At 33.8% G+C, this 81,661-nt stretch carries 71 protein-coding genes, 1 tRNA gene and 5 pseudogenes; 45 read left to right on the top strand and 32 right to left on the bottom strand.

Translation table 11 applies throughout. The annotated features are described in order from the left end of the window. The first annotated feature begins 240 nt into the window (after window positions 1-240). Window positions 241-435, top strand: a complete 195-nt coding sequence (locus JR053_RS00385) for a hypothetical protein (RefSeq protein ID WP_010402151.1) — start codon at window positions 241-243, stop codon at window positions 433-435. A 220-nt stretch (window positions 436-655) separates the two neighbouring features. On the opposite strand, the gene ykgO is transcribed toward JR053_RS00385, so the two are convergent. Together ykgO and JR053_RS00375 are read right to left on the bottom strand one after the other, a co-directional pair. Beyond that, window positions 656-784 (bottom strand): type B 50S ribosomal protein L36, encoded by a 129-nt coding sequence (gene ykgO / locus JR053_RS00380; protein WP_006015378.1) that lies wholly within the window; start codon window positions 782-784, stop codon window positions 656-658. A gap of 69 nt (window positions 785-853) precedes the next feature. Next, window positions 854-1,672 carry a pyruvate, water dikinase regulatory protein gene (locus JR053_RS00375; RefSeq protein ID WP_010402159.1) on the bottom strand — a complete coding sequence of 273 codons (819 nt, stop codon included), beginning with the start codon at window positions 1,670-1,672 and terminating at the stop codon, window positions 854-856. Between the two features lie 142 nt (window positions 1,673-1,814). Between JR053_RS00375 and ccmC the strand changes: the two genes are divergently transcribed. Further along, window positions 1,815-2,525: a heme ABC transporter permease CcmC gene (gene ccmC / locus JR053_RS00370; RefSeq protein WP_007301928.1), complete on the top strand. Its 711-nt coding sequence runs from the start codon at window positions 1,815-1,817 to the stop codon at window positions 2,523-2,525. Between the two features lie 42 nt (window positions 2,526-2,567). On the opposite strand, the gene JR053_RS00365 is transcribed toward ccmC, so the two are convergent. After that, a complete protein-coding gene (locus tag JR053_RS00365; RefSeq protein ID WP_246038505.1) occupies window positions 2,568-2,762 on the bottom strand; it encodes a hypothetical protein in 195 nt (64 codons plus the stop codon). Between the two features lie 103 nt (window positions 2,763-2,865). On the opposite strand from JR053_RS00365, the gene JR053_RS00360 reads away from it, so the two are divergent. From JR053_RS00360 to JR053_RS00340, 5 genes and pseudogenes are all read left to right on the top strand, one after another. Beyond that, on the top strand, window positions 2,866-3,462 hold the full coding sequence (locus JR053_RS00360) for a hypothetical protein (protein WP_010402165.1): 597 nt from the start codon (window positions 2,866-2,868) through the stop codon (window positions 3,460-3,462). Window positions 3,463-4,026: 564 nt separating this feature from the next. After that, a pseudogene (locus tag JR053_RS00355) lies at window positions 4,027-5,501 on the top strand (type II secretion system protein GspD). Window positions 5,502-5,728: 227 nt separating this feature from the next. Continuing rightward, window positions 5,729-7,291, top strand: a complete 1,563-nt coding sequence (gene guaA, locus JR053_RS00350) for a glutamine-hydrolyzing GMP synthase (protein WP_010406802.1) — start codon at window positions 5,729-5,731, stop codon at window positions 7,289-7,291. Between the two features lie 369 nt (window positions 7,292-7,660). Next, window positions 7,661-8,464, top strand: coding sequence for an ankyrin repeat domain-containing protein (locus JR053_RS00345; RefSeq protein ID WP_416603199.1), 804 nt, complete (start codon window positions 7,661-7,663; stop codon window positions 8,462-8,464). 108 nt (window positions 8,465-8,572) lie between these two features. Next, a complete protein-coding gene (locus tag JR053_RS00340; RefSeq protein WP_416603197.1) occupies window positions 8,573-8,710 on the top strand; it encodes a hypothetical protein in 138 nt (45 codons plus the stop codon). Window positions 8,711-8,712: 2 nt separating this feature from the next. Here the strand turns inward: JR053_RS00340 and JR053_RS00335 are convergent, their stop codons facing one another. Further along, window positions 8,713-9,405, bottom strand: coding sequence for a TerC family protein (locus tag JR053_RS00335; protein WP_029237607.1), 693 nt, complete (start codon window positions 9,403-9,405; stop codon window positions 8,713-8,715). Between the two features lie 282 nt (window positions 9,406-9,687). Here JR053_RS00335 and JR053_RS00330 point away from each other — a divergent pair, with 282 nt between their 5' ends. The 3 genes from JR053_RS00330 to lepA all read left to right on the top strand — a co-directional run bounded on the left by JR053_RS00330 (window position 9,688) and on the right by lepA (window position 14,038). Beyond that, complete coding sequence (locus JR053_RS00330; protein ID WP_010402191.1) at window positions 9,688-11,064, top strand: malonyl-CoA decarboxylase; 1,377 nt, start codon at window positions 9,688-9,690, stop codon at window positions 11,062-11,064. A gap of 277 nt (window positions 11,065-11,341) precedes the next feature. After that, entirely contained in the window at window positions 11,342-12,160 is an 819-nt protein-coding gene (locus JR053_RS00325; RefSeq protein WP_416603194.1) for a hypothetical protein, read from the top strand. 81 nt (window positions 12,161-12,241) lie between these two features. Beyond that, entirely contained in the window at window positions 12,242-14,038 is a 1,797-nt protein-coding gene (gene lepA / locus JR053_RS00320; protein ID WP_010402196.1) for a translation elongation factor 4, read from the top strand. Between the two features lie 239 nt (window positions 14,039-14,277). On the opposite strand, the gene JR053_RS00315 is transcribed toward lepA, so the two are convergent. Further along, window positions 14,278-15,150 carry a hypothetical protein gene (locus JR053_RS00315; protein ID WP_007301937.1) on the bottom strand — a complete coding sequence of 291 codons (873 nt, stop codon included), beginning with the start codon at window positions 15,148-15,150 and terminating at the stop codon, window positions 14,278-14,280. 95 nt (window positions 15,151-15,245) lie between these two features. After that, on the bottom strand, window positions 15,246-15,617 hold the full coding sequence (locus tag JR053_RS00310; RefSeq protein WP_006015443.1) for a glutaredoxin: 372 nt from the start codon (window positions 15,615-15,617) through the stop codon (window positions 15,246-15,248). Between the two features lie 57 nt (window positions 15,618-15,674). Between JR053_RS00310 and ribF the strand changes: the two genes are divergently transcribed. The 4 genes and pseudogenes from ribF (at window position 15,675) to JR053_RS00290 (ending at window position 19,723) form a co-directional block, all read left to right on the top strand. Continuing rightward, entirely contained in the window at window positions 15,675-16,607 is a 933-nt protein-coding gene (gene ribF, locus JR053_RS00305) for a riboflavin biosynthesis protein RibF (RefSeq protein ID WP_063630547.1), read from the top strand. Further along, a complete protein-coding gene (gene lspA, locus JR053_RS00300; protein ID WP_007301940.1) occupies window positions 16,604-17,080 on the top strand; it encodes a signal peptidase II in 477 nt (158 codons plus the stop codon). Before ribF ends, lspA begins: the two co-directional genes overlap by 4 nt. A gap of 4 nt (window positions 17,081-17,084) precedes the next feature. After that, the gene (locus JR053_RS00295; RefSeq protein WP_029237608.1) at window positions 17,085-18,413 is read left to right on the top strand and encodes a M16 family metallopeptidase; all 1,329 of its coding nucleotides are present in this window, start codon (window positions 17,085-17,087) and stop codon (window positions 18,411-18,413) included. Then, window positions 18,400-19,723: pseudogene (locus JR053_RS00290) on the top strand (M16 family metallopeptidase). The gene JR053_RS00295 and the pseudogene JR053_RS00290 overlap by 14 nt, the downstream one beginning before the upstream one ends. Here JR053_RS00290 and purN read toward each other — a convergent pair. Next, window positions 19,717-20,283, bottom strand: coding sequence for a phosphoribosylglycinamide formyltransferase (gene purN / locus JR053_RS00285; RefSeq protein WP_010402201.1), 567 nt, complete (start codon window positions 20,281-20,283; stop codon window positions 19,717-19,719). The pseudogene JR053_RS00290 and the gene purN sit on opposite strands and share 7 nt — an antisense overlap. Window positions 20,284-20,468: 185 nt before the next feature. Further along, window positions 20,469-21,557 (bottom strand): IS481 family transposase, encoded by a 1,089-nt coding sequence (locus JR053_RS00280; RefSeq protein WP_416603176.1) that lies wholly within the window; start codon window positions 21,555-21,557, stop codon window positions 20,469-20,471. Window positions 21,558-21,761: 204 nt separating this feature from the next. On the opposite strand from JR053_RS00280, the gene JR053_RS00275 reads away from it, so the two are divergent. Beyond that, window positions 21,762-22,178, top strand: a complete 417-nt coding sequence (locus JR053_RS00275; RefSeq protein ID WP_007301944.1) for a hypothetical protein — start codon at window positions 21,762-21,764, stop codon at window positions 22,176-22,178. On the opposite strand, the gene JR053_RS00270 is transcribed toward JR053_RS00275, so the two are convergent. Then, a complete protein-coding gene (locus JR053_RS00270; protein WP_006015458.1) occupies window positions 22,171-22,692 on the bottom strand; it encodes a Na+/H+ antiporter subunit E in 522 nt (173 codons plus the stop codon). The two genes, JR053_RS00275 and JR053_RS00270, sit on opposite strands and share 8 nt — an antisense overlap. Before the next feature lie 103 nt (window positions 22,693-22,795). On the opposite strand from JR053_RS00270, the gene JR053_RS00265 reads away from it, so the two are divergent. The 3 genes from JR053_RS00265 to lgt all read left to right on the top strand — a co-directional run bounded on the left by JR053_RS00265 (window position 22,796) and on the right by lgt (window position 25,043). After that, window positions 22,796-23,707, top strand: a complete 912-nt coding sequence (locus tag JR053_RS00265) for an ankyrin repeat domain-containing protein (RefSeq protein WP_007301945.1) — start codon at window positions 22,796-22,798, stop codon at window positions 23,705-23,707. Window positions 23,708-23,795: 88 nt separating this feature from the next. Then, window positions 23,796-24,245: an SsrA-binding protein SmpB gene (gene smpB, locus JR053_RS00260; RefSeq protein WP_007301946.1), complete on the top strand. Its 450-nt coding sequence runs from the start codon at window positions 23,796-23,798 to the stop codon at window positions 24,243-24,245. Between the two features lie 6 nt (window positions 24,246-24,251). Further along, window positions 24,252-25,043, top strand: a complete 792-nt coding sequence (lgt, locus tag JR053_RS00255) for a prolipoprotein diacylglyceryl transferase (RefSeq protein WP_010402205.1) — start codon at window positions 24,252-24,254, stop codon at window positions 25,041-25,043. A gap of 214 nt (window positions 25,044-25,257) precedes the next feature. Here lgt and JR053_RS00250 read toward each other — a convergent pair whose 3' ends face one another. The 4 genes from JR053_RS00250 to JR053_RS00235 all read right to left on the bottom strand — a co-directional run bounded on the left by JR053_RS00250 (window position 25,258) and on the right by JR053_RS00235 (window position 29,871). Next, window positions 25,258-25,800: a hypothetical protein gene (locus JR053_RS00250; protein ID WP_010402210.1), complete on the bottom strand. Its 543-nt coding sequence runs from the start codon at window positions 25,798-25,800 to the stop codon at window positions 25,258-25,260. Between the two features lie 84 nt (window positions 25,801-25,884). After that, window positions 25,885-26,412 (bottom strand): phospholipase D family nuclease, encoded by a 528-nt coding sequence (locus tag JR053_RS00245; protein ID WP_007301949.1) that lies wholly within the window; start codon window positions 26,410-26,412, stop codon window positions 25,885-25,887. A 40-nt stretch (window positions 26,413-26,452) separates the two neighbouring features. Then, window positions 26,453-27,940 (bottom strand): UbiD family decarboxylase, encoded by a 1,488-nt coding sequence (locus tag JR053_RS00240; RefSeq protein ID WP_010402211.1) that lies wholly within the window; start codon window positions 27,938-27,940, stop codon window positions 26,453-26,455. A 47-nt stretch (window positions 27,941-27,987) separates the two neighbouring features. Next, the gene (locus JR053_RS00235; RefSeq protein ID WP_416603187.1) at window positions 27,988-29,871 is read right to left on the bottom strand and encodes a DUF3857 domain-containing protein; all 1,884 of its coding nucleotides are present in this window, start codon (window positions 29,869-29,871) and stop codon (window positions 27,988-27,990) included. A 339-nt stretch (window positions 29,872-30,210) separates the two neighbouring features. On the opposite strand from JR053_RS00235, the gene JR053_RS00230 reads away from it, so the two are divergent. The 3 genes from JR053_RS00230 (at window position 30,211) to JR053_RS00220 (ending at window position 33,310) form a co-directional block, all read left to right on the top strand. Beyond that, entirely contained in the window at window positions 30,211-30,951 is a 741-nt protein-coding gene (locus tag JR053_RS00230) for a DsbA family protein (RefSeq protein WP_139686366.1), read from the top strand. 191 nt (window positions 30,952-31,142) lie between these two features. Beyond that, entirely contained in the window at window positions 31,143-32,663 is a 1,521-nt protein-coding gene (locus tag JR053_RS00225; RefSeq protein ID WP_416603184.1) for an OTU domain-containing protein, read from the top strand. Window positions 32,664-32,716: 53 nt separating this feature from the next. Beyond that, the gene (locus JR053_RS00220) at window positions 32,717-33,310 is read left to right on the top strand and encodes a TIGR02217 family protein (RefSeq protein ID WP_010405410.1); all 594 of its coding nucleotides are present in this window, start codon (window positions 32,717-32,719) and stop codon (window positions 33,308-33,310) included. A gap of 74 nt (window positions 33,311-33,384) precedes the next feature. On the opposite strand, the gene JR053_RS00215 is transcribed toward JR053_RS00220, so the two are convergent. Together JR053_RS00215 and JR053_RS00210 are read right to left on the bottom strand one after the other, a co-directional pair. After that, a complete protein-coding gene (locus JR053_RS00215; protein WP_416603181.1) occupies window positions 33,385-34,158 on the bottom strand; it encodes a hypothetical protein in 774 nt (257 codons plus the stop codon). 194 nt (window positions 34,159-34,352) lie between these two features. Further along, complete coding sequence (locus tag JR053_RS00210; protein WP_010402242.1) at window positions 34,353-37,028, bottom strand: 2-oxoglutarate dehydrogenase E1 component; 2,676 nt, start codon at window positions 37,026-37,028, stop codon at window positions 34,353-34,355. A gap of 392 nt (window positions 37,029-37,420) precedes the next feature. Here JR053_RS00210 and JR053_RS00205 point away from each other — a divergent pair, with 392 nt between their 5' ends. Then, window positions 37,421-38,788 (top strand): hypothetical protein, encoded by a 1,368-nt coding sequence (locus JR053_RS00205; protein ID WP_374699460.1) that lies wholly within the window; start codon window positions 37,421-37,423, stop codon window positions 38,786-38,788. Between the two features lie 7 nt (window positions 38,789-38,795). Here JR053_RS00205 and trpS read toward each other — a convergent pair whose 3' ends face one another. The 5 genes from trpS to JR053_RS00180 form a co-directional block, all read right to left on the bottom strand. After that, window positions 38,796-39,794, bottom strand: coding sequence for a tryptophan--tRNA ligase (gene trpS, locus JR053_RS00200; protein ID WP_010402247.1), 999 nt, complete (start codon window positions 39,792-39,794; stop codon window positions 38,796-38,798). Window positions 39,795-39,809: 15 nt separating this feature from the next. Beyond that, window positions 39,810-40,370 (bottom strand): nucleotide exchange factor GrpE, encoded by a 561-nt coding sequence (locus tag JR053_RS00195; RefSeq protein WP_010402249.1) that lies wholly within the window; start codon window positions 40,368-40,370, stop codon window positions 39,810-39,812. 62 nt (window positions 40,371-40,432) lie between these two features. After that, window positions 40,433-41,419, bottom strand: a complete 987-nt coding sequence (locus tag JR053_RS00190) for a polyprenyl synthetase family protein (protein ID WP_010402250.1) — start codon at window positions 41,417-41,419, stop codon at window positions 40,433-40,435. A gap of 10 nt (window positions 41,420-41,429) precedes the next feature. Beyond that, a complete protein-coding gene (rpsP, locus tag JR053_RS00185) occupies window positions 41,430-41,744 on the bottom strand; it encodes a 30S ribosomal protein S16 (protein WP_006015540.1) in 315 nt (104 codons plus the stop codon). Window positions 41,745-41,878: 134 nt separating this feature from the next. Further along, window positions 41,879-43,678 (bottom strand): peptidylprolyl isomerase, encoded by a 1,800-nt coding sequence (locus JR053_RS00180; protein ID WP_010402256.1) that lies wholly within the window; start codon window positions 43,676-43,678, stop codon window positions 41,879-41,881. Window positions 43,679-43,867: 189 nt separating this feature from the next. Between JR053_RS00180 and JR053_RS00175 the strand changes: the two are divergent. Both JR053_RS00175 and JR053_RS00170 read left to right on the top strand, forming a co-directional pair. Continuing rightward, window positions 43,868-44,604 (top strand): annotated as a pseudogene (locus JR053_RS00175) (IS5 family transposase). A 58-nt stretch (window positions 44,605-44,662) separates the two neighbouring features. Then, window positions 44,663-45,751, top strand: a complete 1,089-nt coding sequence (locus tag JR053_RS00170) for an IS481 family transposase (RefSeq protein ID WP_416603176.1) — start codon at window positions 44,663-44,665, stop codon at window positions 45,749-45,751. Between the two features lie 142 nt (window positions 45,752-45,893). On the opposite strand, the gene alaS is transcribed toward JR053_RS00170, so the two are convergent. Then, on the bottom strand, window positions 45,894-48,467 hold the full coding sequence (gene alaS / locus JR053_RS00165) for an alanine--tRNA ligase (RefSeq protein WP_010402784.1): 2,574 nt from the start codon (window positions 48,465-48,467) through the stop codon (window positions 45,894-45,896). Between the two features lie 218 nt (window positions 48,468-48,685). Here alaS and JR053_RS00160 point away from each other — a divergent pair, with 218 nt between their 5' ends. The 6 genes from JR053_RS00160 (at window position 48,686) to fmt (ending at window position 52,937) form a co-directional block, all read left to right on the top strand. Further along, complete coding sequence (locus tag JR053_RS00160) at window positions 48,686-49,642, top strand: hypothetical protein (RefSeq protein WP_010402782.1); 957 nt, start codon at window positions 48,686-48,688, stop codon at window positions 49,640-49,642. Window positions 49,643-49,931: 289 nt separating this feature from the next. Further along, the gene (locus tag JR053_RS00155; RefSeq protein WP_010402780.1) at window positions 49,932-50,693 is read left to right on the top strand and encodes a hypothetical protein; all 762 of its coding nucleotides are present in this window, start codon (window positions 49,932-49,934) and stop codon (window positions 50,691-50,693) included. Between the two features lie 205 nt (window positions 50,694-50,898). After that, window positions 50,899-51,342, top strand: a complete 444-nt coding sequence (locus JR053_RS00150; protein ID WP_007302082.1) for a PAS domain-containing protein — start codon at window positions 50,899-50,901, stop codon at window positions 51,340-51,342. Window positions 51,343-51,440: 98 nt separating this feature from the next. Next, window positions 51,441-51,647 carry a 50S ribosomal protein L35 gene (rpmI, locus tag JR053_RS00145; protein ID WP_010402777.1) on the top strand — a complete coding sequence of 69 codons (207 nt, stop codon included), beginning with the start codon at window positions 51,441-51,443 and terminating at the stop codon, window positions 51,645-51,647. A gap of 21 nt (window positions 51,648-51,668) precedes the next feature. After that, on the top strand, window positions 51,669-52,025 hold the full coding sequence (gene rplT, locus JR053_RS00140; protein WP_010402775.1) for a 50S ribosomal protein L20: 357 nt from the start codon (window positions 51,669-51,671) through the stop codon (window positions 52,023-52,025). A 12-nt stretch (window positions 52,026-52,037) separates the two neighbouring features. Then, window positions 52,038-52,937 (top strand): methionyl-tRNA formyltransferase, encoded by a 900-nt coding sequence (fmt, locus tag JR053_RS00135; RefSeq protein ID WP_029237620.1) that lies wholly within the window; start codon window positions 52,038-52,040, stop codon window positions 52,935-52,937. Between the two features lie 87 nt (window positions 52,938-53,024). Here fmt and JR053_RS00130 read toward each other — a convergent pair. Then, window positions 53,025-53,180, bottom strand: a pseudogene (locus JR053_RS00130) (WPE palindromic element domain-containing protein); the annotation flags it as partial. Between the two features lie 152 nt (window positions 53,181-53,332). Here JR053_RS00130 and purH point away from each other — a divergent pair. Continuing rightward, window positions 53,333-54,853, top strand: coding sequence for a bifunctional phosphoribosylaminoimidazolecarboxamide formyltransferase/IMP cyclohydrolase (gene purH / locus JR053_RS00125; protein WP_006013536.1), 1,521 nt, complete (start codon window positions 53,333-53,335; stop codon window positions 54,851-54,853). A gap of 476 nt (window positions 54,854-55,329) precedes the next feature. Next, window positions 55,330-55,401 (top strand) — tRNA-Asn (locus JR053_RS00120). A gap of 87 nt (window positions 55,402-55,488) precedes the next feature. Here JR053_RS00120 and JR053_RS00115 read toward each other — a convergent pair. After that, window positions 55,489-56,223 carry a leucine-rich repeat domain-containing protein gene (locus JR053_RS00115; RefSeq protein WP_010402792.1) on the bottom strand — a complete coding sequence of 245 codons (735 nt, stop codon included), beginning with the start codon at window positions 56,221-56,223 and terminating at the stop codon, window positions 55,489-55,491. A gap of 195 nt (window positions 56,224-56,418) precedes the next feature. On the opposite strand from JR053_RS00115, the gene gpmI reads away from it, so the two are divergent. Then, a complete protein-coding gene (gpmI, locus tag JR053_RS00110; RefSeq protein ID WP_010402794.1) occupies window positions 56,419-57,915 on the top strand; it encodes a 2,3-bisphosphoglycerate-independent phosphoglycerate mutase in 1,497 nt (498 codons plus the stop codon). A 189-nt stretch (window positions 57,916-58,104) separates the two neighbouring features. On the opposite strand, the pseudogene JR053_RS00105 reads toward gpmI, so the two are convergent. Both JR053_RS00105 and fabD read right to left on the bottom strand, forming a co-directional pair. Beyond that, window positions 58,105-59,053, bottom strand: a pseudogene (locus JR053_RS00105) (IS5 family transposase). A 168-nt stretch (window positions 59,054-59,221) separates the two neighbouring features. After that, the gene (gene fabD, locus JR053_RS00100; RefSeq protein ID WP_029237621.1) at window positions 59,222-60,187 is read right to left on the bottom strand and encodes an ACP S-malonyltransferase; all 966 of its coding nucleotides are present in this window, start codon (window positions 60,185-60,187) and stop codon (window positions 59,222-59,224) included. Window positions 60,188-60,312: 125 nt separating this feature from the next. Here fabD and rpmE point away from each other — a divergent pair, with 125 nt between their 5' ends. From rpmE to JR053_RS00055, 9 genes are all read left to right on the top strand, one after another. Further along, window positions 60,313-60,525, top strand: a complete 213-nt coding sequence (gene rpmE, locus JR053_RS00095; RefSeq protein ID WP_006013575.1) for a 50S ribosomal protein L31 — start codon at window positions 60,313-60,315, stop codon at window positions 60,523-60,525. A gap of 22 nt (window positions 60,526-60,547) precedes the next feature. Further along, complete coding sequence (locus JR053_RS00090) at window positions 60,548-61,333, top strand: NAD kinase (protein ID WP_010402806.1); 786 nt, start codon at window positions 60,548-60,550, stop codon at window positions 61,331-61,333. Between the two features lie 83 nt (window positions 61,334-61,416). Beyond that, window positions 61,417-62,679, top strand: a complete 1,263-nt coding sequence (locus JR053_RS00085; protein ID WP_416603169.1) for a hypothetical protein — start codon at window positions 61,417-61,419, stop codon at window positions 62,677-62,679. A 123-nt stretch (window positions 62,680-62,802) separates the two neighbouring features. Beyond that, window positions 62,803-63,819 carry a Fe(3+) ABC transporter substrate-binding protein gene (locus JR053_RS00080; RefSeq protein ID WP_010402821.1) on the top strand — a complete coding sequence of 339 codons (1,017 nt, stop codon included), beginning with the start codon at window positions 62,803-62,805 and terminating at the stop codon, window positions 63,817-63,819. A gap of 80 nt (window positions 63,820-63,899) precedes the next feature. Continuing rightward, window positions 63,900-64,787 (top strand): aspartate carbamoyltransferase catalytic subunit, encoded by an 888-nt coding sequence (locus JR053_RS00075; protein WP_010402823.1) that lies wholly within the window; start codon window positions 63,900-63,902, stop codon window positions 64,785-64,787. A 661-nt stretch (window positions 64,788-65,448) separates the two neighbouring features. After that, complete coding sequence (locus tag JR053_RS00070) at window positions 65,449-66,423, top strand: ankyrin repeat domain-containing protein (RefSeq protein WP_010406899.1); 975 nt, start codon at window positions 65,449-65,451, stop codon at window positions 66,421-66,423. After that, window positions 66,407-68,173, top strand: coding sequence for a pentapeptide repeat-containing protein (locus tag JR053_RS00065; RefSeq protein ID WP_010406902.1), 1,767 nt, complete (start codon window positions 66,407-66,409; stop codon window positions 68,171-68,173). The genes JR053_RS00070 and JR053_RS00065 overlap by 17 nt, the downstream gene beginning before the upstream one ends. Window positions 68,174-68,208: 35 nt before the next feature. Next, on the top strand, window positions 68,209-68,817 hold the full coding sequence (gene gmk / locus JR053_RS00060; RefSeq protein WP_010406904.1) for a guanylate kinase: 609 nt from the start codon (window positions 68,209-68,211) through the stop codon (window positions 68,815-68,817). A gap of 243 nt (window positions 68,818-69,060) precedes the next feature. Continuing rightward, entirely contained in the window at window positions 69,061-71,109 is a 2,049-nt protein-coding gene (locus JR053_RS00055) for an ankyrin repeat domain-containing protein (protein ID WP_416603165.1), read from the top strand. Here the strand turns inward: JR053_RS00055 and sdhA are convergent. Both sdhA and JR053_RS00045 read right to left on the bottom strand, forming a co-directional pair. Next, on the bottom strand, window positions 71,081-72,880 hold the full coding sequence (gene sdhA / locus JR053_RS00050; protein ID WP_010406910.1) for a succinate dehydrogenase flavoprotein subunit: 1,800 nt from the start codon (window positions 72,878-72,880) through the stop codon (window positions 71,081-71,083). The two genes, JR053_RS00055 and sdhA, sit on opposite strands and share 29 nt — an antisense overlap. Before the next feature lie 208 nt (window positions 72,881-73,088). Then, window positions 73,089-73,499, bottom strand: coding sequence for a zinc-ribbon domain-containing protein (locus tag JR053_RS00045; RefSeq protein WP_010406912.1), 411 nt, complete (start codon window positions 73,497-73,499; stop codon window positions 73,089-73,091). A gap of 38 nt (window positions 73,500-73,537) precedes the next feature. On the opposite strand from JR053_RS00045, the gene dapD reads away from it, so the two are divergent. Further along, the gene (gene dapD / locus JR053_RS00040; RefSeq protein ID WP_010406915.1) at window positions 73,538-74,380 is read left to right on the top strand and encodes a 2,3,4,5-tetrahydropyridine-2,6-dicarboxylate N-succinyltransferase; all 843 of its coding nucleotides are present in this window, start codon (window positions 73,538-73,540) and stop codon (window positions 74,378-74,380) included. On the opposite strand, the gene JR053_RS00035 is transcribed toward dapD, so the two are convergent. Beyond that, window positions 74,381-74,662: a DUF2610 domain-containing protein gene (locus JR053_RS00035; RefSeq protein ID WP_010406917.1), complete on the bottom strand. Its 282-nt coding sequence runs from the start codon at window positions 74,660-74,662 to the stop codon at window positions 74,381-74,383. It lies immediately after the preceding gene. Then, window positions 74,663-75,034 carry a hypothetical protein gene (locus JR053_RS00030; protein ID WP_010406921.1) on the bottom strand — a complete coding sequence of 124 codons (372 nt, stop codon included), beginning with the start codon at window positions 75,032-75,034 and terminating at the stop codon, window positions 74,663-74,665. Window positions 75,035-75,129: 95 nt separating this feature from the next. On the opposite strand from JR053_RS00030, the gene JR053_RS00025 reads away from it, so the two are divergent. After that, window positions 75,130-76,158: a class I SAM-dependent methyltransferase gene (locus JR053_RS00025; protein WP_010406924.1), complete on the top strand. Its 1,029-nt coding sequence runs from the start codon at window positions 75,130-75,132 to the stop codon at window positions 76,156-76,158. Window positions 76,159-77,097: 939 nt separating this feature from the next. On the opposite strand, the gene JR053_RS00020 is transcribed toward JR053_RS00025, so the two are convergent. Then, window positions 77,098-78,438 (bottom strand): ankyrin repeat domain-containing protein, encoded by a 1,341-nt coding sequence (locus JR053_RS00020; protein ID WP_010406927.1) that lies wholly within the window; start codon window positions 78,436-78,438, stop codon window positions 77,098-77,100. Between the two features lie 421 nt (window positions 78,439-78,859). Between JR053_RS00020 and JR053_RS00015 the strand changes: the two genes are divergently transcribed. Beyond that, window positions 78,860-79,060, top strand: coding sequence for an ankyrin repeat domain-containing protein (locus JR053_RS00015; protein ID WP_010405605.1), 201 nt, complete (start codon window positions 78,860-78,862; stop codon window positions 79,058-79,060). A gap of 357 nt (window positions 79,061-79,417) precedes the next feature. On the opposite strand, the gene JR053_RS00010 is transcribed toward JR053_RS00015, so the two are convergent. Together JR053_RS00010 and JR053_RS00005 are read right to left on the bottom strand one after the other, a co-directional pair. After that, window positions 79,418-80,008, bottom strand: coding sequence for a COQ9 family protein (locus tag JR053_RS00010; protein WP_007301970.1), 591 nt, complete (start codon window positions 80,006-80,008; stop codon window positions 79,418-79,420). 18 nt (window positions 80,009-80,026) lie between these two features. Then, entirely contained in the window at window positions 80,027-81,559 is a 1,533-nt protein-coding gene (locus JR053_RS00005) for a Mur ligase family protein (RefSeq protein ID WP_010405611.1), read from the bottom strand. Between the last annotated feature and the right edge of the window lie 102 nt (window positions 81,560-81,661).

The following is an 81,661-nucleotide window of genomic DNA, read 5'->3' as shown; positions in this document are numbered from 1 at the left end:
CTTACTTTGTTTGCTTGTCAGATCAAGTCTAAACTATTACAGTTAATAGCAGGCCCTGTAAACAAAATGTTAGCAGGTCAAATTAATCAAGGGCAGGAAGTATAAAAATGGAAAAAAAGCGGTAACTTAGCCTAATGACAATAAATATATATATAGAAGGTACCGTTTTAAAGAGCACAAAAGGAATACACAGTAAAAGCGAGAAGAAGTTGAGAATATGTATGGAAGCAGTGTGGAGAAGTGGCTGCCAATGATCAAAAATTTACCACAATTACAGAAGTATACACAAGAGGTTTAAAAGGTGATGCAAAAAGGGAATTTTGGCAAAATGACTTAAGTATGCACAACAAGATCCAGATTTGCATAATTGATGATCAGATGTCATTCATGCTCAGCCTATATATAGAAAAAATTCTCAAGCTCAAGAGGGCTTAGGGTGGAACTAAAATTCATGGACTTGTTGACGCACGTAATTAATTTCTTTTTTTTAAGTTAATTAATGTTAACAAGCCACGTCTGCCTGTAATCATGTTAATACCAAAATATAATGTAAGAGAAGAAATGGGCAGTGCTATGGTTAAATACAACAATTTTTGTTTCTTTCTAACCATGCTTCCATATGAAAAACATATGACATAAAAAGGAAAACAAAAAGCTAAGAACCTTGACGCGCTTTACATCTTGGCTTTACCTTATTTATAATATAAACCTTACCACCCCTTTTCACAACTTTACAATTTTTATCTCTGTTACGATGAGATTTTAGTGACCCTTTAACTTTCATATCTACAGTAAGAATAGAATTACCTTACATTATGATCACTGACAGAGAGTTAGTCAATTGATAAATTTTTCACATTTTATTAAAATACTGTATAATTGTTGCTGATACTTCTTCGATTGACCTTTGCGTGACATCAATAATTGGCCAGTTATTTTGCTTAAAGAACTCCTCTGCTTCTTTAATTTCCTTTTCTACTTTTCTAGGGTCAGCATATATATTATTACCTTCATTATTAATTGAAGTCAGTCTATTTTTGCGTATTTCTATTAGCCTTCTTACGTCTATTGTTACTCCTATAGTCAGTTTATTTTTTAATTTTGCTAAGTCGACGTAAAAGGGTATCTCGCTAACAAAAGGAACATTTGCAACTTTATAGCCTCGGTAAGCTAAATACATACTGGTGGGAGATTTTGATGTGCGTGAAACTCCAACCAAAATTATATCGGCTTTATCAATATCTTGAATATTTTGTCCATCATCATGATTAATGGTATAGTTTATTGCCTCAATGCGCTGAAAATATTCGTTATTTATCTCAGCATGTAAGTCAAGTTTTTCGTCTTTTTCAATTTCAAGATAGGATGAGATTTCCCTAATAATGTGTGATAATATCGCTCTGTAGGGAATTTTTAGCTTTATACAATTATTTTTTAGATATTTTCTTAGCTCATCATTAGTAATAGTGCATATAACAAAATTATGCTCATCACTTTTTCTATTAATTTCCTCTAAAATTTTGTCAATCTGCTCTTCTCCTTTTACGAAAGACCAAACATATTCGATCGTTTCTACAGAACGAAAGTGTTTCAGAGCTGATTTTGCAACTGATATAACAGTTTCACCACTTGAATCTGACACTAAGTGTAGGTTAAGCTTTTTAAGGATCATCAACGTTATACTAAAAATAATAGCAAGCAATCTGCTACTGAAATTGTGCTAATTTATTATACTACGTAAATATAGAAAAACTATCTTGTTGATAAAACTCAAACTAATTGATAAATTCTTAACACAATTATTCTCAAAACGAATGTTTTTATTAAAGCCTACAAATTTCACTTCTTTTACTAAAAAAGCTCTACCTTGGCTTGGGGTTATTTGTTTCGCATGTTTTTTAATTGGAATGTTCTTGGCATTATTCTTCTCCCCAGGAGATTATAAACAAGGAGAAATTGTACGAATTATGTATCTTCATGTGCCTTCTGCATGGCTTGCTCTTGGAATATACGGACTCATTGCATCACTCAGTTTCATTTCATTGGTGTGGAACAATAGCGTTGCTAGTGTTTTGGCACATGCTGCTGCTCCTGCAGGGACAGTCTTTTCGGCAATATGCTTAATCACAGGTAGCGTCTGGGGAAAAGGAACATGGGGTACTTGGTGGGTATGGGATGCAAGGCTTACTTCAATGCTGATTTTGTTTTTTCTGTATGTTGGTTATCTTTCATTGTGGAGCGCTTTTGATAATCAAGCAAGAGCAGAGAAATCATCAGCAGTATTTGCCATTTTTAGTGCTATAAATATTCCCATAGTAAAATTTTCTGTGAATTTATGGTCTACTCTTCATCAGCCAGCAAGTATTTTTAGAAAAGGTGGAGTAGCAATAGAAGGTTCTTTACTGCTGCCACTAATTGCAATGTTTATATTTTGTACCACACTTTTTTTAGTAGTGTGGATACTTAATGCCCTTCATTTAATTAATTTGCAGAAGATAAAGAGAGAAATCAGCATGCGATATTAGGTATATAGTTCCAGAGTGTAATGTTGTGAACAGCTACGGAAATTAAAATGTAGAGCAATCATCAGCAGAGACTGAGTGGTATAAAAAAATAGCTGAAGAATGTAAAAAAGGAAGTGGTATAGATAAATCTGTTACCGATAGAGAAGGTGAAATTGATACGGGCGAACCTGTTACTGATGAAGGAGAGAATGAAAATGGAGAAATTACATCTCGAAAAGTAACCTCAGATTGTTCCAAGTATGAAAATTGTGGGCCATATTCTCATTTTTATAAAGTTGATAATAAGATAGGTTGTCAAGGTTTTAGTGCATCTGATTTACTAAAGGAATTATATCCTGAGATGTACAGTAATCCTAAGATTGCAAAATATATAGAAGAGGGAGCAAATGGTAATTATGGTGCAGTAAATTTTAAATTTGCCTTTACAGAGGATCTTAATTCAATATCCTGGCTTGGTAATATAGAATGTGAAAAATGTGTCGATGATCAAATAGAGTTAGCGTGTCAAGAAGAAGAGATTAAGAGTTTCTGTTACCCGAACGTTTACTATGGTAATCCAGAATTCAACAAGAGCTTTTTTTCCAGAGGAGCATGTCCTAATCTCTTTAGAGAGTCCAGTGAAACAAGTGTTGTAAAAGCAAAACAAGTTGCACCATTGATACTTGTTAATACCTTAGGACAAATGATAGATAAAGAGGGTAATAACACTAAAGTATACTATGATGCATTGAAGCGTTATCTAAATGATGATAGTAAAATCAAGGATTGTGGAGATAATCAAAAGTGTAAGGATTATATTCCAATTATGGAGAAAGTTGCATGGAATAGTGATAAGGAAGTACTATTAAAAACTGCTGTTAATAATACGCAAGAAGCAAATCCTTACTATTATGGAAATGAGGATAATTCTACTTCCGTTGAATTTGGTTCTATATAAGGCTGAATTTGTCTAATTTTTTCTACACTAGACACAATTTAGTCGTATCTGAACAAATACATAATCTATATAAAGAGGACGTAGGTACCATCTGTCCTTTTAAGGCATTTATGTCAATGATATGCGTAATCCATGATTTTAAACATGATGATCCTCCTAAGTAATACAAAAAAACTCAGAAAAATGTACATAGCTATGATAGAAGTTATCTATACATAAGTACAATATACTTTAACTAGAGATTATAAATTAATTAAGTTGAAAAGTCTGCAGACGAAGATAGATTTCGAGCTCTAGAATATCTTCACTATCAAAATAACAAAGCTGTCAAAATTTGTCAAGTAATTTTTATCGCAACTGTACAAACATTGCACAGGACAAATTTAAAATGCTGTAAAATGGTGTCTGTTCAGACGCATGTGAAACCAGTGCTTCTTTTCATCCCACTTCCATACGGCTAAACCCTTTTCATAATCTCCTATCTATCATTTCTTAAACCACTCCCCTGAACGGATACAATTAAATACATTTTTAACATTTTTATAGAAAACTATTAGTATAGATTTGTATGCTGCCCTCATGGCTATTTTAAAATGTTTAATACTCCTTTTCATTATTTCTTGTACACATCTACCTAACAAGCAACATTCTGTTAATATAGACAATTATAAGCACGATTATTCGTTGCAACAATATAATACTCCTTTGAAGAATAACGAACCAGCAATACCAGAAATGATACCTTTACCGGTAGAGTTTCCCGATCTTACAACCAGTAATCAGTTTCTTTCGATTAATGTTGATGAAAAAGTACCAGTAAAGGATTTACTGATTGAGATAGGAAAACTTTCTGACGTTAACTTAGACATAGATCCCAAAATATCAGGTAATATTATTTTAAAGCTAAAAGATAAGAACATAAACGAAGTAATTCAGAATATAGCCAACAGCGCCAAATTGCGTTACTCAATGAATAATGGTGTAATTAGAATTGAACAAGATTTGCCATATGCACAAAATTATTACGTAGACTTCATCAATATTCAACACTCTGCGCAAAGGAGTTTTATCATTGGTAACAATATTACCGACAGTGATGGTGATAGAAACTATATGAAATCTCAATATAGTAGTGATTTATGGAATTCATTAGAAAAAGGCTTAAATGCAATAATGGATGTTAACGGAGTAGATGATGGTGAGTTTCTTTCATCCAACAGAGAAGCTGGTGTCATTATTCTAAATGCTAGAAAAGATATTCACAAAGCTGTTGAAGAATATATTAATAAAGTTAAGAAATTGGCGTCTTCTCAAGTAATGATCGAGGCCAAAATAGTTGAAGTTTTATTAGACGATAAATACCTTTCTGGTATCAACTTAAATGATTTGCATAATGAAACCAAATCTATAACAAATCAAGGTAACTCTATTATTGACCTAGCAATTAACTCTAGTGTGAGTGATTTAGGAGATTTAGTAAAAATTTTAAATAAATTTGGCACTTCAACCGTAATTTCAAGCCCTAGAGTACATGCTATAAATAATCAGCAAGCAATGATTTCATTTACTAAAAACCATATCTATTTTACTTCCGATATACAGAAAGATACCGGAAACTCCAATCATGCCTTAATTACCAAGATGAATAGCACTCCAATAGGTGTGGTGTTAATAATCCACCCAAGCATTAACATTGATACTAATGAAATATTCATGGATATACATCCAACCTTATCAAGAATTAACGATTACACTAAAGACCCAAATATAGAATATGTCGCACAGCAGAATAAAATGAAATTAAATAGTGACATTCCAATTATTGAAACCAGAGAAATGCACTCTACGTTAAAAATTAAGAGCGGCGAAGTTATGGTAATTGGTGGGCTTATAGAGCATAGAAAAGATAACCAAAACTTATTGCATCAAAAGTCAAAAAACTGGCTAAGACAGTAGAAACCGTCATCTTCCTGAAAGCAACAATCGTACCAACACTTGGTTTATTAGATATAAAAGATAGGAATTTATATATATATTAAACGTATCCGTTCAGGCAATGGTATCAACTTAAGGAAAGATGTTGGGGTTGCTATTATGATAAGAAGAGAGTATCAGAATGATAATTAAGACAGCTTAATCACAAATCTGTTGCGGTAAATTTAAGTTACTTTAGTCATATATTAAAGTTTTTAAACAGGTCTTAGTTTACTTACTTTATTGTTTTCTTTATTATCAAATATTGCTTTAAATAATATGGAGGAGCACATTGTCAGCAATTGCCGTTATTGATTTTGGTTCACAGTTTACACAGCTTATTGCAAGACAAATCAGGGAAATGGGCGTTTACTGTGAAATATTTCCAAGCAATATCGATTTCGAAACAGTATTAAAATTCAATGGATTTATTTTTTCTGGAGGACCGCAATCTGTAAATGACAATTGCTCTGAAGTAAGTGAAGTAGCACATAAAATTATAAAACTTAACGAAACAATAAACACTCCTATACTTGGAATATGTTATGGACAGCAACTCATTTGTCATTATTTCGGGGCAAAGGTAAGAAAAGAATTCAATCAGGAATTTGGCAAAACTAAAATCAAGATACTAAAAGAATCCCCAATTATAAAGGATACTTGGAACGTTAATTCCGAAGTCGATGTGCTAATGAACCATGCAGACAGTGTCGAAACTATACCGCAAGGATTTACTGCTATTGCCTCAGGTATAATAAATCAAACAATCGCAATAATTGCCAACGAACAGCGGAAGATTTACTGTACTCAGTTCCATCCTGAAGTTAAGCCTACGACAAATGGTAGTAAACTTCTCTCTAATTTCTTAGATATTGCAAATTGTGAGAGAGATTGGACAATGAAGTCATTCGTTGAAAAACAGAAGGAAAAAATTCAAAACTTAGTAGGGGAGAAAAAAGTAATTGCTGCAGTAAGTGGGGGGGTTGATTCAAGTGTTGCAGCAGTTCTTACACACAAAGCTATAGGAAAACAATTAAACTGTATTTTTATCGATACTGGGTTATTGCGTAAGAGCCAGACCACTGCTATGTTAAAAGAAATTCCAATAAATTACGTTGATAAATCAAACTTGTTTTTAAGTAGGTTAAAGGGAATAACTGATCCGGAAGAAAAGCGAAAAATTATCGGCAATACTTTTATCGAAGTATTTGAAGAAGAGGCAAAAAAAATAGGTGATGTGGATTTTTTAATGCAAGGCACCATTTACTCTGATGTAGTTGAATCAGGGCACGCTTCAGGAAACACTAGTACAATTAAATCTCATCACAATGTTGGTGGGTTGCCAGAAAAAATGAATCTGAAACTAGTAGAACCTTTACGCTATCTCTTTAAAGATGAAGTAAGGCTGCTTGGCAAAGAAATTGGGCTTTCAGATGAGATAATATTTCAACATCCATTTCCTGGGCCTGGACTTGCAGTGAGGATCATAGGTGAGGTTGATGAAGAAAAGGTACGAATATTGCAAGAAGTAGATGAAATATATATCAACACAATGAAAAATTATGATCTGTATGATAAAATATGGCAGGCTTTTGCTGTACTGTTACCAGTAAAAACTGTGGGAGTTATGGGAGATAATCGTACATACGGATATGTTTGCGCTTTAAGGGCTGTGACTTCATCTGATGGCATGACAGCTGATGCATTTCCATTTGAAAATAAAGATCAACATTCGTTAGTATTTTGGAGGTTTTTGCAAGACGTCAGTAGTATAATTGTTAACAAAGTTTCCGGAGTAAATCGAGTTGTGTATGATTTAACTTCCAAGCCACCAGCAACTATTGAGTGGGAGTAGCAATAATTTCATTCCAGTTTCAGCTACTCGAATCACACCAAAGAGGCTGCTTGCATAACTCAAATTTTAAGGAAAACTATTTAATGTCATTCCAGCGCGTGACGCTGGTTCCTGGATCCCAGTGTCCGGGCACTGGGATGACAACGAAGGGTTATTTTGATAATAGCCGTACTTGATCTGGATTCCAGTGTCAAGCTACTCGGATGACAGAAAAAGGAGCACTGGGATGACAAGGAAGTTGAATGACACCACAGAGGCTACTTGAATCTAATTTACTATTCACAATCCCAGTTATTAGCTTGTTTTAATCGACTTTTTATCATAATAATGTAATAATTAAACATATCGTTTGATATTGAAGGTAAAATCATGACAAGAGAATATGAATCACTGAAAACAGTACTGAGGACGATTGAGGCTAAGAAAGATTTAAATAAAGATAATATAATTAAGAAAATACAAGAAGAACTAAAGAAACAGAATCAAGATCTATATCAAGAGTGGGAGAAAGGTAATTTTGATGTAAATCATGTATTTGATATTTACCCATACGAAAAGTGGACGTTATTAATTATAGCTGCTGAGAATGGTTACAAAAAGACAGTAGGGTTTTTAATCGGAGCAAAAGCAGATGTTAATGTGATAGATAAAAATGGGTGCACTGCTTTGTACTATCCTGCTTTGTATGGTTTCAAAGAGGTAGTAGAGGTTTTAATCGGAGCAGGAGCAGATGTTAATGTGAGAGATAAAAGTGGGTACACTGCTTTGCACTTTGCTGCTTACACAGAGATAGTAGAGGTTTTACTCAAAGAAGGAGCAAAAGTTAATGCAGTAGATAAAGATGGAAAGACTCCTTTAGATCATGCTAAGAGTCAAGACGTAGTAAAAGCTCTATTAGACGCAGGAGGAGGCTCTTTTGTAAAAGCGCGTAATAAAGCAAAGATTGCCGGTGGAGTAACTGGATTATTAGGCACTGCTATAGCAGTGGCACTTTTTACAACTGGAACAATTACAGCTCAGTTGACACCTATCGTTATAGCAGTGGTTGCAGTTACAGCAGCAGCACTGGTAGTTGGTTGTGCTACATATGCATTACTAAAGCCTAGTACTAAAGTTGATGGAGCAGAGAAACCATCTGCCGCCTTAATAAATGGACAGCAAGCACCTACTTGACAGTAGAGCGTGTGACGCACAGCTGTATGAACATTATCTGTAGGATGCCAGTGTCTGGGCACTGGGATCCAGTTAAGTTGGTAAGCATAAAAGTAATGTAAAAATACAATGTTTTTGATGATGGAAAAATGGATCCCAGTGTCAAGCATTGGGATGACACCGAAGCTGAATGACACCTTCCTGCTAGAAAATGTTCGCACAGTTGTACGTCACGCACTGATTGGATTTTTGCTTCGTGTAAAATAGTTTCAAGGCTGTATTTTCTTTATTTTGCTTATAGCTTCCACAAGCAATGCAAACATAAATGAAGAATACAAACATGCTTTTGGTAGTTCTATGTGAAGCCCTTCAAGTGTTAGATATACACCGACGAGTAAAATAAATAGAATGGCAATTACTTTTAAGCTTGGGTTGGATTTTATTACCTGAGCGGTATAACTTGATGAAAATAGCATCGCTAGTATGGAAAATGTAAATGCTATGGCAATGATTATCATATTGTGAGTTAATGCTATGGCAGTTAATATCGAATCAACCGAAAAAACTAAATCTATTAATATAATTTGTAGCACAACTAAAAAAAATTGTGATTTAACATTTGCCTTTGTTTTATTCTCCTTATGTACAAAAATGTCGCTCCATAACTCCATAGAGCTTTTAACAATAAGGAATAACCCTCCTGCAATCATAAGTAAATCCTTTACTGAGATATCCAGAGATACAGTGTGAAATATAGGCTTTTGCATTGATAATATATATGATGTAAAAAATAGTATTACAAAACGCATCAATAGCGCCAAGCCAAAACCTATAAGGCGGGCTCTTTCTCTCAGCAGATTTGGCACCTTATCTATTGCTAGAGAAATAAAGATTAAATTGTCTATACCAAGTATAGTTTCAAGTAGCGTAAGTATCAATAAAGTCCAAGCATCAGCTAGCATTTTCATTCCAAAGTCAGATTTTGTACTTTACAATAGATGTGTAAAAATTAAGTAACTTCGCCTAGGTAATTAAAAAATCAGCCTTACCCGAAAAAGGAAGAGAAAAAAGGTCATTTTTATAATAAAAGTACTTTTATAAGAAGAATAATAAAATTAAAAATCTAACTCTCTTTACGAAAATTTTAAATAGATTATAAAATAGTTGTACCATGAAAGTATATGCCTTCTTTGTAGACTAAGATTTTTCTTTAAATTAAGATAGATACATAGTAAAAGGAATTTATGACAAAAGAATCATTAGCAAAAACTGATATAGTGAAAGTTGAAGATCAGAAAGCACCAAAGAGCTTTTTTAAGATACTAGGTGAAGTAGCAAACGCTGTAAGATCATGGGTTGGCAATATTAACCCTGATTTAAGTAGTAGTCGCGATGTCGATAGTTTAGTCTTGAAGATGAACGAATGCTTAAACCCAAAGGGGGGTGAAGTCTCAGCACGTAAGAACACCGTATCTCTTGGTAATTTGTACTTGAGTTTATCAGAGGCAGGTCAAATAAAATTTTTACAAACCCTGGCAGAAAAATTCAATCCGGATAAAACGAAAATAGATGAAGAAATAAAAGTATATAAGAAAAATCAAGATTCTGAGTCGAGCTATAAGTTTGAACAAGACTTAATAAAAGTCCTTGAATCACCACGCTCTAAAATATTGAAGCAGTTTATCTCCTTACCAGAAGGTCTTAAGTTTATTGTTGATATGCGTTCTGATGTGCTTAAGCTAAAGAACCAATATGAAAATCTAAACCCACTAGAAAATGAATTAAAAAATATACTCTGTACTTTGGTTGATGTTGATCTACTTGATCTTCATCAAATCACCTGGGATTCACCTGCATCATTGTTGGAAAAACTTATAAAATATGAAGCTGTACATAAAATTTCTTCTTGGGGTGACCTAAAAAATAGGCTAGATTCTGATCGTCTCTGTTTTGCTTTCTTTCATTACAAAATACCAAACGAACCTCTAATTTTTGTAGAGGTTGCATTGATGAATGAGATTTCAGATAGTATTCAACACCTTTTGGATGAGTCAGTGCCCTCAAGTGACCCAAGCAGTGCAAGTACTGCTATATTCTATTCAATATCAAACACTCAAACTGGTTTATCTGGAATTAGCCTCGGTAACTTTTTAATAAAGAGAGTCGTAGAAAAACTATCGCAAGAATTTAAAAGCGTAAAAGTGTATGCAACTCTTTCTCCAGTTCCTGGATTTACAAAATGGCTAAAAAATCAAGACGTAGCTTTATTAGGTAAGCTTAATATAAAACAATCAGGTACAGAAATTTTAGAAAGCATAAAAACTAACATTGAATGCGAAAAACAGTCCCTACTGAAACTTTGTGCACACTATTTGCTAAAGGTTAAAAGCAGTAGTGGTGGTGCTTATGATCCGGTCGCACACTTTCATTTAAGCAATGGTGCATCAATAAAACAACTAAACTGGATGGCTGATACTTCTGAAAAAGGCATTAGTCAGTCAGCCGGGATAATGGTGAATTATTTGTATGAATTGCCTAAAATAGGTAACAATCATGAGAATTATATGATTAATAAAGTGATTTCTCATTCAAAAAAAGTGTCAGCTATGTTAAAGGAATAATAGGAAGTGCGCAAGCATGTAGAAAGTGCTAACATTCCCTAATGTTTATGTATATAATATTGAATAGTTTTATGAGGTAAAATGTATTAGTAGTGAGATATTAAAAAAAATAAAACAAAAAATACAAGATAGAGTAACACGTAAAGAACTGTACAGTGTCTTTACATATTCTGAAGAAATAAAGTCATTTAATGATTATGTTAGTAGTATTAAACGTGATGGAATAAACTCAGAGAAATCAAGTCTATTGAAAGATATTTATGAAGGCCTTAATTCTATGTTTACTAACATTGCTATCAACTGGGATAGCAATCGAGGTAGCATAAGTAGTGAAAAAATTAATATACATTATCAAAACTTAGGGTCTATCTTAGAGATGGTAATCATAATTGAAGGATTGAAGACAGGATTGGGCCAAGCATACGTGATACTCGGCATTGATGAATCCACGTTAATTTGTGATATCGAATCACTTCAGAAAAAAATGGAAGAAAAGCTAAAAGGAATGCAACAACAAAATGAAGCAAGGCAAGAAGAATTAGAAAAGAAAATTGAAGAAAAGTTTAGAAAGTATATAGAAAACGGCACTATTGATGCAGTATCAATTGAAAAATATGATAATTGTAGTTTGTGTGATGCAGTAATCAATCTAAAAGACAACAGTAAAAGCATAAATATTGAGATAAGCGAGTTTTTAAATAATGATTTTCGTAAAAAAAACAATATTCATGAAATTCGTATTTTAAATGGCGATCAAGAAGAAGTTGTCTGTGGCTTTGTAGATAAAAATGGAGTGAGGTGTTATAATTTAGGTACTGCAGCTCAATATGGAATAAAGTTTAATTGGTATATAGATGAAAGGGAATTTATCATTATATTAAGTGCTAATAGCGATGGCACTATTAAAATAGCAAGTGATAAGCCAGATGATAAAGATTTAGAAGAAAATAAAGATGTAAGAATTAAAGTTGGTAATGATTACCTAAGCCTTGCTGATGCAGTAAAAACATGCAAGCAGGAAAAGAATGAGGAAAGTAGCAAACTGAGTCAACCATCAACTACTGAATACTTCCGACCAGTACAGACGCCAGCTTAATGTTTTCAGCAAAAAGGAAGATAAGTAATTGCTCTTGTAATACTTAAAATGTAAAATAGATCTACTTAAATAAGTAGATCTATGAACAATATAAGAAATTTTGCAATAATAGCACATATAGATCATGGGAAGTCAACTCTTGCTGATCGTTTGATAGAAGAATGTAACGGTCTTGAGACAAGGGAAATGACCAATCAGGTACTTGACTCAATGGATATAGAGCGTGAACGCGGAATCACAATCAAAGCACAAACGGTAAGACTCAATTACACTGCAAATAATGGTAATAAATATTGCCTCAACCTCATGGACACACCAGGTCATGTTGACTTTTCATATGAAGTCAGCCGAAGCTTAGCTGCATGTGAAGGCTCACTTTTGGTGGTGGACAGCAGCCAAGGAGTTGAAGCTCAGACTCTGGCAAATGTGTACAAGGCAATTGACAATAATCATGAGATAATAGTTGTGCTCAATAAAGTTGACCTTCCTGCTGCAGATCCAGAAAAGGTAAAGCTTCAGATTGAAGAGGTAATCGGAATTGATGCAACTGAGTCAATTTTGATATCGGCAAAAACTGGTCTTGGGATAAAGGATGTACTTGAAGCTATAGTGACAAAACTTCCCGCTCCTCAAGGTGATACAAATGCTCCACTGCAAGCAATTTTAGTTGATAGTTGGTATGATCCTTACCTAGGAGTAGTAATTTTAGTGCGAGTTAAAAATGGAGTACTAAAAAAAGGCATGAGAATCGTTATGATGTCTAATAATGCTACATATCAGGTCGATAATATCGGTATTTTCACTCCTAAAAAAGTTATGACTGGTGAACTTTCAGCAGGTGAAGTTGGTTTTATAACTGCTTCAATGAAAGAAGTAGCAGACTGCAAAGTAGGAGACACTATTACTGAAGAGAAAAGGCCGTGCAGCAAGGCATTACCTGGCTTTAAAGAAGTACATCCTGTAGTATTTTGCAGTATTTTTCCCAATAACACAGATGATTTTAAATATTTAAGGGAAGCACTAGAAAAATTACATTTAAATGATGCTAGTTTTACATTTGATGCTGAAACGTCAAATGCCCTAGGTTATGGATTTCGTTGCGGTTTCTTAGGAATGCTACATCTTGAAGTCATTCAAGAAAGACTCGAAAGAGAATTTGATTTAGATCTAACAGCAACTGCACCGAGTGTTATATATAAAGTTGCAACACAAAATGGTAAAGTTTTAAATATCCATAACCCAAGCGATATGCCAGACCCTACAAAAATTGAAATAGTGGAAGAACCGTGGATCACTGCAACTATAATGGTACCTGATCAATATTTAGGAGAGATTCTATCTCTGTGTGAAGAGAGGAGAGGAGAACAGCAGGATTTATCTTATGTTGGTAATACGACAACAGCACTACTGAAGTATAAATTACCGCTGTCTGAGGTTGTTTTTGATTTTTACGATAGACTAAAATCAATTTCCAAGGGATATGCAAGTTTAGATTGGAAAATATCCGATTATCAGGAAAGTCAGATAGATAAATTAAGTTTTTTAGTTAATGGAGAACCTGTGGATGCGTTAGCCTGCATTGTTCATAAAAGCAGGGCAGAAAAAAGAGGCCGTGAAATATGTGCACGTTTGAAAGACTTGATACCACGCCAGCAATATAAAATCGCGATTCAAGCGGCAGTAGGCGGAAAAATTATTGCTAGAGAAACGATTAACCCGTATAGAAAAGATGTAACAGCCAAGCTCTATGGTGGAGACGTCACACGAAGGATGAAGCTGCTTGAAAAGCAGAAGAAAGGTAAGAAAAGATTGCATTCTGTAGGAAACATAAACATCCCACAAAATGCTTTTATTGAGGCTTTGAAAATAAATGATTAATATATATCCAAAAACATAAATTTAAAGAACTAAGTGATATTTTCTCAATAAATTTACTGACATTGATATGGGTAAATTTGAAATAGCTATGTGAATTTGTAAAACACTATATAAGATACCATACAACGAAATCATCCCAGTGTTAAACGCTGGGATGACAGAGAGCAGCTCAATTGCTCCACTCAATCAGTAAAAATCAGATATATGTAGACATTGGCTAAAACCATTCCAACAACATTTTAGTGAAACTTAACAAGCTTATCTATAGTTTTAGTGATGATTCTTGGAGTATTTGGAGAGACTTCTGAGCCCAGTCTATTTAACCGCTCTATAGCAAACCCGCTGTTCTCATTTATTATGAAATCACATAAAATATTTTCTATATCTTTAATAACACTTTCATGCTTTCTCAGAGGATGGTTATTCGGATATCTATGAATGGTTTTGATGCTAGAATACTCAACGAAAGCTTGATCTTTAAAAGCAAGTTGTCTCAATTTCTCTTTGAATTTTTCTTCTTCATCTCTTGCTAAAAGGCAAGACTTTATCAGTGATTTTATAATCGAGTTTATAGCCTGATGTATTTCAGAATGCACTATAACTTTGATGATATTTTCTTCCACTATGCAATCATAAGTGCTTTTTTCGCTCTTTAATGACTCTATAAGCATTTTGCTATTTTGCGAATTCAATTCCAGATTCTCTTCACTTATAGGAGTCATTATAAAGGTATTCTTATTTACCCTGATGTAAAATTGTGGCAACCCTTTAGAACAGGCAAATGCTACATCCTTAGACTCAAGTGCGTGATTGTATGAAGAAGAAAGGGTGCTTGCTATAACGCTACTTGGTACTTTCATTCCATGATTACTTAGGTGATTTAACACATTCTCAACATCATGATATGTAAAACCTGTATCTTTTATCAATTCAACAACTTCTATGCAATTGTGTTGTTTATACTCTATTGTCACTTCTTCTGTAAAAAGAGTTTTAGCTGCTATATGCTTATCAAGCACTGTGAAAATCTTGATGAAACTCTCTAAATCTTGTTTGTTAATTAATTCAATACTAATTAAGTTTTTGCTAACAATTATAATATTTTTTATCATTTTTTCCCACTAAAAAAACTCACTAGATGAATTGTATTTTTAATTCATTAAAAATTGTTTAAAGTGGGTATGCCAGCAACAGTAAGACAAAAAAATCACATAAAATCTTCATTATGTATTATATTACATCCCTCGTGTTCATCACTGCCGCTTGTGTAAGCTGTTGCATTAATGCTATCTTCATTGTTATTTAACATATTATCCAACTTTCCTTCTTTTTCAAGATCCATCAATTTGTCACATCCAGCAATATGATGTACATAATCACCATTTTCATCAGTAATAAAAATTTGTGGAACTGTCCTGACGTTATATTTTGATTTTATACCGTCAAACAAATCCGAGTTTCTAAGTACATCAATTTCTTCGTATTTCACACCTTTTTCATCCAATAACTCTTTTGCTTTCTTGCAGAATGGGCAGTACTTCTTCACATATATTACAACTTTTCCTTTAGTGTTTTTCACGATTTATCTCCATAGTTTATAAAATACAACTATTATATATATAAAATATCAAATTGTATGAAAATTATTTACAACTGTGAGCAAGGGATAAAAGATAATGTGGCACTAACTTTCGGAAATTTCGATGGCGTTCATTTAGGACATAAGTTTGCAATTTCCAATCTAAAGAAGGTAGCACAAGAAAGAGGATTACCCTCTGCAGTTTTAACTTTTGAGCCTCACCCATCAACTGTTTTATTTAGTAGGAACAATTTTAGGTTAATAGATCAAGAACAAAAAAAGGAACTAATCAGCAGCTATGGTATAGATTACTTGTATATTATTAATTTTAGTAGAGGTTTTTCTGAGGTTAGCTGCGATGACTTTATTGGTAAGATTTTGGTAAAGAAGTATGGTGCTAAACATATAACTGTTGGAGAAAGTTGTACTTTTGGTCACAAACGATTGGGTAACATATTAACTCTAGAAAAATATTCTCAGATGTATGAATATTCTTTAACTAAATTAGAGCCATTGATAATCGATAGAAAAATTTGCTCTTCTTCCTCAATCAGGGAGTGTTTACAAAAAGGAGAAATAGAAATTGCTAATAAATTGCTTGGTAGGTCTTATCAAGTTTCTGGTATTGTAACAAAAGGTGCATGTAGAGGTAGAGAAATAGGGTTTCCAACCATAAACATTCCGATAGAAGATTACATGATAAAACCTAAGCTTGGTACATATTACGCCAAAGTTGCATTTTCTGAAAATAGTTCAAGTTGGCTATATGGAGTAGTCAACATTGGTATGAGACCTACATTTAAGGACTTAAAAAAACCTATAGTAGAAATGCATATATTTGACTTCAACGAAAATGTATACAATTTTAAGGTTGATATACAACTTTTAAAATTTATTAGGGCAGAAAAAAAATTCCATAGTATTAACGAGTTAACAAAACAGATAGATCGTGATATAATGAAGGCTTACCAGTTAAAGATAAATTTATGAAAAGGATATGTTTAGTTATTATATTGATTATAGTATCATTCGATCAAACAAGTAAATTGTATATAAACTCTTTGATTGATGAGGGGGAGTCAATCGAGATTACTAGTTTTATGAAATTAGTTGAAGTTTGGAATTCAGGAATTAGCTTTGGAATGTGTAGTACTCTGCCGCATGGCAGCTTCTTTTTTTCAGCATGTTCAATATTAATAATTGGTATACTTGCATACTTGATATATAAATCTAATGATAAGTCAATTTACCTTAGTTTTTCTCTGATGATTGGTGGAGCGATCGGAAATGTAATTGATAGAATCTATTGGGGAGCTGTATATGACTTCATATATTTTCATATCAATGATTGGTATTGGCCAGCCTTTAATTTAGCAGATCTATCTATAGTTTGTGGAATGTGTACATTGTTATATAAGTGGTATATATATGATAGGTCTATCTCTAAGCAAAATGAGGAATGAAATAATGCTTCGCAAATTCTTTAGTTTTTTTATACTATCTGTGTTTTTTTTCATTTGTCCGATTTCTTTGGAAGCTGAAATCATAAAGCATGCTAAGCTCAGTAACGGATTGGATGTTTATGTAGTACCTAATCACCGAATTCCAGCTGTTTTTCATGCAATAATATATAAAGTTGGGGGAATGGATGACCCAATTGGCAAAGCAGGCTTGGCTCACTACTTTGAACACTTAATGTTTGAAACTACAGGAAAATTTAAAGACATAGAATCCACTTTGGGCAGCATTGGGGCCCAATTTAATGCTTTTACCACTAAAGAATACACCTGCTACTACGAATTAGTTCTCAAAAAAGATTTACCACTAGCAATGGAAATTGAAGCAGATAGAATGGGCAATTTTGATGTTACGCAAGACAAAATAGATAGAGAAAAAAATATCGTATTAGAAGAAAGAAAGATGAGATTTGATAATAATCCTGAAGCTTTACTATGGGAGGAAATGAACAGTGCATTTTATCGTAATGGCTATGGTAGGTCTGTTATTGGTTGGGAGAGCGATATTAAAACTTACAATCAAGATGACATAACAAGGTTTCATGATAACTATTACCATCCAAGCAATGCAATATTGCTGATTGTTGGCAATGTGAAATTTGATGAAGTAGTGAAATTAGCAGAAGAAAAATATGGCGAAATTAAAGCTAAGCCTATAATTAGGCATTATCCAAACCAAGATTCAATACATAATGCAGATATATCGGTAATTTTAGAAAGCACTGAAGTAAAAGAGCCAGTTTTATACTTTCGCTATAGTGTTCCTTTATTTGAGCAAATAAGTGAAACTTTTCCTGTTGATTTGGCAGTTGATGTTTTGGGGAATGGCAAGTCTAGTAAGCTATATAAAGATTTAGTTCTAGATAAGAATGTAGCAGTAGAAGTGTTTGCTTATTATAATAGCTTAGCTTTTAGTAATGGTTACATTGAGATTCGGGTAACTCCAAAAAGCGGGGTGAATTTGGATGCTGTTGCAAGAGAGTTAGAAAATTCTATTAATCACTTTAACTCTGAAGGAATAACAAGTGAAGAGTTGCAAAGTACAAAGTCTAAATACAAAGCAGCACAGCTTGATAAGCTATCTGATTTAACTAATATAGCAATGTTTTATATACCACGTCTAGCACTAGGTATTCCACTTGATGAAATAGACATTTCATATAGCAAAATTAATGATGTCAATCTAGAGGATGTAAATAATAAAGTTCACGCTATCTTTTCTACTAATAAATTAGTTGGTCGTTTGCTACCAAAAGGAGGTAATAATGAAGATAAGTAAATATGTATTTCTATTTTTTTTCTGTCTAGGCTTTAATTTGCAAGCAAGCAGTCACTTAAATATAGAGGAGGTTACTACTAATAAAGGATTTAAGTTTTTATTTGTTGAAAACCATGATCTACCAAAAGTTTCACTTAATATATCATTCAAAGATGCAGGTTGTGTGTATGAAAGTGCAGAAAAGCAGGGGCTTGCTTGGTTTACTTCTCTTGTAATTCAAGAAGGAGCAGGAAAAAATGATGCCAAAGATTTTGCGAAAAAGCTTGAGGATAAAGGAATTAGTTTAAATTTTACTGCTGGTTTAGAAGCATTTAGGGTTTCATTAAACACTTTATCTGAGAATCTAGAGGATGCAATTTCACTACTGAGTGATGCTATAATGCGCCCCAAAGTTGATCCTGAGGGGTTAAATAGAGTATTCGAAAAAGTCAAAGTAAACTTTAATAATTTTGAAAAAGACCCTTATTTTATTGCTGCAAAAGAGTTAGATACATTGTTGTTCAAAAAACATCCTTACTCAAGAGATCCATATGGAACTCTAGACACTATAATGAACATTACTAGAGACGATGTTTTAACATACATAAAGCGTAGTTTTACTAAGGATAATATCGTTATTAGTATTGTTGGTTGTGCAACAAAAGAAGAAGTTAGTACGCTGCTCGATAAATATTTATCTAAGTTACCATCAAAAAGATCGAAAGTTAGGAAGGTATCTGTAAAAAATGAATTTGGGCCTGCAGAAAGTAAGAGCGTTTTTATGGATATACCACAGAGTGTAATACTTTTTGCTCAAAAAGGCATAGCATATGAAGACCCTAATTACTATAATGCTAGTGTTTTGATTAATGCGCTTGGTGGTATGAGTCTAAACTCAATACTGATGAAAGAGTTGAGACAAAATCTAGGTATTACTTATGGTGTTAGTGCACGTAATGTTCCTAATAAGCATGGAAATATTATATCTGGATTTATGAGTACTGATAGTTCCACTGCTAGCAAAGCTATATCAGCAGTAAAAGATACATTTAGCAGAATATAAAGAGGAAGGAATTGACGAACAATTATTCAAGGATGCAAAAACCAGTTTAGTAAATAACCTTATCTTCTCTTTTCTATCCAATAATGCGAATACAGCAACGTTACTGGATAGTATGCAGATAGATGATCGTGATATTAACCATATAAATAATTATGCAAATATCATTAATGATGTTCAATTGGAAAAAGTAAACAAGCTGGCAAGTTCTTTACTGAATCCTGAAAATTTATTTTTTGTTGAAGTTGGAAGAAACGCTCAAGGTCAATAGTTAATACCTTCTGCTATTGATCTTACTGCTTTTACATAACACTTATGCTCTTCAGCTAGAATGCGCTCTGAGAGACTGTGAACATCATCATTTGGTAACACTGGAACAGTAGCTTGAGCGATTATGGCTCCAGCATCAATTTCAGGAGTAACATAATGCACAGTACATCCTGTAATTTTTACACCCGCTTTCAGAGCTTGCTCCTGAGCATTTAGGCCCTTAAATGACGGAAGTAAAGAGGGATGAATATTTATAACTTTGTTATGCCATTTATTCAGGAAATTGGCCTTTATAATTCTCATAAACCCTGCAAGGCAAATTAAATCAACCTTATGTTGAACAAGTATTTCATGAATTTTATCAGTATCAAGTGGCTTATCTTCAACAACAAACGCTGAAACTCCTGCTTGCTTTGCTATTTTAAGGCCTCCAGCTTCACTATTATTTGTGATAACACACACAGTTTCAGCAGGGAAATTCTGATCTTGACATGCTTCTATTAAAGCCTGCATGTTTGATCCTCTACCTGAAATTAGTATTCCGAGTTTTATCTTTTTCATTTTAGTGCAGCCGTAAGAATGGATATTAATAAAATAGCTCAAAAGGAAAGTTTATTTTAGAATAAATACTATTGTGTAGCAATATTTTACACTGCTGGATAACATGGAATTAAAGAAATCATTCAGTTTGAAGTAACTTTAACATTTAATTTGTAATAGTTTAGACTTGATCTGACAGGCATGAATTAACTGACAGAAGAATTAACAAAGTCAAAACCAAAATCAGCATCCTGTTTAATGCTATCAATATTTTTCTGATAAGCAATATGCATACTATCAAAAAAGGTTTGCATAGGAGTCTTACCATAGCAATATTTACCTGAATGTGGTCTAGATCTATTGTAAGAATGCACCCAATGGTCTACGTCTAACTGAAGTTCTGCCAAAGAGGTGTAAATTTTCTTTCTAAAGATAATATTGTAACATTCATCTTGCATAGTTCTGTGGAACCTTTCACATATGCCATTAGTCTGTGGAGAACGAGCTTTGGTTCGAGAATGATCAATATTTTCTACCCCTAAATATAGCTGGTAAGCGTGATTTTCAGGTCTGCCACAATACTCTGTACCACGATCCGTCAAAACACGTAGCAATGATACTTTCTGTTCATCAAAGAACGGTACTACCCTATCATTAAGAAGATCTGCAGCTGTGATAGCAGTCCTTTCTGTGTAAAGCTTAGCAAAAGCAACTCTGGAATAGGTATCAACAAAGGTTTGCTGGTAAATTCGTCCAATACCTTTGATATTACCAACATAATAACTGTCTTGGCTACCTAAGTATCCTGGATGCTCTGTTTCAATTTCTCCATGGGCCTCTTTTTCTTCCTTAGCCTTTTCTAGAGCTGTTATCTGTTCTTCTGTTAAAATGATACCATCCTGAGCTACTTTTGCTTCTAATGCCTTTAACCTCTTTTTAAAATTTTCAAGATCGTTTCTTTGCCACACTGATCTTATTCCACTTGCAGAGATGAGAATTCCTCTCTTTTTCAGTTCGTTTGCTGCTCTTTCTTGTCCGTATGCTGGAAACTCTATTGCTATTTCAACTACTGCTTTTTCTATATCCTCCGACACTCTATTTGCATACAATGGCTTGCTTTTGCTTATCTCGTGTAAAGCCTCTTCTCCTCCTGTTTCATACAGTTCTTTGAAGCGGTAAAATGTATCCCTTGAATATCCCATTACTTTACACGCCTGTGATACATTTCCTAATTGCTTTGCAAGTTCTAGCAATCCCAACTTTGGTTTTAGTATTTTTTCTTGTGTTGTATTCATATCTGACACTCCTTTCCTTTAAAACTTGTCTATATTTTTATCTTACTTTGTTTGCTTGTCAGATCAAGTCTAAACTATTACATTTAATTTTAGGAATATTATACAATTTATGGTAAATAAATGCATATTTTTATGGCTGCGTTATTATTTATTTAACAAAGTATTAGTATAATTTACTACACTGAATTAAATGGAGAAAATTCAATGAATAAATTACCAAGCAATGCAAAAACAAGCAAGTCTCAGGTTACTCAGTGGGAGGTAATAAAAAATTGTGAATATTCTGATAATTGTTTATCAAAAGTAGTAACTTTGTACGTCATTAAAATGGCAGAATTATCAGATATTTATACGAGTAATGAACCTGAAATTAATACTATACTTACAAGAATAAGCATAACAAGTGAAAATGCATTTTTAAATAAGGTTGTTGATATTGAAATTATGGAGGGCATTTTTCCGTACAAATTCAACAGCAAGAAGAAAAATAACATATCAAGGCTAGAAGATTTGTACAATTATTTATGTTCTACTGTTATTGATAGCCTTCCAAAAGAAATGCTTGAAAGCCTAAGAAGAGAATACAGAGACGCTGTTAACTTATTTAAAGCAATTACTTAACTAGGTGTAGCATTTTTAAGACTTTACCTTCTATTTCAGAAATGCCACTTTCAAGATCTTTATCTATCAAACATATGGTAGATAAATATGTTTTCTGCTTCTTTTCAACATTGATAGTTAAAGTTCCAGGAGTAATCGTAACCGAGTTAGCAAATAATGCAATGGTCTTATCATTATGTCCTATGCATTCTCTTACAATAACAATTGGCTCAACTGTAGATTTGAATCGTAGCACCTTTTTTGTTACATAAATACTTGAAAAAATAATTTGGTAAATTAGCCAAGGTATATAACTTATAAGCTGATAAAGTGACAGCCTACCACTATCATTTAGAATTTGACTAAGGGCACTTTCAGCATCAATTAACCTTTTAAAGATAATCAATGTGAACACAGAAGAAAATACTCCACAGAGAATAAAAAAAGGCTCAAAATAACCAGACAATGTAATCCATAGAGAAGACAAAATCACAAATGATAGAGAAAAAAACTTAATATTTTGCCTGACTTTCATGATTTGGAGTATAACTTAAATGATTTTTTAGGAAAATAAAAAGTTCTTGATTTTTGTGTCAAAGAACATAATAACCAAGTTATTTTAATAAGTAGTGGAGATTATGACGCTTGATGATTTTCTAAAAATGCTTGAAGAAATAAATGATACTTCAGGTTTAAGCAAGAACAACATAGTTGAACGAATAAAAATAAAATTAGAAAGAATTGATTTACGGAGGTGGGAAGATAGTGGATTTAATATCAATCATATATTCACTACACATAGTGATCTAGATCCTGTAGAAACTACATTGTTGCATTTTGCTGCTAAGAGTGGCTATGAGAACATAGTAATAGCTCTAATTGAATATGGAGCATATGTTGATGCATGGGACAGCGATGGATGCACTCCTTTACATTTTGCTGCTGAATGGAACCACAAAGGCATATTAGATATTTTAATTGAAAGTGGAGCAAATGTTAATGCGTGGGACAATGATGTATGTACACCTTTACATCTTGCTGCCGAAGGTGGGAATGAAAGTGTAGTAAGAGCTCTAATTGCATGTGGAGCAGATGTTAACGCGCAGAACAATGATGGACACACTCCTCTACATTTTGCTACTAAGAGTGGCTATGAGAACATAGTAATAGCTCTAATTGAACACGGAGCATATGTCGATGCGTGGGATAATTATAGAAGCACTCCCTTGCATTTTGCTGCTGAAAGTGATAATGAAAACATAGTAAGAACTCTGATTGAACATGGAGCATGTGTTAATGTGTGGGATAGTTGTGGACGCACTCCTTTGCATTTTGCTAGCGATCATGAAAGTATAAGAGATATTTTAATTGAAAGTGGGGCATATGTTAGTAAACAGAACAATAATAGATATGCTCCTTTACACTTTGCTATTGAATGGGGCTGCAAAGATGTGATAAGTTCTTTGTCAGGTAATGCTAGTCCTAGGGCTGAAATGGCAGTAGGAAGAGTGGAACAAATTACACTTGCAGGAAGATTGGAGCTTTTTTAACCAAACTTGCATTTACTGAGATAATTGTTTTGTTATGAATTAAACCAAAAGTTCTGTAATATATTGAAGCTTAAAGATATCTTTAGATATGGAAGTTATTGCAGAAAATAGAAAAGCAAGGTTTGAATACTTTATCTTAGAAGAATTTGAAGCAGGTATGATCCTCTTAAGTAGTGAAGTGAAATCACTAAGGGAAAGAAAAGCAAACATTTCTGATGCTTACGTTACCGAAAAAAAAGGTGAAATATGGCTAAACAATATGCATATCGCAGAGTATAAAGCTGCAAACCAAAAGAATCACAAGCCAAAAAGAGAACGAAAATTGCTTTTGCATAAAAAAGAGATAAATAAGCTAATTGGTCAAATCAAAACCTCTGGAATAACTGTTGTGCCACTTTCTATCTATTTTAATGATAAAGGGTTGGCAAAAACTAAAATTGCCATTGTGAAAGGAAAAAAACTCTATGATAAGAGAGCAACCATAAAGCAGAGAGAGTGGGAACGTGAGAAAAGTAGATTGTCTAAGAATAATTTGTAGTAAAATATGTCTTTAAGTCCAGTTATTTTTAGCATCGGTCCTGTTTCTATATATTGGTACTCTTTAGCATATGTTTTGGGTATAGTTTTTGCATATTGGTATTTACATAAGCTAGACAATCAAAAAATATTTACTAAGAATTTTTACGATTCGTTATTAACAGCCGTTATTATAGGCATTATCCTTGGAGGTAGGCTTGGGTACGTATTGATATATGATCCAGTTCTCTATATAAGCAATCCTATCGAAATACTAAAGACCTGGGAAGGAGGTATGTCATTTCATGGCGGTGCTATAGGAGTTTTGCTTGCAGTAATAATCTCCTGTAGAAGACATAACATTCCTATATTTTACACACTGGATCTAATTTCTTGTGGAGTTCCGATAGGTTTACTTCTAGGCCGCATAGGTAATTTTATAAATGGAGAGTTATTTGGCAGGGTTACAAATATGCCGTGGGGTATGGTATTTCCAGAAAATGGTGATAATTTATTGCGCCATCCAAGCCAACTTTATGAGGCATTTTTTGAAGGAGCGCTACTTTTTGTAGTTGCAAATTCACTGTTTTTCTTGACTAGAGTGAAACTGTATTACGGTGCAACAACTGGTATTGCAGTTATGTGGTATGGAATAGCACGTTTTGTTGTTGAATTTTTCCGCGAGCCAGACTATCAAATTGGCTATTTATGGTTCAATTTAACTATGGGACAATTTCTTTCTATACCTATGATTTTGCTGGGAATGCTTATATATTTAGGTGCGTTGAGCTTAAGATTTAATACGAAATCTGTTCAATAGAGAAAAGGTAAGTTTAATCGAAAAATATAGTGGAAGTTTATTTATTCCATACTATGTACAATTATGTGAATTTTTTGTCTTGCAGAGAATAAATGTAAGACCAGCAAACCTTCGTTGTATAGCTATAAGAAAAACTTAGTAGCTACTGACCAAATTCATTACTAAGTAGATATTCATTTTCCACCAGAATATTCCTGATTGAGAAGCTACTTTATTAAAACATATTTTTAAATTTTTGCCAAAAACCTGGTTGATTATCATTAACCTTTGTGAAGGCTATGTTTAAACTGTATCTCGGATCATTTGGCATATCATATCTAATATTCAGTATTGAAACTTCGTTTTTATTATGAACAGAAACATCGTCATATGATAACTTTGTCGTGTAGCACTTTATATGCTTTTGCTTATCATATACTATATCACCTGATTCCCCTTCTAGTTCTACAAATTTAGTTTTTTTCTGACATTCTTTTATTTTTATTAGATCCTTGTCTAGTGATATTGAAACCGGTAGTGTATTACCAGCATACTCTTTAGCTAAAAGCTCACTTTGAGGATACATTTTTATTTCCCTTCCAAAATGTGAGTCTATAAAATTATTGCTCCAAAATTTGTCTCCAGAATGTACATATTCGTCAGTAGCATACGGTACACCACCATAATTGCATTGAACTTTGTAATCTCCAACACCATTATTTTGAAAAAAATCATGAATGGCAGCGTAACTATCAGCAGCATCATTTATGTAATCCATTACCTACCCCTTAAAACCTTTTAATTTATTATATCACAAGAAATTAAATCTATCAATAAAAAGACTTTTTTTGATATCAAGTATCTAGGGAGCATATTGATAGGATTGTGACATTCGTATTTCCCAATTCTTCACATACTGCTGGACTAATTCAGGATAATTTTCAATAATTAATAAATTTTCAGCGTTTCCCTTTTCAGCTGTCTTACTGAGGTTAAACGATCCTGTGATGACTTTTTGATTATCAACAATTATTACCTTATTATGAGCAATTTTTGGCTTATTATCGATCCAAATCGGTATTCCATTTGAAAACAATTCGCTTATGACACTATATTTTGAATGGAGTTGTGATTTATCTAAGACAACTTTAACATCAACACCACGCTCTTTGGCGTTAATCAAAGATTTTGCAACTGTTCCAAGAGTAAATGTATATTCTTGAACTAAGATAGATTCTTTAGATTGGTCTATCTCGCTGATTATCGGTACAGCACAGTCTTCTTCAGGTGAGAAGCAAACTGTTGCTTTTGGGCAAGGCGAGAATGTAGGACCCACATAGTAATACAGAGAAAAACATGCCGACAAAAATAAAAGATATAAAAGCCTCACAAACCACACCTAAATACACGGCGGTAGTCTACATCATATCTCAATCATCTGTCAACCCATATTCCTTCCACTTCTCTGTAACTTTCTTTATTATTTCCTCGCTCATTTCAATTTTTCTTCCCCATTCTCGTTTGGTTTCAGGTGGAAGTTTGTTTGTTGCATCAAACCCTATTTTACCTCCGAGACCACTTTCAGGAGAAGCGAAGTCTAAATAATCAATTGGAGCATTCTCTATCATGATTGTATCACGTACAGGGTCCATTCTTGTTGAAACTGCCCACATTACTTCCTTCCAATCACGTACATTTATATCATCATCAACAACTATAATAAATTTGGTGTATAAGAACTGTTTGAGAAAAGATAGTGTGCCCATAACAATTCTTTTTGCATGCCCTGGATAAGCCTTTTTTATCGACACTACCGCTATTCTATATGAACAACCTTCTGGGGGCAGATAAAAATCTACTATTTCCGGAAACTGATTGATGAGAATCGGCACAAAGATTTCGTTGAGTGCTTCACCAAGAATTGATGGTTCATCAGGTGGTTTGCCAGTAAAAGTGCTGAGATAAATTGGATCTTTGCGCATTGTAATTGCAGTGATGTTAAACTCAGGAAACTGTTCAACAGCATTATAGTAACCGGTATGGTCTCCATATGGCCCTTCATCTTGGTAATTATCCAAACTTACATATCCTTCCAAAACAATTTCTGCATGAGCTGGAACCTGAAGAGGAATAGTTTTACAATTTACAAGCTCAAGTGTTTTTTTTCGCAGCAGCCCGGCAAATTGGTATTCTGATAAAGTCTCCGGCACCGGAGTTACCGCAGCAATAATCGTTGCAGGATCGCTACCAATCACAGCAGCCGCAGGAAACTTCATATTTTGTCCCCTCTCCTTCCACCGTTTATGGTGACCTGCACCACCACGATGTGCAAGCCAGCGCATGAGAGTCGTTTTTTTATTCACAACCTGCATACGATATATTCCAAGATTGAAATTATCTTGCTTGTCTGCTGTTGGTCCTTTTGTTACCACAAGTGGCCAAGTGATAAGCGGTGCAGGCTCGTTTGGCCAGCATGTCTGAATAGGTAGCAAACTAAGATCCACCTTATCCCCAGTTAGCACCACCTCTTGACATGGGGCTTTGCTCACAACTTTGCTCCGCATCGACAATACAACTTTTAGTAGAGGAAACATTTTCACAGCATCTTTGAAGGTTTTTGGCGGCTCAGGTGATCGCAAAAATGCTAGAAGTTTACCCAGATCCCTTAATTCATCAGAATTTATACCAAGTCCGAATGCAATTCTCTCAATAGTACCAAATAAATTCACTAAAACGGGAATTGAATTTTTGCCATTTTCTGTGACAACATTTTCAAAGATGATAGCTGGTCCCTTGTTTGACAAAACCCTACGATGAATTTCTGTCATTTCAAGAATAGTTGAAACTTCTTTTTTAATTCTAATTAGATCTTTTTTTTCTTCTAATGCTCTGATGAAGTCGCGTAAGTTATTGTACATATTTTAAAAATTTTAAGCCTTTTAAGAAGTGCTTTTCCCAGCACAACTCATTCACTTATTATTATAGAGGCTCTAGAAAAATTATTCTCCAATTCGCTTTTTAAGTTTTTATATTCAGCAGTCTTTAATTCTTCATTGGTAATAAAGCTTTTCTTTATGGTTATTAAATTGCTAAATTCGGTTCCATCATTTTTATATTTACAGAACCTATTTACATATAACCAAGGAGAATCTATTTCAAAATTCAAATTTTCACAGTTTTTAATTTTGATATCTTTTATTATCATATGGCTTTCCTTAGTTTTAGGAACACCAATAAAAAGATCTGACACTTGGTCAGAAGCTGTATTGACAACATCATTAAGCCAATTATCTCCTAAATTCAAAGCAGGTCCTAGATTTGTCTTGAAAATCTTATTTTTTTGCTGGAACTCATATTTAATTGTAAGATCCTCTACATTACGCAAGGTAAGGTCAGGCAATTCTAAGAACTTCTTTTCTTCTTCATCAAGATATACTCCACTAATCATACGAAAAACAGAATCTCTTAATTGCTCATCTGAATAATATAATCCAACACCTGTTAAGCCTAAGGCTGCTTCCCCTTGCACGGTAAGCTGGCCATATTCATTTACAACGTTATCTTCTATAGTTAATTCACTATGGGATATCACTTTTGAATTTTCACCTTGTACAGCAGGAATTTTTATGTAACTAGCTTCCTCAGAATCCAGTACTAGAGCGTTCCTATCAGCAATGTCTGGAAAAATACCCTGTGCCATACTGACAGTGTTAGTTGGATCAATCCAATATATTTTTCCATCTCTATTTATTACTCTGAGCATCACATGATTAAAATTACCCATATTAGGTAATGCTTCAGGATTAGAAGTGCTAGTAGTTCCTCTCATAACTAAAATAGGTTGAACTTTGTAACCAAGTTCTTGTAAAATAGCAGCCGTGCTAGCAGAAAAGTCTTTGCAATCCCCAATTTGAGAATCAGCAATTTTCTCTAAATCTCTCGGGAAATATTTTCCTGAGACTGTGCGCCAATCTCCCATATATTGAACTTTTTCATTCAATAAAGAAGTGACTGCATTAATTTTCTCCTCATCAGTATTTTTATTGGCAGCAGATTCTGCTATAGCTATAAAAGTTGCAGGAAGTGGCTGATTAATGACGCTATGATATCCAGGAGCTAATTTTTCAGCTAAATCATCCCATTTAGATAGGCTCGACAATGATACCCAAGTGTTGTGTTTTGTATTCAATATTCCATTATGTGGCTCATTTATTGTGTTTTCATAAACTGCTCTCTTTAAAGCAATGCTTATAGAATGTACATCATCCTTTTTTTCCTCAGCAATCTCTAATACGCTTCTTGGATCATTAACTTTAATCTCTAGAGGCAATTCAGAATTGATTTTAGTATTTTCTGCTTGTAAATAAGCCCCATAATACGAAAAGCTCAAGCCATAAAAATTATCAACGGGAACCTTTTTGTTAACTTGCTTATATCTTAAATATACTTCCGTACCAATTTCTATTTTAGGGAATGAGATGGTTACTTGCCTTAACTGATCGAAACCTTTGCTAGGGCTAGCCAGCGGTTTATCCTCCATCATGTCTTCAGTTACTATATATTCTTCTCCGTTGTAAGTTGTTTTAGCCTCTAAAACAGTAAAATCTGCACTATCATCATTGTAAACAAGACTGTATAGAGAGAATCTATCACGCCCAGACTCCTTGAGTATTTTTGCTTGAAGCTCTACTTCCGTTTCGTAGGTACCATCTCTATTAACATTAATGTTAACATTAGAAAACTTAACCTCGACAGAAGCATCTTCGTACTTACTCCACCTTGCTTCAGCTGTCGAAGCTACAAAAAATGCTAACATTGCTAAGTTAAAGACAGCTTTTAAAAACCTCATTTTTTACTTACATTTATTGAAAAATCATTCTATTATATCCGAACAACACTATCGGAAATGTAAGACTTAGTGTGTTCATATTACTTAGCAACGCGCTTACCGATATTATATGCAGCGATTACAAGATAATCAACTTTTTTGCTTACAATTTGCTAGAAATAGCGGTAAAGACTATCTAAATCTTTATAAATGCCTTACTCTGCAAAATTTTTCATCACCAAATCTTATGATGAACTTTACAAAAACATCTTAAATTTCATTTTATAAAGTTTGCATTTCTTGATAAAAATGTTTTAACATTGAGCATTTCTTTAATATTTGTATTCTTTAAGTAAGTGTATGTCTAAAATACCATTTTTATTGATTTTTATACTTGCAGTAGCAAGTTTACCAGTAATAAACAATTGGCTTTCACACCGCAGTCAGAACTTAAATGATGATTATATAGGTGAGAGATTGGATAATTACATCAGTAAAAATTTTGATAGAGTTCTAAAAGCTCTCCAGGAAGAGTCAGCTAAAAATAGTTATGCTAATGCAACCAAAAATAAAATTTCTCAGCATAAAAATGAAATATTCGACTCCACTTATCCTTACTCAGGAAATGAAAATAGCAATATCATAGCTGTAGGTTTTTTTGACTATTCTTGTGGATATTGCAAAGCTATAAAGAACGATGTAAAACAATTGATCAATGATGGCAAAATTAAGTATATCTTTAGGGATGCTCCAATACTTGGCAACAATTCTTTAAAGGCAGCAAAAGGTGCTTTAGCAACTTATTTTATCGATAAAGAAAAGTACTTAGATTTTCACTACGCTGCACTAAATCACAGAGGAGAATTTTCAGACGAAATTATATTAGGTATAGTAAAAAATATAGGGATTAACGAGGAAGATTTTAATAACTCTATGAAAAATAATGCAGACAAAATTGAGCACATGATAAACAATAGTAAACTTTTAGTAAGGGAGTTGGGAGTAGGCGGTACACCTTTTTTGATAATAGGAGATAGTCTTTTTGTAGGAAAAACTGATTTGAATATATTACGCAAAAAAGTGAATGAGTTAAAAGATTAATAAATTTCCTGCTTGACAGCACAAGAAAGTTTAAGTATAGTTAAGATATAGTAAGTAACAATATGTATAGGCTACATATTAGTTCAAGAAAAGTAGGTGATGTTTGCTTGCAACACAGCACGACCTTAAGTAATTAGCCTTCCTAGGCTGATTAATATATTAAAATACAATCATTATTTTGGAGTTATAACATGAAAAATTTCAACAGAAAACCAATTGCTCTTTTTCGGCAAATCAAAGGAAAGAAAAAATCGAATAAATTATTGCATAATTTAAAAAGCACTTATCCTAGAGAGCTAAAAATAGGAGCTGCTATAAAGACAGGGGATTGCTTTTTTGACTCTGTGGCTCAAGGATTGAACGAGTTAAATATAAAACCAGATCATTATTTTACTGCAAAATCATTAAGAAAAGACTGCGCAGATTATGTTGAGCAACATGGTAAACAAGATAGTTGGGCCTATAAAGCAGTAATAAAAGACGCTGCTATTGGTGGCTACTTTGTTGCGCTAGAAGGTCCATATGGTCCTATACAAGATCCAAAAACTAAAATAAATATGATAGATGAGAAAAAGACTTTTCATGAGTACTTAAAAAATATTAAGAATATGGCCACAGGAACTGGTTCTGCACCTATATGGGGTCGTCCAAACATTGAAGGTAGAATGATATGCGACAAGTACAAAGTGGAACTTTATATTTATTCAATAGAGGAAGGTAGTCAAAAAGTTACGGTAACTAAAATTACAGCACATGATGATGATCCAGCAGTTTTTATACAAGATATAGATCTCAATCAACTAGAGATAGATAGTAGCAAAAAAACTGTAGGAGTAGTGAATTACATGAGGCATTTTGTGCCACTTCTTAGCAAAATCCCTTCTGATATAACAGAAAATCAATCAGTTTCTAATGAAGAAATCTTTGGTGAGGTTACAGAAGCTTCTGCTTCTGAGCAACCAGTACGACAAAAAAGCAGCACTAGTGAGCCGATTTTTTCGAATAAAAGCACTCCTATTTCTAATCAATCAGAGCAGAAACCACTAAAAGAAAGAGCTGCTGATAGAAGTATTGATGAAAGGAATTCACAAAATCATGAAGCAATGTTAGAAAAAACACACAATAAAACTTGTGAAAATACAGCAAAGATCTTGAGTGAAACTTCTAAGGATATGAAAAAAAATTCCAGTGAAGAAATTCTTGAAATAGGTAAAAGGGTTCCTTCCTCTAATCAATCAGAGCAAGAAGAACAATATAATATCAGAACTAGCAAAGCAGCAATTGCGCAAGATCATAAAGAACAAAAAACACAAAAAGAGAGAATTGATACCAGCGCTAGTGAGCCAATTCATACAGATACAGTAATTACTATTTCTCATCAACAAGGGCAAGAAACACAACAAGAGGCAATAGAAAAGAAATTAATCAATAGTTACAGAAGAGAAGCTATTTATAGCATAGCTGCTGTAATAACAGCTATAGCATTCACAGCATCTGCTATAGCTACTGTTTTTACTCAACCAATTCCTTTAGCATCTCTTGCTGGAGTTGCTTTAGTTGTTTCGTGTGTTTGTGTATATCAGTTAATGCAAAGTCATAACGACATTCATGAACTCAAAAGTGAGCCAAAGGAAAATATTGCCCACACTTTTCTAGAAGAAACGGGATTTAAAATTTATAGCCTGATTGATAAAGCAGCTTCAAAAATTTAAGATCTTTCCTACTTCATCTATATCAACTCAACTTTATTTTTACAGGAGGACATATGTCATTTACAGAAATTAGATTTCCAGAAAATATATCTTATGGCTCTACTGGAGGACCGGAATTTTCGACTGACGTTGTAACAACTCATAATGGTTGTGAGCAGCGCAATATTAATTGGTCTCGTGCACGTGCCAGGTATAACATAGCTTATGGAGTTAGGTCAAACGAGCAGCTAACAGAACTCATAACATTTTTTCAGGCACGAAAAGGTAAAGCAATAGGGTTTCGTTTTAAGGATTGGTCAGACTTTACAGTTATCAATCAAGAAATTGGCATAGGAGACGATAAAAAAACGATCTTTCAACTGATGAAAACTTACATAAGTGGAAAAGACAAGCATACACGAACTATTAAAAAGCCAGTGCATGATACAATAAAAATTTACCTAGATGGTGAAAAGACAGAAAAATATTCAGTGAATTATTCAACTGGAGAAATAGCATTTATGAAACCACCAGCAAAAGGTACAATAATCACCGCAAGCTTCGAATTTGATGTACCAGTACGATTTGATACAGATTACCTAAACGCTTCTATTGATAACTATGGCAGCAATAGCTGGAACAATATTCCCTTGGTGGAAGTGAAATAAAGTTAAAGTATGCTCCATAAAAGTTAAGCGATACTGAGGCTCATATTTAAATGAGCCTCAGTATATTTTAAAGCCTATCGTCCATTACAATGTTCCACACTCGAAATTTGAGGAAATTCTAAAGTAGTGCTTTCTTTTTCCTGTAAAATAGAAAGTTTTAACAACTCCTTTATAGCTATTTTTGCAAGTGTTTTATCATCTTTATTTAAGATTTTATCTAGCATGTTTTTTTTCTGTAAGCGACTAACATAATTTCTAGCTTCCTCATTCAGACCTTGTATTTTGTTAATACAAGACAATACTAAATCCGAATTCTTCATTGCTAAAATCCCATCGAGGAAAATATCTAATTTTGTTTTATCTTTAGTTAAGTCTTTAACTAATTTATTTATGATATCATCATTGTCAAACAAAATGTACTCTAGATACGAGGCAGACTCAATAAGTATAAAGTCTTCTAAAGGTAATGGTTCTAAATCGTCTTCAACATAAGTCAATATGCTAAACTCAGTAATACATCCCTCTTTTCTCACAATACAGCACTTGGGAAGACCACGATACATTGATAGCAAAGAAAAGAGACGTATTATACTTGTACCTCTATCTTTCATTTTCTCGAGAAGCTTTTTATCATTTATTAGTTTATGCAAAATGTAATCCGTAGCAAGACCTGGTTTGCGAAAATGAAACATATTATTTTCTGCAAAAATAGCCTCAGCTAATTCTATAGACTTTTTATCCTCATCTATAAAAGCCTTCTCGCTTCTATTTAATTGTATGATTTCAGCCTTGCTATTGCTGCGTAGCTTAGTTTGCCCTATTAACCTCTCAAATGCTTCTGTATTCATATATATCTTAAAATAGTTAAGATTAATATTAATTATATTAACTATTTTAAGAAAAATAAATGAAAATCTTAATAAAGATTAAGCTTTTATTAAAAAAGTAAAGTCTTTTTATATTTGTATGAGTATATAAAAGGTTTGATTGTTGTAAGTTATCTAAGTGCTAGAGTCTAATTAATAAGTCTGCTTGAAGCCGCTCAGTGTTTGTACAGTTGTGCCTGCGCAACTTGCTTCAAAATTTCTGCTTGTTGTTGAGCATGGACATTAGCATAACCACATGCAGGAGATGCAGCAGCAGGTCTTGCAATGCACTTAGGTCTTTTTACTTGAGCATTGAGGCCAGACAATACCTCTTCTATCAATGGGTTGACAAAGAACCATCCTCCCATATTTTTTGGTTCCTCTTGACACCATATAATTTCAGCGTTCTTATATTTTTCGAGTTCATTGTTTAGTTTATCGGCCGGGAATGGATAAAATTGTTCTAAACGCACTACTGCTATATCGTTTATTTTTTGTGCTTCAAGCATTTCAATTATGTCGTAATAAACTTTACCACTACATATTACAACTTTACGTATTTTATCACTTGCAACTAAACCTGTTCTACACTCTGGAATTACCGTAAGAAATTTTCCTTCAAAGTCAGAAAGGTTAGAAACTGCGCTTTTATGACGCAATAGTGATTTAGGTGTAAACACCACTAAAGGCTTACGAAAATCTCGATTAATTTGTCGGCGTAAAGCATGAAAATAATTCGCAGGAGTAGAGCAATTAACCACCTGCATATTATCCTCTGCACAGAGCTGCAAAAACCTCTCTATACGAGCAGAACTATGCTCAGGCCCCTGCCCTTCATAACCATGAGGCAAAAGTAGAACTAGACCACTTGACCGCAACCACTTTGTTTCTGCAGATGAGATAAATTGGTCGATCATAATTTGCGCGCCATTTGCAAAATCACCGAACTGCCCTTCCCAGAGCACAAGTGAATATGGAGAGTCAAGGCTATATCCATATTCAAAACCCATCACAGCATACTCAGATAGTGCGCTATCTATAACTTCAAAGCGAGCTTGCTCTTTACTTATATTGTTCAGTGGAATAAACGTTTCTTCTGTTACTTGATCAACAAGTCTTGAATGACGGTGCGAGAAGGTGCCGCGACCAGAATCTTGTCCTGACAAGCGCACTCCTATTCCTTCTTTAAGCAATGACGCGAATGCAAGACTTTCAGCAGTTGCCCAGTCTATGTTGCTACCGGAATTTATACTGTCTATTCTGCCATCAAGTATTCTTCTGACTTTATTATTGAGATTAAAACTACTTGGAATATTGCTATTTATGTGCACACCTAATTTTTTTAGCTCATCTGGTGAAACACCAGAGTCCGTATAATATTCACTCAAATCGTTCAACTTTGCTCTCCTGAGTTTTAACCACACTCCATCAAACCAGTCAGCTTTCTTCGGAGTATAAGTCGTTGACTCAGTAAGGCTTTTATCCAATCTTGTTCTAAATTCGCTGCGTAATTTACTTACTTCATCGCTACCTAGCACTTTCTCTGCAGTTAGCTTCTCTTCGTACAGCGTGCCTGGAGTTTTATGCTTTGATATTGCTTTATACATAAGTGGCTGAGTAAAATTTGGTTCATCGCCTTCATTATGGCCATATTTGCGGTAGCATATTATGTCAATCACCACATCCTTTTTAAATTTCTGCACATACTCCATTCCCAAATTCGCGGCAAAACTCACGGCTTCTGGATTATCTCCATTAACATGAAATATTGGAGCTTCTATTGATTTTGCTACATCAGTACAATAAAAAGAAGAGCGTGCACAACTAGGATTTGCAGTAAAACCAACTTGGTTATTAATGACAATATGGACGATACCACCTACTGTATAACCTTCAATGTTGCTCAAAGTCAGGGTTTCGGCAACCACTCCCTGCCCGATGAAAGCTGCATCACCATGAATTGACACTCCAAGCACAGATCTTATATTTTGCTTCGCTCTTACTCTTCCAGCTAGAACTGGATTTACCGCCTCAAGGTGAGATGGGTTAGGACATAAACTTAAGTGTATTTTTTTACCACCAGCAAGTGCTCGATCAGAAGAGTAACCAAGGTGATATTTGACATCACCAGATACCTCAAGACCACTTGGGTATGCAAGATTGCCTTGAAATTCAGACAGCATTGCCGCATATTCTTTCCCCATAACTTTGGTTAGAACATTAAGCCGTCCTCGGTGGGCCATACCAAGAACTATTTCTTCAATACCAAAAGCTGCAGAATCACTAATAACTCTTTCAATTGCAACAATGGCTGACTCCCCACCTTCGATAGAAAAACGCTTATATCCAGGAAATTTCATATGGAGAAATTGCTCGAACATCTCAGATTCAATCAAGTGCCTTAGTATTTCTTTTTTATCCTGAGGGCTTAGCGTATAGACCTGATTTTCAATTTTCTCCTGCAGCCACACTCTTTCCTCATAAGAGGAAATATGCATAAATTCAAACCCGATGTTCTTGCAGTAAATATCTCTATATATTTTAGCATCATGCGCTGGAGAGATATTCAAATATTTCTGATAATCTATTTCTTTATTTACATGCGGTGATAATGGATTTAAGTCCGCAAAAAAATGACCGTAAGATCTGAAGAAATTTGCTAAGCTAGAAATTGAATCATCCGACTTGACTGCGTGCTGTGCATTGCAGGCTTCCGTTTTATTCATTTCTAAATTGCTTGAAAAAATCCTATTCCAATCCTCCCCGATTGATTTATCGCCCTGCAGATAACGGCTATACATTTCTTCTACAAATTCTGCATTATCACCATAAAGGCAGCTTAGACTTAGCATAATCACTACAAAAGATATCAAATACTTATAAGTATAACTTAAGTTTTTTAAAAAAGAACTCCTTTAGTTTCTAATTATTAAGTTATACAAACACTGTAATCCGAGTTTTCCAGAAAGGGTGTCATTCTAGACTGACATCTAATCTTTCCATAAATGCTGTATTTCAACATAAAACAACTATACTCATCAACTTGTGCCCAATCATAATTCCTAGATTCCAGTGTTAGCTACTTGTTTTTTGGATTTCTATACTATTGCTGATTGAAGATTATTGAAATTTTTTGCACATTAAGGAACGCAAGCGTTTATGAGTCAGAGGATAAGTCATATAACATTTACTCGGTCTTAATACTTTGAATTTATATTTAAGTAAACGATAAACAGTAATTGGTATGAGTGATCTATTTAAAAGTGACAATTATGATAAAAATCTCAATTCTTTGATAAGAGTCATAAAGCTGAAGGATACAAAAAAAATTAATGAACAATATGATGAAACACTGAAAGATTTATCTCAAGCTCTGAAGAATTTTACAAACAACGCAAAAGATGTAGCCAAATTTGTTATATATAGCGACTTGAATAATTATGTAGAACCTTTGAGCACAAAGCCACTCGGTTTTATTGGAACATTAAAAGGGATATTAGATAGAGTCTTGGGAAAAGATATTCCAACTAATGATAATGACATAAAAAATTTTGTTGGTGATGAATTATCAGGTTTCACTATAGAAAAAGCAGCCGAATACACAAATATTTTAAGTACAATTAATCTATTCAAGAAAGGACTTAAAGAAATTTTAGATTCGAAACAGAGTGGAAAAGGCAATAAAGAACATAAATCATACGAAGTAAGCACGGAAAATAAAACGACATCAAAGCAGAAGGAAGATACTCCTAAGCTGCAAGAAGGAAAACAGCCGGTAGGAAAATTAGTTATGAAGAGAATAAAACGGCCAACAACAGCACCTCCGCCACCTCCTACTGCCTCAAAAAAGGTACACTTTAAACCAGAAATAGAGAATGTATCTCCTGAAGATTCAGGCTATGAAAGTTCATTAAGTGAAGAGTCTGGACATGAGGAAATATCAAATTATCAAGAGAAAAGTAGTAAATCTTCAACAAAAGATTCGGAAGACTCAAAGTTAGCTAAAAAGGAGCCAACTCACAAAACGAAACCTAAGAAAAATTCAGGAACAAGAAGAGGATATAAAAAGAGACAGGCTCCAGAGCCACCAGCGCTAAACGCTACCAATCAAGAAATTAGGCAAGAAACTAAAGAAGATAAATCTGAAATACTGTCAAATCCTAAAAGGCTAGATATTGTTGATCAACAAGTGAGCACGAAACCAATAATAGTAGAAGTGACTTCGCAAAAATCAGCTGAAAGTAAACCAATCCTGAAAAAATCTGCTGATAAAGCAGCATCAGAAGTAAAAGCGGTTATTATAAAAGAAAAAGTAAATAGCAAGAAGGACGGTAGAGTAAAGTCAATAGTAGGAAAATTTGAGCAAAATCAAGTTGCTAAGAGCAAAGCCACCCCTGCAACACAAGCAGATATCGGTATGAAGAAAGATCCTGCACCATCGCAAAAAACTGCCTCCCAATCTCACTCATTTCCGGTAGGAAATAAAAGATCTAAAATGAACCCCATAACAGCAAAGTCCGATTCTAAACTTCCGGTTAGTAAAAAACCTCTTCTCACTCATGTTAGTGTAAAGAAAATAGCTGCACGATTTGAAAGCCATGGGAAGAAATAGCTATAACCTATTGAACAAACCCTATAATATCCTTGATCTTTTTTATATTGTTATTTGCAATCTCTGCTGCTTTTTCTGTACCTTTTTTCAATATTTTATGTAAATGGAGCTGGTCCTTTAAAAGATCGTTCATCCTCTCACGTATAGGTGATACAACACTGATGATTAAATCAGCCAACTCTTTTTTAAAGTGTTTCATATCATGTTTATTCACTTCTTCACACACTTTTTCCACATTTAAATCACTAAGCACTGAATAAATGTTTACCAAATTGTTTACTTCTGGACGGCACTTTAAAGTAGCAAAATCAAAACCTAGCATTGAGTCTGTTTTTGCTTTCCCTATTTTTTTAACGATTAAATCATCTGTGTCGTCAAGGTTAATGCACGAATATTCTGAAGGGTCAGATTTACTCATTTTGCTTGTACCATCTCTTAAGCTCATTATTCTTGATGTGCAATCCAAAGTTAAGATTTCAGGTATGATGAAATGACTACATTTATAATGATTGTTAAAAGCTGATGCAATATCACGTGCAAGTTCTAAATGCTGTTTTTGATCATCGCCAACAGGAACATATTTAGTTTGATACAGCAATATATCCGCAGCCATAAGTACTGGGTAGCTATATAACCCAAGAGAAGCTTTTTGTTTATCGCTTCCAGCCTTATCTTTAAATTGAGTCATACGATTAAGCCAACCAATTGGTGTATAGCACCCTAGAAGCCAGCCCAATTCTGCATGACCACTAACTGCGGATTGATTGAAAATAATCGACTTTTCCGGATCTATTCCACATGCAATATAAGTTGCTGCTGCTTTAAAAATATTATTTTTTAATTCATTTGCGGGAAGCTTATTTGCTGTGATTGCATGCAGATCAACAACACAAAAAAGAGATTTATATTTATCCTGCAAGCCTATCCACTGCTTAATTGCACCAAGATAATTGCCCAAGTGTAATACTCCACTTGGCTGAATACCTGAGAAGACAACTTCTTCCATACCTTGAGTGTTTTATTAGTTACTTTCGCAATCAGCAGATTTTTTAGAAAGAATAACCATTGCAGGACGAAGCAACCTATTTTTAATTGTATAACCAGTTTGTAGTACTTCTACAATAGTGCCAGGCTCTTTTTCATTATCTTCTCTTTCCACAACAGCTTGATGTAAATTGCTGTCAAAAGAGTTACCTATTGGATCTATTTCTTCTATTCCATGTTTTTTTAGATCACTCACAATCTTTTGGTGCGCCACTTTTATTCCTTCATGAATAGGATCATCATCTTTCAAGTTTTCCATTGCTTTTTTTAAATTGTCACAAGAGTCGATCATATCACGTGCAAATTTTGTGACTGCATAATCACTTGCATCGCTAATTTGCTTTTGCATTATACGTTTAACGTTTTCATTATCCGCAACAGCGCGACGTAAATGATCTTCAAGCTGAACTGCACGTTCTTTTAATATATTAAGCTCTTCACTTAAATCACCTGTTTGCTGATCTTCTTGATCATCCCCTTTTCGTTTACTGACCATATCTGCAAATTTCTTTTTTTTCTCTTTATTACTATCTGACATATCATTCACCCTTACAAACTTAATAAATATATAACAATCAATCTAAAAATATCAAGCGTTAGCTATCCTTGTCTTTCTATGCTTGCATTTAAAAAGTCAATCAAAGCAGTTTTATAAAGAGAATCAGAAAAAGTATCAATATTACTTTGCGCCATATTAATATAGTGTTTAGCTTCTTCCATAGAAACATGAATGGCATTATGATGATTAATATATTGTAATGCTTGGTCAAAATTGTGTCTAGCTGAAGAGAAAGATTTCTCCCAGAATTTTTGTTCTGATGGGCTGCCTTTTTCATATGCTATAATAGAAGGTAAAGTAACTTTACCTTCAAAGAAATCTTTTCCAAGTTGCTTTCCTAAAGTGCCTTGATTAGCAGTATAATCTAGCACGTCATCAATTATTTGGAATGCCATACCAAAATTAAACCCGAAATTCCTTAGCCTCTCTGTTTCGTCACTTGTGGCTCCAGATACTACTGATGCAGCCTCGCAGCATGCAGAAAATAAAGATGCTGTCTTTTCTCCAATGATATTAAAATAATTTTTTCTAATTGTGTTAGGGTCAAAACGCGTTGTCATCTGCTTTATCTCACCCTTGACAAGCAAATTAGATGCCTTAGATAAAATAGAGAGAACACTTAAATTCCCACAGTCTATAAGCCATCTAAATGCTAAGGTCAATAATAGATCACCAACTAAAATGCTTGATTTATTCCCCCAAATTTTATTTGCTGTTGCAACTCCATGGCGTGCCTTACTTTCATCAAGCACATCATCATGAAGTAAAGTAGCGTTGTGTATAAATTCTACCGATGCAGCAATGTTGATCCTACTCTCTCCAGAGTAATTCAGCATTTTACAAATAATAAAAATGAGCTTAGGCCTTATCTTTTTTCCTCCTGAATTAATAAGATGAGATGTAATATCGGTAGCAAGCTTAGTACCTTCATCATTGACATTTTTGAAGATAAAGTCATTCATAGCCAATAAATCAGAAGATACAATATCATCTAATTTACTACTTTTTGTTAAATCAGTGTTTAGCATTTAAGAGGACTTATGCTTCTTGCCCTTGTACTTTCTCAACTTTTTTCTTTTCTATTTTTTTCGATTCTGTTTCTAAATCTACTATGCCTTTTTTAATGAACCACATTACCCTTTCAGTTGCTTGCGCTCCTACACTTAGCCAATGTTTTAATCTATCAGCTTTTACCACAACACGATTTTTATTGTCTTTTGGCAACATTGGATCATATTGTCCTATTCTCTCAATAAAGCGCCCATCTCTTGGTGCTCGTGAATCGGCTACAACTATCCTATAAAAAGGACGTTTCTTTGCCCCAAACCTTGCTAACCTTATTTTAACTGCCATGTCAACCTTTATTCATATATTAATTACAATTTAAATACAATAAACAGCTCAAGTCAAACTAATTGTACCTCTTTTACCTAAAAATACAATATAGCCCCCTCCAATCACTCATAAAAGGAAGATAATAAACTTTTTTATATATCATCAATCATAGCATGATTAACTTCTACTCTATACTTTGATTTTAGATAGCTAATTAACTGTTCCTTTAGCGATATCATCACACGTTTTCCGGTGTCAAGCATGTTTAATTTACCATTTGATGAATGCATTTGTTTTAGAACGCCTATTATAATTTCATTATTGTATTGAATAGGATCTGTTACCGAATTAGTTGTTTTCATATTGAAAATCTCTTCTATGAAAGAAAAAGGGTAGTTTTGTTCATTGCGTTGTATTTGCTGGCCTTTAACCAATTTTATACCTTGCATTTCTTCCAAATCTGTCTTTTCTCTTAGTTGAATTGCTACTTCTTGTCCCATTTTAAACATTCTTTCTTTTATAAATTCACTACGCCAAAGCTTTATGGCTGATTCCCTACTTTCTTCAAAATTTTGTAATTTAGGAGGAACGATATCACTGATTTTTACACCAACAACAGTATCTCCAACACCCTTAAAATAATTCTTCTGATCTTTCTCGCGTGAAAAAATGAAAGAAATGAAATCACTGGAATTTCCTACTTCATTACCACTTTGGTCTTTTCCACTAGCATCTACTGGACCAATAGTTTGTATAGGTAAATTGTAATTATTGGAGATTTCTTCAATCGTTGCACCATTGTATATCTTATAATTCACTTGATTTATGAAATCATTGACTTTTTCAAAAGACTTTTGATTGGTTAAAACTGACCTTATGTCTTTTTTTAAATCAACCAAGTCTTCATCAGAGATTTGATGTATGCTTTCTACCTTTATTACGTGCCATCCAAAATTGCTTGTTAAAACTTCACTTACTTCACCTGTTTTGAGAGCAAATACCTTTTCTCTCATATTTTCAGGTAAGAAATCCTTAGTTATATTATTTACTCTGGTTTCATCGAGTTTCACTTTATTAAACTCTTCTATTATTTGTTCAAAGCTTGCTTTACTTTCTTCAAGTGCTCTTCTTGCTATTTCAGCTTTTTCTTTGGTAGGAAATATCACATTAAATATGTCTCTTTGATTTTTAAGTTCCTGATGTTCTATTATACTATCAACCTCTTCATCTGAAATTCTGATTTGATCTTCAAAATATTTTTGATCCAGAGAAATGTATTGCGCAGTTCGATACTCAGGGTAATAAAAATTGGACTTATTTCTTTCATACAAATCAAGTAAGGCTTGATCATCTGGTTCAGGAACGTCTGTAATTGCATCCTCAGTTATTTTAACAATATCAACTACTCTAGTTTGGTAGCGATTTTTGTATATCTGCTCATCAACACCCTCACCAAAAGTTACCGGATAATTATCTTTAAATAACGAAGTCATGAACATCATTGCAGGCAGGATTTTCTCTAGTTTTTCTATATATTCCTTTTCTGTTATATGCAGGCTATTTAGAGTTTGATGGAATTTATTATGGTCAAATTCTCCTTTATCGTCCTGAAAATACTTGGTATTTTTTATATGGCTTTTGATAGATTCTTCTCCAACTTTTAATCCAAGTTCGCTAATTAGGTTAAACAATAGCTTTTGCTCTATAAGTGCGTTAAGTAAATCATATTTCAGCTTTTTTACTTGTTCTTTACTTACATCAGATCCAGAAATTTGCTTTTCATAATTTTGATATAGTAATTTATATTCATCTGATGTTATAACTTCCTTTCCTACTTTAGCTAATTCTTTCCTTTCATCATCATTTGATAAAAGATTGCCAATCCCCATAAAGATTAATAAGCAAACTAAAAGGAGAACGATTGCCTTGGTAAAAAAATTTCTAATACTCATTGTAAACTCAGTTAACTAACACTTAAATTTAGAATAGCAATAATTTAATATTTGTAAATCTATTAACAAATTAGCTAATATATGTAATATTGTAGTGTATTAAATTGAATGGAAGCTTATATTAACCTAAGAGCCTGTAAGTGATCTCTGAATATGTTAAGATGAGGTATAGTTGACATGAGGTAAAGTATGAGGAATACATATCCAAGTGACATAAGTTGTGAAAAATTCGAAAAGATTAGACTAATTTTAGAAAGCGTGCGAAAGAAAACAAAGCCAAGAAGATTAGGTTTATATGAGTTATTTTGTGGTGTGCTTTATGTACTAAAAAGTGGCTGTCAATGGCGAATGCTTCCAAAAGAGTTTCCAAGATGGCGAAATTTTTACGATTACTTCAAGAAATGGAGTAAAAAAACGAATGAAGATAGAGAAAATGTTCTAGAAATTGTCTTAAAAAAAATTGGTTGGAGAGAACAGTGGTCGGAATACCAAAACAAGCTTCTGCATCATTGATGCCCAAAGTGTAAAAAATACCGATACTGCTGAAGAAAAAGGTTATGATGCTGGCAAGAAAATTTCAGTAATAAAGCGTCATATCGCAGTTGATACACAAGGTTTGACACACGCAATTCATATAACAACGGCAGAAATAACTGATCGTAGCAGTGCTTTGACAATGGTTAAAAATGCTAAAGAAAGTCTCTCTGAAGTTAAAAACATACTGGTTGATGCAGGCTACACTGGAGAAAATTTTGCAACACAGATGAAAGTAACTATTGGTGCAACTGTTGAGGTGAAGCACCTTTGCTGTATTGCCAAAAAGATGGGTTGTTGAGAGATCTTCTTTTGCCTGGTTGGAAAAATGTAGGCGACTTTGGAAAAATTGCGAGCGTAAACTTAATTGTAATAGTTTAGACTTGATCTGACAAGCAAACAAAGTAAGATAAAAATATAGACAAGTTTTAAAGGAAAGGAGTGTCAGATATGAATACAACACAAGAAAAAATACTAAAACCAAAGTTGGGATTGCTAGAACTTGCAAAGCAATTAGGAAATGTATCACAGGCGTGTAAAGTAATGGGATATTCAAGGGATACATTTTACCGCTTCAAAGAACTGTATGAAACAGGAGGAGAAGAGGCTTTACACGAGATAAGCAAAAGCAAGCCATTGTATGCAAATAGAGTGTCGGAGGATATAGAAAAAGCAGTAGTTGAAATAGCAATAGAGTTTCCAGCATACGGACAAGAAAGAGCAGCAAACGAACTGAAAAAGAGAGGAATTCTCATCTCTGCAAGTGGAATAAGATCAGTGTGGCAAAGAAACGATCTTGAAAATTTTAAAAAGAGGTTAAAGGCATTAGAAGCAAAAGTAGCTCAGGATGGTATCATTTTAACAGAAGAACAGATAACAGCTCTAGAAAAGGCTAAGGAAGAAAAAGAGGCCCATGGAGAAATTGAAACAGAGCATCCAGGATACTTAGGTAGCCAAGACAGTTATTATGTTGGTAATATCAAAGGTATTGGACGAATTTACCAGCAAACCTTTGTTGATACCTATTCCAGAGTTGCTTTTGCTAAGCTTTACACAGAAAGGACTGCTATCACAGCTGCAGATCTTCTTAATGATAGGGTAGTACCGTTCTTTGATGAACAGAAAGTATCATTGCTACGTGTTTTGACGGATCGTGGTACAGAGTATTGTGGCAGACCTGAAAATCACGCTTACCAGCTATATTTAGGGGTAGAAAATATTGATCATTCTCGAACCAAAGCTCGTTCTCCACAGACTAATGGCATATGTGAAAGGTTCCACAGAACTATGCAAGATGAATGTTACAATATTATCTTTAGAAAGAAAATTTACACCTCTTTGGCAGAACTTCAGTTAGACGTAGACCATTGGGTGCATTCTTACAATAGATCTAGACCACATTCAGGTAAATATTGCTATGGTAAGACTCCTATGCAAACCTTTTTTGATAGTATGCATATTGCTTATCAGAAAAATATTGATAGCATTAAACAGGATGCTGATTTTGGTTTTGACTTTGTTAATTCTTCTGTCAGTTAATTCATGCCTGTCAGATCAAGTCTAAACTATTACATCTTATTACCTGATATGCTCATTTGACAGTTAAGTCTTCTCTACCCCTATTTGCATAATACCTTGACGATTCCGTTCACGGTTAAAAGATACCGAGGTAGTAGGTGTATTAGTTTTTGCAAGCTGTTATTTTGCTATGGATTGCTGTAATGGCATCATCTATTTTATTGTTATCACAGCCTGTTTGGGCAAGTTCGGCATTTCCACCGCAATCCCTTCTGGTTACAGTAGATACTAGCTCTTTTGCATTGATCTTATTAGTTAAATCTTTACTTACTTTGACAATCAAAACTGTTTTATCCTTTTCTGTTACCATGAAGGCTATTACAGTTTTCGGTTTTTGTTGCTGTAGAGCAAATTCCCTTATTATACTTCCTGGAACGTTATTGAAAGTGTGGCTTACGAAATTTATTCCATTTATTTCGGTACTTTTTACAGTTTCTACACTGATAAGCTTTTTATAAAGATTTTTTATTTTGACTTCAAATTCTTTGCGCTCCTGGCTTAAAATACTGAGTCGACTTATTATTTCATTTACTGGTGCTTTTACGCATTCTGCAACTTTTTTTAAGCTAATTTCGTTATTGCGTACATAATTAATTGCTTCTTGACCGGTTAAAGCTTCAATTCTTCTTACTCGAGATGCAACGGAACATTCTGCTGCTATCTTAAACAAACCAATTTCTCCGATACGCTCCACGTGTGTACCACCACATAATTCTTTTGAATCTCCAATTTTTACAACCCTAACATTATCACCATATTTTTCACCAAATAAGGCCATCGCTCCTTCGTCTATTGCCTCATCCATACCTTGAACTTTTGTGGACGTAGAAAGATTTTCTCTGATTAGAGAGTTTACTATATCTTCTACTGAAGACAGCTGATCCTGAGTGACTGGCTTATTGTGACTAAAGTCAAATCTTAGTCTATTTGGTGCGACTAGAGAACCTTTTTGAGTAACGTGATCACCTAAGATTTTTCTGAGTGCAAAGTGTAGAAGATGTGTAGCTGAATGATTTCTTCTTAAGTCTTGTCTTCTTTTTTTATTAATACTAGCTGTAACTGTGTTACCTTTACAAATTGAGCCGACGCACCTGTGCAAATACAAGTCATTAATCTTGTTGGTATTTTCGACTGTTACCATACTTCCATCAGACTGTATAAGATTTCCAATATCTCCCACTTGTCCACCTGACTCTCCATAAAAAGGTGTTTTATCAAGTATAATAGTTATCTTTTCTCCTTCTTTTGCAGAATCAATTACTTCATTTTTAGAGGAAATTATTGCGAGTACTGTTGCATCCTTTACTTCATCACGTTCATAACCAACAAATTCCGTTTTGCCAAACTGATCGATTAAATTAAACCATACTTGTTCAACAGATTTTTCACCAGATCCAGTCCAATTAGCACGTGCTCTTTCTTTTTGCTCTTTCATTGCATTATCAAAACCTTTTTGGTCAAAATTTATTTTCCTTTCTTTCAAAATATCAAGTGTGATATCCAAAGGAAATCCATAAGTGTCATATAGTTTGAATGCTGATTCTCCAGATAGAGTGTCACCTGATTTTAAATCTGCAGTGAATTTGTCCAAGAGATTAATGCCTTTCATTAAAGTGTCTTTAAAGTTTTCTTCCTCTGATTTTAACGTTGTTTCTATTAAGCTTTTAGCTCTGATTAGCTCTGGATAAGCATCTCCCATATAAGCCAAACTTGTGCCATCTATGAGTGCAGGAAAAACAAGGTTCAATAGAGAATCATTATATCCAAGTAGGTGGATATAACGTACTGCTCTCCTGATCAATCTGCGTAGTACATAATTTCTTCCTTCATTTCCAGGAAGCACTCCTTCTGCGATGAGAAATGCAGCTGCACGAAGGTGATCTGCGATAATCTTATGAGCTACTTTATTTTCCGTATTTCCACAGTACTCTTGCGATTTACTTACCAGAGCAGAAAATAGGTCAATATCATAGTTATCATGAACGTTCTGCATAACAGCTGCTATTCTTTCAAGGCCCATTCCGGTATCGATGCATTTTTTTGGTAATTTTTGTAAATTACCTTCTTCATCTTTATTAAATTCCATGAACACCAGGTTCCAAATTTCAACAATTCTGTCGTCTTCATGTAAAGCGGAATTTCCATGATCGTAAAAGATTTCAGAACATGGGCCACATGGACCAGTATTGCCCATGCTCCAAAAGTTATCATCTGTTGTAATTCTTATGATTTTATCATCTGAAAAGCCACTTATCTTACGCCAAATTTCATATGCTTCATCATCAGTGTGGTAAACAGTTATGGATAGTCTGTTTTTATCAAGAGACAATTCTTCAGTAATAAATTTCCACGCAAATTCTATCGCAGTTTCTTTAAAGTAATCACCAAAGCTAAAATTTCCGAGCATTTCAAAAAATGTGTGATGCCGAGATGTATAGCCAACATTTTCAAGATCATTGTGTTTACCACCTGCTCTGAGACACTTTTGACTTGAGACGGCACGTTTCATTTCAGTTTTTTGCGTGCCGGTAAAGATGTTTTTGAACTGTACCATACCAGCATTTGTAAACATGAGTGTTGGATCATGCTCTGGAATCAAAGGAGAAGAAGGAACTTGCTCATGATTATTATTTACAAAAAATTTTATAAATCTTTCTCTAATTTCGTTTAGCTTCATCGTTTTTACTGAGGTTATCTATGCATAATAAGTTGTAACAGAAGTAAAATCAATTTATCAATCTAAATATTAATATATACATTACTTAGTATAATAAAGGTAACTTTTATATAAAAATTTTAATAAAAAGATATAGGTTTAAATATTTTATCCACTAACATAGAGAAGTATTTGTTAATTCAAATAATACTTTTATTAATTCATTTAAGGAGTGTGAAATGCCAAAAAAATTCCAAAACACTAAGAATAGCATGCGAAAGAGAGAAACAACAAATAAGCAGGAGATGGATGGTCCAACAATTAGAATTGTATCTGACTTGGAAAGTATAAAACAAAACAGAAGAGTAGAATTTTTAATTAAAGGAGAGAATTTAACAGTAAAAGACCTCTCTATATCTTCTAGAGCAGCTGAGATAGGCTTGGTTACAGGAATAGTAAATTCAATAGACATTCCTCAAGCAATTCGTGAATCGACAATAGATGGAATTATTTTAGGTCTTAAGAGTGGAGAAATAGAAAAAGGTAAAGAATATAATTATAGAGAATTTAAGAAAATATATCTAAAAAACCTTGTAGATGAATTGGGTAAGGATAGTTCAAAAAAGCTAAAAGAAAGAACTGATGAAAATAGCCAATTGAGAGAATCTACTACTGAAGAAATTGATTATCAGATGCAGGAAGATGTAACTATCGAATCAGCTTCTTTAACAAAACAAGAATTCGATTTTGCATCAAGCAAAGTAACTACTAAAGAGATTAATGACGTAATAAATGAAATAGAAGAATCAAATGCTAGTTATGGAATTACTCCTGAAGATATAAGTAGTGTTTCCCGTTTTGATAGTAATTCACAAGAAGTGTTAGATCATTCTATATTTAATAGCACAGATGTGGAAGGGCCTAAATTACCCGAAATAAATGGAGGACAGTATATAGGAATAGCAGGGATTGCTGGTGGTATATTTGGTGGAGTGCTAGCAGTAGCTTTTGCAGGATTAGGATACTTTGTATGGCATAGAAAAAATAGGGAAGGTAGCTACGATGTTGAAAAAGCGATGAAAAACCTTCCTGAACAAGCTCAACTTGAGCATTCCGGATCTACATCAGAAATAGAATCTTTGCTCAGCAATGCTACATCGGTAGCACATCTATCTTCTCAGATTAGTGTCGAGTAAGATTCCAGAGTTTGATGGCACAACAGTGCCATCAACTTAGCTCTTACAGCACTTATATGCTCTGGAACCAAAGGAGAAGAAATTTTCCTGTCTTACAAAAAATTTTATAACTCTTTCTCTAATTTTATATCGTTTTTACTAAGGTATAATAAATTGCAATGAGAAATTCAGATATTAATATATGTATTATTTAGTATAATAAAAATATAAAAATCTTAGTGAAAAGATGTGGACTTAAATAATTTATCTTTTATACATAAGGAAATATTGGTCAGCTTGGGGGTCATATATGTCAAGAAGATTTAAAAATACTGTAGGAAAAAAAAGATCAATCAATAAGGAAAAAAGGAATAGATGGATTAGTATTGAATCAGAATTGCGAGATGTAGAACAAAACAGAACAATATATTTTCTATTGGGAGGAGGTGATTTAAAACTTAAGTATGTATGTATGCTTGACGATACATCTTATCGTATTCTTGTTGCTGAAGGAGAAATAGTGCATGCAGAAAATCCAAAAGTGATGATTGATGATATTGTTTCTGATCTCAAGAGTGGGAAAATACGAAGTTATAAAAGATATAATGCCAAAGAGTTTTATGAAAAGTATCTCAAAGAGTTTTTGAGTAATGAGAACTTGCAAAAGCTGGAAGCTGGTGATATTGAAAATACAACAACAGAACTACCAAACTTAAAACAAGTAATGGAAGAAATGAAAAAATCAAACGCTAGCAATGGAATTACAATGCGAAATATAGAAAGTGTTCAAAATACGACGAATATTTTGGGTAATCCTATGATTCATGATACAAACTTGAGAGGGTTTAAATTATTGGAAACACCTTCAAACGAGAAAAATAATATAGTGTTCACAGTAGGTATGTTAGCAGTAGCAGTAGCTTTGGTAGCAGCTATCGCAGCAGCTGTACCATTTAAATGTTGGTTTTATAATAGAAAAAATAAAAGCCATAGTAGTGCTAAGGAAGAAACTCCATCTAGTTATTTATTAAGTGCAATAACTTTAGAAAGTGGAACTAATTCTATTCGTTAGCCAAAATATTGCAAAAATAGAATTTTTTTATTTCACAGTTTCCTCATTTAATAATTTTTATGCTCTAATTATTATACTTAATTTATCATTACCTGTTGTGTAAACAGGATGAGAATTTTCAATAATCTACATCCTTTAGTAAGAAAAAATCAATACATTCACGATAAATTTACCTCATATCTGTGTTTTATATGTGGAATTTCGAATGGAAAATTATGCAGGCAAAGAAAGAAGAATAGTGAATATAGTTACTCAACATTGGAGTGATATAAAAGGATCAGATAGAGAATGGCCAGAAAGACATGAAATAGACACTGCAGAAATCATGGAGTCATGGCAGCATTGTTTTATCATTGAAGTTAAAGATCGAGGTTATATTTGTGAAAATGCAGGAGAAAAAGCTATTGAATTCTATGGTTTTGAAAAAAAGATGTACATCGATGATAAGTATGCAATTGATGCACCATTTTTGCGGCTATATAAAATAGATGCAGTTATTGATAAACTTGAGACTGTAATAGAGAGTAAATGCTCAATTAACGAAGAGGAAGAAAGTGAAAGTGTTAAAATGAGGCAAGTATTGTTGCCAATTGGAGATAAAGAAGGTATAACACATATACTGGGTGTGATTACATTCAAGCTGCTTTAAAATACAATTTTAATTTGATTTTTTAATAAAATTATCTATACTCATACTTAATTACTAATAAAGAACTAAATAGTGGTGTTTGTAAATTTGTTTAGAATATGACGAAAATAAAATTAAAAACCAAATCTTCTGTCAAAAAGCGCTTTCACCTTACAGCTAAGGGTAAAGTCATCTCTACTCAGTCAGGTAAAAGACATGGTATGGTAAAGAGAAGTAAATCTAATATTCGTAATCAGCGTGGTACGACGATTCTTAGTAAATCTGACTCGCGTATAGTTAAGCTTTATATGCCTTATGGTATTTAACAAAATGGAGGTAAAATAAAAATGGCTCGAGTAAAACGTGGAGTCACTACTCATGCTCGTCATAAAAAAATATTGAAACTAGCAAAGGGTTATAGAGGACGGGCAAAAAATTGTTATAGAATTGCATTACAAAGAGTTGAAAAAGCACTCCAATATGCTTACAGAGACAGAAGAACCTGTAAACGTGATTTTCGTGGTTTGTGGATAATACGTATTAATGCAGCAGTAAGAGAACATGGACTTACTTACGGTAAATTTATGCATGGTCTTAAACTTGCTGAAATTGATTTAAATAGGAAAATTCTTGCTGAGATGGCTGTTAATCATAAGGATGATTTTGCTAAATTAATAGAAATTGTAAATAGTAAGTTAGCTTAAAGCAAAAACACCATGAGAATTATTTTCATGGGGTCGCCGGGGTTTGCTGTTGGTGCGTTAAACTTACTATTGAAATTACAGAGTGAAATAGTAGCAGTATATACCAAAGCTCCAAAACCTTCTGGACGTGGGCAGAGGTTAACAAAATCCCCAGTACACATCGTTGCTGAAAAAAGTGACATAGAGGTATGTACTCCTGCCTCTTTAAAATCTTCGATAGAGCAAGAAAAGTTTGGAAATTTTAAGCCAGACGTTGCAGTTGTTGCTGCGTATGGATTGATACTTCCAAAAGAAATTTTAAATATTCCCAAATATGGTTGTATTAATATTCATCCATCATTGCTGCCTAGGTGGCGCGGTGCAGCTCCGATACAGCACACAATTTTAGCCGGAGATCAAGAAACCGGAGTTAGCATTATGCAGCTAGATGAAGGATTAGATTCTGGCCCTATTTTAAAACAGAAAAAATTTCTTATTGAAAAAAGCGATAATTATAAGACGTTGTATGATAAATTGTCTGAATTAGGTAGTGATTTACTGCTGAAAGTACTAAACGAAATTGAAAAGCAAGTTCCCTTAAAACAGAGCGATAACGATGCGTGCTATGCTGACAAAGTAAAAGACTATAAAATTTACGCAAGTGACGCCTGTGAAATTGCTTATAGAAAGGTTAAAGCATTTTATCCAAAAGCATTCATTAAGGTAGAGAATAAACGTATCAAGATACTTGATGCTGAATTTGAAGCCTTCACTTCAGGACAAGGTGAGATCATTAATGATAATATGCATATAAGTTTAAAAGGTGGTACTTTAATTCCTAAAGTTGTACAAATGGAAGGAAGAAATCCTTGCGATATTAAAGATTTTGTTCGTGGCTTAAAATCAAGTTTAACAAAAAAATTTATAGAATAGACTACTTTGAAAGGAGGGTGAGGAGAGCTAAAGCAACTTCTACAATTTGGTATTCCGCTGCTTGTTAGCGGAATCTACAACAAGATACCGCGTTTTGGTGTACGAACATTGCAATTTGCAGGTAATTTGAGTAGTAGATGGTGTCATTCCAGTGCTTGACACTGGAATCCAGTTTCTATTGTACAGCCACCTGGTGTGCTCATTTAAAGTGAAGTTTTCTGGATCCCAGTGTCTGGGGACTGGGATGACATCTTTCTTGGTCTCTTGTATCACAATGTTCGTACAGCTATGTGCTTGTTAGCGGAATCTACAACGAGATACCGCAGTGGTATGACGTAGTAGCTATATATAGACAAATTTTCTTTTCTTAGATATAATCTTAAGAAACCTTCCATATGAAAATTAAAAGAGCTTTAATATCAGTATACGATAAGACAAATATAATTGAACTTGCATCGTTTTTGATGCAGCAACAAATAGAAATTCTCTCAACAGGGAATACTTATAAAGTGCTATCAGGTGCGGGAATAAAAACGCAAGAAGTTTCAGATTACACACAATTTCCAGAAATACTAGATGGCAGAGTGAAAACTTTACATCCTAAAATTCATGGAGGAATACTCTGTGATCGAAAAAGGCACGAAAAGGAAATGCAGAATCTAGAAATTAAGCCGATAGATCTGCTTATAACTAACTTATATCCATTTTGGAAAACGGTTAATAGCAACTCAAGTGAGAAGCAAATCATAGAACAAATAGATATAGGTGGAGTAGCATTAATTAGAGCTACAGCAAAAAACTTTCATTTCACTTCAGTGATTTCTAGCATTCAAGATTACGAAACACTGAAAGCTGAGATGATCAAAAATAACAATCAGACAACATTAGAATATAGAAAACATCTAGCAACTAAAGCATTTGCTCTGACTGCACAGTATGATTCTAATATTTACAATTGGTTTTTATCACAGGGTAAAAGCAATGAGTTACCAGAGTTTTTTACTTTATATGGATGTAAAGCACAAGGACTCAGATATGGTGAAAATCCTCATCAAAAAGCTGCATTTTATAGCAATCAATTTAGCAAGTATCCACTGGAGAAAATACATGGAAAAGAGTTGAGCTATAATAATATAGTCGACATAGAGTCTGCACTTAACATAATTTCTGAGTTTCAAGAACCTGCAGCAGTGATAATAAAGCACAATAATCCATGTGGCGCTGCTGTTAGTGATAGTGCTTTAAAAGCATATGAAAAAGCTCTATCATGTGATGAAATAAGCAGTTTTGGTGGAATAGTTGCTTTCAATCGGGAGATAGATTTAAAGCTAGCAGAGAAATTAAACGAGATATTTTTGGAAGTGGTGATAGCACCATCGGTAAACAATGAGGCACTAAAAATTTTACAAAAAAAGAAAAATTTAAGAGTGATTATTCATCAATCTCTTCAGCAAAATGCAAAATATCAAATCAAAAATGTTGTTGGCGGCTTCTTAGTGCAAGAAAATAATAACCATACAGTAAAAGTAGAAGAAATAAACCGAGTGACAGAATGCACTACAACAAAAAAAGAGAAGGAAGATCTTATTTTTGCTTGGAAAATATGTAAACATGTAAAATCCAATGCAATAGTGATAGCAAAAGACGGTTGTGCTATTGGCATCGGTGCAGGACAAACAAGCAGAATAGATAGTGTGAATATTGCAGTAAAAAAAGCAGGTGAAAAATGTAAAGGCGCAGCGCTTGCTTCGGATGCATTTTTTCCATTTCCAGATAGTATAGTAGAAAGTGCAAAGCATGGAATTACAGCTATAATTCAGCCAGGTGGCTCATTGAAAGATCAAGACGTGATAGCAGCTGCAAATGAGAATAAAATTGCCATGTTTTTCACTGATGTTCGTAACTTTCTCCATTAAGCTTTGTATCCTGTCAAAATTATACCCACACAGGGCTTTGTTGCATAGCAGCTTATAGGTATGAAAATTGTAGTAAATTTATGTAGTTACTTTAAACTCAACTATACCTATCTGTAATTGTAAGCTGTACTCTTGAGCTCCTGATGCGATTTATAGCAAATCCTAAAATGCCTTGCTGTTTTTCCTTATAGACATTCAGCTTACCTTGTACATTAGTCTATCTGGATGACATTTTACTTTTTCTAGAATAGAATAATTCCCTAGAAATTACCCTACTCAATTCTATTGTACCTTGTTTAACATTGAAACATGAGTCTGGAATCTAGAAATTTTTTAAGAACAAAAGTTATTCTAAGTTTTTGTTGGTAAGAAAGACTGGATTACAGCTCCATGCACTGGAATGATATCTAGGTCTAAAGTCTACATAAAAATCGTTTACAATCGGCGTTCAATGTGATAAGTTGAAAGCAGTTTATTCCTCGGTAGCTCAGTGGTAGAGCAGTTGGCTGTTAACCAATTGGTCGCTGGTTCGAATCCGGCCCGGGGAGCACTATTTTATACAATCTGTACATTTCACTTTTAGCCCAAAATTCACTACCTTTTTTTTGTCTCTTAAACAGACAAAACGTGTGAAGTTATATAGGTTTAAAGCCTTTACTGTCAAAATGCAAAGATGTCTGCGCTTCACTTAGCTTGCTATCTGGCTCCTCTCCTATTTTTCTTTTATTACATTTCCTTTTTAATTGAGGAAGGACATTTTTTGGCAATGTTTCATCAATACTGCAATAATTGTAAATGAGCGAAGTAAGACGCACCAAATTTCCACTCGCCAAAGTCTGTGCACCTCTGTAATTAATGCTGTTATCATATACTTTAAGTGTAATAAGATTTTTAAGATTTCCACTTGCTAAAGCCTCTGCACCTTCATTACTGATTTCATTCCATCCTAAACTCAGTAAAGTAAGCTTTTTAAGGTTTCCACTTGCTAAAGCTTTTGCCCCCCTATCGCCAATTTTATTATCATATAATTTAAGCTCAGTAAGACTTGTAAGATTTCCACTGGCTAAAGCCTCTACACCTTCATCACCAATTTCGTTTCCTCCTAAATCAAGCGAAGTAAGATTTATAAGATTCCCGCTTGCTAAAATCTTTGCACCTTCTGTACCAACATAACTGCAACTTAGATCAAGTGAAGTAAGATGAGAAAGCTGAGCTAATTCTTTTATAACCTCATAATTAATTTTTGAACATCGTAAAATAAGTCTTGTAATGTTTGTATTGCTTTTTAAAAAGTTTACTAATCTATCAACATTAATTATAGCACCTGATGTTGCTAAAGTATTATCCTTTACATATTGACTATAACTCATTTGACCTCACTATTAAAGCTATGCAAGTGTTTTAGTAAACACTTCAGCAACTGTCAATCACTTTAATAAAATATTTTATGAAAAACTTCATATACCATTGCCTCCAAGCAGCTTTTTCTATCTCTTATTTTAACACAAAAGTTGTGAGAAGAGTTTGTTTTTGGTACCATTGAGGGTTTCGATGTTAACTTTTATATGAACTTTAAATCAGTCGTTTTATGTATACTAGATGGCTGGGGTAATGGAATAGAAAATAGTAAATACAATGCTATTAGCAATTCAAATCCACCTTGTTGGCAACATATTAGCTCTAATTATCCAAAGTGCAGTTTATCTGCCTGTGGAACTGATGTTGGATTACCAGAAGGCCAAATAGGCAATTCAGAAGTTGGTCACATGAATATTGGTAGCGGTAGAGTGGTAATGCAAAGCCTTCAGCGTATTAATCAAGCAATCGAAACGATAGAAAATAATGCAAATCTACAGAATTTTATTAATGATCTAAAAAGTAAGAATGGCATATGCCATATAATGGGATTGATATCAGATGGCGGTGTTCATTCGCATCAAAAGCACATTTCAGCTTTAGCAAACAAGATATCACAGCGCGGAATTAAAGTTGTAATACACGCATTTTTAGATGGCAGAGACACACTGCTAAATTCAGGGAAAAGATGCATTCAAGAATTTACAGAAAGCATAAAGGAAAATGATATAAGAATCGCCACTGTCTCTGGGCGTTATTATGCTATGGACCGTGATAATAGGTGGGAAAGAACAATTGAAGCTTATGAAGCCATCGCATTTGCAAAGGCGCCTCGTTATGATGATGCAGTATCGCTTATTGATGAAAATTATCAAAATAATATAACCGATGAATTTATCAGGCCCGCAATAATAGGAGATTATCAAGGTATAAAACCAGAAGATGGATTGCTATTGGCTAACTTTCGTGCTGATCGAATGATACAATTGGCAAGTATTTGTCTTGGTAAAGCAGGCTATACTGAAGTGGCAAAATTCTCTTCAATTTTAAGTATGATGCAATATAAAGCGGACTTAAAAATCCCTTATCTCTTTCCTCCTGAATCTTTTGCCAACACTTTGGGACAGATAATAGAAGACAATAAATTACGGCAACTGCGCATTGCAGAAACTGAGAAATATGCGCATGTGACTTTCTTTTTTAATTGTGGAAGAGAAGAACCTTTTTCTGGTGAAGAAAGAATACTAATTCCTTCACCAAAAGTTAAAACTTATGATTTGCAGCCTAAAATGTCAGCCTTTGAGCTCACAGAAGAGCTTGTAAAAAAAATTCATTCTCAAGAATTTGCGCTGATAGTTGTAAACTACGCTAACCCTGATATGGTGGGACACACAGGTAATATAAAAGCAGCCGAGCAAGCTGTGCTTGCTGTAGATGATTGCCTTGCAAAAGTACTCAGCGTTGTCAAAGAAGTGGGTAATACTGCACTCATTGTTACAGCAGACCATGGTAATGTGGAATGTATGTTCGATGAAGAAAATAACACACCTCACACAGCGCACACTCTAAATAAAGTTCCATTTATTATATCTTGTGAAAATTTAAAACTGAGAGATGGAAAATTATCTGATATTGCTCCTACTATTTTACAGCTACTTGGACTCAAAAAGCCAAATGAAATGACAGGTAGTTCGTTGATTGTATAATTTTTCGTATTACTCTCTATTCACAACTGTTGTAGTTTGAGACACCGGAAGGGTGCTATTCAAACAGCCCCTTGTCGTTTAGGTAGCCCATTCGGTGTCATCTCAGTGCTTGACACTGGCTTCTTGATTCCTGGATTCCAGCGGGCTTTGTTGCATCACTCTTCGGATAATAGGTAACGTGGAATAAATTCATGAAGCTATCTCAAATTTAGCCATGCCTATATCAGTAAATTTGTTAAGCAAATAACACTTGAGTAGCAGTTCTCTCTCACGATTAACCTCAGATTTGTTTCTAAAACTAAAACCAAATGTTTGCTTCAGTCGCGAGAAAAAACTTTCTATATAAGATCTCTTCCCATAATTTATCTCTTTTTTCCACCTCTTCATACCATCTTCATCATATGACTTTATGAGCTTGATTGTAGAATTTCTCTCATCCATATAATCCAACTTTGGATGCTCTACTGCATTATTTTGCGGAGGAATCCTTGTCTTTATGTCAAGCTCATCGCACAGTTTGTATAACTTCTTTCGATTATATGCCCTGTCTGCATATAGTGTGCTTATATTATATTTAACATCAATCCTTGCAATAAGATCACATGCTCCATAGTGGTCAGAATAAACTCCGCCACTGTATTTTGCTGCTATAACTTTTTTGCTACCTATCTCTAGCATTACATGCAGTTTTCTTGTTTGCTCATAGCGGCGATACTTTCTATCTGTACCATTTGCCTTGCTATGACCTGGAATATTATTGTAGATCAGTACTATCTATGGCAATCTCAATATCTTCTGTATTATTTTTATCATGTCTTCGATCATTAATTTTGATGTTAAGTTTTTTAAGCCTTCTTGAGGCCTGGGAATAGCTAATAACTTGCAAGTTTTTCCTTACTTGCTCAAGGTACCCTGCTATAAATCCCGCTGTTTGTCTCAGACCTATTCTAAATAAATAAGTTATTATGTGAACCAGAATCACGACCTTATCGCTATAAATATAGTTGCCACCAGCCATTTTTGGACCTTTTTCGTACCAATTTTCTATGGCATCATTGACGTAATAAAAAATATTTCCCCTCTCTTGGAGAAATTTGTTATATTCATGGCAGTTACTGACTCTCATTTTTTGTGGCATATTTTTCTTTAGTAGGTTAAATGCTTGTCTTATAGTGAATTTTGTCAGTAACTGCCAGTTCTTTTTATTTGACCTATGCAACAAAGCCATCCCAGTGCCAAGCACTGGGATGACACCATCATAAAGGAACTAGTGTTAGCTACTTGAATGATATTACATAGATATGCTTTAACTTAACCCAACTTTTAAATTTTTCGCTGTTAGTACTAATGATTCATCAAAGAAGCTATTAATATCACCAATACTATCTATATTTTTCACACTGATAGATTGGTCAATTCTTTTAACTAAATTGGATAAAACTTTGTTAGGACCAACTTCAACAAACTTATTAGTGCCATGGCTTGTCATATATAAAACCATCTCTCTCCATCTTACTCTACTTACAACTTGCTTAGCGAGCAAAGCTCTTATGATCTCTGGATCACTTTCTTCCTTAGCTGTAACGTTTGATACAAAAGGAATCGAAGGGCGAGTTATGTTGATGCTTTTTAAAAATTCCAGAAGTTTTTCATCAGCAGGTTTCATAAAAGATGAATGAAAAGGCCCACTAACTTGTAATTTTATCATTTTCTTGACACTTGAGTTTTTGAATAAATCAGGTAAGACCTCAAGAGCCTCTGCAGTACCACTCACCACTACCTGCCCACCACCATTATCGTTTGCAATTTCACAATTAATTTGAGCTGATTTTAATATACCTTCTACTTCGCTTATTTCTGCTCCAAGTAGCGCAACCATTCCACCTTTACATTTCAGTGAAGCTTCATGCATTGCTTCGCTACGAACTTTTAGCAATTTGACCGCAGACTCAAGCGTCAATGCCCCTGCAGCACACAGCGCTGTATACTCGCCAACTGAATGCCCACAAACATACTGAACGCTGTAAAGAGATTCACCAAATACGTGCTTCATAACACGTAGCGTTGCAATTGACACTGCCATTATAGCTGGCTGAGCGTTTTCCGTGATGGTTAATTTCTCAATAGGGCCATTGAAAATCAAATGAGACAGCTTTCTACCCAATATGTCATCTACTTCATCAAATACGTTCCTTGCAACTGAAAATTCATCATATAAGCTCTTTCCCATTCCTACAAATTGGGAGCCCTGACCAGGAAAAGCAAAAATCATAAAAAATTTTTCATTCTTCATTGAGAATACTACTTTATTTATTTTTTGTCAATATTTCACAATAATGATTGACCAAATGAACCAGATTCACTAAAATCTTAGCTGGTAAGAAATTTGTAAGAACAATGGCAGAAATCGATTATCACAAAGTTACTATAGTTATGACAGATGGTCAAGAGTTTGAAACTTATTCCACTTATGGAAAAGAAGGTCAAAGAATAAAGCTTGATAGAGATCCTCTTACTCATCCTGCATGGACTGGAAGTTTGACAAGCGGTTCAGGGGAGAAGGATAGTAAAATAGCTAAGTTTAATGATAAATACGGGAGTCTTTTTTAGTTCCTCCCCTCTTTGATTTAACATGTATAAATATAAAAATGTAGGCTATATTGCTTCTTCGCTACCCAAGTCTCAGGAAGTATCTAAACTACTACAGAAACTCAATTTTATCAATATAGCAGAAGCAGGTAAGCATGAAGTTGATCTGCTGATAGTTGTTGGTGGCGATGGTTTTATGCTACGCACCCTACACAACTACGTCATAGGAAATAAAGATATACATGTGTATGGAATAAATACCGGTAACGTCGGATTTTTGATGAATAAATGCTTTGAAGATCTAATTGATCATATAGAACATGCAGTTCCTACTCAGCTAACTTTACTAAAAATGGAAGCCACAGACATAAGTGGCAAAAAACACCATTACATCGCAGTAAATGAAGTGTATGTCTTTAGAAATGCAAATCAAATAGTGGAGATGAATATTACCATTAATGATAAGCTAAAAGTAGAAAAATTCAGAGGAGATGGAATTATATTGTCTACCCCAACAGGTAGCACTGCATATAACTTCTCTGCCGGTGGGCCAATCTTACCACTTAATTCAAATTTACTTGCACTGACTTCCATTAATAGCTACTACCCAAGGCGTTGGAATGGAGCGCTAATCTCAAATGATACAATAGTGCAAATTGATATCAATGATGTGAAAAATCGTCCAGCACTTGTAGTATCAGATTACAAGGAATTTCACGACATATCGCAGGTAAAAATACAGAAAGATCACGAAAATACAGTCACTCTACTTTTTGACAAAGATTGCCCTTTGAATGAAAGGATCTTTGATCAGCAGTTCTTATACTAATATTTATTCTTAAATTAGTATTCACTATATCTTAATAACTATAGCGTAATCAACATAACATTGTAATTAATTTTGGAGCGAATATGCCTGGATCAGGAAATAAAGATAACGTCACACTGGTTTCTCATACAACGGTGAGTGAAAATAGTGCAGCAACTCCACCAACACCAGCACCTAGAAACACAGCGTTACAAACAAATTCGGCTAGCGAATCAAGTTCTGATGAAGAAAGGCAAAAAGAATCGAATGTTGCAAATACAGAAACTATTTATGCATCCATAGAGCCAAATACAGAATCTCCAAAAAAGAGTCGTGATAATCAAACAGATAGTCAACATCCAACTCTAAGCAGATCAGTTTCACAAGAAACGGAATTTAATGAACCTTGTAATAGGAATGAAAGTGAAAAAAAACCTTTTGAAAATCTCAGTCAGCATAGCGATACACCTTCAACTTCTCCGCCATCATATAAGAAAGACGGCTCTGAAAATTCTTTGCTTGGAGATAATAAAAAAACAAACAGATTTTTACAGAAAGTAAAATATACGATGCAAAAGAAGAAAGTTACAATGCCTTTCGTAGGTCTTATTACGGCATGTTGTATTACGTCAATCGTTTTAGCTGTGAAGCAAAGAGAATTCATTGGATTCATCGGCAGCGTAAATCCTGTTACTATATTCGGCGTGGTATTAGCGTCTTGTTTAGTCTTGGGAATTACGTGGGAACTTATGCAAGCAGTCCGTACTAAGGAGCACAAGATTACAAAAAGAGACACTCAAGAAGTTTTAGGTGAGATATTAGATACACTTAAGCAAGATGAGAAATGCATCAAGTCTTTGGTATTAAAATATAGCAACGGTAATCGTGTTTACTTTACGTTTCACTCTCTTCCAGAAAAAGCAAAAAGTAATTCAAACATCGTAGAACTTACAGGCCAGCCAATCTATTACAAGAGTAAAGTAAATTCATTAATCAATGATAGAATATGGCTTCCTATCTTAGGAACAGTTCTTATTACTGGAAACATAACCTTCCCTTTAGCACTTTATTCAACAGGTGGTTTGAGCAATATAGTAAGTTCATACACAAATCCTACTATTTACTGGCCAATCGTTGCAATTTCAGGCACTCTACTGCTTTTCACTTTAGCTTGCACAATTCATCATTGGAGCAAAACTGATTTTAAAGATTATTTGTTATTACATAAACAAAATGCTAATAGTGAAAATCCTAATGAAACAGCTATTAAAACTGTAAAAAGCAGTCAAGAAAAGATTAGTTCAAAATTGTTACAAGTAGTTGCTGAACGATGTGGCCATCCAGATATTACTTATATTATTAATTAAATCTGGCTCGTACTTCTTTTTATCGCTATTCCAGTACTGTAACTGCAACGTTTTGAAGATTTACACTTGCTAAGACCTTGCTATTTTGATAGCTTGAGATGATGAAAAGGAAGGGGTTTGTTTATGAAAAAAGGTTTAATATTTATATCTTTAGTAGCGGCTTTATTGATAGTCGTTAATTTTTTATATAAAAATAGCGGAATTGATGATTCACAAGTAGTAAACGTTTATTCATCTCGTAAAGAAGAATTAGTACATAGTTTGTTTGATGATTTTACAAAAACCACTGGCATCAAGGTACGTTATATCATTGACGATTATTCCCAATTGCTTTCACGTATGGAAAATGGCGGTGAAGCTGATTTGTTTTTAACTGCAGATGCGGTGAATTTGATTTTAGCCAAAAAAAGAGGGCTCTTATCTCGAGTGGATTCAGAGACTCTAAAAAATGCCATACCTGCAAAATTTAGAGATAATGAAGATTATTGGTTTGGTCTCACAAAAAGAGCTAGAATATTGGTTTACAATAAAGAATCAGTAGATCCTAAGGAATTAAGTACCTATGAAGATTTAGCGAATGAAAAATGGAAAGGGAAAATATTAGTACGCTCTTCCACAAGTCCATATAACCGATCATTGATCGCTTTTATGATTGCAAAAAATGGTTTTGAAAAAACAAAAGAATGGGTGAGTGGAATTGTAAGCAACATGGCAAGAAAACCAAGCGGTGGTGACACAGATCAAATTTATGCTGTAGCCGCTGGTGAAGGCAATGTTGCAATAGTAAATAGCTACTACTTTGCAAGAATCCTTTCATCAGAAAATAAAAAGAATATCACAGAAAAGTTAGGAGCTTTCTTTCCGAGTGATGGTGTAATGGTGAATATTAGTGGTGCAGCAGTAACAAAAAACGCAAAACACAGAGAAAATGCCATAGCTTTATTGGAGTTTTTTGTAAGCAAACAGGCTCAAGAGCTATATGCTAAAAAAAATCAAGAATATCCTATTGTTGAAGGTATTGAAACTTCTGATGTGTTAAAATCTTGGGGAAATTACCTACAAAGTACTCTGCCTATAAGTGAGCTTGAGAAGCATCTCTTTGAGGCTGTTATGATAGCAGATGAATGTAAGTGGAAATAAAATTTTATAGCTTCCTTCTACTTTACTTTAGAGTTGTGTAATTGAAATTAAGAAAGTAGAATAAGCTCAAAAAAGGAGCTATGGACAAGAGAAGGAATTTATTAAATATCTCAGACCTCACAATCGGTGATGTAGAAAATATAACTAAATTAGCCAACCAATACCTTGAAGAAAAAGTTGAAAATAGTCATGTTCTGAAAAATAAAATAGTCATAAACCTATTCTTTGAAGATTCAACACGTACGCTCGCATCTTTTGAAATAGCAGCAAAAAGCCTTGGAGCAAATGTTATAACTTTACCAATAAAATCTTCTTCTATTAACAAAGGGGAAGATCTAAAAGATATGATAAAAACACTAAATGCAATGAATCCTGACTATATGATAATCAGGCATAAAAGTAGTGGTATTATTAATACATTGGCAAAGCATGTCAACTGCTCGCTAATCAACGCAGGCGATGGAAGCAGTGAACACCCAACTCAAGCTCTTGCAGATTATCTCGTAATTATCAGTCATAAAAAGCAAATAAAGGACCTAAAAGTTGTAATATGTGGAGATATCTTGCACAGTAGAGTTGCAAGATCAAATATAAGATTGCTAAAAATGTTTGGAGCAAAAATAAGCTTGGTTGCTCCACCAACTTTGATTTGTAAGCATCTTCCTGAAGTATATTCACTTCACTATTCATTAATCGAAGGTATAAAGGATGCTGACGTAATTATGCTTTTAAGATTGCAAAAAGAGCGCATGAATAATAATTATTCAGAAAAAGAATATTTTCACTTGTATGGACTTGATGCACAAAAACTATCGCACGCAAAACCAGATGCAATTGTTATGCACCCAGGACCAATAAATAGAGGTATCGAAATTAGCAATGATATAGCAGATTGTGTTATTTTACAGCAAGTAAAGTTTGGATTAGCAACGCGTAAGGCAGTACTGCACTATTTAATAAATGTTTAAGTTAAAAATTAATGTTTAAGGAATTTTAGACATAATGACCCTCCTATAAAGAAAAGATTTAGAAAAATATAACACACCTTATGACAGAAATTAAGCGTACGTGTACGCACTGAAGTAGACTGTGCTATATTTTTTATTGAGAAATTAATTGAAAAGTCTGCAGACTTGAATAAGGTGGATTTCGAGCTCTAAAATACCCTCATTTTTACTGATAATAATCAACTTACCAAATGTGTCAAGTATTTTTTTGCATTTAATTTACAACTACGAACGTTTATTTGCAAAAAATACTATAAACATAAAATGATAGATGTCATAAAAGTAGCCAGCACTGGCATCCAGTTAAATTTGTGAGTTAAAAGTTATGCTAAAATATAACGTTTCTAATGATGATGGAAAATGGATCCCAGTGTCGGAGCACTGGGATGACATTGTTTAGTACGCAAATTACCACAATGTTCATACAGCTGTATACTGATTTCTTTAATGTCCGTACAGTTGTATGTCAGCTACTCGAATGGCAATTTCAGATAAAACCTAGATAAAAGAGAAAAATAAATTTTTACATAATCATACTTGTACAATAACTAAAGCACTTTTTACTGTAGATTAATCATTTGATTATAGTATCATTTTAATTAAGCCTATATTTGCAATGTTTATGAAATATAAAGCATTCTTCATACTATTAATTGTTATATCTAACCTGCTTGCTGCAGAACAGCCTGAAGAAAATAAAAATGAAAGCAGTATAAATCAAGAAGACGTATCGAAAAGCAACACTGATGCTGAAAAAACTTCTCCGCTTCTGAGCGAACTCAAAGAAATCACAGACCCAACAAATGTAATCAATGAAGAAGTACCTTCAAGTAATCAAACAAACCTACAGTCTGAAGAGGAGACTAATATAAAAGATACCAAAGCTCTAACAAGTCCTTTATCAGAAGAAAAAAAAGAAGAACCTGAAGAGAAGAAAATCAGTCACAATAATCAAACAAACCTACAGCCTGAAGAGGAGATTAGCAAAAAAGACACCGAACTTTCAACAAGCCAATTAACAGAGAAAAAGAAAGAAGAACAGCCTGACAATATAACACCTGTGAACAAAGAAAATGAAGAAAGCGAAAAATGGACAAAGCTAAACAAAGAAATAAAAAAACATAAAAGCAAGTCTATATATAAAAGACAATATGATAGCCTAAATGAGCACCTTCCTAAAACTATATTTACTGATGATTACAGTAAGCAATTTTTTTACTGCATCAAGAAGGGCAACTTAATTTGTCTAAGAGGAGTAATAAATAAGCTAGAAAAAATTGGATTAACAATTCAAGAAATACTAAGATTTAGAAATAAATTGGGTGATACTCCTCTAATTTATGCAGTGAAACAAGGTGAAATAGACACAGTTCGCTTTCTCTTATTACAAGGTGCTGATCCTAGAGTAGTTGATAATAATTTTAAGTCCCCTATTGAAATAGCAATCGAAAGGAATCAGATCAACATAATAAACGCAATTGCCGAAATGATGCCATACCTTTTAGAGGATAAAGAAATAAACAATCAAGAAAACTCAGAGATGTATAACTTTGCTATAAAAACAAAAGAAAACACGTGTGATGCAAAAGATAATTAGACTTTTGATATTAATTTTAGTTGGTCATTTATGCTATGGAGATGATGCAATCAATGATTTTTTAAGCGCTCTGCATGATGTAAAATACGTATCTTACAATACAAAAGATTTTGCTAAATTTTTAGTACAGTGTAATAAAGCCAGCATACCACAAGATTTTAAGAAAGGTTTTGGTCCTAATTTAAATGGTGCTAATTTTAGTCAATTGTATTTAAGCAAATCTATTTTTGATGGAGTAAGTTTAATTGGTGCCGATTTTTCTAACACCGATTTATCAGATGTGTCTTTTATCGATGTTGATTTACGTGGTGCCAATTTTTCCAATGCTAATTTACATGGCGTTAAAATAAAAGGCACAAATTTAAGTTTTTCAAAATTTGCTTCTACAAATTTAACAGATATCATATTTGATCAGTCTAATATCAGTTATGCTGATTTTATCAATTCTAATCTCAACAAAGTAAGTATGCGTAATATAATTGGTTTGCATACCAAGTTTTTGAATGTAAAAATGAATTTCTCCAATTTATCAAACTCAAGTGCCAGCTACATCAATTTTAGTGATAGTGAAATAAACGACACTGTTATGCAGAAAAATAATTTCGACAACGCAAGTTTCTTTGGAGTGGATGCACACAAGCTCAAGGTACAATTTTCTTCATTAAAAAATGCTAACATATATGGTGCAGAAATAAAAAAATCGGATTTTACAGGTAGCAATCTTTCGAACGCCTATTTTAATGCTTCTATTATAGTTGATAGTAACTTTGAAAAAGCCAATTTAAGCAATTCACAAATTTCCTATGTGAAAGGGGATAATTCAAACTTCATTAAATCTATACTAAATGGTTCCAAGATAAAACATGCATATGTTTTCGAAGCAGACCTTCAGGATGCTGACTTATCTAATATTGATTTTAGTTTTAGTGAATTGTATAAAGTTAACGCCTATGATGCTAACATTTGTCACGGAAAGTTTCATAATACTAAAGTTGTGAATTCTGACATGAATGGTTCGTTCTTTGACCATTCATTGTTTACCTCTGCAAAAATAGAAGATTCAGATCTTTCCACAACTTCAATGTATAAGACAAAAATTAAAGACTCTCAAATTTATAATAGTACTCTTTCCCACCATAATATGGATTCGAGTGAGATAGAAAATTCAATATTCTTCAAATTATTAGCTGATAATTCGAGCTGGTCTAAGTCAAAAGTCACTAATTCAAACTTTATTGAAAGTGATTTCAAATCCTCCGTGTTTTATGATAATGCCTTTAGAAAGACTAGTTTTTTTCTTAGCAATTTGAGTAATTCAACAGTGAGTGATGTCTCTTTCCTCTCTTCAAGCATATATAAAAGTTCAATTGCTGATATTCATTTAACAGATTGCAAATTTGATAATTCAATTTTGATTGACAATCAAGGACAGACAAAAATTACAAATCTAGAGAATGCCATAACTTCAATTAAAGATCTGCAAGAGAAAATATCGCAGGGCAAAAAATTTGATGTAAATTATTCTTACTTTGAGTTTAAGGATATGAATTTAGAAAATGCTAATTTTTCTAATTCAATATTAAGTAGAGCAAAGTTTGTAAACGTTAATTTGAATAAGGCAAATCTTGAAAAAGCCGATTTACGTTATACTGTCTTTGATAATTCCTCTCTTATTGATGCCAATTTATCAAATTCTAATTTAGAGGGCTCTAGTCTTTTAAACTTTGATTCAAAAAATACAAAGTCTTAAAAAAGCTCTATAATGTACTTGTTAAATAAAGAAAAATGACCGTAAAAAATGAGGGCATACTACTGATTCTATCCTCTCCTTCTGGAGCTGGAAAAACTACTATATCAGAAAAATTACTTGAGCAATCAACTGATTTAGTTATGTCTGTTTCTATGACTACACGCAAACCTCGTCCCGGTGAAGTAAACGGAAAAGACTATTTTTTCGTTACTGAAGAAAAGTTTCACGAACTATGTAAGGCTGGTCAAATGCTTGAATATGCCAAAGTTTTTGAGAATTTTTACGGTATACCAAAAGATTTTATAGAACAAAACCTGAGCAGTGGAATAAGTGTTTTACTGAATATAGATTGGCAAGGAGCATTTCATTTGTTTGAAATCTTAAGAGAAAAAGTTGTAAGTGTTTTTATACTACCTCCCTCAATGGAAGAGCTTAGACTGCGTCTACAAAGGCGTAATAGTGATGATGAAATTGAAATAGAGCGTAGATTAGCCGAAGCGCAAAAAGAGATAAGTAAAAGTAATAAATATGATTACGTAATAATTAATGATGATCTTGATAAAAGCGTAGAAGAGATAAAATCAATACTAAGTAAAGGAATGCTTAAAAAATTAGAAGAAAAATCAAGTTTGAAAGATCTATAAAAACATTGGTTTGTCTCTTTCAGAGCACTCATGCTTCACAGTTTAGCCACATTTATTATTTTTTAAGATAAAATAGTTAAAATAGTAGACAAGTGCTAAAGTGGGGATTTGACTATGACAATAGATTTTCTAATAGAAACTAGTTTTCTGCCTTTTCACCTATATTTCGATAACATCTAGCTCAATTTAAAAGTTTAATACAATTCGTTAACGCCAAATAGCTTTTAATATTGAGGTTTTAATATGAGTATAGATCTAAGTGTATCAGTTACTAATGCAAACAAACTAGATAAATATATAAACAAAAATGAAAAACAAGATAAAAAAGACAAGCAATTGTATAATATTATAGAGAGAAAGGTAAAAAAAGAAAAACATCAGCATAAAAAACCAGGAAGTCGAGATGGAACACTCAAGGAATGTAAAAGGTTATTTAAGGAAGGCGCTAGTCCTGAAGTATTAACTAAATTAGAAGAATCGCTTAGAGAACAGGAAAAATATCACAGATATTATGTCCAATGTTTCCTTCCAGTGCTAGGTGAAGTAATAGAACGATCGAAAAGAATATCAAATGAAACAAAAAAACAAGTAATTTCTGAAGTCACTAAAAGTTGTTTTAGTAGGCACAGCGAACAAGACAGTGGCTACGGTAGCGATTTTGAAGATGAAATAAACGGAATATCAGATTCTGATAGCGATTTTGAAGATGGAATAAACGGAATATCGGATTCTGATAATGACGTTCAATTACTAAATGCAATCCAAAATGGAAACAACAGGAAATTTAGAAAATACCTAAAAGATTGCACAAATGTCAGTGGCATAACAGATGAAAAAGGAAATAATATTTTACACCTTATTGCATCGCTCAAAAAGAAACAAAAGCTTAAGTTTCTAGATACCTTGATAAAAATAGCTAACGAGAAAAATTTAGTACAACTTGTTGATAGTGAAAATCAAGAAGGAAAGACTCCTTTTCAGGTAGCACTAATTAACAAGATAATAAAAGGGAAACATGAGTCTAATACAGTTAGAAGTAGCGATAATACACTTAAGTTTCTTACAAAATTGTTAAAGTATGGAGCCAAGCTAAGCTTACCTACAGAGGATTTAGAAAAATTATCTAAAAAGCAAAATGAATACTATCTTAAATTTTTAGAGAAATTGGCTGAGCGAAAACCAGAAATAAAAACAAAAGTTGAAGAAGTTATAGCCCATACCATAAATACTCCAGATAGTAATGATAATTATCAACTACATTTAGCAATTAAAGATAAAGATGAAAAATCTTTTAAGGAATTATTGAAAAAAGGAGCAGATATCAACCTTAAAGATGCAAATGGCAATAATGCTTTACACCATATTGCCTTGCTGAGAGGGAAGCAAAAAGTTACATGCTTGAAATTAATATCAGCCTTAGTAAAAGAAAGAAAAATATCTGAAGATAAATTAGATGAATCTATAAAAGCAACTAACAGGCAAGGCAATACACCTCTAGAATTAGCACTAAAGAAAAAAGCAGAAAAAAAAAGTATCGAATACCTATCGCAAGAAACAATTTTTGATTTAGCAACTAATTATGATAATACAACAAAGTTTTGTGCAGCATTATTACAAAACGGTGCTAACCCTGATTCTTTATGGTTAGAAGATCCAGAATTCCATACTAAAAAGTACTATTTAACTTTACGAGATCTAAAAGATTGTTCAAGCACTCCACAGAAAGCACAGGAGAAAGCTAAAGAACTAAAAGAGAAGCTTGAGGAAAAATACCACTGTGGAACTGCTTCGAAAAAATGTCAATCAGGCATTAAAAAGCTAGGTTCTGGTGTAAAAAAAGGAGCATCTGCTGTATGGAAATGCATTGATCCGGGCAGGAGAGCTAGTGTATTGTTAGCAATCACAGTAGCAACTACTATTATTACAATGGTAACACTTTCTTGCTTCCAAGGACAAATTGCAATTGGAGCAGCGTTACCCATCATAGCTATAACAGGAGTGGTGTGTCTGATATTCACTTTGGGACTTAGCGACATTAGGAAGTCTGTTAAGGAATTAACCAACGATAAGCAAAGCCGTAAAGATGATCACCTAGCTGCAAAACAACCTGAAAATATTACTGAACAACAAAATTTAGCTAACAACTCAGCAGAGCAAGAAGTACAAAGATCGTCAAATCAATCGGAGCATACAGAAAGCCCAGCTACTCAAATGAGCTATGTATCAATACTACGTCAATTTATAAATAAACCAGATGGGTTAACTAATAAATTCTCTTTTCCGGGGCGATGAAATCAATCTCATCGCTCAGAGTTTTTTCAGCAACTTTTTTATAGTCAATTTCTACACTAACTTGGCTTTTCTCTTCTTTAAGCCATGCTATAGTATGCTTCATCCAGTTTTTATCATCACGTTCAGGGAAATCTTCACGAGCATGAGCACCCCTGCTTTCCTCGCGATTAGCTGCGCATTCCATGGTAATAACTGCTTGTGGAATCATATTGGCAAGCTCCAGCGCTTCAACCAAATCACTATTCCATATCATACTGCGATCTTCAACTGCAATGTTAGGCATCATTTTTGCTACTTCTTTTATAGCTTTTTTACCTTCCTCTAAAACTTCAGCAACACGGAATACCGATGCATATTTCTGCATAGTGTGCTGCATTTCACTTCGTATTTTTGCTACTTTGAACTCTCCAGAAGCAAATCGCATTTTATTAAATCTATCTACTATCAAGTCTGTGCAGTCTGAATGCAATTTTTTATGTGGTGTATCAGGTTTCAATTTTTCTTTTGCCCTAAGCGCGGCAGCTCTACCAAAAACCACAAGATCAAGAAGCGAGTTGGAACCTAGTCGATTTGCACCATGTACAGAAACACATGCTGCCTCTCCTATTGCAAATAATCCTTCTACCACTTCTTCTTTACCTTTTTGCAACGTGATCACTTCCCCATGATAGTTGGTTGGAATACCTCCCATGTTATAGTGAACAGTTGGAATAACAGGTATCGGATCTTTAGTAACATCAACTCCTGCAAAGGTCTTTGCTGTTTCACTAATACCTGGCAATCTGAGCTTTATTACTTCCGGATCAAGATGAGCTATATTCAAGTACATGTGATCTTTCTTTGGCCCAACTCCCCTTCCCTCTCTAATTTCAATTGTCATTGCTCGACTTACTACATCACGAGAAGCCAAATCTTTTGCCTTTGGCGCATAACGTTCCATAAACTTCTCACCCTGAGAATTAACGAGGTACCCACCTTCACCGCGGCATCCTTCCGTCATCAAGCACCCTGAGCCATATATTCCTGTTGGATGAAATTGCACAAACTCCATATCTTCAAGTGGCAACCCAGCTCTTACCACCATGCCATTACCATCACCTGTGCAGGTGTGTGCACTTGTTGCAGAAAAATAAACACGTCCATAACCACCTGTTGCTATTACCACAGAATGTGCACGAAATCTATGCAACGTACCATCACACAGCGACCAAGCTATCACCCCACAGCATGTCCCTTTGTCCATAATCAAATCGATTACAAAATATTCGACAAAAAATTCAGCGTTAAATTTAAGACATTGCTGATATAGAGTATGAAGAATTGCATGCCCAGTTTTATCTGCTGCTGCACAAGTACGCTGAGCCGATTTTCCTTTACCAAAGTGAGTTGTCATTCCACCAAAGGCACGCTGATATATTTTTCCATCTTCCGTACGAGAAAAGGGTACACCAAAATTTTCAAGTTCAATCACAGCTTTGGCAGCATTTTTACACATATACTCTATTGCATCTTGATCGCCAAGCCAGTCTGAACCTTTTATTGTATCATATGCATGCCAGCGCCAGTCATCTTCAGCAATATTACTCAAAGCTGCACTAATTCCTCCTTGCGCTGCAACTGTATGACTTCGTGTAGGGAAAATTTTAGAAATGCAGGCAACTGAAAAATTAGTTGCAGCCATTCCAAGTGTTGCTCTAAGCCCTGCTCCACCTGCACCTACTATCACCACATCATACTCATGCTCTATGATTTCATACGCTGACTTATCCATATCCACTTATTTTATCATCACAGGCTTATAATATCACAGAAGTAGAAAAAATCTATACAAGTTTTCTGGATGTAAGCTTCTGAAACAAATCTATAGTAAACGATGTAATAACAATCATAGGGCGTCATGAAAGTAGCTGAAATTGGAATGACACTATCATAAAGGAATAAGTGTAGTTATTTGCATAACATTGATGACTTATGCCTATTTAATTAGATCTAAAATTAGATAGAAAAAGGTAATCTTGATAAAACTCATTTACAACAAGTTCTCTCGCACTTGAATTTTCCGTTTGCACTTTTTTGTATCCTAATTTATGGCTTATTGAATCTTTATATGCACTAACTGCTTTATATATCTTACTTACCTCTCCTGGAAAGATACCACCAACAATTATAACGCATAACCCTGCAACTGTTGCAAAAGCTAGAGTTAAACTTTGCCTCCAGTTAGCTTTTTTTTCTTGTATACCAGCAGGACACAATTCACTTGACATTTCTTTTAGATACTCATGCCACATGTGATTGCAGTTTGTACATTTCACTTTTCTTCCAGATTCACCTATTTGCCCACGAGATACTAAGTAAGTTTTAGTACAATTATGACATTGTATTTTCATAGTGCTTACGTATAAAATAATATAAATTTGATATCAATATGTATATAATAAATGAAAAATTTGCAACTAAAAAATTACAAGATGAGATAGAAAATATTTGGAAAGATAAAGAAAAACTTAACGACTATAATCTAAAACACGAAGCAAGATTAATAATCAAAGAGGTAATTGAGTTACTTGACAGTGGTAAAATTAGAGTAGCAGAAAAGCTATCAAGTGGAGAATGGATAGTACATAAGTGGATAAAGCAGTCAATATTATTACATTTCCTCACTGAGGAAAGCAAAATAATAGACAACACCAATTGCTGGTTTGACAAAATCGGTAGTAAGTTTAGTGAATGGAATGAAGAAAAATTTTACCATTCAAAAATTAGAGCAGTTCCTGGGTGTTTTGTCCGCCAATCTGCTTACATAGGTAAAAATGTTGTTCTAATGCCAAGCTTTATCAACGTTGGTGCATACATTGATTCTGGCACAATGATAGACACTTGGTCAACAGTTGGTAGTTGTGCACAAATAGGGAAAAACTGCCATATTTCCGGTGGAGTGGGAATAGGCGGAGTTCTTGAGCCCATTCAAGCTTCTCCAGTCATTATAGAAGATAATTGCTTCATTGGAGCGCGTAGTGAGGTAGCCGAAGGTGTTATAATAAGAGAAGGATCAGTCCTTGGCATGGGTGTGTTTATTGGAGCATCAACAAAAATTATTGACAGAGAAACAAGCAAGGTATTTTATGGTGAAGTACCACCTTACTCTGTAGTTGTACCAGGATCTACTCCACCTAAAAATAACATTTCAACCTATTGTGCAGTTATAGTAAAAAAAGTGGACGAGAAGACGAGATCAAAAACTTCTATAAATGAAATATTGAGAACCTAACTACTTGCAGTCATTTTTTTTATCATTATTACTAACTACAGTAATAGCATATGCACATAATTCTGAGAAAGAGATTCCATTTTCTTTAGATAACTTATATAATTTTTGCAGACTTTCTTTGACTCTATTAGGTATGTTTCCTCCACGCTCCTTTGCAAGCCAGGAATCTTGATAGTGAATTGGATGAGTATCACTCTTTGGATCTCCTATGTATATTGCAAAAGGTGAACTTTGCCCTTTGAAATCACACTGTACAGTAAATTTTTTTATAGACTCAACCATTTAAAGACCTCTGCTTTTCTTTTTAACCGATTTTATAGAAGGTACAAGAGGTGGTTTTTTGATAAAATCTTGCCTATTGAAAACACTTTCTTCCCCTTCTAAAGCTCTGCGAATATCAGCTCTGCTCAATTGTGACTCTTTTGCTAACCTCATTCCATGCTTTACCATAATATTAGCATATGCTAACACTTTTTTTACTAACTCTAGGTCACCATTCAGCATTTTAACTAATGCTTGAAATACCTCCGCTAAAGTTAATCCATCAGCACCTACAACCTTATTTTCTACAAAATTGACAACTTCTTCAAATTTATATTCAACACCATCATCTTGAGGTATAAGGGTAACATAATCCGTATCTTGACTATTCATAACCAAAGCACTATCGCCTTTAAACTTATATTATATATATAAATACTCCACTATTTTATAGTATGGCACGCTATAGTTAAACATTTATTAATAATATGCTTACTTATATACACGAATTAATTGATAAAAGCCAAGGATCAATATCCATCAGTAATTTTATGAATGCTGCTCTATATCATAAAGAGTACGGCTATTACATGAATAAATTACCACTTGGCAAAGATGGTGACTTCATTACTGCACCTGAAATTAGTCAGCTATTTGGTGAAACAATTGCAGTGTGGATAATAAATACATGGGAAAAATTAGGAAAGCCATCAAAATTTTCTCTAGTTGAACTTGGACCAGGTAAAGGAACACTCATTCATGATGTAATAAGAGTCACCAAAAAATATAGCTGTTTTTTTAGCTCAATGGACATTCATCTAGTTGAGATAAGCCCTATTTTACAGAAAATACAAAAGGAAAAATTAAAGGGATTAGATATTAATTGGCACACAGATGTCGACAACTTACCAAATCAGCCAACTATTTTTTTTGCAAATGAGTTCTTTGATGCTCTTCCAATTGATCAGTTTGTTTATCGTGATGGGCAGTGGTATGAAAATAGAGTAATAAAACAAGATGATGGCAGTCTTTCATTGTCACTCCAGTGCTTAACCAGACCAAAAACTGGATTCCAGACTGGAATGACAGGGGGTTTCAATGGTGCAGTAGTGGAAGTATGCCTAGCCGGAATCGAAATATTAAAGAAACTTGAGAATAAGATAGTCAATAACGGAGGAGCTGCCCTGATTATAGATTATGGTTATGTATATCCTGAATATAAGAGCACTTTGCAATCGATAAGGCAGCATAAATATACTAATTTTCTTGAAAACGTCGGTAATAGTGACATCACTGCACTTGTGAACTTTCAATCATTAAAAGATTCATTAAGGCACGTAAATTGTGAGATTTTGACTCAAAGAGAATTTTTACACCTTTTTGGTATAAAGGAAAGAGCACAAGCTTTAATGAAAAATGCAAGTAATGAACAGAAGAATAAGATCTTCAGTGAATTCTTAAGGTTAACTGAAAATATGGGTACTCTCTTTAAGGTAATGCTGATTCACCATTTGTAGTCTTGTGTAGTTCTTATGTTAAACATACAAATACTAAAAAATTTACAGAATAAAAAAGGTAAAAGAAACGTATCTGTTCAGCAGAGTAGCAAAATAAGATAGACAGATAAGACTATCATAGGAACAAATAGGTGTCATGCAAGTAGCTGACACTGGCATGACAACAAAAAAGTTACTCAAATGACACCCTTTTGATGCACAATTTTTGGTGCATCACGTACTGATTTTCATCCAAGACGATGTCATGCAAGTAGCTGACACTGGCATCCAGCCTTTTCGCGCAAAAAACGTTGTAAAGTGTTTACCAACTTAGTTGGATCCCAGCTGGAATAACACTTGGTTATGCAAGAAATCTATTGTCAAAAAAAATTACTTCCGCATATTTTGAATCTGATTATAATGACAATTAGAGATATTTTAAGAGCTCAAAATCTATCTTTGTCTGCAGACTTTCAGTTAACTTTTCAATAAAAAACGTAGCGTATCTTTTTCAGCGTATACACACGTCTGTCATATGTGCGCTGCATTTTTTTCTAATCTTTTTATACAGGAGGATTTTATGTCCAGAATTCCAGATACTTGACCTTTACTTTAGCTAATAACAGGCGCCTGTGATTTTTATAAAGAAAGTGTAGGAAATAACCAAAAACTGTTTCCAGGCATAAATTTGCCATGTATACCTAAAAAGTAATTATATTAGCATAATATTCATACTTATATGCCAATATTAATATTCTTTGAATGGAATACGAAATTAATGTTGAAAAAATATGTACCAAAAAATTTATGTGGGATCTATGCCGAAGCTCAAATTGCATGACACCATTTATTTTTATGGTTTTGTCTATTTTATTTTGCCACTCTGCTAAACGGATACATTTAATTCCATTTTTATCGAGCAGATAATTGTCATATATTAGCTTAGTTCTCCTGTTATACTTAAATATAAATCAGCATAGCCCTAATTTTTTTATATATTTTACTTCTTTCTCTATATTTAATAATAGGCTTGAAAATAAATGGTAAACCTATAATTGTTAAGCTTAGAGCTAGGATTGAAAGTACACAAAAGGCTTTGTGTTTACTATGTAGCTCTTTCAAGTAAAGCATCAAAAACCTACAAAATTTTTTGTAATTTTCTTCAATATTTTTTTTGCTATGAGCCTTGTCAATAAACATATCTATTGCAGTATAATCATTACTACAATTAATTGCCCCTTTTTCTATTAATAGCTGAGCTATATCAAAATAATCCTTTTGAATAGTAAGATGCAGAGGTGTAAAACCTTGTTGATCACAAATATTCATATTGGCTTTTACTGCTAACAACATTCTTACAATTTCTACATGGCCTTTTTTAGCTGCAAGTAGCAGAGGAGTTCTGTTGCATCTAGTGACGGCATTAACGTTTACCTTAAGCTCCAATAAGAACTTAACTGCTTTAGTATCACCATTATAGCTAGCTTTATGTAACCTGGTGTTACCGCTACAATCTTGGTCATCTGCTTCTATTCCCTTTGAAACAAGAAATGTTACCATTTGCCTATTATTATGCTTAATAGCGCAATCCAGTGCATCAAAACCATGTTTATTTTTTGTGCAAATAAACTCTTTTAGCTTAGCTTTTGCTTGCTTTACAATAAGCTTTACCAGTTGCATTTTGTTGTTATATGCTGCTAGAAAAAGCGTAGTATTATTTTCTGCATCTTTTGCTTCTATGTTTGCACCTTTCTTTATCAGATATTCTATAATCTCTGCTCTACTTTCATAATGTGTAGTACATTGATAAATGGTCAAAAATAAAGGAGTACGAAAGTTGTTATCTTCACATTCAAGATTTGCTCCGCTATCAATTAAAATCTGGACGCTCTTTTTAGAACCGTATAATGAAGCTATGTGAAGAGGAGTATAGCCTTCCTCAGCATCTTTTTCATTAATTTTTGCGCCTTTTGTTATTAAAAAATCCATTAATTCTGTGTCATCTTGTAGTGTAGCAAGGTGAAGTGGAGTAAATCCATTTTTATCTCTAGAATTAATTGTCAGTTGATTAACAAGAAGTTTAGCAATTTTTTTGTGTCCATGCATAATAGCATAATGCAGTGGATTTCTATTTTCGTTGTCCACAACATTAAAGTCAGCTTCGTGCTCTAATAATGATTTTACTCCAACTAAATCGCCTTCTTTTGTAAACTTATGCAAGAGAGTGACTCCGCTTACATCTTTTGAGTTAATATCAAATCCACTTTCTACCAATTGATGTATGTCTTCCTCACACGCCATACCATTTTAATTAAACCCTTTTCGCATTAACAATACTCCCACTTAATTAAGTTTGAATGAATCTGTAAGAGATATATCACAATTTATTGAAGTTACTAAATTCCGATATATTAAAGTCCACAATTTCCTGAATATAGAAATATTTATTTTTATACATTTGCCCTATTTCTTGTCATCCCAGTACATTCTTTTTTGTCATCCCCAAGTAGCCCCATTTCACACTACTTTCATCCCAGTGCCCAGACATCAGCCTTTCTTACCAACAAAAACTTAGCATAACTTTTGTTCTCAAAAAATTTCTGGATTCCAGTGTCAAGCACTGATCTTCAATCTCCGTACATCTCTGCGTCACGCACTGAAATGACACCCTGAAGCTTTAGCTATAAATATTAAGCAAGCAAAAAAAGGCAAAAGAAGCCTCATGGAGATAGTTGCTCCACTCTTTTTACTTGATGCTGCTCAAGCAGGTCACTTGGATGTAGTAAAATACTTAGTAGAAATAGCAAACGCAGGTGTTAATTATGTAGTTAGTACTCTTAGTCTACCTCATTTTGACTATGAAAAAACTGCTCTTGGAAAAACTGCTCTAATGTTTGCTGCTAAAAGTAGTCATTTTGTATAGTTTTATCCAACTCAGACGTAGTTTAACCCTAGATTAACTAATTTATCCTTTGCAATTGTAATAAGGTCTATAAACTACTGCAAATCCAAATTTCTATTTGATCTTACATTCTTATTGTAATAACCTCTATGGATCACACAGCATTAGTCATGTATCTGAACAGATACTTTTGTACATGGATCAGCTTTATGTGTATCAATTCTGTCTACTTCAAGTTTCCAGCAAAACTACTTTCTAATGTATTGCTTTCAATCAAGTTCTTTGTTAAGCTCACTGTTAGTGGATGTTCAATTATCTTAACATAAAAATCAAGGCAGCTTTAGGTATAAATACGAGTAACTCGTATAAGTAAAGAGGCTATAAGAAGTTTCTTACCATTCTATTCAAACGGGTTTTAAACTTTTGAAATGTCATGACATTGTTGATACGTTTGTCAAGAAACGACAGGGTATCTGCAAAATCTTCTGAATAATCATTGATAAAAAAAAGTATCGTACTTAAGTACACTCCAGCTAATATTGCTCTTTTTGTATAGTAGTTAAAATCTGTTGATTGATCATGAATGCCATACCAAATCGCGCTAACAGTTCTGTACAAGAGTTTACTAGAAAAATATGTATTTTGGGGTAATATAGAGAATGATAAAACATTTTTTAAAAACTCTCTGTAATTTTGTAACTTAGCATAGTTTGAAAGGCGTATTTGGACAGCTAACTTTATCCGCTCTCTTACCTTCATATCTTCTAAATTGGAATTCCAAAGTTCAGTTTCCATTGAGCTATTTAAGTCCTCTGCTATGTACTCCAAAGCACTATATATTCCATTTTGAAATTTACAAAAACTATTGGCTAGGTTAAGGTTCGTGCACACTTTCAATAAGGTTGCATCACTTATTCCTTCAAATGGAATAACCTTAATCAGCTCATCTACTATTAACTTTTGTTCCATACAATATTATACTAAACATCACATATAATTATACCTGAGATTTTCAAACATTCTGCAAAATGCTTCACCGCGCTCTTCAAAATTTTTCCACTGATCAAAAGAAGAACATGCAGGAGAAAGTAATATCGCTACTTCTTCTTTGCTATTTATGGCCTCTTCAAAAGCCAGTTTAAATGCGTTTTCTAGATTATAGCACTTCATATAATCTATTTTGTTCTCCATAATGTTTGCAAAAACTTCAGTTGATTCTCCAATAAGAAAAGCTTTTCTAATCTTGGTGAAATGCTTGCTTAATGATTCTATTCCGCCTTTTTTGCTTTTTCCGCCAACAATCCAATATATGTTTTTATAAGATAAAATTGCCTTTTCGGTCGATTCTGAATTGGTTGCTTTGCTATCGTTGATAAAAAGTACATTATGTATTTTGCCAAGAAATTCATTTCTGTGTCTTAGCCCTGGAAAGGATTTGATTTCATTGACAATAGTGCTGCTATCTACTCCAAGTAACTTGCACACAGCGTGTGCAGCTACTATATTTTCTACATTGGATACTAGGTTTACTTTCATATCACTCATTGATAAGTTGTGATTCTCTAGTTTTAGCGAGATATCCTGGATCTCAGCACTCCTTTTGTCATCCAAGTAGCTGACACTGGGATCCAGATAATTTCGATCTATAACAGTAATCTGTTCACTATAATCAAGCAAATTGTTATCTGCCAATGATATTAGATCTCTTGCACTACCCTCTGTCATCTGAGTAGTTGGCAATGGTTTTTCTTTTCTGGTCACGCGCTGGAATGACACCAGGGAATATGTTACTGAAATTGGAATTTTGTTCCCAGTGAATTTATTGAATACATCAGCGGTAATTTTGTTATCACATCCTATCACGGCAATCTTGCTACTGTTTATCAGTTTTAATTTAGTTGCTATGTAGTTATTCATACTTCCATGTCTATCTATGTGGTCTGGTGTGATGTTGAGCAATACAGAAATGTCTACATTAATTTTATTTATTAGCTCCAATTGAAAAGAGGAGAATTCAATTACATAAATTTCTGCATCTCTTTCTAAATCCAAAATAGGCATACCTAAATTCCCGCCAATAGCTACTTTTTTCCCTGTGGATTTTAATATGTGCCCTATTAGTGACGTGGTGGTTGATTTGCCATTTGTTCCGGTGATGCCTACAACCTTCTGGCTTGTAGTTTTAGTTTCAAGAAATAGCTCAATGTCTGATTTTATTTTGCAGTCAAAGCTTCTTGCAAGTTTTACTACCCAATGAGTTGGTATTGGCACTCCAGGGCTCAAAATTAGTGTGCTTATCTCATGCCAATTATACTCATTGGGATGAGTAAAGTTACACTCTTTATATATCTTTTTTGCATTTGCTATTTGCTCTTTATTATCATCCCATGCATATATTTTTGCACTGCTTTTTGTTAGAGCATTAATAACGGACAAACCAGTTTTACCAAGGCCGAAAACCGCAACACTTTGATTTTTGTATTTGTTTAGTTGCACTTCTAGATAACTTATGCGAACCATTTTATAAAGATATAATACAAATTATAATGACTTCTTCCATAGTTTTTGGCAGTGCTTAACTGTAATAGTTTAGACTTGATCTGACAAGCAAACAAAGTAAGA

It is taken from the genome of Wolbachia endosymbiont of Nasonia vitripennis (assembly GCF_048054115.1).
Classification (GTDB): domain Bacteria; phylum Pseudomonadota; class Alphaproteobacteria; order Rickettsiales; family Anaplasmataceae; genus Wolbachia.
Note: the sequence above shows the minus strand (reverse complement) of the source record. Positions and strands in the feature narration are given on the sequence as shown.

What these genes read in the sequence shown, in the direction of transcription:
- gpmI (WP_010402794.1), top strand. Translation starts at nt 56,419, where the DNA reads ATGAACTTTAAATCAGTCGTTTTATGTATACTAGATGGCTGGGGTAAT.
- JR053_RS00205 (WP_374699460.1), top strand. Translation starts at nt 37,421, where the DNA reads ATGAGTGATCTATTTAAAAGTGACAATTATGATAAAAATCTCAATTCT.
- gmk (WP_010406904.1), top strand. Translation starts at nt 68,209, where the DNA reads ATGACCGTAAAAAATGAGGGCATACTACTGATTCTATCCTCTCCTTCT.
- rplT (WP_010402775.1), top strand. Translation starts at nt 51,669, where the DNA reads ATGGCTCGAGTAAAACGTGGAGTCACTACTCATGCTCGTCATAAAAAA.
- JR053_RS00295 (WP_029237608.1), top strand. Translation starts at nt 17,085, where the DNA reads ATGCTTCGCAAATTCTTTAGTTTTTTTATACTATCTGTGTTTTTTTTC.
- JR053_RS00045 (WP_010406912.1), bottom strand. Translation starts at nt 73,499, where the DNA reads ATGAAAATACAATGTCATAATTGTACTAAAACTTACTTAGTATCTCGT.
- JR053_RS00055 (WP_416603165.1), top strand. Translation starts at nt 69,061, where the DNA reads ATGAGTATAGATCTAAGTGTATCAGTTACTAATGCAAACAAACTAGAT.
- JR053_RS00360 (WP_010402165.1), top strand. Translation starts at nt 2,866, where the DNA reads ATGTACAGTAATCCTAAGATTGCAAAATATATAGAAGAGGGAGCAAAT.
- purN (WP_010402201.1), bottom strand. Translation starts at nt 20,283, where the DNA reads ATGAAAAAGATAAAACTCGGAATACTAATTTCAGGTAGAGGATCAAAC.
- fabD (WP_029237621.1), bottom strand. Translation starts at nt 60,187, where the DNA reads ATGATTTTTGCTTTTCCTGGTCAGGGCTCCCAATTTGTAGGAATGGGA.
- JR053_RS00240 (WP_010402211.1), bottom strand. Translation starts at nt 27,940, where the DNA reads ATGTACAATAACTTACGCGACTTCATCAGAGCATTAGAAGAAAAAAAA.
- JR053_RS00085 (WP_416603169.1), top strand. Translation starts at nt 61,417, where the DNA reads ATGCCTGGATCAGGAAATAAAGATAACGTCACACTGGTTTCTCATACA.
- ykgO (WP_006015378.1), bottom strand. Translation starts at nt 784, where the DNA reads ATGAAAGTTAAAGGGTCACTAAAATCTCATCGTAACAGAGATAAAAAT.
- JR053_RS00080 (WP_010402821.1), top strand. Translation starts at nt 62,803, where the DNA reads ATGAAAAAAGGTTTAATATTTATATCTTTAGTAGCGGCTTTATTGATA.
- JR053_RS00235 (WP_416603187.1), bottom strand. Translation starts at nt 29,871, where the DNA reads ATGAGGTTTTTAAAAGCTGTCTTTAACTTAGCAATGTTAGCATTTTTT.
- JR053_RS00065 (WP_010406902.1), top strand. Translation starts at nt 66,407, where the DNA reads ATGCAAAAGATAATTAGACTTTTGATATTAATTTTAGTTGGTCATTTA.
- JR053_RS00270 (WP_006015458.1), bottom strand. Translation starts at nt 22,692, where the DNA reads ATGAAAGTCAGGCAAAATATTAAGTTTTTTTCTCTATCATTTGTGATT.
- lepA (WP_010402196.1), top strand. Translation starts at nt 12,242, where the DNA reads ATGAACAATATAAGAAATTTTGCAATAATAGCACATATAGATCATGGG.
- ribF (WP_063630547.1), top strand. Translation starts at nt 15,675, where the DNA reads ATGAAAATTATTTACAACTGTGAGCAAGGGATAAAAGATAATGTGGCA.
- JR053_RS00265 (WP_007301945.1), top strand. Translation starts at nt 22,796, where the DNA reads ATGACGCTTGATGATTTTCTAAAAATGCTTGAAGAAATAAATGATACT.
- lgt (WP_010402205.1), top strand. Translation starts at nt 24,252, where the DNA reads ATGTCTTTAAGTCCAGTTATTTTTAGCATCGGTCCTGTTTCTATATAT.
- rpmI (WP_010402777.1), top strand. Translation starts at nt 51,441, where the DNA reads ATGACGAAAATAAAATTAAAAACCAAATCTTCTGTCAAAAAGCGCTTT.
- JR053_RS00340 (WP_416603197.1), top strand. Translation starts at nt 8,573, where the DNA reads ATGTTTTTGATGATGGAAAAATGGATCCCAGTGTCAAGCATTGGGATG.
- JR053_RS00015 (WP_010405605.1), top strand. Translation starts at nt 78,860, where the DNA reads ATGGAGATAGTTGCTCCACTCTTTTTACTTGATGCTGCTCAAGCAGGT.
- JR053_RS00005 (WP_010405611.1), bottom strand. Translation starts at nt 81,559, where the DNA reads ATGGTTCGCATAAGTTATCTAGAAGTGCAACTAAACAAATACAAAAAT.
- ccmC (WP_007301928.1), top strand. Translation starts at nt 1,815, where the DNA reads ATGTTTTTATTAAAGCCTACAAATTTCACTTCTTTTACTAAAAAAGCT.
- trpS (WP_010402247.1), bottom strand. Translation starts at nt 39,794, where the DNA reads ATGGAAGAAGTTGTCTTCTCAGGTATTCAGCCAAGTGGAGTATTACAC.
- JR053_RS00035 (WP_010406917.1), bottom strand. Translation starts at nt 74,662, where the DNA reads ATGGTTGAGTCTATAAAAAAATTTACTGTACAGTGTGATTTCAAAGGG.
- JR053_RS00195 (WP_010402249.1), bottom strand. Translation starts at nt 40,370, where the DNA reads ATGTCAGATAGTAATAAAGAGAAAAAAAAGAAATTTGCAGATATGGTC.
- JR053_RS00020 (WP_010406927.1), bottom strand. Translation starts at nt 78,438, where the DNA reads ATGGCGTGTGAGGAAGACATACATCAATTGGTAGAAAGTGGATTTGAT.
- alaS (WP_010402784.1), bottom strand. Translation starts at nt 48,467, where the DNA reads ATGAAGCTAAACGAAATTAGAGAAAGATTTATAAAATTTTTTGTAAAT.
- JR053_RS00155 (WP_010402780.1), top strand. Translation starts at nt 49,932, where the DNA reads ATGTCAAGAAGATTTAAAAATACTGTAGGAAAAAAAAGATCAATCAAT.
- JR053_RS00325 (WP_416603194.1), top strand. Translation starts at nt 11,342, where the DNA reads ATGTTTACTAACATTGCTATCAACTGGGATAGCAATCGAGGTAGCATA.
- JR053_RS00210 (WP_010402242.1), bottom strand. Translation starts at nt 37,028, where the DNA reads ATGCTAAGTCTAAGCTGCCTTTATGGTGATAATGCAGAATTTGTAGAA.
- sdhA (WP_010406910.1), bottom strand. Translation starts at nt 72,880, where the DNA reads ATGGATAAGTCAGCGTATGAAATCATAGAGCATGAGTATGATGTGGTG.
- JR053_RS00070 (WP_010406899.1), top strand. Translation starts at nt 65,449, where the DNA reads ATGAAATATAAAGCATTCTTCATACTATTAATTGTTATATCTAACCTG.
- JR053_RS00190 (WP_010402250.1), bottom strand. Translation starts at nt 41,419, where the DNA reads ATGCTAAACACTGATTTAACAAAAAGTAGTAAATTAGATGATATTGTA.
- JR053_RS00335 (WP_029237607.1), bottom strand. Translation starts at nt 9,405, where the DNA reads ATGCTAGCTGATGCTTGGACTTTATTGATACTTACGCTACTTGAAACT.
- smpB (WP_007301946.1), top strand. Translation starts at nt 23,796, where the DNA reads ATGGAAGTTATTGCAGAAAATAGAAAAGCAAGGTTTGAATACTTTATC.
- JR053_RS00280 (WP_416603176.1), bottom strand. Translation starts at nt 21,557, where the DNA reads ATGAATACAACACAAGAAAAAATACTAAAACCAAAGTTGGGATTGCTA.
- JR053_RS00010 (WP_007301970.1), bottom strand. Translation starts at nt 80,008, where the DNA reads ATGGAACAAAAGTTAATAGTAGATGAGCTGATTAAGGTTATTCCATTT.
- JR053_RS00150 (WP_007302082.1), top strand. Translation starts at nt 50,899, where the DNA reads ATGGAAAATTATGCAGGCAAAGAAAGAAGAATAGTGAATATAGTTACT.
- JR053_RS00345 (WP_416603199.1), top strand. Translation starts at nt 7,661, where the DNA reads ATGACAAGAGAATATGAATCACTGAAAACAGTACTGAGGACGATTGAG.
- purH (WP_006013536.1), top strand. Translation starts at nt 53,333, where the DNA reads ATGAAAATTAAAAGAGCTTTAATATCAGTATACGATAAGACAAATATA.
- JR053_RS00215 (WP_416603181.1), bottom strand. Translation starts at nt 34,158, where the DNA reads ATGAATACAGAAGCATTTGAGAGGTTAATAGGGCAAACTAAGCTACGC.
- JR053_RS00250 (WP_010402210.1), bottom strand. Translation starts at nt 25,800, where the DNA reads ATGGATTACATAAATGATGCTGCTGATAGTTACGCTGCCATTCATGAT.
- rpmE (WP_006013575.1), top strand. Translation starts at nt 60,313, where the DNA reads ATGGCAGAAATCGATTATCACAAAGTTACTATAGTTATGACAGATGGT.
- JR053_RS00090 (WP_010402806.1), top strand. Translation starts at nt 60,548, where the DNA reads ATGTATAAATATAAAAATGTAGGCTATATTGCTTCTTCGCTACCCAAG.
- fmt (WP_029237620.1), top strand. Translation starts at nt 52,038, where the DNA reads ATGAGAATTATTTTCATGGGGTCGCCGGGGTTTGCTGTTGGTGCGTTA.
- JR053_RS00275 (WP_007301944.1), top strand. Translation starts at nt 21,762, where the DNA reads ATGAATAAATTACCAAGCAATGCAAAAACAAGCAAGTCTCAGGTTACT.
- JR053_RS00330 (WP_010402191.1), top strand. Translation starts at nt 9,688, where the DNA reads ATGACAAAAGAATCATTAGCAAAAACTGATATAGTGAAAGTTGAAGAT.
- JR053_RS00180 (WP_010402256.1), bottom strand. Translation starts at nt 43,678, where the DNA reads ATGAGTATTAGAAATTTTTTTACCAAGGCAATCGTTCTCCTTTTAGTT.
- dapD (WP_010406915.1), top strand. Translation starts at nt 73,538, where the DNA reads ATGTATATAATAAATGAAAAATTTGCAACTAAAAAATTACAAGATGAG.
- JR053_RS00225 (WP_416603184.1), top strand. Translation starts at nt 31,143, where the DNA reads ATGAAAAATTTCAACAGAAAACCAATTGCTCTTTTTCGGCAAATCAAA.
- JR053_RS00170 (WP_416603176.1), top strand. Translation starts at nt 44,663, where the DNA reads ATGAATACAACACAAGAAAAAATACTAAAACCAAAGTTGGGATTGCTA.
- JR053_RS00160 (WP_010402782.1), top strand. Translation starts at nt 48,686, where the DNA reads ATGCCAAAAAAATTCCAAAACACTAAGAATAGCATGCGAAAGAGAGAA.
- JR053_RS00315 (WP_007301937.1), bottom strand. Translation starts at nt 15,150, where the DNA reads ATGATAAAAAATATTATAATTGTTAGCAAAAACTTAATTAGTATTGAA.
- rpsP (WP_006015540.1), bottom strand. Translation starts at nt 41,744, where the DNA reads ATGGCAGTTAAAATAAGGTTAGCAAGGTTTGGGGCAAAGAAACGTCCT.
- lspA (WP_007301940.1), top strand. Translation starts at nt 16,604, where the DNA reads ATGAAAAGGATATGTTTAGTTATTATATTGATTATAGTATCATTCGAT.
- JR053_RS00115 (WP_010402792.1), bottom strand. Translation starts at nt 56,223, where the DNA reads ATGAGTTATAGTCAATATGTAAAGGATAATACTTTAGCAACATCAGGT.
- JR053_RS00230 (WP_139686366.1), top strand. Translation starts at nt 30,211, where the DNA reads ATGTCTAAAATACCATTTTTATTGATTTTTATACTTGCAGTAGCAAGT.
- JR053_RS00220 (WP_010405410.1), top strand. Translation starts at nt 32,717, where the DNA reads ATGTCATTTACAGAAATTAGATTTCCAGAAAATATATCTTATGGCTCT.
- JR053_RS00025 (WP_010406924.1), top strand. Translation starts at nt 75,130, where the DNA reads ATGCTTACTTATATACACGAATTAATTGATAAAAGCCAAGGATCAATA.
- JR053_RS00075 (WP_010402823.1), top strand. Translation starts at nt 63,900, where the DNA reads ATGGACAAGAGAAGGAATTTATTAAATATCTCAGACCTCACAATCGGT.
- JR053_RS00375 (WP_010402159.1), bottom strand. Translation starts at nt 1,672, where the DNA reads ATGATCCTTAAAAAGCTTAACCTACACTTAGTGTCAGATTCAAGTGGT.
- JR053_RS00030 (WP_010406921.1), bottom strand. Translation starts at nt 75,034, where the DNA reads ATGAATAGTCAAGATACGGATTATGTTACCCTTATACCTCAAGATGAT.